The organism is Kutzneria sp. CA-103260 (assembly GCF_018263855.1).
Lineage (GTDB): Bacteria > Actinomycetota > Actinomycetes > Mycobacteriales > Pseudonocardiaceae > Kutzneria.
In genome coordinates this window covers 4416169-4530519 of sequence record NZ_CP073318.1, presented here as the reverse complement: position 1 = coordinate 4530519, position 114351 = coordinate 4416169, and the positions used below count along the sequence as shown (strand labels likewise).

Here is a 114351-nt window from a genome sequence, read left to right as displayed (position 1 = left end):
GGAGCGCTCCTCGGCCCGCAGCAGGTCGAGGATCCGGCGTCGGCTCGGCTCGGCGAGCACTTCGAAGGTCGTGGCCACCGGATTGGAGTACGTCACCGGCTATATGCTTGTCAAGGCATGAGCGAGCTTGCGAGCGAATCAGTCGATGCTGAGTGTGGCGATCTGGCCGTGCTCGCCTGCGGCCCAGCAGGTGTTCGGGCAGTCCACGGTGTCGAAGCTGCCGCTGTCGAACGGCCGCCAGTGCCGGCCGCCGTCCACGCTGAGGTCGCTGCCGGTGGGGCCGACCGCGATCACCGCCGCGCCCAGCCAGGCCGCGCCCGACCGGTAGCCGGTGATGGCAGCCGGCTGCCAGGTCCTGCCCTGGTTCTGGCTCGTGGCCGCGGCTCCCGTGGTCGGCGCCGAGTAGTCGCCGCCCACCGCGACGCCGTGCTCGCGGTCGCGGAAGGCCACCGCGAACACGCCCGAGGACTGGCTGCTGGGCAGGGGAGTGGTCGTCTCGTGCCAGGTGCGGCCGCGGTCGGTCGAGTGGTAGATCCGGGACTGCGCGCCGCCGCCGCTGCCGATCCACGCGTCCCTCGAGCCGCTGGTGGCCACACATTGGCCGCTGGCCGCGAATCCCGCCTCACCCGGCTGCGCCGCGGGCATTCCGTCGCTCGGCAGGACCTGCCAGCTGCGGCCGCCGTCATCGGTGGCCAGCACCTCGAACTTGCCGTTCACCGGGTCGCCGACGATCAGGCCGTGCCGCTGGTCGAAGAACGCCATGCAGTCGTAGAAGGCGTTCGGGTCATTGTTGGTCTGCGTCTGCCGCCACGACTTGCCGCCGTCCTCGGTGCGGTAGACCCGGGAGCTGTCGCCCGTGCCGATTGACAGCGCCACTGCGTGCTGCGCGTCGAACGCCTCGATGTCCCGGAAATCCAGGCTTTGCGTGCCCTGCGGCGCCATCTGGGCCCAGGTCCGGCCGCCGTCGGTCGTGCGCAGGACCGTGCCGCCGCTGCCGCTGGCCCAGGCCACCAGCGGGCTCACCGCCGACAGCCCCCGCAACCGGGCGTCGCTTCCAGTCGCGTGCAGCTGCCACGTCAGCCCCGGCGCTGCCTGCGCCGGCGCCGCCACGGCCACTGCCAGCAGCGCCGCCACGATTCCCGTCATCCACCTCATGGAAGATCCTCCGGCCGGTCCACGTCCTGCCCGTCCGCCACATCCTCACAGGCGATCTCCGTGACGTCATGCCGCCGGAGGTAGGCCCGTGCCCCGGCATCGCCCTGCGCGAGCTCGTGCACCCCTTGCCAGTGCTCGCGCCCGATCAGCACCGGGTGCCCCCGCTTGCCGTGATACGTCGCCGCCGCAAGGACTTCCGGGTCCGCGAGGGCGATCACCCTGGCGATCGCCGCCGTCGTCACGCCCGGCAGGTCCACCGTCATCACCGCGACCGCTAGTTCTTCTTGCAGGGCCTCGATTCCCCGCCGGAGCGACGACCCCATGCCTGTCGGCCAGTCCGGGTTCTCGACTACATCGGCGTCCCCGAGGTCCGCCGCCCGGACCTGGTCCGCGGCCGCCCCTGCCACCACGACGATCCGTGCGCACCCGGCCGCCCGCAGCCGGTCCACTGTCGACTCCACGAACAGCCGGCCGTGGTACGGCACCAGCGCCTTCGGCATCCCGTACCGCCGCCCCTCGCCGGCCGCCAACACCAGCCCCGCCACGCTCGTCATCCTCCGGAGCCTAGTGACGCCGCCGACTTACTACGCATCACTTACTAAAAGAGCCGATGAAACGGCCTTGACGTTGATTGGTTAGTAAGTGATAAGTTACTAGTTGTGGACGACGGGGAGCTGGCGGAAATCGCCACCGAGACCAGGCGAGCGATGGCCCGGCTGAGCCAGCGGCTGCGCGCGGAGCGGTCGCCGGACTCGCTGAGCCTGAACAAGCTCGTCGTGCTCAGTCACCTGTACCGCGGCGGACCGAGCACGCCCGGCGAGATCACGCTGGCCGCGTGGCAGCGACCGCAGTCGCTGACCAGGGTGTTCGCCGAGCTGGCGCGGGAGGGTCTGATCACCCGCCGGCCCAGCGAGCGCGACGGCCGGGAATCCGTGCTCGACCTGACCGAGGCCGGCCGGGCCGCGCTGGTCGCCGACGCCGGGCAGCGGGACGCCTGGCTGACCGCCGCCCTCGCCGAACTCACCGAAACCGAGGCTCGGATGGTGCGGCTGGCGGCCGGTCTGCTGGACCGGCTCGCCGACGCGGACCCGGGCGAACACGACTGAGGAGGCGCCGCCATGTGCGGAATCTCAGGCTGGGTGGACTTCGAACGCGACCTGGCCGGGCAGGCCCCGGTCGGCCGGGCGATGGCCGACACCATGGCGTGCCGCGGGCCGGACGCCCACGGCACGTGGACCGACCAGCACGCGGTGCTCGCCCACCGGCGGCTCTCGATCATCGACATCGAGGGCGGCCGGCAGCCGATGGCCGTCGGCGACCTGGCCGTGATGACCTACAGCGGCGAGGTCTACAACTACCGCGAGCTGCGTGCCCAGCTGGAGGGCGCCGGCCACGCCTTCACCACCGACAGCGACACCGAGGTGGTGCTGCGGGCCTACCTCGAATGGGGCGAGAGCTTCGTCGACCGGCTCAACGGCATGTACGCCTTCGCGATCTGGGACCGGCGCACGCGACAGCTGCTGCTGGTCCGCGACCGGATGGGCATCAAGCCGCTGTTCTACTTCCCGATGCCGCACGGGGTGCTGTTCGCCTCCGAGCCCAAGGCGATCCTGGCCCACCCGGACGTGCGGACCGAGGTCGACATCGACGGCCTGCGCGAGCTGTTCGGCTTCGCCAAGACCCCGGAGCGCTCGATCTACCGCGGCATGAGCGAGGTGCGTCCCGGCCAACTGGTCCGGGTCGACCGCCGCGGCATCGTCAAACGCCGCTACTGGCAGCTGACGGCCCAGGAGCACACCGACGACCTGGACACCACGATCACCACGGTCCGCGGCCTGCTCGAGGACATCGTGCGCCGCCAGCTCATCTCCGACGTCCCGCTGTGCACGCTGCTGTCCGGCGGGCTCGACTCGTCGGCCATCACCGCCCTCGCGGCCCGCGCACTCGACGTCCCGGTCCGCTCGTTCGCGGTCGATTTCGCCGGCTACACCGAGAACTTCACGCCCGACCCGCACCGCGGCTCCGACACCCCGGATGCGCCCTACGTGCACGAGCTGGCCGAGTTCGTGCAGGCCGACCACACCGACATCGTGCTGTCCACGGCCGACCTGATGGACCCGGCCGCCCGCGCCGCGGTGCTGCGGGCCAGCGACGACCCGGCGCACGCCGGCGACGGCCACACCTCGCTGTACCTGCTGTTCCGGGCCATCCGGGCCCGCTCGACGGTGGCCCTGTCGGGCGAGTCCGCCGACGAGGTCTTCGGCGGCTACCGGCAGTTCCACGACCCCGACGTCGTCTCCGCCGACACCTTCCCGTGGCTCGCCGGCCTGGGCCGCGCCGCCGCCGGCCGGTCCATCCTGGCCGAGGACTTCCTGGCCGCGCTGGACATGCCGGCCTTCCGGGCCGACTCCTACCGGGCCGCCCTGGCCGAAGTTCCGCACCTGGACGGCGTCACCGGGCACGAGCGCCGGATGCGGGAGATCTGCTACCTGTACCTGACCCGGTTCCTGCCGATCCTGCTGGACCGCAAGGACCGGATGAGCATGGCCAGCGGCCTCGAGGTACGCGTGCCGTTCTGCGACCACCGCCTCGTGCAGTACGTGTTCAACACGCCGTGGGCCATGAAGACCTTCGACGGCCGGGAGAAGAGCCTGCTGCGGGCCGCGACCAAGGACGTGCTGCCGGAGTCGATCGCCCAGCGCCGCAAGAGCCCTTACCCGCGGACCCAGGACCCCAGCTACGGACAGGCCCTGCGCGATGCGCTGGGCGATGTGCTCGCCGACCGCGAAGCCCCCGTGCGCCGCCTGCTCGACGTCCCCAAGGCCAAGGACATGCTGCTCCGCACCGCCGACCAGGGCCGCTCGCTGGCCGCCGGCCGGGCCGGCGTGGAACGGGTGCTCGGCCTGAACTCCTGGCTGTCCACACATCGGGTGGACCTGCTGATCTGATGGTCGGTCACGCGCTCGGCCCGTCCTGTCCCATGACCTGGTCGAGCCGGGCGAGTTGGGCCCGCACCGAGGCGGTGTCGGTGATCTCCGTCTTCGCGAGCACCTCGTCGGCACGGGACCAGTGCGCACGGGCGCGGTCCGGGCCGCCGGCGTCATGAACAGCGGTGGCCAGGGCCAGAAGGGCGAGGGGAGTCGCGGGCATCCCGGCCCAGGGCCGTCAGCGGAAAACCGGATGCGTGCTCCCGGCATGATCCGCAGACTGGTCGGAGTGAGCTCTCCTCTCAAGCGGCCCGCCTTCCGCTGGTTCATCACCGGCCAGACCGTGTCGCTGCTGGGTGGTTCGATGGCCCCGGTGGCGCTCACGTTCGCCGTGCTCGACGCCTCGAACAGCACCACCCAGCTCGGCGTCGTGCTGGTGGCGCGGATGGTTCCGCTGCTGGTGTTCCTGCTCATCGGCGGCGCGACCGCGGACCGTTTCTCCCGGCGGACCGTCCTCGTGCTGAGCAACATCGGCTCGGCGCTGACCCAGGGCGCGGTGGCTGCGGTCCTGTTGACCGGGCACTACTCGCTGGCCCTGGTCTCCGTGCTGGAGCTGCTCAACGGCGTGCTCACCGCGTTCACCACGCCCACCCTTCGCGGCGTGCTGCCCGAGCTGGTGGAGAAAACCCAGCTGCGGCAAGCCAACTCGCTGCTGGGCACCGTCCGCAACGCGACCAAGGTCTTCGGGCCCAGCGTGTCCGGTCTGCTGGTCGTGGCCGTCGGCAGCGGCCCCGCCATCGCCGCCGACGCCGCCAGCTTCCTGGTCGCCGCCGTCTGCCTGTCCCGGCTTCCCCTGTCCGGCCACGTCTCTGGCCGCAAGAACGTGCTGCGGGACATCCACGACGGCTGGACCCAGTTCCGCACCACGCCGTGGCTGTGGCCCGTCACCGTCGCCTTCTGCCTCGTCAACCTGGTGCTGACCGGCACCTGGCAGATCCTCGGCCCGGAGCTCACCCGTCAGCTCAGCGACATCCAGACCTGGGGCTTCGTGCTCAGCGTCCGTGGTATCGGCCTGCTCCTGATGGGCGTGGTCATGTACCGCCTCGTCGTCCGCCGCCTCCTCCGCTTCGGCCTGCTCATCGGCGTCCTCAGCACACTGCCCCTCATCACCCTCGGCCTGCACCTGCACGCCCCGTGGCTGATGGCTGCCGCCTTCATCGGCGGTCTCGGCTTCTCCGCGCTGGGCATCGCCTGGGACACCTCCCTACAGGAGCACGTGCCCACCCAGTCCCTGTCCCGGGTCTCCTCCTTCGACGACCTGTTGTCGTACATAGCCATTCCCATCGGTCAGCTCCTCGTCGGCCCTTTGTCTTCCCTCCTCGGCGGCTTCCACTTGGCTCTCTTCGCCGGCCTCCTCGCCGCCGCCGCGGCGCTGGCCCCGCTGGCCTCACCCGCCGTCCGCCGCCTGCCCCACCACGCCGCCGACCCTCAGCGCACCCCGACACCACAGGCCAGCACGCCGGCTGCCCCTGACGCGACGTACCGAACGGAGACCTCATGCAGGGCACGATCTTCATCGCGGCCCCACCCGGCACCACCTGGCCACTGAGCCTGGACGACGTCGAACAGCAGTTGCGGCAACGCTTGCCGGGCGTGCGGACCTTTCACCGGCATGCCGCCGTCTCCAACACCGACTACATCGATTTCCAGGTCACGGTGGACGGGCTGCTCAGCATCAGCAGCTACTTCGCGGGTGGCACGCTGATCCTCCGTGACGGCTCTGCCGCGGACTGGGCCGACACAATCGAGTGGTTTCTCGGCCTACTCCCGCCCGGCACGCCGGCGGTGGCGATGATCGAGGAGAACCCCGACGAGATCGTCCCCGTTCCCCTGGACGCGACCGCCGCCGCGATCGAAGCCCTGCTCGACGCGCTGGCCGGGATCAACGAATAGGGGAGTCCGGTGGGCAAGTTCCGATTACGAGCTCAGGTCGAACGTCGTCGGCGACGCTGACTCCGGATGAGAAACGGGCCGCGGTATGCCGAAGGAGGACCGCCGGATCGGCGGTCCTCCACGGGAAAAGCCTTATCGCGCAGGTGGTTTAGAGACCGGCGCTGCGTATCTGTTCGTTCATGATGAGGAAGGCGCCGAGGCCGTGGGGGTCGTTGGTGGCCTTGGGACGCGCGAGGTAGAAGGCGGTGTCGCCGACGTTGGTGCCGATGCAGATGTCGGCGATGTTGGTCAGGCCGTCGGTGCCGACGGAGACCTGGGCCAGCACGCCGCGGTAGCCACGGGCGGCCACGGACTGGTAGCTGTGGTCGATGTAGCCCTTCTGCACGGCCTTGGACAGGGTGTAGGTGAACATCGCCGAGCAGGAGGTCTCGGTCCAGTTGCCGGCCAGGGTGGGCTTCTCGGGCACCTGGAACCAGCGGCCGGTCTTGGGGTCCTGGTACTTGCGGATGGCCTTGGCCAGGTTCTGGACGTTGGTCACGATCTTGGCCCGGTTGGGGTCGGACCGCGGCGTGTAGTCGAGCACGTCGACGCTGGCCATGGCGTACCAGCCGATGGAGCGGCACCAGAACTCGGGGGAGTGGTGCGTGGTCGGGTCGGCCCAGGTCTGGGTGCCGGACTCGTCGTAGGCGTGGAAGAAGAAGCCGGACGGGTCGGCCAGGTGGCTGCCGTAGGTCACGAGCTGCTTGGCGGCCTCGGCGTTGGCGTAGGCGGAGTCGTTGAACGTCGCGCCGTAGCGCTCCAGGAAGGGCAGCACCATGTAGGTGCCGTCGAGCCACAGCTGGTGCTCACGGCTGGTGGCGTGCCAGAAGCCGCCGTCGGTGGTGCGGGGGTAGGTGTCCAGGCGGGTCCGGATCTGGGCGGCGGCCTTCTGGTACCGGGGATCCTTGGTCTCCTGGTACAGCAGCACGAGCAGGTTGCCGGACTGCATCGAGTCCAGGCTGCTGAAGCTGTTGCTGACCTTGCCTCCTGTGTCGACGAAGCGGTCCACCCAGGCCTTGATGTAGTCCAGGTACGTCTTGTCGTGGGTCCGCTTGTACACCAGGTACTGGCCGTAGAGGTACAGCCCGGTCTGGTAGCCCCAGCTGCCGAGGGTGGCCGGCGTGAAGCGCTTCATGGTCGAGTCGACGACGGCCTTGGACCAGTCGGTGACCGGCTTGGGGTGGGCGTCGGCGGTGGCCGTGACCGGCAGGATCGGGGCGAGGCAGGCGACAAGGACGATCCCGATCCGTCGGATCCAGCCGCTCCGCGTGCGCGGGCTGGGCATCGTGCTCCTCTCGGTGGAGCCCGCGGCGGAAGGCTCATGGCTTGGCTCTGAACGAGTACCCCGGTCACGCCCGGCACGTCAAGGCTGGACATCGGATCTATGGTCGTAGTATTCGTCTGGAATACGGTTACATTCAGCAAGTCATCCGATGTATTAGGTGTTACGGCGTTCGGGCCAGTCCGAACGGGCGGGCAGGGCTCCGATCGGTTGAACCGCGGGCGGCCTACCTGCGTAAATCCGGAAGTGTGCGCAGTCCGATCGAGCACAGGGCGAACGCGAGTGGAGTCGAGACCCAGCCGGACCGGGGAGCCCCGGTCGAAGGGGTTTTGGGACCGTGAGGTCGGCCGCCTACCGCTGCGGGTCGCCCTCCCGGTGGCGCTCGCGCTGGTGACCAGCGCGGGCATCGCCGTCACCACGCTGTGGGTCGGCGGTCCGAGCCGGACGACCGCGTCGGCGCCGGCGCCGACCGGGCCGTCGGTGATCGCGTTGCCGCCGGCGGGATCCCCGCCGGTCACGACCACGTCGCCGGCCGGCACGACAACGTCCACAAAGGCCGGCACCAGCAGCAAGCCGCCCACCACGGCCAAGCCGCCCGCCGGGCCGACGCTGCCCGGGGCGGTCGTCACGATGCTGGACGACATCACGGCGGTTTTCGAGCAGGGCAAGACAACCCCGCAGTACGCCACCGTGGTCAACGATCACGACGGCTGCGGCTTCAAGGCCGGCTGGGCCAGCTTCTGCACCGCCCGCGGCGACGTGTTCACAGTGGTCAGTCAGTACACCGACGACGTGCCGGACAATCCGCTGCGCCGCTACCTGCCGACGCTGCAGAAGCTCGGCGAGACGCACAGCGACGACACCAGCGCGCTCGGGGACTCGTTCGTCAACGACTGGCGAACCGCCGCCGGGGACCGGAAGTTCGACGAGATCCAGCTCCGCGTCGGCCACGAGCTGTTCCTGACGCCGGCGCTGGCCATCGCCAACCAGCTCAACATCCGCAGCAACCTCGGCGTCGAGGACCTGTTCGACACCGCGCTGATGATGGGGTCCAGCAGCAGCGACTGCGACGGCCTGCCCAAGCTGATCACCGAGACCGTCATCGAGGCCTCCGGCACGCCGGTGTCCGGCATCAGCGAGCAGGCCTTCCTGACCTCCTTCAACCAGGTGCGGATCAAGCACCTGCGCAACCCGTGCACCCCCGGGCGGCAGAAGGTGTGGAGCGCGGCGGTGGACCGGGTGCAGGCCCTGCAACAGTTGGCGGACAAGAACTGTTGGAGCCTGAACCCGCCGCTGACGATCGGCGCGGACTTCAACCTGACGATCCGCACGCCGAGCGATTAGGCCGACGCCGGCCTTGCCGATGCCGGAATGTCAGGAAGGGCCCTTTCCTGACGCCAGATGTCAGGAAAGGGCCCTTCCTGGCGTTGAACGTGAGGATTCGTCCTTTGATCTTGGGGGAGGGGTCAGGACGGGTCGGCGAGGATGCCGTTGACGTACGAGCCGGGGTGGGTGGCGGAGTCCTGGCGCAGCACGGGGATCTTGGGCGTCCAGTCCACGGTGATCGACTGCGACTGGGTCGGCGGGGTGATCTTGGCCTTGGTGGGCAGCCAGCTCTTGGAGCCGAGGCTGCCGACGGAGTCGCCGGAGGGTTCGAGGACGGTGATGCTCGCCGTGGCGGTCTCGCCGGGGCCGACCTGGTTGCGAGGGGCGCCGTTGTCGGTGGTGACGAGCTGGTACGTGGACCCGTTGGGGTCGTCCGGGCCGAGCAGGGAGACGTCGGGAACGCCGTACAGGTCGCAGGAGTGCGACGAGGTGTTCTTGAAGACCACGGGCACCTCGAACTGACCCGAGCCGTCGTCGTGCTTCTTCGGCGCGCCCAGGGTGACGGAGAGGTCGCCGGTGGCGCAACGGGAATCGCTGGAGCCGGAGCTGGAACCGGCGGCGTTGGCGCTGGTCTTGGCGACCGGGGTGGCGGAGTGGGTGGTGCTGGAGGTGCCGGCCGCGGCGGTGTTGCTGGGGGTCGCGGTCCCGCAGGCGCCGAGGAGTCCGCCCGCGGCCACCACACCGATGGCCATCGCGACAGTCGCCTTCTTCATGGTTCGTCCCTTCCGTGGATCTTGTGGGGAAGGATGCCCATGGAGCGGCCAAGTAAGCCTCGAAATGATGTTGATCACTCGAAAGCAACCTCATCGGGCGATGGACGTCATCCAGTGCGGCGCTGGCGGTGGTCGGCGACGTGAACCCTGGTGGCGCAACGGGTCGAGCAGAACCGGCGGCGGCCGTTGCGCGAGGTGTCGACGAAGGCGATGGCGCAGCCGTCCCGGTCGCAGACGCCGGCCCGGTCGGAGTCCTCGCACACGAGATGGGCCAGGCCGCCGGCGGTGTAGGCCCGGACCCGATCCACAATGGACCCGCCGGCCACATGGTAGTGCAGGTGCGGCGGCCGGCCGTCGTGGCGGGAGATGGTGGGCGCGCTGGCCGAGTCGGCCAGCAGGCGGTTCAGCTGATCGACTCGGACGTCCACATCGGACTCGGCGAACACCGCCCGCAGGCGCTCGCGCCAGGCCAGGATCGCGGCGGCCTCGTCGGCGGTGACGGCGGTGACCGCCATGCCGTGGTCACGGAGCGTGGCCAGCACGGCCTCCGGCCCGGCCAGGTTCACCAGCGCGGCGGCCACCTGGGCCCCGGAGCCGCCGTAAGGGTTGAAGTGCACTGAAGCATTACAGCACGCTGGGTTCATGACCGACGAGGCCTGTCCCCGCTGCTCATGGCCGGTGGCCGAACTGCCGCCGGAGGCCCGCCACCGGGGCCGCGGCGGCGTCGAGTACCTGCGCTGCCTGTGCGGCAGCTGGCTGGCCCGGGTCGACGGGGTCATCGTCGGCGCGACCAGGGCCGACTGAGCCGACTGCGCAAAACTGCGCGGTTTACCTACTTTCGACGCATGGACACGCAGCCAGTGCCCACCGTAGCGTCCGTTCGCGGCGACTACCCGGTGGGAGGCACCGATGGAGATAGGCCGGCGACGGTTCCTCGCCATCAGCGGACTGGCCCCGCTGGCCGTGAGCATGCCGTCGCGAAGACACCGCTTCGGCTTCGCCGCCGACGGCAGCGGCTTCCTGCTCGACGGCCGGCCGTTCCAGATCCGCAGCGGCGAGATGCACCCGGCGCGCATCCCGGTCGAGCACTGGCGGCACCGCATCCTCATGGCCAAGGCGATGGGGCTGAACACGATCTCGATCTACGTGATGTGGAACTACGTGGAGTCGAAGCCGGGGGTGTTCGACTGGCGGAGCGAACGCCGTGACGTCGAGGCGTTCATCCGGCTCTGCCAGGCCGAGGGCATGTGGGTGCTGCTGCGCCCCGGCCCCTACGTCTGCGGCGAGTGGGATCTCGGCGGCATCCCGCCGTATCTGCTGGCCACGAAGGACATCCGGCTGCGGGTGCACGACGACGCGCGGTACATGGCCGCCGTCGGGCGATACATCGGCGAGCTGGCACCGCGGATCAAGCCGCTGCTGAGCGAGCTCGGCGGCCCGATCCTGATGGTCCAGATCGAGAACGAGTACGGCTCCTACGGCAGCGATCCCGCCTACCTGGCACAACTCCGCCAGCTGTGGCTCGATCAGGGCGTCGACGGCCCGTTCTACACCGAGGACGGCCTGGGCCAGGTGGAGCAGAACCACAGCAACGTCACCGGCGGGGCGATCGCGCTCAGCGGTGGCGACGCGCAATCGATCGCCGCCGCGCGCAAGGCGTTCCCGGGCGTGCCGGCGATGGCCGGCGAGGTGTATCCGGGCTGGCTGACCCACTGGGGCGAGAACTTCGCCGGGCCGTCGGACATCTCCGCCGACCTCAAGGCGTTCATGGCCGGCGGCCTGTCGTTCAACCTGTACATGGCGCACGGCGGCACCAGCTTCGGCTTCTACGCCGGGGCCAACGCCAACAACCTGTCCGGCGCCTACCAACCCGACATCACCAGCTACGACTACGCCGCGCCGATCACCGAGCAGGGCGTGGCGACCCCGCAGTACCACGCCTATCGAGACCTGATCGCCGGCTACCTCAAGACCACGCCGCCGCCGATCCCCGACCCGAAGCCGACCATCGTGCCCGCGCCGGTGACGCCGGCCGTGCACGCCTCGCTGTGGGACAACCTGCCGAGCGCCGTCACCTCGACAGACCCCCAGCCGTTCGAGATGCTGGGCCAGAACTACGGATTCGCCCTGTACCGCACGACGATCGCCGGCGCGGGCTCGCTCGACATCCGGTGGGTGCACGACTACGCCACCGTTTTTGTCGACGGCCACTACCAGGGCGGCCTGTCCCGCCCGCTCATCCCGGACGCCGAGGCGCGCAAGCTCAACGTCACCAACAACAACGCGCCGCTGACCCTGACCACCTCCGGGACCACGTTGGACATCCTGGTCGAGGGTATGGGCCGGACCAACTACGGTCAGGCCATCGTGGATCGCAAGGGCATCCTGGAATCCGCCTCCCTGCAAGGAAAGCCGCTCACCGGCTGGCGGATCTTCCCGCTGCCGCTGGACAACGTCAGCGCACTCAAGCCGACCGTCACCGATCCGACAAGGCCCGGGCTGTTCTTCCGGGCCACGGTCACGCTGGACCGGGTCGGCGACACCTACCTGGACCTGTCCGGCTGGACCAAGGGCGTGGTCTGGGTGAACGGCCACAACCTGGGCCGCTACTGGGAAATCGGCCCGCAGCACCGGCTGTACTGCCCGGTGTCGTGGCTGCGGCCCGGCGCCAACGAGATCCTGGTGTTCGACCTGCACCAGACCACGCCGCGACCGATCAGCTTCGCCCGAACCCTGAACTGACGCGGCACCCGATCAGCTTTGCCCGCACCTGAGCTGAAAGGTAGAAATCCAGTGCTACCGAAGATCCTGCTCGCCGCGGTGACGGCGGCGTCGTTCCTGACGACGCCGGTCGCCACCGCCGCCGCCACCCCGACCCTGGCGGAGACCCCGCCGATGGGTTGGAACGACTGGGCGCACTACCAGTGCGACTTCACCGAGCAGACCATCCTGTCCAACGCCGACGCCCTGGTCTCCACGGGGCTGGCGGCCAAGGGCTACAACACGGTTACCATCGACGACTGCTGGATGGCGAAATCCCGTGACAGCAAGGGAAACCTCGTTGCCGACCCGGTGAAGTTCCCGGACGGCATGGCCTACGTCGGCCAGTACCTGCACCAGAAGGGCCTCAGGTTCGGCATCTACGAGGACGCCGGCACCCTCACCTGCGGCGGCTATCCCGGCAGCTGGGACCACTTCCAGCAGGACGCCAACCTGTTCGCGAGCTGGGGCGTGGACTACCTGAAGCTGGACGGCTGCAACCTGCCGACCGTGTCGGGGCAGACCGAGGAGCAGACCTACAAGTCGGCCTACGCCCAGCAGTCCGCCGCCCTGGCCAAGACCGGCCGCAAGATCGTGTTCTCCGAGTCGGCCCCGGCCTACTTCCAGGGCGAGACCTCCTGGTACAGCGTGCTGACCTGGGTGAAGCAGTACGGCCAGCTGTGGCGTGAGGGCTACGACATCGCCACCTACGACAAGAACAAGCCGGACACCGGCCGCTGGGGCAGCGTGCTCGGCAACTACGACTACAACCACCCGATCGGCCGCTACGCCGGCCCGGGCAACTGGAACGACCCGGACTTCCTCATCGCCGGTGACGGCGGCGTGACCGCCGACGAGTCCCGCAGCCAGGTCGCGCTGTGGGCGATGATGGCCGCGCCGATGATCCTCAGCTCGGACGTCAGCACGTTGTCGCCGGCCGCGGTCGCCACCCTCGGCAACACCGACATCGTTGCCGTGGACCAGGATCGGCTGGGCAAGCAGGGCACGGTGTACAGCCAGGACGGCACCACCGACGTGCTGTACCGGCCGCTGGCCAACGGTGACCGCGCGGTGGCCATCCTCAACCGCGGCGGCGCGCCGGTCACCACCAGCACCACCGCCGGCCTGCCGAGTTGTTCCTACACCGCCAAGGACCTGTGGACCGGCAAGACCTCGAACACCCTCACCGCAACGGTTCCGGCCCACGGCACCGCCATCTTCCGGGTCAAGCTGGGCACGGACTGCGCGAAGCCGGCGCCGGTCGGTCAGATCTCCGGCACCAGCGGCAAATGCGTCGACGACTCCAACAGCGGCACCGCCGACGGCAACCCGGTGATCCTGTGGCCCTGCACCGGAAACGCCAACCAGCGCTGGCAGCCGGTCAACGGCACCGTCCAGACCCTGGGCAAGTGCCTGACCAACAGCGGCAACAAGGCGGTGCTGTCCACATGCGACGGTGGAGCCGCGCAGCAGTGGTCGTACCAGCTGAACGGGAACCTGGAGAACTCCGGGCTGTGCCTGGACGTCACCGGTGGCGGCAGCGACAACGGCACCGCGCTGGAGCTCTATCAGTGCGGCGACAACCAGCTCAACCAGATCTGGACGCTGCCTAGCTGAGGTCTAGCGCCGACAACGTCCGATCCAGCGCGGCCTCCTGTAGTTCCGCGCTGTACGTCGAGGGATCCGCCGAGGCCAACGCGGCGGATCCCTCGGCCATGCCCATCAACACCAGCGCGGCGGTGGACACCTCCTCGGCCGACCACTCCGGCGCACTGGCGGCGACGAGTCGCAGGATTCGTTGCCGCCAGGCCCTGGTGTTCACCCGGTGCAGCGCCAACAGCTCGTCGTCGCCGACCGCCGCGGCGAGAAACCCGATCCACACCACGCTTTCCAGCGTGCCGGCCTCGGTCGTGGCCAGCCCCTGGGCCAGCACGGCCCGCAGCGCCGCCCGAGGCGTGGCGGCGGCTCGCTCCAAGCCTTCGACCCGTTCGAGGGTCCGTGCGTGCAGCAGCTCGCGGGCGTGCGTGAGCAGGGCCCGCCGGTTGGGGAACCGGTGCATCACCAGCCCAGTGGTGCAGCCGGCGGCAGCGGCCACGGCCCGGATGGTGAGGCGTTCCAGGCCCTGGTTGGCCAGCACGGCCCACACCGCCTGCGACAGCTGCTCCGCGGCTTGTGGGTTCGCGGCTCGTGACATGCAACCCTCCCGTAACAGACGTTACCGTAACATCTGTTCCGTGACCATGATCGAAGCCCGCCCCTGGACCGACCCGGCCGGCGTGCACCTGCGCGCCAAGCAGCGTGCGGAGGTCCTGGAGCGGTACGGCGGCGTGGACACCGAGCCCGGCGTGCACCCCAGCGCCGACGACATCGCCGTCTTCCTGATCGCCTTCGACGACGCCGGCATGCCGCTCGGCTGCGGCGCCCTCAGACAGCTCGACGTGACATCGGCCGAGGTCAAGCGCATGTACGTCGAACCACAAGCCCGCGGCACCGGCGTGGCCACGGCCGTGCTCCGCGCCCTGGAACAGGCGGCCGTCGACCGCGGCTGGACGACCGTCCGGCTCGAAACCGGGGCGGCCCAACCCGACGCGATCCGCTTCTACGAGCGCGAGGGCTACCGGCCGATCCCCAACTACGGCGACTACATCGGCTTCGAGCTGTCCCTGTGCTACGAGCGGGTGCTCAGCTCCGGTGCGCCAGCAGATGCTCGATGAGGACCCGGCACAGCTCGTCGGCCGCCTCCTCGGGAATCCAGTGCGAGACGTCCTCGACGATCTCCAACCGGTACGGCCCGGTCACGTGCTTCTCGGTGGCCAGCACCCCGGCCGAGCCGATCGCGTTGTCCTCGGTGCTCCACACCATCAGCGTCGGCGCGGCCACCGGCCCGATCGAGCCGGACAGGTCCATCGCCCGGTACCAGTTCAGCGCCGCGGTCAGCGCCCCCGGCTGGGTGAAGCGGTCCAGGTAGTGCTCGACGTGGTCCTCGGGGACCTTCCAGTCGTAGATGCGGCGCAGCCGGTCGGCGTTGTCGGCCAGCAGCGTCTTCTCCGCCGACCCGGCCTGCCGGAACGTCTGGATGTAGCGGGACCGCTCGTGCTGGTCCTCGTCGGTGGCGCGGGCGTGCTCGAAGGCCGCGGGATGCGGCACGGAGACGGCGGTCAGGGTGCGGACCCGCTCCGGCATGGCGGCCGCCGCCGACCACGCCACCAGCGCGCCCCAGTCGTGCCCGACCAGGTCGAACCGCTGCCAGCCGAGCTCGTCGGCGATCGCCGCGACGTCCCCGACCAGCTCCTCCATCCGGTAGTCGCTGACGTGCTCGGGGCGCACCTCGGGGGAGTAGCCGCGCTGGTCCGGGGCCACCGCCCGGCAGCCGCCGCCCCCGAGCACCCGCAGCTGCTGCTCCCACTCCAGCGACGACTGCGGGAAGCCGTGCAGCAGCAGCACCTCGCGGCCGTCCTCGTCGCCGCTGGCCAGCGCGTCGAACGTGCCGGCGGGCGTGGCGATGCGCGTCTTCTCGATCACACGGTCGACTCTAGCGCCCGCTCCTGCGCGACCTCATCCGGCTGGTCCGGCGTGTACCGGCGGATGAACGCGTCCTTCCACAGCAGCGTCACGCCCCACACCGCCAGCCCGGCGACCACCGCGACCAGCGCGCCGGCCACGATGTCGGCCGGGTAGTGCACGCCGACGAACACCCGGGACACGGCGATCAACGCGGCCACGCCCATGAAGTACGGGCCCCACTTGGCCGACACGAAGAACCACACCGCGACGGCGACCGCGAACGACGCGGTGGAGTGGTCGCTGGGCAGCGACACCCCGGGGGCGTGGTCGAGCAGCTGGTGCACCTCGTGGGTCTGGAACGGCCGCTGCGACAGCCCCAGCATGCGGATCCCCACCGACAGCGCGAAGCCGACGGCCAGCGTGAGCCCCACCTGCCCGATCCGCCACGCGCCGGCCGGCCACCAGCCGTCCTGCCGGGCCCGCAGACCCGTGACGACCGCGCCCGCCGCGAACAGCAGGAAGATCAGGTACTTGGCGGCGACGACCATCAGCACGTCCAGCGGGCCGAACTTGCCGGCCATGCCGTTGACCATGCTGAAGATCTCGTAGTTCACGCGTGCTCCTCACATCCGATGTCGATCAAGGATGCCGCACCGCCGGTTCACCCTGTGGACACCTAATCCACACTGCCAGGACATCTGGGGTCTGGTGTGTACGCAACGTCACACCGAACCGGATGATCGGGTCGTGCGAACGCCGTGACATGCCCAGCTCAGTCGCCCCCGGCCTGCGGGAACGGGGTGGAGACCGGCGGCCGACCGGCGTGGCGCTGCTGCTGCACGGCGGCCGCGCCCGCAGCCACGCCCCGGCCACCCGGTCGAAGCTCACCTACCTGCGGATGACGCCGTTCGCCCGCGACCTGGCCAACCACGGCGGCCGGCACGGCCTGCTGGTCGCGCAGCTCAGCTACCGGTACCGCGGCTGGAACGCCCCCGACCTCGACCCCGTGACCGACACCCGCTGGGCCCTGGATCAATTGCGACGGCACGACGCCCCGGTCGTGCTGGTCGGGCACTCCATGGGCGGCCGCGCCGCCCTGCACGCCGCCGACGACCCGTCCGTGCTGGGGGTGTGCGCGCTGGCGCCGTGGACTGAGCCGGGGGAGCCGGTCGAGCAGCTGGCCGGCAAGTCGCTGCTGATCGCCCACGGCGACCGCGAGCGCTGGACCGATCCGCGCCTCTCCTACGACTATGCGGTGCGGGCCAAGGTAGTCACCGCCGACGTGTGCCGCTTCGACGTGCTCGGCGACGGGCACGCGATGCTGCGCCGGGCCGGCGAGTGGACGAGGTTGGTCCGAAGTTTTGTCCTTGGTCGCCTGGGCTACGAACCACTGGCCCCCTGGATCGCGAACGCTGTGCGTGAACCGTCGCCACGGGGCCTGCGGGTCCCGTTGAGCCTGGAAGGGGCCGCTGGATGAGGGGCAAGGTCGCGGTGATCGGGGCCGGCGTCTCTGGACTGACCGCCGCCTACCTGCTGCAACGCCGCTACGAGGTGATGCTGTTCGAGGCCGACGTCCGCCTCGGCGGCCACGCCCACACCCACGACCTGCCGACGCCGGGCGGCGGCTACACGGCCGTGGACAGCGGGTTCATCGTGCACAACGAGCGCACCTATCCCAACCTGATCCGGTTGTTCCGGGAGCTCGGCGTGCCGACCCAGGACTCGGAGATGTCGATGAGCGTGCGCTGCGACGGCTGCGGCCTGGAGTACGCCGGCTCGAAGCGGCTGCCGGGCCTGTTCGCCCAGCGGGCCAATCTGGTCCGCGGTCAGTACCTGCGGATGCTGGCCGAGGTGACGCGGTTCCACCGGCACGCCCGGCGGGTGATGGCTGACGAGCGGGCCGGCGACGTCACCCTCGGCGCGTTCCTGGCGGTCGGCGGCTATTCGACGTACTTCACGCGGCACTTCATGGCCCCGGTGGTGTCGGCGGTGTGGTCGGCGGGGGAGTCGGTGTCGCTGGACTACCCGGCCCGCTACCTGTTCACCTTCCTGGCCAACCACGGCATGTTGTCGGTCGGCGGGTCGCCGCAGTGGAAGACGGTCGTCGGCGGCTCGCGGCGTTACGTGGAGCGGGCGGCCAAGGGCCTGTCGGCGGTGGAGGTCTCGACGCCGATTCGGGCCGTGAGCCGGACTTCTGGCGGCGTGGCCATCCGGGATGACGCCGACCAGACGTACGAGGTCGACAAGGTGGTGATCGCCACCCATGCCGACCAGGCGCTGCGGCTGCTGGCCAGCCCGTCGTCGGCGGAACGCGAGGTGCTGGGGGCGTTCCAGTACTCCCGCAACGAGACCTGGCTGCACAGCGACCCGTCGGTGCTGCCGGTCAGCTCCGGGGCGCGGGCGTCGTGGAACTACCTCAAGACCAGCTGTCCGGACGGCGGCGGCCCGGTGCTGGTCAGCTACGACATGAACCGGTTGATGCGGCTGAATTCCCCCGTCGGCTACGTCGTGACGTTGAACGCGACCGACCGCGTGGCGCCGGATTCGGTGCTCGCCAAGATGGTGTACGAGCATCCGATCTACACCCCGTCAGCCCTTGCGGCCCAACGGAAGTTGCCGGCGCTGAACGACGGGACCGTGGCCTACGCGGGGGCTTACCACGGCTGGGGCTTCCACGAGGACGGTTGCGCCGCCGGCGTGCGGGCGGCCGAGTCGCTGGGCGTCACGTGGTAGCCCCCGCGCTGTACGACGTCGAAGTCGCGCACGCTCGACGTGAACGCATCGACTACGCGTTCAAGCACCAGGTGTTCCTGTGGCTCGTCGACCTCGACGAGCTGCCCTCGCTGCCACGGTGGCTGCGGCCGTTCGCCCGGTTCGAGGCTCGCGACCACCTCGGCGACCCGTCCGCGAGCATCCGGCAGAACGTGGATGCTTTCCTTGCGCGCCAAGGTATCCAGTGCTCGCGTATCCTGATGCTGGCCAACGCCCGGTCGCTGGGGCACGTCTTCAACCCGTTGACCGTGTTCTGGTGCTACCAAGGGGAATCGCTGGCCTGCGTGGTCGCCGAGGTGCACAACACCTACGGGGAACGGCACTGCTACCTGCTGTTCCCTGACGAGACCGGCCGCGCCCGCGCCGACAAGGCGTTCTACGTCTCGCCGTTCCTCGACCTCGGCGGTGAGTACCTGATGCGGTTCGGCGAACCCGGTCCGCGGCTTTCCGTCACCATCGTGCTGTGCCAGGGCGGAAACACCCCGCTGACCGCCACCATGCGGGGCCATCGCCGGCCGGCCACCCCGTCCGCGCTGGTCGGGCTGCTGCTGCGCCGGCCGTTCAGCACCCACCGTGTGTCCGCCCTGATCCGCAGGCACGGCATCGGGTTGTGGCTGCGCCGGATCCCGATCGTCCCCCGTCCCCAGCACGAGGCCCAGGAGACAGTGCAATGACCAAGACCAGGACCTCCATTCCGCTGCCCAGCAAGGGGATCTGGCCCGGGCTGGCCACGGTGCCGGCGGCGCCGCTGCGGGCCGCTGCGGCCGAACGCTTGTTCCGGCACGCCGTGCGCACCATCCCGGTGCGCGTCGAGTTCCCCGACGGCCGCGTGCTCGGCGCGGGCGGCCCGGACGCGCCGGTGATGCGGCTGCACCGGCCCGGGCACTTCTTCCGCCGGCTCGGCGCCGACGCCAAGATCGGCTTCGGCGAGGCCTACATGGTGGGCGACTGGAGCAGCCCCGAGGTCGCCGACGTGCTGACGCCGTTCGCCGCGCGGATGGCGACCCTGGTGCCGCGGCCGCTGCAGGCGCTGCGGCGGATCGCCGAGCGCACCCAGCCCTCGGCCGAGGACAACGACCTGGCCGGGGCCCGGGAGAACATCCACCGGCACTACGACCTGTCCAACGAGCTGTTCTCGATCTTCCTCGACGAGACCATGACCTACTCCTCGGCCTGGTTCTCCGACCCTGAGCAGCCCCTGGTCGACGCCCAGCTGCGCAAGATCGACGGCGTGCTGGACTTCGCCGCCGTCGGCCCGGACACGCACCTGCTGGAGATCGGCACCGGCTGGGGCGCGCTGGCCATCCGGGCCGCCCAACGCGGCGCCCGGGTCACCACCCTGACCCTGTCGGCCGAGCAGAAGACCCTGGCCGAGCAGCGGATCCAGGCCGCCGGCGTGGCCGACCGGGTGCAGGTGCTGCTGCGCGACTACCGCGAGGCGCACGGCAGCTACGACGCCGTGGTCAGCGTGGAGATGATCGAGGCCGTCGGCAAGGGCTACTGGCCCACCTACTTCGCCACCCTGGACCGCCTGGTCCGGCCGGGCGGGCGGATCGGGCTGCAGGCCATCACCATGCCGCACGAGCGGATGCTGGCCACCGCCAACGCGTACACGTGGATCCACAAGTACGTGTTCCCCGGCGGCCTGATCCCGTCGGTCGAGGCCATCGAGGACGCCGTGGCCCAGCACACCGGGTTGCGGGTGGTGCACGACCGGTCGTTCGGCCAGGACTACGCGCTGACCCTGCGCCTGTGGCGGCGGCGGTTCCTGGACCGCTGGCGCGAGGTGGCCGCCCTCGGCTTCGACGAGACGTTCCGGCGGATGTGGGAGTTCTATCTGGCCTACTCCGAGGCCGGATTCCGGGCCGGCTACCTCGACGTGCGGCAGTTCGGCCTGACCAAGTGACCAGCCGTCACCCGCCCGGGCGTCGTTGATCTTGGTCGACGTGCGGCCGCGGCCTAAGGTGCCAGGGGTGGAAACGGCGTCAGCAGGGCAAACCCCGAAGTTCGACGTGCTCCTGTCCGGCACGGTCTTCCTGGACATCATCTTCACCGGGCTGGCCCACCAGCCGGCGGCCGGCACCGAGGTGTGGTCGACCGGCCTGGGCTCCAGCCCCGGCGGCATCGCCAACCTGGCCGTCGCGCTCAGCCGGCTCCAGCTGCGCACCGCGCTGGCCGCCGCGTTCGGCGAGGACGTCTACGGCGACTTCTGCTGGGAGGTGCTGGCCAACCAGGAGAACGTCGACCTGTCGTGCAGCCGGCGGTTCTACGGCTGGCACTCGCCGCTGACCGTGTCCATGGCCGTGGACCGCGACCGCAGCATGGTCACCCACGGCCATCCCTCGCCGGTCGGGCCGGACGAGCTGCTCAACCCGCCGCCGCCCACCCGGGCCGCCTACGTGCACGTCGACCTGCAGGAAGAGCGGTGGATCGGCGCGGTCAAGGAGCAGGGGGCGCTGCTGTTCGCCGACGTCGGCTGGGACCCGACCGAGAAGTGGGCCCCGTCCATGCTGCGCAAGCTCGACGGCTACGACGTGTTCCTGCCCAACGCCGTCGAGGCCATGAGCTACACCCGCGAGGACACCCCGGAGAAGGCCGCTCAGAGGCTGTCCGAGCTGGTCCCGGTGGTTGTGGTGACCCGCGGCGGCAACGGGGCGTACGCCATCGACTCGGCCAACGACGTCACCGTCGACGTCGGCGGGCTGAACATGGCCGCCCTGGACCCGACCGGGGCCGGCGACGTGTTCGGGGCCGGCTTCGTGGTCGGCACCCTGGCCGGCTGGCCGCTCGCCGACCGGGTGAACTTCGCCAACCTGTGCGCGGCGCTGTCGGTGCAGCACTTCGGCGGGTCGCTGTCGGCCCCCGGCTGGCACGACATCGCCAGCTGGTGGCGGCACCTCGGCCGGCGTGACGCCACCGAGCTGCACTCGTACGAGTTCCTCAACACCGTGCTGCCCACCGACCCGGCCGCCATGGTCCGCCGCGCCAGCGCCACCATCGGCCTCCGCGGCCTCAACTGATCGCGAGTCCCGCTCTCAGGCAACTGAATGTCGAGTTCGATACTCGACACACGCTTGCCCGAGAGCGGGACTCGCGGAGGTTTTACCTGGGTATTGGTTAACTGGCGGGGTGGGGATCGATGGGTTCGCGTCGCCGGTGTGGTTCGCGCTGCTGCTCGGCGTGGCCGCGGTGTTCGGCGCCTACTTCTGGACGCAGCGCCGCCGACGCCGGCACGTGGTGCGCTTCGCGAACATGGCCGTCCTGGACCGGGTCGCCCCCAAGCGGCCGACCCGGTGGCGGATCGTGCCCCCGATCCTGCTGCTGGTCGCCTTCCTGGCCCTGACCGCCGCGCTGGCCGGGCCGATGGCCGAGGCCAAGGTGCCGCGCAACCGGGCCACCGTGATGCTGGTGATCGACGTCTCGCCGTCGATGGACGCCACCGACATCCAGCCGTCCCGGATCAAGGCGGCGCAGGCCGCGGCCAAGTCCTTCGTGTCCAACATGACCGGCGGGGTCAACCTGGGCCTGATCACCTACGGCGGCTCGGCCACGGTCGACGTGAGCCCGACCACCGCCCGCAAGCCGGTGGTGGACGCCATCGACAACATCCAGCTCCAGCCGGCCACCGCCACCGGCGAGGCGATCGCCGCCGCGCTCCAGTCCATCCAGCAGTTCGAACGCGGCCTCGGCGGCCCGGCCGGCGCGCCGCCGGCCCAGATCGTGCTCATGTCCGACGGCAAGCAGACCGCCGGCCGGGACGAGTTCGCGATGGCCAAGGAGTGCAAGGACGCCAAGATCCCGATCAACACCATCTCCTACGGCACCGCCGACGGCGTGGTGCTGCTGCAGAACCAGGAGCAGCCGGTGCCGGTCGACGACGAGTCGCTGCACCAGCTGGCCGACATCTCCGGCGGGCAGTTCTTCAAGGCCGACACCAGCGACAAGCTGAACCAGATCTACGCCTCGCTGGGCGAGCAGATCGGCTACGAGACGCAGGAGACCGACGTCAGCAAGCCGTTCATCGCGCTGGGCGCGGTGCTGACCGTGCTCGGCGCGGCCGGGGCGCTGGTCCTCACCCAGCGCCTGCCCTGAACCCGACGGGCAACCAGCACGTGTGACCATACGTCCCTATTGTGGACGTTCTGGTCTACGTGGAGGTGTTCTCTGTGCGCATCGGGCGTGTCATCGGGGCCGTGCTGGTGGTCCTGGTCCTGCTCGTGCTGGGTGTGTTCGTCTACGCCGACTTCTCGCTGAAGCGGACCGACGCCCTCCAGGACTACGGCGGCCGGCCCGCGGCCGGATCCGGCACCAACTGGCTGATGGTCGGCTCGGACAGCCGTGACGGCCTGAGCGACGCCCAGAAGCAGGAGCTGGCCACCGGCTCGGACAGCGGCGCCCGCACCGACACCATCCTGCTGCTGCACGTGCCCAGCAGCGGCCAGCCCACGCTGGTCAGCCTGCTGCGGGACTCCTATGTGGACATTCCCGGGCACGGCAAGAACAAGCTCAACGCCGCCTTCGCCTACGGCGGCGCGCCGCTGCTGCAGCAGACCGTGGAGGGCGCCACCGGGCTGCACATCGACCACTACATGGAGATCGGCTTCGCCGGTTTCGCCGGAGTGGTCGACAACATCGGCGGCGTGAACATGTGCATCGACAAGCCCATGGTCGACCCCAAGGCCGGCCTGAACCTGCAGCCCGGCTGCCAGGACCTGACCGGGACCCAGGCCCTGGGCTACGTCCGCACCCGGGCCACGCCGGCCGCCGACCTGGACCGCGTCGTGCACCAGCGGCAGTTCCTGTCGGCCGTGGTCAGCAAGGTGACCAGCCCCGGCGTGATGTTCAACCCGTTCCGTGTCTTCCCGCTGATGTCGAGCGTGCCGGCGGCGCTGACCGTCAACAACGGCGACCACATCTGGAACCTGTCCAGCCTGGCGTTCTCGCTGGCCAGCAAGGATCTGGTGACCACAACCGTGCCGATCTCCAGCACTCCCACCATCGCCGGCGCGGGCTCGGTGGTGCTGTGGAACAAGGACAAGGCGACCCGGCTGTTCGACGCCCTGCGCACCGACGCCGCGGTGCCCTCCGACGTGCTCAGCGGCCACTAGACTCGGCCGGGTGCCGTCCTTCCAGGAGATTCTGCGCAGCCGGCAGGCCGGCGGTTTCATCGGCCGGGAGCAGCAGCTGGCGCTGTTCGCGGAGAACCTGCGGCTCCCGGTCACCGACCGACAGTTCCTGTTCAGCGTGCACGGCGCTGCCGGCATCGGGAAGTCGTTCCTGGTGCGGCAGTTCCGTCGCATCGCCGTCGAACACGGTTGCGCCGCCGGGCAGGTCGACGAGTCCGCCTACGACCTGCCCTCGGCGCTGGCGGCCCTGGCCGTCGGTCTGGGGCCGTGCAAGGAGTTCACCAAGCGCCTGGCCGCGTACCGGCAACACCGCCAGGACCTGGACTCCGACCCCACGGCCCCGGAGGGCCTGTCGTCCCTGCTGACCCGCTCCACCGTCCGGGCCGGCCTCGCCGCCGCCGGCGAGGTCCCGGTGGTGGGCGGCATCGCCAAGGCCATCGACTCCAAGTCCGCCGCCGAGGACGTCGACAAGCTGCGGGTTTTCCTGTCCCGCAAGCTCCGCAGCCGCGACGACGTGCAGCTGGTGATGTCCCCGGCCGATGTCCTGACCCCGGCCCTGGTCCGTGACCTGAACTCCCTCGGCAAGCCCCTGGCCCTGTTCTTCGACACGTACGAGCGGACTTCGCCCTTCCTGGACCAGTGGCTCCGGGAACTCCTTGTCGGCAAGTACGGTGACCTTCCGGCCGACATGGTCTTCGTGGTCGCCGGCCAGAAGCCCCTGGACCTCAACCAGTGGGGCGACTTCCTCAGCGTACGAACGGATCTCCCGCTGGAAGTCTTCACCGAGGAGGAGGCCCGCCGCTTCCTGACTTCCCGCAACGTCACCGATCCCCGGGTGGTCGAGGTGATCCTCGGCCTCTCGGGTCGTTTGCCGGTGCTGGTCGCCATGCTCGCCGAAGCCCACCCCGCCGAGGTCTCCGACGTCGGTGACCCGAGTGGTAGTGCGGTGGAACGATTCCTCAAGTGGGAACCCGACCCTGACCGCCGCACCGCCGCGCTTTTCGGTGCCCTGCCAAGGAAGTTCTCCTCCGAGGAGTTCGCCATCGCGGCAAGTTCGGCCGACCACCTGTCCTGGCTGGTGCAACAGCCCTTCGTCACCGAGCAGGCGGACGGCTTCCACTACCACGACGTGGTCCGCTCCCAGATGCTCCGAGTCCTGCAACGCCGCTCCCCGGCCGAATGGCGCTCCCGCCACCTGGCTTTGGCCGACCAAGCCGAGCCCCTGGAACACGCCTACCACCACTTGTGCGCCGACCGGGCCGCCGCGCTGCCCGAGGCCCTGTGCGGCTTGATCACGGCCTTCTCCGTTCGCCGATCCCGAGCCCCGCAATGGGCTCGGATGATCCTGCAAGCAGGTCGCGAGACCGACACTCCTGAGGTGGTGCGGCGCGGCACCGAGCTGGTCGAGAACGTGGACTACACGGCGTTGATCGGCCTGCTCGTCGATGACTCTTCCCTACCGGCCCCGGCCCGTGCGCTCGCCCGGGCCGAGCGAGGCGTTCTGCTGCGTGCGGCCCGTGACTTCGACGTGGCTCTGGCCGACTTCCAGTCCGCGATCGACTTGGCCCCGGACGAAGTCCGCTACATCGGTGAACGCGGCGAAACCCTCCGCCGCATGGGGCGGCCCGCCGAGGCGCTCCCCGATCTCGATCGCTTGCTGGCCGACGAGCCCGACAATGCCTGGGCATACGGCTGTCGTGGCGCGGCCTTCCAGGCGCTCGAGCGGTTCGAGGAATCCCTCGCTGATCTCGACAAGGCGATCGAGCTGCGGCGGAAGTACACCTGGGCCATCGGCACTCGCGCCGAGACCTTTCGTAGGATGGATCGCCTCACCGAGGCATTGGCGGATGCCGACCTCGCCATTGAGCAGTCGCCCGACTATACCTTCGGCTTGATCCTCCGCATCACCATCTTCTTCACGATGGGGGAATCGGACCGTGCCGAAGCGGATGTGAAGCGGCTAGCCAAGATTGATGATGGACGTCACGCCCGCGACTTGCTGGAGGTCCTTACCAAAGGGTCGCAAAAGATCCACCGCATTCGTGAGGAACTTCCCTGACCTACCGCAGGACCTTGCCGTCCCGCACCAGCTCGCCGTACATCTCCGGATCCACCGGCTCCGCCAGGATGAAGTCCAGCAGATCCTTCGCCGCCTGGGCCGGGGTCTTGGCCTGGCTGAAGTCGTCGAACCACGGCCGCGACGTCGGGGTGTCCACCAAGCCTGGGCACACCGCGGCGATCAACCGGTCCGCGGCCAGATCCTCCTGCCTGCGCTCCCGGGCTACCGCGCGAACGGCTTCGACCTGGGCGATCTTGGACGGGATGTTGATCCATTCGGGCCAGCCCTGATCCTGGGCCGTGCCGTCGTGGATGGCGGCCTGCCACTTCGCCACCACGGCCTCGATCTCGTCGAGGGAGGCGTTCTCGAACAAGGGGCGTAGCCGGGAATCCAGGTTGCGGAGCAGGCCGAGGGAGCTGGCGACGATGATCAGGCGGCCGCCGGGCCGGATGATGGGGGCGAAGGACCGCAGCACGGAGTGGGTGGCGCCGTTGGCGACGGCGATGAACTCGTCGGCCTGCTCGGCCTGGGTGCGCTCGGGAGTGATGCGCATGGTGGCGTTGGAGAGGAAAACATCCACCGCCCCAAGGGAAGCGGCCAGCGAGGCGATGGCGGCGGGGTCGGTGACGTCGAGGACTCGGCCCTCGACGCGGGCGGTGCCCCGGATGGCCGCGGCGGCTTCGGTGACGCGGGCGGGGTTGCGGCCGGTGAGCAGGACGAGATCGTCGGCGGTCCAGCGGTCGGCGAGGTCCTCGACGAGGGCGCGACCGATGCCCTGGTTGGCGCCGGTCACCACAGCGATGCGTGTCATGCCAACCACGCTAGGGGCGAGAACGGCCATGAGTCCAACGAAAGTATGGCAAGCATGGTATGCGTAAACGTCATGGAATTCACGATGGCCGGGCTGCGGGTGGTCCGGGAGATCGCCGAGCGCGGCACGTTCAGCGCGGCGGCGGAGTCGTTGGGCTACACGCAATCGGCGGTGTCCCGGCAGATCGCGGCGGTGGAGAAGGCCGCGGGCACAACGGTCTTCGAACGCAAGCGCGACGGGGCGGTGTTGACGCCGGCGGGCCGGATCATCCTTCGGCACGCGGCGACGGCGCTCGACGCCGTCGACTCCGTGGAGCGAGAACTTCGAGGAATGCCAACGGAAACCGGGCATGTGCGGGTCGGTGTCATCCCCACCGCCGGCGCGGTGATCCTGCCCCGTGCCCTGACGATGCTGCGCCGCACGCACCCGGGCATCACCGTCACCAGCCGGGAGGGCTACACGCCGGCGCTGACCCGGTCCCTCCGGGCCGGCACGATCGACCTCGCGGTGCTGGCCGCGGCCCCGCCGTTCCGGGCCCCGGACACCGAGAAGCCGGCGCTGCACATGGAGACGCTGCTGGAACGCGAGCTCTGCGTCGGCGTCCCCGCCACAGACCCGCTGGCCGACAACGACTCCCTGCACATCGACGACCTGTCCGGCCGACGCTGGATCGCCAGCGTCGGCGTCGGCGACGAGGCCCTGCTGGGCGTGTGGCCGGGCCTGCCGGAACGGGCCGAGATCGCCCACGTCACCCGGAACTGGCTGACCAAGTTCCAGCTCGTGGCGGCCGGCTGCGGCCTGACCACGGTGCCGTCGTCGATGATCCCGGCCGTGCCGGCCGGCGTTCGGGTGCTGACGGTCCGCGGTGGCCCGCGGGAAAGCCGCCGGGTGATCGCCGCCCGCCTGCCGGGCCGTCAACCCGAACCGGTGGCCCGCGTGCTGGCGGCCTTGCGCGCGGCCAGTCGGCAGGTCTGACGACACGCCGTCCGGCGGTGTCCGGCGGCTGGTCGACGTCGAAGAATCGCCGATGGAAGGTCTCCGGAGGTGGTTCGACGCCATGCGCCCGCATCGGCACGCCCGCGCATCGCGGCGCCGGCTCACCCACTTCCTGCCGCCCGTCCTCGTCGCCCTCCTGGCGGTCACCGCCGTCGTCGCCGCCAACGCCACCAACGCCGCCCACACCTGCGGCGGCGAGCTCCCGCTCCGCGTCACGGTGACGCCGGCGATGCAACAGGTCGTGCGGCAGGTGGCCAACGGCTTCGAGCAGGACCGGTCGGGCGTCAACGGCCTGTGCGTGAAGGTCCAGGTCGTCGCCGAGCAGGCCGCCGACGTGGTGGCCGAGCTGCCGACCAAGCCGATCGACCCGCCCGCGCTCTGGATCCCCGACTCCTCGCTGTGGGCGTCGACCGCGGCACAGAAGGACGCCGCCGTGCCCGGTGTGACGCCGAAGATCGTCCCGCACGCGTCGCTGGCCACCTCCCCGCTGGTGGTGGTCGGTGGCATGGACGAGGTGGCCAAGTTGGGGTGGTCCCAGTCCAGTGTGAGCTGGCAGCGGCTGGTCGACCCGGGCGTGCCGGTGGACATCGCCGACCCGCTGACCAACACCGAAGGCCTTGCCACCCTGGGCCTGGCCGAGGGCATGGCCCCCGCCCAGAACGGCGCACCGCCGCCGGAGCTGATCGCCACCCTGCTGCGGCTGCGCGACGCCACGCAGCCCAACATCGCCACCTGCTACCAGCTGATGGCCAAGAATCCGCAGACCGCGCCGCTGTTCACGGCGACCGAGCAGTCGGTCATCGCCCACAACACCGACTCCTCCGGGCCAAATTCCTCTGGGCAGGCGGTCGCGCTCTACCCCAACGAGGGCTCGGTGCTGTTCGACTACCCGGTCGTTCGGGTCCTCACGAACGAGGAGCCGGCCGGCACGGACGCCGCCGCGGCGGCCTTCGAGAGCCGGCTGAGATCGGCTGGCGCCGCGAAGTCGTTGAGCGACGCCGGATTCCGCGAACCCGGCGGCCGCGCCGCCTGGGCCATGCGGGCAGGCGTCCGGATGGACACCCCGAACCGGCTGCCCGCCCCGACTTCCGACCAGGTCACCACCGTGCTGCGGGCCTGGGACGTGATCCACCTGGACGGCCGCACCCTGGCCGTGATCGACACCTCCGGCTCCATGGCCGAACCCATGCCCGACGGCCAGTCCCGCATCGAGGTGGCCCGCGACGGGGCGCTGGCCGGAATGTCGCTGATGCCCGACACGACCGCGGTCGGGCTGTGGACGTTCGCCGACCAGTGGAGCGAACTCGTGCCGCTCGGCCCGCTCGGCGGCCAGACCAACGGGGCCCCACAACGACAACTGCTGCAACAGGCCGCGATGTCGTTGCCCGGCAAGGTCAAGGGCAGCACCGCCCTGTACGACGCCGCCCTGCAGGCCTACACCGTGCTGCGCAACGGCTACGACGCGTCCAAGGTCAACTCCGAGGTGCTGATCACCGACGGCAAGAACGAGACGCCCGGCGGTCTGGACCTGACCGGCCTGCTCACCGCGCTGCGGGCCGAGGTCGACCCCACCCGCCCGATCCAGATCATCGGCATCGGGCTCGGCCCCGACGCCGACATGGACGTGCTGCAACAACTGGCCGCCACCACCGGCGGCAAGGCGTACCAGGCGCTCAACGGCGCGGATTTCCGAAGCGTCCTGTTCGACGCCCTGAGCCGCCGCCCGTGCGCCACGTCCAACTGCTGATCGCATTTCGGGCAAAAAGACTCGTGTTGAACCGAAGTCGAACCGCGTCCGTGTGCTGAAGTGGCACCACCGCCACCACACGGAAGGACCTCGGCTTGTCGATCCTCACGCGCCTTCGCCGGCAGCCTGATCAACCAGCTGACCAGGAACCGGGCGACCGCACTCCGCCGTCGACCACCCGCCGCGTCCTCGCCGCCACGGCGACCGTGCTCGCGTTCCTGCTGGTCCTGTTCGCGCTGGTGGCGCCGGACGACCTGAGCAAGCTGACGCCGCTGGCGTTCGTGCGCATCCCGGTCGAGGGCCTGGTCGGCGTGGTCCTGCTGCTGCTCCTGCCCACCAGCTGGCGCAAGCCGGTGGCGTTGGTCGGCGGGGCCGTTCTCGGCGTGCTGACCATTCTCAAGTTCGCCGACATGGGCTTCTACGCCTCGCTGAACCGGCCATTCGACCCGATCTACGACTGGACCTTCCTCGGCCCCGGACTGGAGTTCCTGCAGGGCGAGGTCGGCGATGCCCTGGGCTGGGTGGCCGCAGGGCTGGTGGTCGTCGTCGCGATCGGACTGATCGTGCTGACCGCGCTGGCCGTGACCCGGCTCAGCGGGCTGGTGGCCAACCACCGCACCGGCACCGTTCGCGGCGTCGCCCTGCTGGCCGTGATCTGGCTGGTGCTGGCCCCGACCGGCGCGCAGCTCACCCCCGGCCAGCCGCTGGCCGCCAGCAACGCGGCCGCGCTGGCCGTCAACGACCTGCGCCAGGTCAGCGCCGACCTCAAGGACCAGCAGGACTTTGCCCACCAGGTGGCGACCGACAACTTCGCCGCCACCCCGAGCAACAAGCTGCTCACCGGCCTGCGCGGCAAGAACGTGCTGCTGGTGTTCGTGGAGAGCTACGGCCGGTCCGCGGTGATGAACTCCAGCTTCGCACCCGGCATCGACGCCGTGCTCGACGCCGGCACGCAAACCCTGCAGAAGGCCGGTTTCGCGGCCAAGTCCGGGTTCCTGACGTCCACCACGTTCGGCGGCGGCAGCTGGCTGGCCCACTCCACGCTGGAGTCCGGTGTGGACGTCAACAGCCAGTACCGCTACACCAACCTGGTCAGCGGCAGCCGTTTCACACTGGCCCGGGCGTTCAAGGACGCCGGCTGGCGGACCTTCGCCGACGACCCGGCCAACACCCGCGACTGGGTGCCCGAGACCCAGTTCTACGGCTACGACAGCGTCTACGACTCGCGCAACGTCGGCTACAAGGGCCCGGTGTTCTCCTACGCCACGATGCCCGACCAGTACACGATGAACTTCATCCGCCAGCACGAGCTGTCCAAGCCCGGGCCGGCGTTCGGCGAGATCGACCTGGTGTCCAGCCACGTGCCGTGGACGCCGCTGCCGCAGCTGGTGGACTGGGACTCCATGGGCGACGGCTCGATGTTCGGGCCGCAGGCCGCCGCCGTCGGCAAGCAGGTCAAGGACGTCTGGCCCGACCAGGCCAAGGTGCAGCAGGCCTACGGCGAGTCCATCCAGTACTCGCTGAACACCCTGATCCAGTTCCTGCAGCGCTACGGCGACCAGAACACGGTGATGGTGTTCCTCGGCGACCACCAGCCCGGCACCCTGGTCAGCGGCACCAACGCCGACCACGACGTGCCGATCAGCATCGTGGCCAAGGACCCGTCGGTGCTGGCCCGGGTGTCCGGCTGGGGCTGGACCGACGGCCTCAAGCCCAGCCCGCACGCCCCGGTGTGGCCGATGAGCTCCTTCCGCGACCGGTTCATGACCGCGTTCGGCGACTCGGCCAGCAAGTGATCACCGGCACCGGGCCGGGTCGCGGCGACCCGGCCCAGTGCCTCCTCGCGGACTAGCGGCGCTGGCTCTGGGCCAGGCTGCCGCCGCCGTCCACCCGGATGACCTGTCCGGTGGTGAAGCCGCCGTCCTCGGACAGCAGGAACGAGACCGCCGCCGCCACCTCGGCCGGCCGGCCGATGCGGCCGACCGGGATGCGCTCGAAGAACTTGGCCTCCTGCGGCGAGCCGGCGGGGGTGTTGCGGCGGAACATCTCCGTCTCGATCGGACCCGGCGCCACCGAGTTCACCGTGATGCCGCTGCCGGCCAGCTCGCCCGCCCACACCTTGGTCAGCGCGTCCATGGCGGCCTTGGCGGCGGCGTAGGAGCTGCGGTTGGGCGTGCCCAGCGTGACCAGGCTGGTGATGTTGACGATCCGGCCCCAGCCGGCCGCCCGCATCGCCGGCAGCGCCGCCTGCGTCACCTGGACCGCCACCCGCACGTTGCCGTCGAGCGTCCAGAGCAGGTCGTCGAGGTCGATCTCGCCGACCGGGGCCATCCGGGCGAAGCCCACGTTGTTGACCACGCCGTCGACGTCGCCGACCTTGCCCAGCACGTCGGCGGTGGCCGCCCGGTCGAACACGTCGACCTCGTGGAACTCGCCCGGGAAGTCCGCCGGCGCGGTCCGGGCCAGGCCGATCGGCAGGTGGCCGGCGTCAGCGACGCGCTGCGCCAGCACCCGGCCGATGCCCTTGCTGGCCCCGGTGATCAGAAATCGCCTCGTCATGGCCATAACGCTACTGTTCTGGCTGACGGCCGTACAATCACTTCCCTGGTATACGGCCATAACCGATCGGGTATGGAGGCGGCGATGACCCTGGCCCAGCTCCGGGCGCTGCTGGCGGTCGTGGAGCACGGCGGCTTCACCGCCGCCGCCGATCGCGTCGGCATGTCCCAGCCGGCGGTCAGCCGCTCGGTGTCCGCCCTGGAGGCGGAGCTCGGCGCGCCGCTGCTGACCCGTGGACGTGACGGCGTGAGCCCCACCGAGGCCGGCGAGGTCGTCGTGCGCCACGCGCGGGAAGTGTTGCGGCACTTCGACTTGATGCGCACCGAGGTCACCGCCCTGGCCGGCGAGATCACCGGCACGCTGCGGCTGGCCAGCCTGCCCACCGCCACTGGCACCCTGATCGCCTCGCAGCTGCGCCTGTTCCGCAAGCGCTATCCACGAGTCGCCGTGCGACTGTTGGAGGGCAGCGACCACGAGGTGCGGGACTGGCTGGACCAGGGCGTGGTCGACGCCGGCGTGGTCACCCTGCCCGCGCCCGGGATGCGGACCGTGCCGCTGGACACCCACGAGATGGTCGCCCTCGTACCGGCCGATCACCGCCTCGCCACCGCGGAAACCGTTACGTACGAGGAATTGTCCCGGGAACCGTTCATCCGCTCCACCGGTGGCTGCGCACGCGTGTTCAACGAGGTCGCCGCCACCGTCGGGGTCCGGCTCGGCTCCGCCTTCGAGGCCCGGGAACCGGCCGCCGTGGTCGAGATGGTCGGCGCCGGGCTCGGCGTCAGCATCCTGCCCACTGTCGGCCTGCCCGTGGATCTCAGCGACGTCGTCACCCGCCCCCTGTCGCCCCGCACCGTCCGCGAGCTCGCCGTGGCCATCAGCGCCAGCGCCGCACCCGCCGCTCGCGCCCTTTTGGAGCAGATCGCCGGCGGGTGAATCCCAGTACGGTGATCGAATGCGTGCCTTTCGGCTCACCGAGTGGGGCAAGCCGCCGCAGGTCGTCGACGTGCCGACGCCGGAACCCAGGCCCGGCCAGGTGCTCGTCCGGGTCGCCGGCTGCGGGCTGTGCCACAGCGACGTCACCGTGCCCCAGCTGCCGGCCGCCGTGGGGGAGCGGCTCGGCTGGCAGGTGCCCTTCACCCTCGGGCACGAGGTCGCCGGGTGGGTCGTCGGTGACGGCGTCCCCGGCTTCGCCGACGGCGATCCCGTCGCCCTCGTCTCGCCAACTTCCTGTGGCCAGTGCTGGCACTGCCAGCGGGGCCTCGACTCCTCCTGCCCCAACGGCCGGGCCGGCCGCGGCTACGGCCGTGACGGCGGACTCGCCGAGTACGTGCTCGTCGACTCCACCCGATCCCTCATGCCGTTGGGATCCCTCGACCCCGTCACCGCCGGTCCCCTCACCGACGCCGGCGCCACCTCCTACCACGCCGTCCGCCGCATCCTGCCCCGCCTGCACCCCGGCGGCCTCGTCGCTGTCATCGGTGTCGGCGGCCTCGGCTCCTTTGCCGTCCAGTTCCTGCGCCTGCTCACCGCCTGCCGCATCCTCGCCGTCGACACCAACCCCGCCCGTCTCGCCGCCGCCCCCTCCCTCGGCGCCGACGAGACCGCTCCTTCCCTGAGCGGCCGCCTCGGCGCCGACGCCGTCCTCGACTTCGTCGGCGCCGACGACACCATCGCCGCCGGCCTGCGCGCCCTGCGCCCCGGCGGCTCCTACGGCCTCATCGGCGCCGCCGGCGGCCGCCTCAACGCCCCCTGGCTCGGCTCCCTCCCCGCCGACGGCGAGGTCTTCACCTTCCAGGGCTCCGCCATCACCGACCTCCAGGACGTCATCTCCCTGGCCGCCACCGGCGCCCTGCGCAATCCCGTCCAGCGCTTCGGATTCGACGCCGTCGAGCTGGCCTACTCCCGCCTCGCCGCCGGCACCCTCGACAGCCCCCGCGCCCTCATCGAGTTTTGACCGTTGGGGAGCCCACCCTGTCGGACCAGTGACTCCCGCCCCAGGCTCACCTACCGTCGAGTGTTGATGGTCCACCTGGAGATACACCCCGTGCGCCCCGACGAAGCGCCGGCACTTGTCGCGGCGGGCGGCCAGGCCGGATACATCGCCGACCGCCTGGCCCGTCAGGCGGCCGACCACGGGGTGCTGCTCGCCGCCTGGCTCGACGGCCGGCCCGTCGGCTGCGTCTACCTGTGGCTGGAGGACGCCGAGGAGGAGGAAATCCGCCGGCACCTCCCGGACATCCCGCTGATCACCCACCTCGAGGTGTTCGAGCCCGACCGCAACCAGGGTTACGGCAAGCGGCTCGTCCGGGCCGGAGAGCAGGAGCTCCATCGCCGAGGCTTGGCCGTCGCCGCCTTGGCCGTTGAATACTCGAACAAGCGAGCCGTGCGCTTCTACGAACGCCTCGGCTACCAGGACTGGGGACGCGAGTTCGTGGACTGCAACCGCCGCGACTGGCACGAGGACGGCACCTTCACCGACACGCCGGAGAAGTGCTACGTCTTCACCAAATCCCTAACAGACGCTCCGCAAGACTGACAGGCCCTGGATGTGCCGGCCGGCCGCTTGCAGCCCCAGGTGACGCAACACGTCCTTGACGGTCGGCGATTCCCGGCGCCCGAACAGGAACTCCTGGTGCTTCAGATAAGTGCTCCACCGCGTCCGGTCCTTGTGCCACGCCTGGAGGTAGTTCACACACAGTTCGGGATCGACGGTCTGGCAGCGTCCCCGGGCCGCCTTCAGCGCCGCGATCATCGGCCCGCGCTCCTTCTCCTCCATCGGCTGCACGGAGGCCCGGGCGAGCACCTCTGTGATGAACTGCTGCCGCATGTTCAGAAACTGCCGCCAGTAGCCGATATCGGCGTCACGGACACGTTTGCCGTTGTCCAGCAGCCAGAAAACGCCCTCGGCCAGGCAGTCGCCGAACTCCTCGGCCCGAGCCCTGCGCACGTCGGTGAACGGGTCATAAGGCTTCTGCACGGCGATTCCCTTGGTCTTCGCGGTCGGGCAGAGCCGGCTGCGCCCGAGAATGAAGAACCAGTCCTCGTTGTAGATCTCGGGAAAGAAAGCGGCGCACGTCCCGTTCACCGCGAGCGCGCCGCCGCCGACGAACGTCTCCTGGAAACCGCCGGTCTCCCGGTTGGCGTGGCACACCACGGAGTTGTCCGGGTAGCCGCCGTTGGTCAGCCCGACGGCGTCGAAGTCGTGCAGCAGTCCCACCGCGTCGACGAGGTCCTGCGGCTCCGGGATGTCGATGTCGTCGTCCAGGAACACGATGTGCTTCCACCGCATCAGCCGTGCGATCAGCAGGCCGAGATTGCGCTTGAAGCTGGTGTCCGTGCGCCGTTCCCAGGTGGTCCCGGCGAGGAGATCACTGGTCTCGAAGGCCGGGAGCAGGCCGGGTAGCACCGACGCCATGTCGACGGCAACGGCCTCGACGTCGCTTTCCTCGGCCAGCTTCGCCACGCGGCCGGCGTGGGAATGCTTGCTGCACAATGCCACCAGCGTGCAGTTCAGCTTGCCCGCGAGTTCGATGGCCCGGCGCAGATACGGCGCCGATCGCGCGGTGGGCACGATGATCGCGTCGACATTGCAGAGCCCGATCGGCTTCGTGTCGATGACCGTCATCAGGGCGTTGTGATCGCCATGGTGCACTTCGGAAGGCGCCACGACGGGGGGAAACGTGGCGCCGATCGCTGCGGTCACTGTGCGGCCTCCGGCCGTTGGTGGAGGCGCATCTCCGGCTTGGTCCAGTCCGGGGTCAGCGTGTGGCCACGCAGGATTCGGACCCTCGTCACCAGGCTGAAAGTGTCGTCCTCGTCGAGGTTGGCGCGAACGTACTCGTCATTGCGGGCCCGAAGCCGGGCATCCGTCAGCGCGCGGACCGCCCCGTAGGTCCCCCGCCCGAACATGCCGTTGCAGACCGTGAGAGTGCGTTCGTTGTTGTATGGATTGGGCAGGCGGTAGAAATGCGCCACGTCCTCGATGAGCACGTCGCCGCGGAACACCGGCCGGAACGACTGGCCGCCGGCGCCGACCACGACCTCGAAGCCACCGGGATCATCGGTGTCCACTCTGGTTATCTGCCGCACAGGAGGTCTTACGTGCAGCAGCACGTCCTGGGTCAACGTGTTCCAGTCGACGCCGCCGAGCAACACCAGATGTTTCGTGTAGTCGTCCTCGACGAGTTTGTTAGAAGTCGTGAAGTTCACCGTACTCTGCGGGTTGGTCATGCGCAGGTGGCCAAACAGTTCGATGAGCGCGTCCGGGTCCGCGTAGGTGTACAGCTCCACGTAGTCGGCGTCGCTGGGTTTGGTGAACGACCCGAGCCCGCCCGCGTACTTGGCCGGCAGCGGGGCGCAGACGATGAGGATGTCCTCCTTCACCGGAAAGTGCCACAGGCTGTCCGAGACGTCAGACGGGCGGGGGACCGTGCCCGTGTGGCCGACGACAGCCGACCGCAGCCCGGTGAGCTCGGCCAGCAGTTCCCTGTACCGCGTGCGTTCGGTGTCGGCGAGCTGGTCGACGTGCAGCAGCCGGGGCTCGTCCCCTTCGATCGACCGCGGGGTCGCGAAGAACCGGGCGTACGCGTCCAGCCGGACGGCCGGCGGGGTCTTCGGACTGGTGCTGCTCTCCCATGAGGAGATCAGGGGAACGCTGGTGGACCGCTCGGCGCTGAACGCGTCGGCCAACTGGAGCTGCGTCACGGGCTGCCCCGGCCATGTCTCTTCCCGCAACGCCCGCAGGCGGGCGGGCAGAGTGCCATCCGGGACAACGGTCGGCTGCACGGCGGTAACCCTTCAGTTAACTTCACCATACTCGCTGAAGCTCGCAACATACACCACCGGGCAGGTGGCTTGAACTAGGGGAAGCATCAGCGTGTTGTCCCTGGTCGGCCAGTTCGGTGGCCAGTTTTTACCCCTTGTCGACCAGGGTACAGAGCTCTACCCTGAACTTCACTCCGCTCGGTCAAGTTCAGTTCGAGTTGGTGAACTTCAGGAGGTGGTGAAATGAACCACCAGGCCAGGCAGCCGCCGGCAGCCCGCCGCCCAGCCTCTTCCGGTTCACGGCCGGCCACGCCGGCCTGGGCGTCTCCACACCGTCCCTGACCGCGCACCACCCGCAGTCGCCGGGGGTTCCCATGAACAGCTCGGATCTCTCCACCTTGTTCGCCGTCGCGCTCGTGCTCGGCATCGTGCTCTTCATCGCCGTCATCCGGGTGCTGATCCGCATCCTGTCGTCCGTGCAGAGCCTGCTCGGCACGGCCGGCAAGGTCTTCGCCGGCATGCTGTTCGCCTCGACGGTGTGCGGGGTGCTGCTGACCACCATCGTGCTGGCGATGACGGCCGCCTGATGCCCTCCGGCTACGACGCGGCCGCGTTGTTGTCGGCGGGGAGGCCGGTCGGCGCGGCGGCGTTGGAGGCGGCGACGGAGGTCGGGGCGACGAGGGTGCTGCCGCTGGGGCCGACCTGGACGGCCATGTGGGTGCCGCTCTTGCCGAGCATGGTCTGCCACGAGTCGAACCAGTCGGTCCAGCCGTCGCCGGGAGTGCCGGCCAGCGGGCTGCCGGTGATGGTCACCGGGTCGCCCATCAGCTCCTCCTGGTAGTAGGCCTGGGCGGCGTCGGGGGCCATGTTGACGCAGCCGTGGCTGACGTCCTCGGAGCCCTGCTGCCCCACCGACCAGTAGGCGTCGTGCAGGTAGTCGCCGCTCCAGGTGAACCGCACGGACCACGGGACCTTGAGGTCGTAGTAGCCGGGACCGCCGGGGGCGATGTCGGACGGCTTCATCTCGACCGGGTTGCCCTTGTCGATGGTCAGGTAGGTGCCGTTGGGGGTGTCGTGGCCGGGTTTGCCGGTGCTGATGGCCCAGTCGTACTGCAGCGCCCCGTTCTTGTACACCTGCATGCGGTGCGTCTGGGTGCCGGCGACGACGACGAGGGAGTCGCCGATGCTGAACGTCTGCGTGAGCTCGGCGGCCCCGTACACGCCGGGGGAGACCTGCACGCCGTTGAGGTGGCCGTCGAAGGAGACCTTGGTGTTGGCCGGCCAGTACTCCCGCGGCCGGAAGTCCACATGGGTGTCGTCGGCCCACGACCAGGCCCCGACGACCGGGTTGGACGAGGTGATCTGCAGCGCCTGCTCGACGGCGGCCTTGTTCTGCACGGGCTTGTCGAAGGTCAGCATGATCGGCATGCCCACGCCGTAGGTCTCGTTCTCACCCTCGTAGATGTGGGTGTGCACGACGCTGGCCGGGGTGAGCGTGGTGAAGCTGCTGGAGCCGGTGGTGGTCTTGCCGGCGGCGTTGGCGACGGTGGCGGACACGGTGTAGGTCCGCGCCACGTTCAGGGTGCCGGTGCTGGTCCACGTCTTGCCGTCGGCGCTGAGCTTGCCGTCGACGTGCTCGCCGCCGGAGACCTCGACGTCGGTGACCTTGCCGCCGTCGGCCTTGACGGTGATAGGTGTGTCTGGGGTGACGTTCTGGCCGTTGGCGGCGGGGGTGATGGCCAGCTTGGCCGGTGGGAGCGGCGGCGTGGTGCTGGTGGTGGGCGCGCCGACGCCGGTTCCGCCGGAACAGCCGGCGACCAGCAGTCCGCCCACGGCCACCACGATCGCCGGCCACTTCTTCATCACGACACGTCCTCCCGAGAACACCGCCACCGTTCGATCATGCCGCGCCGAGGCGCGGATCGCACGGCCCTTCAGTGCATCGGACGCTCCTCGGGCCGGACGGGTTGCTTCCCCGCCCGGCCCGGTTGAAGGTCACCGCCAGGTGAACGTGGCGACTGCCTTGGCCGGCAGGGCGTAGCTGAACGAGCGGCCGTGTGCGGAAACGTTGAAGGTGCGGGCGTTCGTGGCGTCGGCGTTGAGCACGACCAGCGCGGTGGAGCCGTCCGGATTGCGGAAGGCGACGTCCTCGACGTTGCCCGGCCCGAAGGTGTTCGAGTCGATCCGCACGGCCCCCGGCTTGACGAACTTGCTGGCCTGACCGAGCACGTAGTACTCGGCGTTGTAGGTGGCGGATCCCGTGGTGTTGTCCACAGTGACCGCGCCGGTGCAGGTGGTGCAGTGCATGGTCGGCCCGCCGCTGGGGTCGAGCGCGACGTTCCACGTCACCACCGACTTGGCCCAGTTGCGGGTGCCGCCGATGATCAGGTGCTCGGTCTGCCAGTCCAGCGAGTCGGCGAACGTGTTGGCGTGGTTGGCCGACTGCGACCCGGAGCACTCGGTGAAGTAGGCGTCCTTGCGCGGGAAAGCGTCGTGCACGGTGGACTGCGCGTCGGGATTGCCGCCGTAGCAGTGCCAGGCCACGCCGGCCGTGTACTGGGCGGCCTTCGCGTCGGCGAGCACCGTGGACGGATAGGTTGTGTCGTCCCAGTTGTGGTCGTAGGCGAGGATTCCGGTGCGCAGCCCGGCCGAACGCAGCGCGGGGCCGAGGTAGTCGCCGATGAAGCGGGCCTGGTCGGCCGCGGTCATGGTGGCGCCCGGGTAGTCGGCGGGGGAGTACTCCGGCTCGTTCTGCGGCGACAGCAGCGACACCGGCACGCCGGCCTTTCCGTACGCCTGCACGAACTTCACCAGATAGTCGGCGTATGCCCGAAGTGTCTGGTCGTCGGTCCTGACCGAGCCGCCGATCATCGAGCCGCTGGTCTTCATCCAGTCCGGCGCGCTCCACGGCGTGGCCATCACCGTGGTCTGCGGGTTGAGCCGCAGGGCCTGGCGCAGCACCGGCAGGATGTAGTCCTGGTCGTGCGCGACCGAGAACCGGGACAGCGTCGGGTCGGCCGACCCGTTGTCGTAGCTGAACAGCGAACGGGAGAAGTCGGACGCGCCGATCGGCTGGCGCAGGAAGTCCAGCCCGATGCCCCGCCGCGGGTCGAACAGCTTGGTCATGATCGCGTCGCGCTGCGGCGAGTTCGCCACCAGCCACGCCGACGAGTCGGTGAACGAGGCCCCGAACCCGGTCATCGACTGGTATCTCTTGGTCTCGTCGATGGTGATGGTCGGTCCGCTCGGCGTGCCGCGGCCGAAGACGGCCCCCGGCAACGGGGTCAGGAGCTTGTTCTGGTCCGCCGTCGTCGCCCACACCGACACCGCCGTCCACGGCGTGGCCTGTGCGGCTAACGGTGTGCCCAACACGAGCGTCGCGGCCATCGCCGCCGCGAACGTGGCACGGGACGTCATCGGCCCTCCCAAAGGGTTCTGAAACAAAATGGAACAGAACTGGAACAATTGCCGGCGGCGTCAGCAAAGCAGCCGCTCTCCGCACTGTCAACGCCGCCGGAATCCCGCCGAGCAGGAAACTATCCGTCCAGCTGCTCGGAGCGGGTACTGGAAAACGCTCTCCCGGTTACACTGACCGAATGAAACAAAGGGCTGTAACAAATGGCTAGGAAGGTCGGCGGGCGGGCCACCGTGCGGGACATCGCGGCCGACGCCGGGGTGTCGATCGCGACAGTCTCGCGGGTCCTCAACGACAGCGACGACGTGGCGCCCGGGACCCGGGACCTGGTGCTGGCGGCGATCGAGCGGCTGGGCGGCCTGGCCCCGGTGCCGCGGGCCCGCCGCAGCCGGATCGCCGAAGGCGCGGTGTACGTGCACTGCCCGTACGCGCTCGCCGACTACTTCGGACTGATCGTCTCCTCCATCGCCGAAACCCTCGACCTGCACGGCCGCCGGCTCACGCTCAACGCCGGCGAGGCGGTGCAGCGCAAGTCCGTGCTGCCCGGCCTGCCCCTGATGAGCGGTGTCGCCGGCGCGATCATGCTGCTGCCGCCGGAGCCCAGCGAGCAGCTGATGACCCTGCGCGGCGCCGGTTTCCCGTTCGTGGTGGTGGATCCCCGCACGACGCTGCCCCGTGACATCGCCGCCGTCTCGGCGGCCCACTTCACCGGCGCCCGCCGCCTCACCCAGCACCTCGTCGAGCTGGGCCACCGCCGCATCGGCGTCATCGGCGGACCCGGCAACTGGCTGGCCGCCGACGGCCGCCGCGCCGGGCACGCCGCCGCACTGTCGGAGGTCGGCGTGCTGACCTCGCCCGAACTGGTCCGCAGCGCCGAACCCACCACCGACAACGGCTTCCGGTTGGCCGCCGAGCTGCTGGCCCTGCCGGACCGCCCCACCGCGCTGCTCGGCTTCAACGACAAGATGGCCGTCGGCGCGATGGCCGCCGCGGCTCGGCTCGGCCTGCGCGTGCCCGAGGACATCTCCATCGCCGGCTTCGACGACATCGACCTGGCTCGCGCCACCAGCCCGCTGCTGACCACCGTCCGCCAGCCGCTGGAGGAGATGGGGCGCATGGCCGTCACGCTGCTGATGCGCCTGCTGGAACGGCACCAGCTGGAGGCTCTGCACGTGGAGTTGGCGACGGAGCTGATCGTCCGCGGCTCCACCGGGCCGGTACCGGCCTAGAGTCAGTGGGCATGTACACCGACGCCACCGCCGCCGCGATCGCCCGGGCCCGCCAGCACGGCGTCGGGGACCTGCTGCACCGCACCGCCCGCCGCTACCCGGACAAGCTCGCGGTCGTCTTCGGCGACCAGCGCTTCACGTACGCCGAGTTCGACGCGGCGGTGAACCGCTGCGGGCGGGCGCTCGCCGAACGTGGCCTGGCCAAGGGTGACCGGCTGGCCCTGCTGTCGCACAACTGCTGGCAGTTCGCGGTCCTGGTGTTCGCCACGGCCCGGCTCGGCGTGGTGCTGGTGCCGGTGAACTTCATGCTGGGCGCGGACGAGATCGCCTACATCCTCACCCACTCCGGCGCGGCCGGGATGGTGGCGGAGAGCGCGCTTCGCCCGACGGCCGACCAGGCCCTGGCCAAGGCCGGCATCGAAGGCGGGATTCGTGGCGCCATCGGACCGGCTCAGGAGGGCTGGGAGGACGTCGACGCGTGGTGGCGCGAGGGCGATGACAGCCCGATCGACATCGCGGTGGCCGACGACGACCCGCTGCGCCTGATGTACACCTCTGGCACGGAATCCCGGCCCAAGGGCGTGCTGCTGTCGAGCCGATCCCTGATCTCGCAGTACGTCTCGTGCATCGTCGACGGCGGCATGACCGTGGACGACGTGGAACTGCACTCGCTGCCGATGTACCACTGCGCGCAGCTGGACTGCTTCTTCTCAGTGGACGTCTATCTCGGCGCCACCTCGATCATCCTGCCCGCCCCGGACCCGGCCACCATGCTGGCCACGATCCACCGCGAGCGGGTGACCAAGCTGTTCTGCCCGCCCACGGTGTGGATCTCGCTGCTGCGCCACCCGGACTTCGACCGCACCGACTTGTCCAGCCTGCGCAAGGGTTACTACGGCGCCTCGCCGATGCCGGTCGAGGTGCTGCGCGAGCTCCAGCGCCGGCTGCCCGACGTGCGACTGTGGAACTTCTACGGCCAGACCGAGATGGCCCCGCTGGCCACCATCCTGCGTCCCGACGAGCAACTCGCCCACCTCGGCAGCGCCGGCCGCGCCTGCCTGAACGTGGAGACGACGCTGGTCGACGGCTTCGGCGAGCCGGTCCCGCCCGGTCAGGTCGGCGAGATCGTGCACCGCAGTCCGCACGCCGCGCTGGGCTATTACAACGACGAGGAGAAGACCGCCGAGGCCTTCGCCGGCGGCTGGTTCCACTCCGGCGATCTCGGCGTCATGACCGAGGACGGCTATCTGTCCGTTGTGGACCGCAAGAAGGACATGATCAAGACCGGCGGCGAGAACGTGGCCAGCCGCGAGGTCGAGGAAGCCGTGTACGAGCTGGACGGCGTGGCCGAGGTCGCGGTGTTCGGCATCAGCCATCCGCACTGGATCGAGGCGGTCACCGCCGTGGTCGTGCCCCGGGCCGACTCGACCCTGACCGCCGAGGATGTGCACGCCCACGTCAAGGAGCGCCTGGCCGGCTTCAAGCGCCCGAAGTTCGTGGTGCTCGCCGACGCCCTGCCCAAGAACCCCAGCGGCAAGATCCTCAAGCGCGACCTGCGGGCGACCTACGCGCACCTGGCCGCCGAGGAGTGATTACTGCCCGATGAAGCGGCCGTTGCCCAGCGGCCATCGCGTCGACCACGACAGGATGTCCTCGTCCGGCACGCCCGCGGTCCACAGCACCGCCTGCCGGATCAGCTGCCGGAACCAGGGATTGCCCCAGGCACGGGGATCGTGGCCGAGGGCGGTGTAGCAGACCCGGCCCTGGCCGTGCTGGCGCACGTAGGCGATGGGTTGCGGGCCGTCGGAGGTGTCCCGTGTGGCCAGCACCTCGATGTCGGGCTCGCAGTCGATCAGGTAGTACTCGTCGTCGATGGCGAAGTCGCCGAGGTGGCGGGTGACCGGGTGGCCGGCCTGGACCCGGACGTCGAATCGGCCCTCGGAGCCGGCGTCGCCGTGGGACAGATACCGGGAGCCGACCAGTTCGACACCGGCCCGGTCCGCCTCGACGCCGCCGGGACCGAACCCGAACAGGTTGCTGGCGTGGATGGCGACCAGCCCCTTGCCGGCGGCGACCAGATCGGACAGCGCTTGCTGCTCGGCGGGCTCGAAGCGGGGGCCAGACAGGTAAAGCACGTAGACGTCGGCCTCGGCGGTGGCCGGCATGGGATCGGCGAAGCGGTGCACGCCGACACCCCGGGCGGCCGGCAGCCCGGCCTCGGTGACGATCTCCTGCAGCGCCAAGGCGGCGCCGATCAGGTCGTGGTGCAGGTCGGTCCCGTCGACCAGCACCAGCGTGGACGGAATGGCGCGCAGCTTCACGGCCACCGACGCTACCGGCAATACACAGCATCGACAATACAAAGAGCAGTCCAGGGTCATACCAGTTGAACCAGAGCGGGCCGTCGGCTAGCGTCGGTGTGGTGCCGACCACGATCCTGACCAGTCACCTCGGCTACGACACCGCCGGCAGCAAGAAAGCCATGCTGCTGCACACCGAGCCCACCGAGATTCGCACGGCAGCGGTGGTGGGCGCGGACGGCACGCGGCTGGAGCTGACGCCGGGTCCCGAGGTGACGGTGGATCGCTGGTCGCTCGGCGCCTTCCGCCGTCTCGACTTCAGCGGTGTCCGCGAGCCGGGCACCTACCACCTGGAGATCGAGACGGCGGACGGCGTCCAGCGTTCGGAGCCGTTCGAGCTCGCCGACAAGCGCGTCCCGGCCACCGCGATGTCCGACTGCGTCAACTACTTCCGGGCGGTGCGCTCCACCGGCGAGATCGACCGCAAGGACCGGGCGGCCAAGTTCTACGGCGACGACTCGGGCCGCACCGTCGACGCCCGCGGCGGCTGGCTGGACGCCTCCGGCGACTTCAGCAAGTTCCTCAGCCACCTCACGTACACCCGGATGATGAGCCCGCAGCAGATTCCGTTGTGCGCCTGGGCCTTCTTCGCCGCCCGGGACAACCTGCGGGCCACCGACGAGACCCTGGCCGGCGCGCTCGGGGCCAAGCTGCGCGACGAGGGCCTGCACGGCGCCGACTTCCTGGTCCGCTTCCAGTCGCCCGAGGGCTACTTCTACACCGGCATCTTCGACGCGCTGACCAAGGACCTGAACGAACGCGTGATCAACGCGCCGCTACAGGACAGCGTGCGCACCCAGCGCTGGCAGGCCGCCTACCGGCACGGCGGCGGGCTGGCGATCGCCGCCCTGGCCCGGGCGTCCATGTCCGAGGTCAGCGGCGACTTCACGCCGGCCGAGTACCTGCGGGCGGCCCGCCGCGGCTTCGACCACCTGGCGGACCACAACACCGAGTACAGCTTCGACGGCACCGAGAGCGTCATTGACGACTACTGCGCGCTGCTGGCCGCCACTGAGCTCGTCTGCGCCGGCGAAAGCGTTGTGGTGCATGCGGAATCCCGGGCCCGGTCGCTGATCGGCCGCTACACCAACGGTCCCGGCTTCGGCTACCTCGTCGGCGACGTCGAGGGCCGGCCGTTCTTCCACGCCGCCGAGCCCGGCCTGCCGATCGTCGCGCTGCTCCGGTTCGCCGAGGTCTGCGCCGACTCGCCGGTCGCCGCCCAGGCCCGCATCACCGCCCTCGCCCTGGCCCGCGACGCCGTGCGGCTCAACGAGGAGGTCGCCAACCCGTTCGGCCTGGCCCGCCAGTACGTGCAGCCGACGGGGGAGGAGCCGCGGACCAGCTTCTTCTTCCCGCACGGCAACGAAACCGGCTACTGGTGGCAGGGCGAGAACGCCGGCATCTGCTCCACCGCCTACGCAGCCCTGGTCACCGCCGCGCAGCCCGAGTGCGACGAGGAGTTGCGGCAGCGCCTGCACGTGCTGGCCGATGACCAGGTGCACTGGGTGCTCGGCCTCAACCCGTTCGACAGCTCCATGTTGCAGGGCCGCGGCCGCAACACTCCTGAGTACCACGCCATTTTCAAGAACGTGCCCGGCGGCATCCTGAACGGCATCACCGCCGGTTTCGAGGACGAGCACGACATCGACTTCATGCCCGCCGGGCCGGTCGCGGCCGGCAACGCCTGGCGCTGGGCCGAGCAGTGGATCCCGCACTCAGCCTGGTTCCTGCTGGCCGCCTCGCTGTTGCGGTGATCAATGCTGGGGCGAGAGCCGCCTCAGCGCCAGCACCACGCCACCGGCCACCGGCGGCACCTCCAGCAGCCGCAACGTGAGCGACGGGTAGAAGTCGACCAGCTTGGACCGCAAGGCCTCGGCCAGCCGCGGCTGCTGGACGATCACGCTGCCGGCGGCGACCACCGTGTCGCCGACCGCGCCGCGCTTCTTCAGTTGGCAGACCAGGAGTTTCAGACTGCGAGCGGCCTCGTCGACCACCCAGCGGGCCAGGGTCGAGCCCGCGTCGGCCGCCTCGAACACCGCCACCGCCGCCGGCCCCCAGTTCTCCGGCGTGGGGAAGTCGTTCACCGCCCGGGCCAGCCCCGGCGCATCCGCGACGCCATAGTGCCCGAGCAGCGCCCGCAGCAGGCCATCATCCGGCCGTCGATCGTCATAGGCAGCGAGGGCGGCCTTCGTGGCCTCACGCGTGATGGCCGGCGCACTCGCCTCATCCCCGAGCACCCAGCCCCACCCGCCCGCGAACAACACCGTGCCGTTCGCGTCCGCCCCGACCGCGATCGACCCCGTCCCCGCGATCACCCCGATGCCTTCGCTCAACCCCGCCGCCGGCACCAACAACGCCGCGTCGTTGACCACGGTGGCGTGCACTCCCAGGGCCGCCACCGCCTCGGCCAGATCCCGGCAGTGCTCCTGGGTGTCGCACCCCTGCGCCCCGATGCCCGCCGCCACGATCTCGTCCTCCGCCGGCACCGCCAGCGAGATCACCGACCGCAACCACCGCGCCGCCGCCGCCACCGGCGACGCCGACCACCCGTCCGCCGGCCACTGGTGATCGCTGACCACCTCGCCGTCCAGCGTCGCCACCCGAACCGCGACCTTCGTGCCCCCGACGTCGACCCCGACCACAACTCTCATAGCTCCGGCACCTTGATGTCGTTGTTGTGGAAGACGAATTCCTCGATCGCCACACTACGCACGGCGGCGACGGCCTCGACCAGGATCTGCACCACGACGATCTGGGCGATGGCGGCCTGGGACGGCGGCAGCGCGGGCAGGCGCACGAGGTGCGCCAGGGGGCCGGGGTCGAAGTCCTCGCTGGTCACGAGGATCGCCGGATGGCCGGCGCCGGCCAGGGTTTCGGCGGCGGCGAACTCGCGGTCGCCGCCGAACAGGACGTGCACGCCGCCGCCGGCGGACTCCATGGCGCCGTGCAGGTACTGGCGGGTGCTCATGCCCGTGGCGGGAATGCGCGCCACTTCACGGAACAGCAGGGCGCCGGCCTCGGCGGAGCCGACGAACGGCCCGGCGCCGACGAAGTCGGCTGAGGTGGCAGCGGCGAAAAGCGGGGCCAGGGAACGGATCTGCGGCCCGAGGTCCCGTTCGACGGCGGCGACGACGTCACCGATCCGCGACCAGCCCTCGTCGACGCGGCCGCCGTGCCAGGCGTCGGCGATCAGGCCCAGCGCGGCGACGGTTGCGGTGAAGCCGATGGTGGAGGCGTAGCTGTCGGCGATGTTGCCCAGGTCGACCAGGCCGGAGGCGAGGTCGGCGATCGGCGAAGGCACCACGTTGACCACGGCATACCGCTTGCCGACCGGAATGGTCTCCAGCACGGCCAGCGTCTCCGCGCTGCGGCCGCTCTGCGACACCCCGAACACCGGATGGCTGCTCGGCGGGAAGGGCAGCGGATGGTCGCCCGCCCCCAGCCGCCACGAGTGGATGCCGCGCTCCCGCAGCGTCCACACCGGCGCGCACGCGGCCGCGAGGCTCGCGCCGATACCCACGAAAACCGGTCCAGGACCGGAAAGACGACCCCCAGCGGCGAGCTCCGCAACCGAGCTCGCCAGACGGTCGACCGCCGCCGCGAGGTCCGCTGCCTGGGTGGCGCGGGCCCGCGTGTAGGCGATGAAGCCGTCGACCATTTCTACTCCGTTCCCGCGTTTCTGGTGAAGGACGTGCGCAGGCGGTAGCGGTCGCCCGCGTACCGGATGGTGGACGACAGCAGCGGCCGGCCGGCCCGGTCCCGGACCACCTGCCGCATCTGGAGAATGGGCGTGGCCTCGGGCACGCCCAGGTGCTCGGCGACGGCGGCGGTCGCCGGCCGGGCCTCGATCGTGGTGTCCGCCTGCGCCAGCTGGAAACCGCGGTCGGTGACGATCTCGTAGAGCGAGGCCGTGGTGAAGTCGACGAGCTCGAAGTCCTCGGCCACGTCGGCCGGCAGCAGCGACTCGTCGACGGCGATCGGCACGCCGTCCAGGCGGCGCACTCGCTCCAGCCGGAACAGCGGCGTGCCCGGGGCGATCTGGAAGGTCTCGGCTTCGTCGAAGCTGGCCGGCGCGGCGGCCGCGCGCAGCACCTCGGAGGTCGGGGCCAGGCCCATCCGCCGGGCCGTCTCGGAGAACGACTCCAGGGTGTTGGGCCAGTCGCCGCGCGGCGGCGCGGTGACATACCAGCCGCGGCCGTGGGCCGAGCGCAGCACGCCCTCGTCGACCAGCGCGGACAGGGCCTTGCGCAGCGTCACCCGGGAGATCGACAGCTGCTGGCACAGGTCCCGCTCCGGCGGCAGCCGCGCGCCGGGGCGCAGCTCGCCGTCGGCGATGCGGGTGCGCAGCAGCGCCGCCGCCTGCGTCCACAGCGGCTCCGGGTAGGCGGCGGGCAGCACCGGCTGCTCGGCGGTCACGCTGGCCCCTGCATCGGCTCGTACCTCCTGTCGGCGGGTGACCAGAATACCAAGTGGTATTACTTTGGTCTGCTATCGGTCTGCTCGATGAGTTGATCGAACGCCGCATCCAGGCCTTCGTCGACCGCCCGCAGCCGGGGCTCCTTGTCGTGGTGGGCCACCAGCTCCCGGGCGCCCTCGGCGAACGACACCGCCGGCGCGAAGCCCGGCACCAGCGCGCGCAGCTTGGCGGTGTCGAAGAACATCGAGTGCCGGAAGTCGTGCTCCAGCACGTCCCGCCAGCCGGGCAGCACCGCGCCGATGTCCTCGCTGGACCGGTGCCGCAGCAGCGGCCGCCGCACGCCGGCCGCAGCGGCCAGCTCCAGGTGGATCTGGTCCCAGGTCAGGATGTCCCCGGAGACCACGTTCACGCTCTCGCCGACGGTGTGCCCGTTGCCCAGCAGCGGCACGAAGGCCCGCGCGAAGTCCCGGGAGTGCATCAACGTCCACAGCGAGGTGCCGTCGCCGTGCACCACCACCGGCCGGCCGGCGCGCATCCGCTCGATGGCGGTCCAGCCGGCCAACACCGGCACCACGGTCCGGTCGTAGACGTGTGCCGGCCGGACGACGGTCAGCGGCAGGCCGCTGTCCCGGTACGCCTCCTCCAGGAACGCCTCGCAGGCGATCTTGCCCCGGGGATAGCCGAACACCGGCTGCCGGCGCGGCGTCGACTCGGTCACCGGCAGCTGCGGGACCGGTCGGGCGAACACCGAGCAGGTGCTGATGAACACGTACTGCCCGATCCGGCCCTCGAACACCTCGGGATGTGCGCGCAGGTCGTCGGGGTTGAAGCCGACCCAGTTCACGACCGCGTCGAACTCCTCGTCACCGAGGACCTCTTGCAGGGCAGCGCTTTCCCGGACATCGGCCCGCAGCGTGCGGACCCCGGGTGGCGGCGGCCGCCTCGGTTCGGTGCGCGTGACGACGGTGACGTCCAGACCGGACGCCACCGCCTCGTCCGCGCAGGCGGAGCCGATCATGCCGGCCCCGCCCAGGAACAGCACCTTCATCGCGCCCCCAGCGAGAGTCCGTTGCCGACCAGGTGGTCATAGCTGCGCCGCAGCGCCTCGAACGTGTCGATGTGCAGCCGTTCCAGCTCGACGATGTGCCAGCGCAGCCCGGACGGCGCGGACAGCGTTGCCCGCCAGTCGATCCGCCCCTCGCCGATCGGCACCATCACATCGTCCTCGTAGCTGACCGCCGGCCCGTCCTTGACGTGGATGAACCGCGCGCGGTCGCGGAGCCGGCTGAGGATCTCCGCCGGATCGGCCCCGCCGAGCACGGCCCAGTAGGCGTCCAGCTCGACCAGCACCCGCTCGTCGAGCAGTTCCAACAGCAGGTCGTAGGCCTGCACGCCGTCGAAGAACTGGGCGAACTCGGCGAAGTGGTTGTGGTACGCGATGGTCATGCCCCGGGTGGACGCGTGCTCGGCGGCCACGTTGACCCGCTGCACGCCGCGCTTGATCGCGTCGGGCGAGTCGAACTCCTCGCGTTCCATGCTCCACACCAGGACTTCCGCGCCCAGCTCCTGGTTCTGGTCCAAGATGGACTCCGCGTCCGGGCCGGCCGGGAACGGCGCGTGCGCGCTCGTCACGACCAGCCCGGCCGCGTCCAGCGCGTCCCGCACGCGCGCCGGTCCGAAGTGCTCGACCAGGCCGTAGGTCTCCACGCCCCGGTAGCCGATCTCGGCCAGCCGGGCGAACGTGCCGTCGAGATCGGCGCGGGCCTGGTCGAGCACGGTGTACGCCATCACGGCGAGCTCGGCGGTCACGCGGGCTTCAGCCTCAGCGCCACCACCACGTTCGGCACCGCGGTGAAGTACGGGTGGTCCGGGTCCGGGAAGCCGGTCACCTTGGCCGTGCTCCAGCTGCTGTAGGAACCCCAGTAGAACATGGGGATCCACGGCAGCTGCTCCACGAACACCGTCTCGATCTTGTCCAGGATCTGCTGCCGCGCCTCGTCGGTGTTGGCCAGCGGGTACTGCTTGAACAGCTCGGCCGCCTGGTCGTCGCGGAACCGCTCGATGTTCTGGTACGACGGCGTGGACTGCCCGATCGGGTAGTACAGGTTGGGATTCATGGTGTCGTTGTAGAACGAGAACCCGCGCGGCGTCGGGCTCACCGGGTAGCCCATGGTGGAGTCGAAGTCCCCCTTGGCCGTGCGGGGGTTGATGTCGTCCACCGTGGTCGTGTCGATGTTCAGCTTGATGCCGATGTCCTTGAGCTGCGACACCAGCACCTGCACCCGCGCGGCGATCTCGGTGTAGGAGGCCGGGAAGCTGCAGCTGAACTCGACCCGTTTGCCGCTCTTGGCGTAGTAGCCGTCGCTGGCCTTGACGTAGCCGGCCGCCTGTAGCGTCTGCTCCGCCTTGGCCTTGTCCTCCTCCAGGTTCACGTTCTTGTACTGCGGGGACACGGAGGACTGGTAGGCCGGCAGCGGCAGGCCGGTGACGCTGGTCGCGGGCTGCTCGCCGCTGGCCGCGGCCACCTGCTTCCGTTTCACGCCAAGGCTGATCGCCCTGCGCACGGCGACGTCCGAGAGCGGCCAGCGCTCCAGGTTGGGAATCAGGCCGTCGGTGCCGGCGCGCGGCGCCCAGAAGTGGTAGTTGGAGCTCTTCGAGGTGAACGTCTTGTCCGCGTTGGCGATGTAGGTTCCGGCCCAGTCGGCCTGGCCCTGCACCATCGCGTTGGTGATGGTGGAGTTGTCCTTGTACGGCACGAATCGGATCGCCGCGATCTGCGCCTTGGTCTGCCAGTAGTCGTCGTTGCGGGTGAGCAACAGGCTCTGCGCGGAGAACTGGCCCACCTTGAACGCGCCGGTGCCGACCGGGTTCGGGTCCTGGTAGCTGGTCGGGTCCTTGACCGACTCCCACAGCCGCTTGGCCACGATCGGCACGGACACGAGGTTCGTGAACAGCTGCTGGGACGGGTCCTTGAAGGTGAAAACGACCTTGTTCGGAGCCGGCGAGCTGACGTCGCCGGCCGGCGCGCCCTGGAGGTTCAGCGCCGGGTACTTGGCCAGCAGCTGGTAGCTGAACACCACGTCATCGGCCGAGAACGGCTTGCCGTCGTGCCATTTCACGTTGTCCTGCAACGTGACCGTGAACGTCTTGTTGTCGTCCGACCACTCCCAGGACTTGGCCAGCCACGGGATGTCCTTGCCGATGTCGACGGTGTTGACCTGCACCAGCGGCTCGTAGATGAAGCTGCCGTTGTAGGTCACGCCGAGCGCGGTGTTCTCCAGGAACGGGTTGAACACCTGGGTGAGGTTGTCGGACTGGCCGGCGACGGTGATGGTCAGCCCGTTGGCCGACGAGCCGCTGCCCGACGAGCAGGAGGCGAGGGCGAGGCCGCCCGCGGTGGCGAGCATTCCCGCCAGCAGGCTCCTTCTGGTGATTTGAACCGAACTGGTCACGAGGCATCGGGCCTTTCTGGCACAGCGGCGGGCTCAGAATTGTCCGCGTACAGCCAACACCGCGCGGTGTGGCCATCGGCGAGTTCGAAGGTCGGCGGCTTCTCCTGCTTGCAGCGAGCAAGAGCGAACGGGCAGCGGGGATGGAACCGGCAGCCGCTGGGCGGCGTGATCAGGCTCGGCGGCTGCCCGATGTCCTTGACCCGCCTGGCATCCGTGCGGGACGGGTCCGGGGCCGAGGAGATCAGCAGCTGGGTGTAGGGGTGCGCGGCCTGCTGCGTGACGGTCTCGGACGGGCCGGTCTCGACGATCTCGCCGGCGTACATCACCGTCGTGTCCGAAGCGAAGTAGCGGGCCGAGGCGATGTCGTGGGTGACGTAGAGCATGGCCACGTCACGCTCCTCGGTCAGGCGCCGCAACAGGTTCAGGATGCCCAGCCGGATGGAGACGTCCAGACTGGACACCGGCTCGTCGGCCAGGAACACGTCCGGGCTGGCCGCGAGCGCCCGGGCGATGGACACCCGCTGGAGCTGGCCGCCGGACAGCTCGTGCGGGAACTTCTCGGTGAACTGCCGTGGTGGCACCAGATTCGTCTGCGTGAGCAGGTCGTCGATCACCGCCAGCTGCTCGGCGCCGTGCTTGTCCTCGTGGTGGATGGACACCGCGCGGCGCAGTGTGCTGGCGATCGAGGCCACCGGGTTGAAGGACGCGAACGGGTCCTGGAGGATCAGCTGCACCTTGCTGACGTGCTCGCGGAACGCCTTGCCGCGGGTGGCCTGCACCGGCTCGCCGTGCAGCCGGATCTCGCCGCTGGTGACCGGATAGAGCTGGGCCAGCAGACGGGCCAGCGTGGACTTTCCCGAGCCGGATTCGCCGACCAGCGCGGTGATCCGGCCCGCGTACAGCTTCAGCGACACGTTGTCCACGGCGTGCACCACCCGGCCGCCGCCGCGCTTGACCAGGCCGCGCACCGGGAAGTGCTTGGTGACGTCGACGGCCTCCAACACCGGTGCGGTCATGCGGTCTCACCAATCCTGACGGCGTGGTTGTCGGAATGGAGCAGGCAGGCCGCCCGCGAGGAGCCGATCTGGTACAGCGGCGGCTCCTGCTCGGCGCAGGCGTCGAAGGCGACCGGGCAGCGCGGCCGGAACGCGCATCCCGTGGGCAGCCGCCGCAGGTCCGGCGGCGAGCCGGGAATGCCCGACAGCTCCCGCTTCGGGCCGCTGAGCGTGGGGAACGACGCCAGCAGGCCCCGGCTGTAGGGGTGCTGCGGCCGCTGGTGGAAGTCCTCGGCCGCGGCCAGCTCCACGATCCTGCCGCCGTACATCACGGCGATCGTGTCGGACATCTCGATCAGCAGCGACAGGTCGTGGGTGATGAACACGACCGAGAAGCCGAGCCGGTCCTTCAGCTCCATGATCTTGTCGATGATCTGCCGCTGGATCACCACGTCCAGCGCGGTGGTCGGCTCGTCCATCACGATGATCTCCGGGTCGAGCGCCAGCCCGACCGCGATCATCGCCCGCTGCCGCATGCCGCCGGACAGCTCGTGCGGGTAGGAGTTGGCCCGGTCGGCTGGAATGCCCACGATGCCCAGGAGCTCGACCACGCGGGCGGCCCGTTCCGGCGCGGTGCTGCCGGGCCGGTGCGCCACCAGGGCGTCCTCGATCTGCTCGCCGATGCGCATGATCGGGTTGAGCGCGTGCATCGCCGACTGGAAGACGATGGACAGCTCCTCCCAGCGGAAGGCCCGCAGCTGCTCGTCGTCCATCCCAAGCACGTCCACAGTGGACCCATCGGGATTGGTGTAGCGGATCTCGCCCTGCGGGATCTCGGCCGGCGGCTTGTGCAGCCGGGTGATGGCGTAGGCCAATGTGGACTTGCCCGAGCCCGACTCGCCGGCGATGCCCAGGACTTCCCCCCGCCTCAAGGTGAACGAGACGTCGTCGACGGCGGTGACGGCGCCGTAGTTCACCTTGAGGTTGCGGACTTCCAGGATGACGTCCGTGCTGTCCGCGGTGAACGGCGTGCCCGCCGGCCTCGGTTGCCGAGCCTGAGCACGCTTGACCCGCTTGGTGCGTTTGCGGGACACCTGCGCCCGCTGCGCCTTCAACGTGGCGATGCCGGCCTGGCGCAGCCGGGGGTTGATGAACTCGTCGATGCCGAAGTTGACCAGCGACAGCGCGGTGCCGATGAGCGCGATGGCCAGTCCGGCCGGGACGAACCACCACCAGGATCCGGTGAGCAGCGCGCTGTCGGCCTGCGCCCAGTACAGGATCGTGCCCCACGACCACTGCGTGACGTCGGTCAGCCCGAGGAACGCCAGGCTGGCCTGGGTGAGGATGGCCGCGGTGACCGTGCCCAGGAAGGACGCGGCGATCACGGCCAGCTGGTTGGGCAGGATATCCCGCAGGATGATCTTCGACGTGCGCTCGCCGGTGGCCCGCGCCGCCTCCACGAAGTCGCGTTTGCGCAAGGACAACGTCTGCGCCCGCAGCACCCGGGCGCCCCAGGCCCAGCCGGTCAGGGAGATCACCAGGATGATGCCCAGCGACCCGCTGTGCGGCAGGTAGGCGGCCAGGATGATGGTCAGCGGCAGGCCCGGCAGCACCAGGAACACGTTGGCCAGCAACGACAGCAGCTCGTCGCTGGTGCCGCCCAGGTAGCCGGCGGTCACGCCGACCAGCACCGACAGGATGGTGGTGATCACCGCCGAGCCGAGGCCGACGACTATCGACGCCTGCGCGCCGAACAGCATCTGGGACAGGATGTCCTGGCCGTTCTGGGTGGTGCCCAGCCAGTGCGCGAACGACGGGGGAGCGGTGGCCGCGTCGCTGACCGCGGACGGGTCGTAGGGCGCGATCCACGGCCCGATCACCGCCAGCACGACGAAGACCAGGGTGATGATCACGCCGGTGAGGGTCAGCGGCTTGCGCAGCGCACGCGCCCAGAGGCGGCCGGCTTCCGGTTCCACCTGTTCGGTCTCGGCGAGGACAGCGGGTTGCACGGCCATGCTCAGCTCTCCCTCGTCCTCGGGTCGAGGAACACGTAGACGACGTCGGCGAGCAGGTTGGCCACCAGCACCATCACGGTGATCAGCAGAAAGATGGCCGACATCAGCGGGTAGTCCGCGGCCTGCGCGGCCTTGAACAGCGTGGTGCCCAGGCCCGGGTAGTTGAACACCACCTCGGTGACGATCGAGCCGCCGATCACGAAGCCCAGCGACATCGCGAACCCCGACAGCGACGGCAGCATCGCGTTGCGGGCCGCGTACTTGTACATGATCCGCCGCCGGGACAGGCCCTTGGCCTCGGCCAGCCGGACGTAGTCCTCGGACAGCGTCGTCACCATCATGTTGCGCATGCTGATCAGCCATCCGCCGACCGAGGTGATCACGATGGTGGCCGCCGGCAGCACCGCGTAGTACAGGGCGCTGGCGATGAAGTCGCCGGAGAAGCCGATGGTGGTGTCCACCGAGTAGCCGCCGGACAGCGGGAACCAGTTCAGTGTGATGGCGAAGACCAGCACGATGATGATGGCGAACCAGAAGTACGGGATGGACGACAGGAACGTGGTCACCGGTATCAGCGAGTCCAGCCAGGTGCCGCGTTTCCAGCCGGCCAGGATGCCCAGGCCGGTGCCGATCACGAAGCCGAGCACCGTGCACGCGGTGATCAGGCCCAGCGTCCAGTACATGCTCTGGCCCAGCACGGTGCCCACGTCGGCCGGGTAGTAGGCGTAGGAGATGCCGAAGTCGCCGGTCAGGATGCTGTGCCAGTAGTTCAGGTACTGGGTCCACAGGCTCGCGTCCGGCTGTCCGAACAGGACGCGCAGCGCCTGGATGGCCGCCGGGCTGAGCTTGCCGTGGAACTGGTTGATCAGGTGCGAGGCCGGGTCGCCCGGCATGATCCGGGGGATCAGGAAGTTCAGGCTGATCGCGACCCAGGCGGTGAGCAGGTAGAAGCCGAGCTTCCTGAGCACGGTGCGCATGGCTCGGCTCCCTTCACGCCCTGACGGACGACGTACCAGTTGCAGACCACGGCATACCAGGGTGGCCAGGCGGAACTCTACTGTCTAGCGGCTGAACGGAGTAGTGACCCCTGGTAGTGACACGGTGAAAACGTGATGCGACCATCGTTGGCGGCGCTCGGGCGTGCGACAGGTCACCAATCCACCGCATACCACTTCAAACCACCCGGAGACGAGCATGAGACTCAGCCAGCTGGTCGGCCCGCGCACCTCGAAGGTGGTCTCGCTGTCCGATCCGGTGCCGGCCGCCGACCAGGTGTTGGTCGAGGTGCTGGCTTGCGGCGTCTGCACCTCGGACCTGTCGGCCTGGCGACGCCACGATCCCGGCGCCGAGCCGATGCGCCTCGGCCACGAGATCGCCGGCCGGGTCGCGGCCGTCGGCGCTCAGGCCACCCGCTGGGCCGTCGGCGACCTCGTCACCGGTCTGGGCGGCGAGGGCTTCGCCGAGCTGGCGGTCATGGACGCGACCGCGGTTCTCCCCATCCCGGCGGGCATTTCGCCTGCTCACGCCCTCGGCGAGCCCGTCGCCGTGCTGGAGGAAGCGCTTTCCCGCTCCCCATCAGCGGTCGGTCTCCGGGTCGCCGTCGTCGGCCTCGGCTTCATGGGCCTCGGCCTCGTGCAGTTGGTCAAGCGGCACGCCCCGGCCCTGCTCATCGGTGTCGACCCCGACCCCTCGCGACGTGAGCGAGCGCTCTCACTCGGCCTCGACGCCGCCGTCGCCCCCGACGCGCTGGATGGCTACCTCGGCGATGGCCGCATGGATCTCGTGCTGGAGGCCACCGGCGTCACCCCGGGCCTGGCCACCGCCGGCTCCCTGGTCCGGCCCTTCGGCACGCTCAACGTGATCGGCTACCACCACGCCGGCGAGGCCAAGATGGACATGGACCTCTGGTACAAGGGCGTCACCGTGGTTAACGGCTTCTGCCCCGACCGCACCCGCACGGTGGCCGCCATGGTCACCGCCCTGGACCTCATCGCCCAGCGCCGGTTCAGCTACGCCCCGCTGGTCACCCACCGGTACACCCTGGACCAGGTCGACGAGGCCTTCGAAGCGATGGAGGCCGCCGGCCCGGACTTCGTGAAGGGAGTGCTGGTCAGCTAGTGCGGCTGAACGAGGTGCGCAGGCGGTAGCGCTCGCCGGCGTATCGGATGGTCGACATGAACAGCGGCGACTGGTTGGCGTCGAGGGCGAGCTGGTGCATCACCAGCAGCGGCTCGCCGGGGTCGACCTCCAGGTGGCGGGCGGTGCGGTCGTCGGCCTTGGTCGCCTCGATGGTGGAGTCGGCCCGCACCGGCTCGACGCCGGCGTCGGCCAGCGTGGCGTACAGCGAGCGCTCGCCGAAGTCGAGTTCCCCGATGCCGGCCACGAGGCCCAGCGGCAGGCGGGTCAGGTCCAGCCCGATCGGCACGTCGTTGAGCAGCCGGACCCGTTCCAGCGTGAACAGCATCGTGCCGGGCGCGATGCCCAGCCGCTCCGCCTGGTCGATGGTCGCCGGGTCGACCCGGTTCTGCAGCACCTGCGACCGGGGCGTCAGGCCCATCCGCGCGGCCGTCTCGCTGAACGACTCCAGCGTGTTCGGCCACTCCTTGCGTGGTTGCGCCGCCTTGCTGACGTACCAGCCGCGGCCGCGGGACGCGCTCAGCACGCCCTCTTCGACCAGGTGGCCCAGGGCCCGGCGCAGCGTCACCCGGCTGATGCCGAGCTGCTGGCAGAGCTCGCGTTCCGGGGCCAGCCGCATGCCCGGCTTGAGCACGCCGCGCTCGATCTCGCCCCGCACCAGCGCGACCGCCTGGATCCACAGCGGGTCCGGGTAGCCCGGCAGGACGGCGGACGAGTCGCTCATGCTTCGGGACCCCATGGTCGGCGGCGGAAACTGCGGGCGCTCCAGGATAGCGACGACGCCCGGGGCCTTCCAGCAGGCGCGCGGTGGTTAGAGTCGGGTGGTGACCATGATCTACGGCTGCATGGGGCTGGGCGGCGCCTGGGACGACACGCCGGTGGCGGCGGCGGACATCGACCACGCGGAGCGGGCGGTGCACGCGGCGGTGGAGATCGGGGTGACGTGGTTCGACCACGCCGACATCTACACCCGGGGCAAGGCCGAGCTGGTGTTCGGCGAGGTGCTGCGCCGGGATCCCGGGCTGCGGGACCGCGTGAAGATCCAGACCAAGTGCGGGATCAGGCTGGGTGAAAGCGGTCTCCAGGCGTACTACGACCTGTCCAAGGCCGCGATTCTGGAGCGGGTGGACGCCAGCCTGGCGCGGCTGGGTGTGGAGCGGGTCGAGATCCTGCTGTTGCACCGCCCCGATCCGCTGCTGGATCCGGCCGAGGTCGCCGAGGCGTACGGCGAGCTCCGCGCGGCCGGCAAGGTCGGCTCGCTGGGCGTGTCCAACATGTCCGCCGCGCAGATGTCCTTGCTGCAACGGCATCTCGACGAGCCGCTGGTCGCCAACCAGCTGGAGATGAGCCTGCACCGGCGGGACTGGCTGGAGGCCGGCGTGCTGGTCAACCATCCCGAGGGCAGCGGCCTGAGCTTCCCCGAGGGCACGATCGAGTACTGCCGCGCCAACGACGTCCGGATCCAGGCCTGGGGCTCCCTGGCCCAGGGCATCTACAGCGGCGCCCCGCGTTCCGAGTCCGACAACGCGGCCTACGACCTGGTCAACGCCATGGCCGCGGACAAGGGCACCACCGCCGAGGCCATCGTGCTCGGCTGGCTGATGCGCCACCCGGCCCGGATCGAGCCCGTCATCGGCACCGCCAATCCCGACCGCATCCGGGCCTGCGCGGACGCCGAGGCCCAAGCCGCGGCCATGACCAACGTCGAGTGGTACGCGCTCTGGACCGCCGCCCGCGGAAGGCCGGTGCCGTAGCCGCTTGGGGGAAGACTGGGCCATAACGTTCCTCCGAACCGGTCGGACCTGGTAGCACAGGGATGTGGACTTCGAGACCGTGCGGGCCAGGCTGCGGGCGCTCGGGCGGCTCGCGGCGTTTCGGGGCGGCGAGCTGCTGTGCGTGGCCGGCGAGGACAGCGACGAGGTGCTGCTGATCGAGACGGGCTCGGTGAAGGTCGTGCTGCCGGGCAAGAACGGCGTGGACTCGATACTGGGCTTCTACGGCCCGGGGGCGGTGCTGGGCGAGATGGGCGTGCTGTCGGGCACCCGGCGGTCGGCGACGATCATGGCCCGGACCGGCGGCCACGCGGTGCATGTGGACGGGACGAGGTTTCTGGCGCTGGCGGACGAGGATCCGGAGGTGCTGAGGTTCGTCACGGACCTGTTGCGGCAGCGGCTGTCGCTGGCCGACCGACGCCAGGAGTACCGGGCGTCGATGGACGTGCCGGCGAGACTGGCCCGGCAGTTGCTGGATCTGGCCCGGGAACTGGGGGAGCCGGCGGGGCCGGGTTTTGTCGTGCGCGGCGTCACGCAGGCGGAGCTGGCCCAGCTGGTGACGGCGTCGCCGAAGTCGGTGGAGCACGCGGTGGCTCTGCTGCGCCAGGACGGCGTGCTGGTGACCGACCGGCGCTATTACCAGATCGTGGACGCCGATGCCTTGGAGCGCAAGCTGGCCGACCCCGGCTGGCGACCCGGCGGTTAGACTCGGCGGCGGTTCGCTGATGCTGACGGGAGTCCCGAATGCCGTACGTCGCCGATGGCGCGCGCTATGCCGCCATGCCCTACCGCCGCGCCGGTCGCAGCGGGCTGAAACTGCCGGCCATCTCCCTGGGCCTGTGGCACAACTTCGGTGACGTGAACCGGATCGACACCCAGCGGGCGGTCCTGCGCCGGGCTTTCGACCTCGGCGTCACGCACTTCGACCTGGCCAACAACTACGGCCCGCCGCCCGGCTCGGCCGAGCAGAACTTCGGCCGCCTGTTCGCCGAGGACCTCAAGCCCTACCGGGACGAGATCCTGGTGTCCACAAAGGCCGGTTACCTGATGTGGGACGGCCCCTACGGCGAGTGGGGCTCCCGCAAGTACCTGGTGTCCAGTTTGGACGCCAGCCTGCGCCGCATGGGCCTGGACTACGTGGACGTGTTCTACCACCACCGGCCGGACCCGGAGACGCCGGTCGAGGAGACCATGGGCGCGCTGCACTCCATTGTGCAGCAAGGAAAGGCGCTCTACGTCGGGGTGTCCAACTACTCGGCCGAGCAGACCCGTGAGGCGGCCGCGGTGCTCGGGAGCCTGGGCACGCCGCTGCTGATCCACCAGCCGTCGTACTCGATGGTGAACCGCTGGGTCGAGGGCGGGCTGCTGGACGTGCTCGACGAGGTCGGCGCCGGCTCGATCGCTTTCTCCCCGCTGGCCCAGGGTCTGCTGACCGGCCGCTACCTGAACGGCATCCCCGAGGGCTCGCGGGCGGCCAGCGACAGCCCGTTCCTCACCAGCGAAGGCGTTGCGGCGCAACTGGACCGGGTGCGGGCGTTGAACGAGGTGGCGCAGGGGCGCGGCCAGACGCTGGCCCAGATGGCCATCGCGTGGGTGCTGCGCGGCGGCCGCGTCACCTCGGCGCTGGTCGGCGCGAGCAGCGTCCGCCAGATCGAGGACAGCATCGGCGCCACCGCCAACCTCGACTTCAGCGACGAGGAGCTGGCGCTGATCGAGAAGCTGCTGGCCTAGATGTACCGGGCCGTCGGCGGCGCGTGCGTGTGCGCGTCGCCGGCTCGGCCATTGTCAGCAAGGTGAGTAACGCGCGTCTCGTGGTGGGCGGCCGGACCGGGAGTGCTACCCGTTCGCCCCGCGACGAGCCGCGGTCAATCGGCTCGCCCGGGTTCACGGTCGCTGGGCGTAGTGGCCGGCCAAGGCGAAAAGGCTCTGCCTGCGCAAACGGGACACCGGCGCGTTGACGGCGCTCATCGCCCGGTCGACGCGAAAGGTGCCGCAGTGAGCGAGCTTGCGAGCGAATTATTCAGCGCAGAGCGTTCGCGAACGCGGACGCCGAGCGCTGGCGAGGTGCCGCGCATGAGCGAGCTTGCGAGCGAATCATTGTTCCTGGCGCTGATGGGCCGGATGGTCGCCGCCCTGGTGTGACTATGCTCTGTCGTCGTGGCAACCACGTGCGAATGCGGTCATGCGCGGGCCGCGCACGAGCACTACCGGCCCGGCAGCGACTGCGCGCTGTGCGACTGCCCGCGTTTCCGTGACTCCGACGCGCCGGCCGGCCTGGTGGCGAGACTGCGCCGGCTGTTCAGGCGGTAGCGATCTGGAAGACGTTGCCGTACGGGTCACGCACCATGGCGCGGCGCTGCCCGCACGGCGGCCTCAGCCCGACGGATGTCCCAGGCCGCCCCGAATCCCCGGTACAGGTCAAGGCATTGCCCCAGCACGCCCTCGGCCTCGTCCCGGTGACCAGCATCAGCGAGCAGGATCGCCCGTTCCTCCAACGTCTGCGCCAGCTCGAACACCCGGCCCACGGCGCGGTAGTGCGTAGCCACCGGCACCAGGGCCTCGGCGTCGCGGTCGATGACGGCCCGGCAGCGCGCGGCGGCGGCGTCGGCGCGGGCGGCGGTGGTCTCACGGTGGGCCTCGGCCTCGCAGGCGGCGACGGCGTCCCGCGCGGTGGCCACGTCGCCGTTGTCGATGGCCATGCGCACCAGCTCGGGCAGCCACTGGTGCCGCAGCATCATGCCCTCGTACTTGGGGTCGAGGATGATCCCCAGCTCGGCGATGGCGTCGGACAGCCGCCCGGCGCGGGCGGCGGCCATCGCCTTGGCCGCCACCAGGAAGTCGCAGTTCTCCCGGTCGGCCTCGCTGACCACGGGCAGGTTCAGCCCGGCGTCGAGATGCTGGTCCAGGCGTACGACGTCGTCCCGGTGCGCGGCGATCAACGCCCCGGCGCCGTGCAGCAGCAGCACCGGACCGCCCTCACGCAGGCCGTAGCCGGTGAAGTCGGGGGAGTCGCCGAGCGCGGCGGCCAGGTCCCGCTGCGCCTCGTCCCACTGCCCCAGCCAGTACCGGTGCACCGCGCCGGCCACGTGCAGCCCGGCCAGCGGCGTGCTGTGGCCCGCCAGCTCGAACGCCATCCGCAGGTCCTCGCCGGCCTCGTCGAGGCGGTCCAGGCACTGGAGCGTGAACATACGGTTGTCCAGCAGCACCAGCCGCAGGTCGGTGAGGCTGATGTCGGTGCCGACGATGTCCATGGCGCGGTTCAGGAACTCGACGCCGCGGGCGTAGTCGCGCCGCACCGCCTCCACCTGCCACAGCACCTCCAGCGACTGCCCCACGGTGAAGGCGTCGCCGACCTCCTCGCCCAGATCCACTGCCCGCTGCGCCGTCACCTGGGCGACCTCCATCTCGCCGACGCCGGCCCGCTGCACCAGCGCCAGCAGCGACATCAGCCGGGCCCGCCACAGCTGCGGCAGCGCCGAGTCCGCCAGCGCCTCCTCCAGCATCGCCAGCGCCCGCGCGGGCTGCGACATCCGATAGGGCACGTAAGCGAGCACCCAGCGGATCTCCGCCGCCAGGTCCGCGTCCTTGAGGTGTGACAGCGCCTTGCGGCCCCAGTTCTCGGCGTCGGCGTCACGACCGAGCCGGAACAACACGTTCGCCAGGTGCGCCATCAGCGGCGCGCGGCGCGCCTCGTCGAGGTGCACGGACTCCAGCACGCGCTGGAGCAGTTCCACCACGACCAACGGCGCACGGTGGTGCAGCACCGGGGCAGCCTGCGTCAGCCACTTCGCCGCCCACGGCCCCATGCCCGCCTCGGCCGCCAGCAACTGCTCGGCGACGTGCTCCTCGGGCACGCCGGCGTCCGCGAGCGCCTGCGCCGCCTGGTAGTGCAGGGCCACGCGCAGCGCCGACGGCGTGCCCTCGTACAGGGACTGCCTGATCAGCGGGTGCCGGAACGCCAGCCGCAGGCCGGCATCACGCAGCACGCCGGCGGCGATGGCCTCCTCGAACGGCTGCACCAGCGCCGACACCGGCTTGCCGACCACCACCGACAGGTCGACCACGCCGAACTCGCCGCCGAGCAGCGCCGCCCAGCGCAGCACCTCACGTGTCGCCTCCGACAGGAAGCCGAGCCGTCCGGTCACCGCCGACACCAGCGACACCGGCACCCGCTCGAACGCCTCCGGCGGCACCTCCGCGGTGTCCGCCTCGACTCGCACGACCCGTTCCCGCATCAGGGCGTCGGCCATCTCCCGCACGTACAGCGGATTGCCGCCGGCCCGCCGGGCGATCTCCCGCAGCCGCGGCCCGGGCGGGGCGCCAATCAGCTTGCCGACCATGCCGGCCACTGCGTCCACGTCCAGCGGGGTCAGCCGCAGCACCACGCCGCCGAGGATCTCGGTGTCGCGGCGCAGCTGCTCCACCTCGGGGCGCTGGTGCGCCGGGCGCGTCACGCCGACCAGCAGCAGCGGCAGCTTGGCGGTGAGCTGGCACAGCCGGTGCCACACCTCCAGGCTGGACTCGTCGGCCCACTGCACGTCGTCGAGGCCGACCGCGAGCGGGCCCTCCGCACACAGCTCCTCGACCAGCGCCACCAGCCGGTCGATGGTGCTGAAGATGCTGTTGCCGCCGCCGACGATGGACTGGCTGGCCTCGCCCTCCCGCAGCGCGTGGGCCAGCGCCACGCGGCGCGGGTCCGTGGACTGCGGCGTCACGTCCAGGCAGTCGAGCATGGCGCGCAGCGGAAAACGCTGCCCCAGCGTGTCGGCGACGGCGTGCAGCACCTTGCAGCCGGCCCACTCGGCGTGCGCGAGACCCGCGGCGAGCAGAGCGGACTTGCCGATGCCCATCTCGCCTTCGATCCACACCGCCTGGCCGCGGCCGGCGCTGACCTCCGTGACGGCGGCGCGCAGCGTGTCCATCTGGGCGTCGCGGCCCACCAAAGACAGTGTCGGGGGAGGAGTGGTGGGCGTCGGCACGCGCACCGAGACCGCCGGGCCGAGGTCCAGTTGGAGCGACGGGTCGTTGGCGAGGATGCGTTCGTGCAGCTCCTGTAGCTGCCGCCCCGGTTCCACGCCCAGCTCGTCGATCAGCACCTGTCTGGCGTCGCGGAACGCCGTCAGCGCCTCGGCCTGCCGCCCGCAGCGGTACAGCGCCAGCATCAGCAGCGCGCGCGGCCGCTCCCGGATCGGGTACTCGTGCACCAGCGCCGAGATGTCGGCCACCGCGGTCGTGTGCTGGCCGTTGGCCAGCGACGCCTCCGATCGCAGCTCACGCGCGACGACCCGCAGCTCGGCGAGCCGGCTGCGTTGCGCGAGCGCATATGGTCCGGTCACGCCCGACAGCGCCTCGCCCTGCCACAGCGCCAGCGCCTCGTCCACGGAGCGCTGCGCCGCAACCGCATCACCGGCCGCGAGCTGCTGCTCCGAGCGCTGCCGGAGGCGGTCGAACCGCACCACGTCCAGGTTGTCCGGCGTCAGCAGCAGGCGGTAGCCGGCGCCCTCCGAGGCCAGCAGCCCCGACGCGTCGCGCCGCCCGCGGTCGGGCTCCAGCGCCTTCCGCAGCGACGAGATGTAGGTGTAGAGACTGCCCTCGACGGTCGCCGGCGGGTTCTCGCCCCACACGCCGTCGATCAGCTCCTCCCGCGAGACGACCGTCGACGTGCGCATGGCCAGCATCGCGATGACCGCCCGGGGCAGCGGCGACCCGAGGGTGACTTCCCTGGTCCCGGCCCACAGCCGCACCGGCCCGAGCAGCTTGGCCCGCAGCTCGGGTGTCGGTTGACTCGTCATCAGGAATCACTCCGCCGGCTCGCCTGGTCACGATCACCGCACAGTGTCACGTATCGGGCACCGCACGTGCCACAACCGCTCTGGAGACGGTGTTGAGAACGTTTGAAGATCGGTCCTCGACCCTGTGCTGGTGGGTGGATGTGGATTGTGCGTGGAGGTGGGCGGCGGGGTGGACGACTCCGGCGCGTGGCGGCCGGACGGGCATGCATTTGTGACCGCCCGTACGACGCTCGGGGACGTGGTCGGCTTCTCCACGGCCTGCTTCTCGCCGTCCGAGTTCACGGTGGCGGCGCTGGCCTGCCAGGCCCACGGCGGCAACGCCGTGGAGATCGTGTGCGGTGAGACGGTGCGCACCGACGCCCTGGTCCATGCCTGTGAGCAGCTGCGGGTGCACGGGCTGCGGGCTTCGCTGCGCGCCCGCTGCGCGGTCGAGCCGCTGCTGCGCCTGGCCGTGCCGGTGACCGTCGCCGCCGACCTGCCGCTGGGCGACGCCCCGCTGAGCCGGCTCGTACAGCTGCGCAACACCGCTGACCCGGATCTCGTGGACAAGGCGCTGGACGCGCACCCGGAGACCTCGTTCTGCCTGGACGCCTCGCTGGCCTTCGTGTCCGGCGGGTTCACGCGGCTCAGGACGTTGGCCGCCGCCCACGCCGACCGCCTGACGCAGGTCGCCGTCGGCGCCGTGGACGACGACCCGCATCTCCAGGACCTCGTGCAGGCCTGCTTCGACGCCGCCGGCCGGGCCGTGCCGGTGGTGGTGGAACGGCCCGGGCCGGTCTGGTCGAGCGACCTGTCCGACGAGATCGGTCGCCTGCGGGCGCTGTCCCGACGCTTCCTCACTCCCTACCGGTGAACTCCCTACCGGTGACGGCCTTTCGGGCGCGCAGCACGTACGTGTCCAGCGCCAGCGGGACCGTCGTCGTGAGCTCGAAGCCGGCCGCCGCCAGCAGCTCGCGGTAGTGCGACTCGGTGCGCTCGCGGCCGCCGACATTGCACAGCATGTGGATGTCCCACGGCACCGCGAGGGAGTCGGTGTCGGCGTCGGCCGGCAGCAGCCGCTCGATCACCATCAGCTCGGCGTGGTCGGGCATGGCCGCCGCGAGGTTGCGCAGGATGCCTTGGCACTGCGTGTCGTCCCAGTCGTGCAGGATGCGCGACAGCAGGTAGGCATCGCCGGTGGCGGGTATGCACTCGGTGAAGTCGCCTGGGACGAGCGAGCAGCGGTCGGCCACCGGCGCGAGGGTCGATTCGGCGGCGGCGAGGGCGTGCGGGCGCTCCAGCAGCACGCCGCGCACATTCGGGTTGGCGCCGAGCACTCGTGACAGGAGTGCACCGTTGCCGCCGGCGACGTCGACCACGATCTGCATGTCGGTGAAGTCGACCACGCGCACGAGGTCGGCGAACACGGCGTTGCTGGCCGCCATGGACTGGTGGAACATCTCCGCCAGCTCGGGATCGGCGGCCATGTGGGTGAAGTGGTGCTGGCCGAAGACCTTGGCGTAGGACTCCTCGCCGGTGCGCACGGCGTCGGTGAGCGCGGCGAACGACTCGTAGAACGGGCCGCCGTACATCAGCGCCAGCGGCCGCAGCGAGCCGTCCACGTCGGACCGCAGCAACGTGCCCAGGTCGGTGAGCGCGTGGCCGTCCTCGGACGCGCGGACCAGACCGAGGGTGGTCAGGTAGCGCAGCAGGCGGCCGAGGCTGTCCTGGTCGGCGTCGGTCGCGGCGGCCAGGCCCGGCAGGTCGGAGATCGTCACCAGGTGGTCGGGCAGGTTCAGCTCGACGGCGGTGGTGATGGCCTGCGTCGCCCACGCGCCGGTCATCAGGCGCAGCAGTCGGGTGCCGGCGGCGGATTCCCGCTGGTGGGTGGCCAGCAGCGCGGGGTAGCGGCCGGCGCTGATCAGCTCCAGGCGGCGGTAGGCCGGGGCCGGGTGGTGGGCGTCGCGGAAGTACAGGACGGTGTTGTCCTCGTGGCCGTTGTAGCCGCCGCCGTCGGGCAGCATGCGGGTGCTCACCGCGGTGCGCAGGCCGGCGAGCAGCACCGGGTCCGCGTGCGGGACGGCCAGCGCGAAGTGGTTCTCCCGGCCGTGCCGGCGTTCGTCGGCGGCGATGTGGGCCAGCTCTGGCGGCGTGACCATGGCGAAGATCTCCAGCTCGCACGGGCTGCCCAGCCGGTCGGTCATCCGCGCCCGCAGGATGCCCACGGTCAGGTCCGGCAGCGGCACGCCGTAGCGGGTGCTCAGGCGCTGGCGGACGACGACGCTCGGGAACATCGTGCCGACCTGCAGCCCGAGCCGTGTCAGCTCCTGCCGCAGGCCCTTGAATGTGTTGGGGAACACCAGCACCGCGGCGTGTGTGAACCGGGTGTACCGGGTCAGGGCGGCGCGGTCGGCCGCGTCCAGTTGCGGCATGGCCTTGGCGATGACCGATTCCGTGTCGTTGGTGCGGATCAGCGCCGTCACCATGGTCAGGCGGTCGAGGTCCTCCGGGGCGAGCGCGGGTGCGATCGTCGCGGTCATGTTGTGCACTCCAACTGGGTCAGATACCGACGTAGTTCTCAGCGAAGAAGTCCTGGTGGGCGCGAGAGTCCCGGAGGCTGTCCAGCCGGGCGCGGCGCAGTAACCGGTGGAAGTCCGCGTCCGGGCCGTCGTCGGGCCCGTGCAGCAGGGTGATCATCCAGTGCGAGAACTCCTGGGCCCGCCAGATCCGCGGCCGGCAGGCGCTCGAGTACGCGGCCAGGGCGTGTTCGTCGTCGCGGGCCAGGGCGTCGGTCAGGGCGGCGGCCAGCAGCTCGGCCTCCATGATCGCCAGGTTCGCGCCCTTGGCCGCGGACGGGCTGATCAGGCTGGCGGCGTCGCCGGCCAGGAACAACCGCTGGTGCTGCAACGAATCCAGGACATCGGAGCGCAGCCGCACGATCCGCCGCTCGATCACCGGGCCCTCGCGCAGCGGTCCGAACTGGTCGACCCGCATCCGCAGCCGTAGTTCGGACCAGATCCGCTCGTCGGACCAGTCCGCCGGGTCGGTGGCGGCCGTGTTGCCGTCGGCTCGCACCTGGAGGTAGTAGCGGGTGACCTGCGGACCGCGGGCCATGTGGCCGGCGAATCCGTTGTCGTGCATGGCGTACGTGGTGGTGCCCATGCTCGGCGGGGCCTCGGCCAACACCGCCAGCCAGGCCACGCCGTGATCCCGGGCCTGCCGGCGGGCCGGGACGGCGCGGCGGCTCATGCCGTTGCTGCCGTCGCAGCCGACGACGAACCGGCCCTGGGCCTGCCCGCCTTCGTAGCTGACAGTAGCCGTCGTCGGGTCGATGTGCGTGACGGTGACTCCGAAGCGTAGTCGGCCGCCGCGGTCCAGGTACTCGGCGATGAGATCGGTGACGAGGTGCTGCTGGGGGTAAACGGTGTGCACTTCGCCCCGGCCCAGCTGGCGGTAGTCGAGCTCGAACTGTCCGTTCTCATCACGGAAAGCGCAGGTGTCGTGCTGGTGTCCATTGTGGAGCATGCCGGCGCCGAGGCCGTGCTCGGTGAGCACCCGGGCGCTGTTGGCGCCCAGAAACCCCGCCCTGGCCCGGTTCTGCACCTTCGCGCGGCTGCCCCGTTCCAGAATGAGGGTGTCGATTCCGTTGGCGCGCAACAGGTTTCCCAGTACCAGCCCCGCCGGCCCCGCGCCCACGATGAGCACGGTCGCCCGATCGGCCATGATCGCCCTTGTCTGTGGATGGTGCACGGGCATCACTGACCGTGTTTGCGGTGACAACTATCGGAGAGTTTTGATGATCTTCCGGGCGAGAGCTAACAGGGCCGCCCCGAAGCTCGTCCAGTTGGATCTGGTCCATTCACCTGACCGAGTAATACCGGCCGGTACAGGTCACAGTTGAGCACTCCTGACAGGTCAGTGCATACGGTATACAGTAGTCGGTACGGTGTGAGTGAACGGAGGCACGCGTCCCCATGTACACAGTCACCAATCCCGCCACCGGCGAGCTGGTCGAGCAGATCCCCAACGCGACGGACGACGAGGTCCGGGCCGCCATCGCCCGGGTGCACGGGGCGTTCGCCGACTGGCGGCGGCGCCCGGCCACCGAGCGGGCCAAGATCGTGCTGCGGGCCGCCGAGCTGTTCGCGGAACGGGCCGACGAGCTGGCCGCGATCATGACCCTGGAGATGGGCAAGCGGATCAACGAGGGCCGCGGCGAGGTCGGCGTGGTGGTGGACATCTTCACCTACTACGGCCAGCACGGGCCCGACCTGATCGCCGACCAGCCGCTGGCCATCCGCGGCGGCGAGGCCGTCATCCAGAAGACGCCGCTCGGCGCGCTGCTGGGCGTCATGCCGTGGAACTTCCCGTGCTACCAGGTGGCCCGCTTCGTCGCGCCGAACCTGGTGCTGGGCAACACGATCCTGCTCAAGCACGCCTCCATCTGCCCGCGCTCGGCGCTGGCCATCGCCGAGATCCTGCACGAGGCCGGCGTGCCGGAAGACGTCTATGTCAACACCTTCGCCTCCAGCCGCCAGGTGCCGGCCATCCTCGCCGACCCCAGGATCCAGGGCGTTTCGCTCACCGGCAGCGAACAAGCCGGCATCAGCGTGGCCGCTGAGGCCGGCCGCAACCTCAAGAAGGCGGTGCTCGAACTCGGCGGCTCCGACCCGCTGATCGTGCTCGACACCGACAACATAGACGAGACCGTCGCCAGGACGGCCACCGCGCGGATGCGCAACTGCGGGCAGTCCTGCAACGCGCCCAAGCGGATGATCGTGCTGGCCGACGTCTACGACGAGTTCGTCGAGAAGCTGACCGCGCGGATCGCCGAGTACTACCGGCCCGGCGACCCGGCCGACCCCGCCACCAAGCTGCCGCCGCTGGCCTCGGTGGCCGCCCGCGACGAGGTCGCCGAGCAGGTGGCCACCGCCGTGCTCCAGGGCGCGACGCTGCGGACCGGCGGCCGGGCGATCGACGGGCCCGGCGCCTATCTGGAGGCGACCGTGCTCACCGACGTCACGCCCGAGATGAACGCCTACTACGAGGAGATCTTCGGCCCGGTGGTGCTGGTGTTCCGGGCCGAGAGCGAGCAGGAGGCGATCGCCATCGCCAACGACTCGCCGTTCGGCCTCGGGGCCAGCGTCTGGGGCACCGATCCGGAGCGCATGCGCCGGGTGGCCGAGCAGATCGAGTCCGGAATGGTGTACCTGAACAGCGCCGGCGGTTCCCAGGCCGATCTGCCGTTCGGCGGCATCAAACGGTCCGGCATGGGCCGTGAGCTGGGGCCGGCCGGAATCGCCGAGTTCATGAATCAGAAATCTATTCGGTTTTAGACCGTTCGGGTAACAACGGCCGCCCTTCCGCCCCGGGGTAGATCCGTCCCGCCGGTTTCTGCGTGTGTCCTGGCATCCGCACTTGGGAGGGTGCCATGACAGCCGCGACCGATCGCCGCAGTTTCCACAGCCGCCGGGTGTTCCGGCTGCACGCCCATTTCCGCCGCGAAGTGGCCCGCGGCGCCGACCTGGTGCGCGCCGTCACCCCCGACGACGTCGAGCGCGCCCAGGCCGTCGCCGCGCGGGTGCGGATCGTGGACGACGCCGTCTACCGGCACCAATGCGCCGAGGACACCCTGCTGTGGCCCAGACTGGTGGGGGACAAGCCCAGCGAGGCCGACATCATGGTCGACGTCATGGTGCGCCAGCACCGGGCGCTGGACGCCATGTCCCTTGCCGTGCAGGCCGCCGTCCTGGCCTGGGAGGACGAGCCCACCGAGCATCGCCGCGACATGCTCGCTGACGTCCTGGCGCGGTTCTCGAACGCCCTCGGCGAGCACATCTGCGCCACCGAGCTGTTCCTCGTGCCGCTGCTGGAGCGCTTCCTGTGCGCCGCCGACTGGGCCGACGTCATCCGCCTCGGCGTCGCCGACTGCGACCACGAGACCGCCCTGCAACTGGCCGCCCTCCTCCGCCAGGCGTGAAGGGGCGTCAGCTCAGGGCGCCGTCGTAGTCGGGCAGCTTGAAGGTGCGCTCGGCGTGCCCGCCGTCCAGGTCCGTCGTGTTGTTGCCGATGTTGGCGACGATCGTGTAGCCCTGCGCCTCGATCGCGGCCCGGGCGTTGGTCTTGTTGACCTGCACCGGGTCGGTGTTGAAGTTGGGCCGCATGGACAGCCCGTCCACCGGATAGCCGACGCCGGTCAGGCTGCTCTTGGTGGGCGTGCGCAGCACCTCGAAGCGGTCGGTGACGAAGAAGACGCTGGCGCCCTTCGACTTGGCCAGCTCGACCAGGGCCAGCGTCGGCGGCACCGCCGGCATGGTGAACGGGTGGTAGTGCGTCTCCAGCGAGGTGTTGTCGATGTCCAGCACGATGGCGGTCTTGCCGCCGGGGGTGGACAGCCGCTGCTGGAGGTAGGCCGACGCCTGATCGGTCACGGCGGTGACGTCGGAGAGCCAGGTCGCCTCGCTCGGCGCGGCGGCCGGGGCGGCGTTCGCGGCGCCGGCGCCCATCGTGAGCAGGCCGGCGGCCGTGCCGATGGCGGCCAGACGGAGAGCGACCAGGCGAAGAGTGATCTGCATGCCGGGCAGTCCAGCATCGATCACGCGCCGACAAGAGTCCCTACGAAGTGAATTCTATTCATATTGCCAGTGTGTCGCCGTGGTTCGGGTCAGCAGTGCCCGGGACGGGCCGCGGTCAGCAACGGGGCGGCCAGCTTGGGCGCGGCCGGATCCTGGGTCAGCAGGCCGCCCGACGGCGCCGGATGGTTCTGGTACCAGGCCGTGAGCTCGCTCAGCACCTGGTGCGCGGCGGTGTTCACGACCAGCCCGTTGAAGCCGGTGCCGATGGCGAAGTCGACCGTCTGATCCGGGCGGTTGTCCCGGACCAGCTGCGCGCACGGCACCAGCAGGCTCAGCATCCGGGCCCCGCTCACGCCCTGCGCGCCGAACCGGATCTGGCCGACGCAGCTCATGTTGCCCAGCGGGTACGACGGGTCGACGGCCGGCGGCGCGGCCGGCTGGAAGCCCAGGTCGGTCAGCTCCGCGGACATCAGGCTGGCCGCCCCGCGGGCCGGGCTGGCGTTGACCACACGGACCGGAATCTGGCCCGGCGACGCCGGGGCGACCTGGTCCAGATCGTGGTAGCCGAGGACCGTGCCGCCCGGCCGGGCCGGCGTGCAGCCCACGGACTGGTCGATCGTGGGCACGCTCTGGAACACCCGCACCCAGACCACCATCGAGGTGACCAGCAACAGGCTCAGCAGCACCAGCGAACGAGTTCGCCGCCAGCGTTTCGACCGCACGTCACCACCCTCGCCCCGCCGACGCGTGTGCCGCCGGATCCTAGTGGCTGTTGATCACTATCGGGTGACGATCCGGGGAGGTCCGGCCGAACTTCCCCGGGCGGATTTCCGCTGTCGGCTCAGTGCGGGTCAAAATCGACCATACCTCACCAACGCGACAAGCAGACCTGCGTCGACTCCCAACCTGACGGGATACCCCAAGGCGAGAACCGAGAAACCCTCCGATCGCAGGGTGCGCGGTGACCGAGCGTTCGGTCAGAGTCGACGCACCGGCGGGGCCACCCGGCCCCAACCCTGCATCCGGGAGGTTTTCCACTATGCGAGCACGTCTTCTCGCGTTCGCCGCGGCCGGCGCCGCCACCCTGCTGGCCGGCGCCGTCCCCGCTGCCGCGACCGCGTCGGCCGGCTTCGCGCCCCAGCACGCCACCCACACCACCCATGCCCGTCCCATGGTCGGCGGCACGTTCAACCAGGACGGCGGCAACTGGTCCGGCTGGGTGTCCACCGGCAGCGGCTTCAGCTCGGTCAGCGCCAGCTGGAACGAGCCCGAGGTCACCTGCAACTCGTCCAACGACCTGTACGCGCCGTGGGTCGGCATCGACGGCTACGGCAGCCAGTCGGTTGAGCAGACCGGTGTGGCCACCGACTGCTCGTCCGGCTCGCCGGTGTACCAGGCGTGGTACGAGATGTACCCGGACGCCCCGGTCTACTACAACGACCCGGTCAGCGCCGGCGACAACTTCACCGCCAGCGTGCAGCGCAGCGGCACCAGCTACACGCTCACCATCAGCGACACCACCCAGGGTTGGACCGAGCACGTCACCAAGTCCTACAACGGTGCGAACGCCTCGGCCGAGTTCATCCTGGAGTCGCCGACCGGCGCCTACCCGAACTTCGGCACCGTGCACTTCAGCGGGGCCACCGTGGACGGCGCGACCTACACCGGTGACAACGGCGTGGCCCTCGACGCCAGCAACAACTCCGGCTTCGAGGACCACACCGGCGCCCTGTCCAACGGCTCGTTCGACGTGACCTACAGCCAGGAGTGAGCCACTGACCGAGCGGCCCGTTCGCTGTCGCGGACGGGCCGCTCGTCGGCTGTTCGGACAGGAATCGGCGGCCCGGGCCGACCATCGCGCGGCTCGTCGGGTGCGCGGGGTGTGCCTGCCCGACGATCCCGCCGATATGGCCGCGCAGTCCGGTGCCACCCGGCTCGACATGGACGTCGAGGACGCTTCGCTCACCAACGCCGCCGGCATCGACCGCCGGAACAAGGCCCTGCGGGAGACTGAGGACTAGGCCGCCGCCCAGGGTCGGCCGCTGCAGGTCGTCTACACCATCGGCACCGGCCCCACCGCCCCCAACGGCGACGCCGTCACCATGCTCCGCAACGTCGCCGCCAACGGCACCCGGGTGGACGTCGTCAACATCATGACGTTCGACTACTACGACAACAAGCAGCACGAGATGGCCGCCTCCGCCCTGGTCACCACCCTGCACGGGCTGTGGCCCGACAAGTCGCCGTCCCAGCTGTGGGGCATGGTCGGCGTCACCGCCATGATCGGGCTCGACGACTACGGCTCCGGCGGCGAGACCGGTCCCGCCGAGGAGTTCACCCCTGCCGACGCCCTGACCCTCACCGCCCGGGGCTGGGCTCGCGGCATCGCCCAGCTCTCGTTCTGGGGCCTGCACCGAGACAACGGCAGCTGCCCCGGCCAGCACCAGGAAGCCTGCTTCGGCGTGGCCCAACTGCCGTGGGAGTACTCCCGGATCATGGGAGCCTTCACCCATCGCTGACGCGACCGCCCCAGAGCCAACGGCTGAATGACGCCCGCGCCAACCAATCCCGTCGGTCCAATCAGTTCTCCGCGATCCCGGTTCAGGTCCTTCCGGTCGACAGCAATTTTCGGTTGTTCGGGGACCCATTCGTGAAAACCGCAGGTCGTTCGGGTGGGGGTCGGGCGTCGATTGGACGGGACTGAACGAATTCTGAACTGAATCGTATAGTTTGGTCGGCGAGTGGCGTGGCGGATCGATGGGACGGGATCGTGGAGTCGTCCTTCTGGTGGACTGTGCTGGGGCCGGTGCGCGGCCGGCGAGAGGGGCGCGAGGCAGGCCTGGGATCGCCGCAGCGGCGGGCGCTGATGGCCCTGCTGCTGGCCCGGGCGGGGCGGCCGGTGACGATGGGCGAGATCACCGGGGCGCTGTGGCGGGGCGAACCGCCGGAGCTGGCGGCGAACGTGGTGCAGGGCCACGTGGGCGCGATCCGAAGGATGCTGGAGCCGGGCCTGCCACGCCGGGCGACGGGCAAGTGGCTGCTGCCGACGCCGGGCGGCTACCGCCTGGCGATGACGGCGGAGACGCTGGATCTGTTGCGGTTCCGGGAACTGACGGCGGGGCAGCCGTCGCTGGGCGAGCTGGTCGAGGCATTGTCGCTGGCCGTCGGGGAAGTCGCCGAGGACGTGCCGGCTGAGGTTCGCTCACATCCGGTGTTCACGGCGGTGAGCGAGGAAGTCGACGCGGCGCTGCGCACGGCGGCGGACCGGGCGCTGGCCGAGGGAATGGCGGCCACGGTGCTGCCGATGGTCCGCGCGGCAGCGGCCCGCCGCCCGCTGGACGAGGAGCTGCACGCCCGGCTGATGTTGCTGCTGCACGCGGACGGCCAGCAGGCGGCGGCGCTCGAACTGTTCGGCGAGACAAGGGATCGGCTTCGGCTGGAACTGGCCGTGCACCCGGGATCGCGCCTGCGCGAGGCGTACCGGCGGGTGCTGACGGACGTGGATCCGGCGGGGCCGGAGGCGTTCGTCGGACGGGACGACGAGCTGAAGGCGCTGCTGGAGCGATTGCCTCAGCCGGACGAACCGGCGGCGGTGATCGCGGTGACCGGCATGGCCGGCGCCGGCAAGACCGCCCTGGCCCGGCACGCGGCGCGGCTGGCGGCGGACCGGTTCCCGGACGGCGTCCTGGACGTTGATCTGAACGGTTCAGTACAGGCGCTGACCACCAGCGAGGCGGTGCGGACGCTGGTGGGCGCGCAGGACGTCGGCGATCCGGCGGCGCTCTACCGCAGCTCGCTGTCCGGCCGCCGGGTGCTGGTGCTGCTCGACAACGCCCGAGACGCCGAACAGGCCCGCGAGCTGCTGCCGGGCGCCGACGGCTGCGCGGCGATCGTCACCAGCCGGGACGACCTCGCCGGCTTGGTGGCGTTCAACGACGCGTACCCGATCCGGCTGCGACCGCTGGCGCTGACGACCCTGACCGAGGACGTGCGGACCTCGTTCGCCCGCTCGTACGAGGCGTTGTCGCCGGCGGCGGCCGGCCTGTTCCACACGCTGGCGCTGTACCCGTCGCGGGAGATCGGGTCGCCGGAGGCGAGCAGTCTGATCGGGGCGACGCCGCAGCAAGCCCGGCTGCTGCTGGCCGAACTGGTGTCCACGCACCTGGTCGACGAGCACCGGCCGGGTCGGTACAGCTGGTCGGGGATCGTGCGCGACTACGGCGTCGAGCTGGCCACCGCGCTGTCGGCCGACCAACGGGACCTGGTGCGCCGCCGGCTGTTCGACCACTACCTGTTCAACAACCGGCAGGCCACCTCGATCGCCCGGATGAAGCTGACCGCGATGCCGCCGGAGGCGCCGGTCCGGCCGGCCTGCCCCGGCTACGAGGCCGAGCGGCGGATGCTGCGCACGCTGATCACCGAGGCGCTGGCCGAGGGCTACGGCGACTACGTCTGGCGGTTCGCCGGCGTGATCGGCGACTACCTGGACCGCGCCCGGCTGTGGCCGGAGTTGCTGGCCGCCGGCGCCGACGCGCTGCGGGCCGCCGAGCGAACGGGGGATTCGGCGCGGACGGCGCAGGCCCTGCGCGGTCTCGCTCGCGTGCACGCCGGGCTGCGCGACTATCCGACCGCGATCAAGCTGATGAGCGTCGCGATGTCGATGTTCGTGCGGCTGGACGACCGGAAGTCGCTGGCAGGGCTGCATCTGGGCGCGGCCTGGCTGCGGGCCCGGGCCGGCCGGCCGGCCGCCGGCGCGCTGCACGCAGACCGGGTGTTGACCCTGGTCCGCCAGGGCGACGACCCGGCCGAGACCGCGTCCGCGCTGAACGCCGTCGGCTGGTTCGAGGCACGGCAGGACCGCTACGAGGCCGCCGTCGCGCACAGCCGGGAGTCCCTGCGCATCCTCGCCGACCTCGGCGTGCGCCGGGCTCAGGCCGACACGTGGGACACCCTCGGTTTTGCCAACCGGCGACTCGGCCGGCGGCGGGAGGCCCTGGTCAGCTACCGCCGGGCGCTCTCGCTGCACCGGGAGTTCGGGGCCCGGGCCGCCGAGGCGGCCACCCTGCGGTGCATCGCGCAGGTCGCCCCCGACGTGCCCACCGCCCGCCAGGCCGTCGACGAGGCCGCCGACATCCTGCGGGAACTGGGCGTCCCCGAGACGCCCGCGGCGGTGGTCCCGGCGGCTGATCGTCAGGATCATTGACGGTCGGGAGTCCTGACGTGTGCGATGATCACCTGACTCGGGGAGTCAGGAGGCGCAGGTGGGCACGCGGTCGGAGCGGAACAAGACCAACCCGGATCTCGGCGTGCTCTCCGGCCGCCTGCTGTTCGCCATCCAGCAGGAGCTGTTCGCCACCCTCGCCGCGCAGGGCTTCGGCGACCTGCATCCCCGGCACGGCGCCGTGCTGGCCTACGTCGACGTCGAGGGCGTGCGGGCCACCGAGCTGTCCCGGCTGTCGGGCCAGCACAAGCAGGTCATCGGCACCATGATCGACGAGCTCGAGGCGCTCGGCTACGTGGAACGCAGGCCCGACCCGGCCGACCGCCGGGCCAAGCTCGTCTGCCCCACCGAGCGCGGCCAAGCCCAGATGCGGGCCGCCGACAAGATCATGGCCTCGATCCAGGACCGCCACGCCCGCCGCCTCGGCCGCGAGGCGTTCGCCCAGTTCAAGGCCACGTTCATCGACGTGACCGAGCATCAGCGCCGCCGCCAGCACCCCTGACCGGAGTGCGGCGCGGCGGTCACCGAGGCGTTGCCAGCGCAGCCAGTTCGCGGTCGAAGTCGACCTGGTCCCACTCGGCGCCGGGCGGGACCTGGTCGTAACTCAGGTCGAGGAAGTCGGCCAGTTCGCCGGCGGAGGCCTCCATGACGGCGGCCCCGTCGGGGGAGGTCAGCACGAACAGGACCATGTCGGAGCCGGCGACGGGGTTGATGTGCAGGTCCCCGTCCCCACTGGGGGCGAGCAGGCCGTCGGCGAGCAGGTCCCGGGCGAAGATCCAGCTGACCTCGCCCTGGCCGTGGTGGAACGTCGCGGTCACCGCGTACGGGTCGCTGGGGTCGTAGCGCAGTGCGGCGGGCACCGGGACGGCGCCGCCGAGCAGGCCCCGCAGACCCATGACGGTCTCGACCTCGATGATGACTGGTGCAGTGCTCATGGCCGTCGCTCCTTCCGCTCGTGCTTGCAGCGGTGTGACGGACCAACTCGCCGACCGGAACGCGACTCGGGCCCGAATCACGCGACGGAGTGAGACGCGCGTCTCGAACCGGTGTTTCGGTTGCCCGAGAGCGGGACTCGCGAGGTCAGATCAGGCCGGTCTGCAGGGCGTGGGCGACCACGTGGGCGCGGTTGCGGGCCTGGTAGCGCTGCATGAGCTCGCGCACCAGGCGTTTCACGGTGTGGCTTGAGCAGTGCAGGTCCCGGGCGATGGCCGCGGTGTCGGCGCCGTCGGACAGCAGGACGAGCAGCCGGGCCTCCCGTTCGTCCAGGCCACGAGGGCCGCCTTCGCGGCGGAGCTCGGCGAGCAGGCGGGCGAGGTGCACGGCCGGCTCGTCGGTCGTGGTGCGTTCGGTGGCGATCCGGTGCAGCAGGGCGGCGATGCCCGAGGTGGTGGCGTCGCGGCGGGGGAGCAGCCGGACGGGGCCGGACGAGAGCTCCCGGGTGAGCGGCTCGCCGGCGACGGACCGGGTGACGACGAGGATCGCCGGCCGGCGGCGGGAAGCGGCGGCCCGCAGGAGGATCGACGCCAGCTCGTCGGTGAGATCCATGGTCACGGCGAGCAGCGCGTCGGCGCGGTCGGGCCCGGCGGCGAAGCGCAGCCGAGCGTCGGCGGCGGCGACGCCCTCGGCGGCGAGCACGTCGTCGCCGAGCATCGTGAACCACACCGTCGGATCCTCCCGCAGCGCGGCGTCCATCGCGTTCTCCAGTTCTCCCAGGCGACGGCGCCGACGTTAGTCACCGGAACTGACGATCGAGTGACCGCGCCGCACCCGGAGTGTCGAATCGGCGACCCGTTGGTCGCGGGAGCTGTCCGGACCCGCTTCGGCTGTGGCCTGATCGAGGTCGGACCACGGGAGGAGCCGATGGAGGCGGTCGAACGGCAGTCCGGCCTGGACGTGCTGCGGACGACGTCGCACCCGCCGCTGCCGGCGGGCGGCCAGCCGCGCTGGGTGTGTGTGGAGGAGGGCGACGTGGTGATCGCCGCGGTGCCCCGGGCCGCCCGCGCGCTGGCCGGGCTGATCGAGGCGGTGCTGGGCTTCGCGATCCGCAGCACGCTCCGCCCCGACGGCGACCACGTGCTGCTCGACCTGCGGGTCAGCTACCTGCGACCGGTGCCGCCGACCGCCGGCGAGGTGTACGTCCGCGGCTGGGTCCGGGAGTCCGGCCACCAGGTCCGGTTCGCCGAGGCCGACGTCTGCGACGTGGCCGGCGGCGTGCTGGCCACCGCGTCCGCCACCTGCCTCGTGGTGTCTGCGGAGGAGAGGACCCGATGAACACGATGCCTTTGGGCAGGCCCGAGCACTGCCCGTACGACCCGCCGGCCGAGCTCAGCCGGCTGCGGCGTGACGAGCCGGTGTCGCTGGTGCTCACACCTGCGGGCACGCCGGCCTGGCTGGTCACTCGGCACGAGGACGCGCGCCACGTGCTGGCCGACCGGCGGTTCAGCGCCCACGGGCCGGGCGCGGCGAGTGGTCTGCTTGACTCGGACGGCGATCAGCACGCCCGCCTGCGCCGGCTACTGGTGCCGGAGCTGACGATCAGGCGGGCTGACGGTTGGCGGCCACGCGTCCGCGCGATGGCCGAGGACCGGTCCGAAGCCCTGGAGTCGCCGGCCGACCTCGTCGCCGACTACGCCCGGCCGCTGGCCGGCCAGGTCCTCGGCGAGCTCGTCGGCCTGCCCGACGGTTTCCCGCCGGACGCCGCCGCGCTGCGGCCGCGGCTGGCCGACGTGGTCGAGCAGCGGCGGCGCACCCCGACGACCGATTTGATCAGCGGTTTCCTGCGGCAGGCTGCGGTGCTGCCGGAGCCGCCGTCGACCGCGGAGATGGTCGACCTCGCGGTGGCGGCGCTGCTGGCCGGCTATGAGACGTCGGTCGGCATGCTGTCGCTGAGCGCCCTGGTGCTGCTGGACGATCCGCGCCGGGTGGCGTCGCTGACCGAGGGCGAGGTCGCCGTGACGGTCGCGGTCGAGGAGCTGCTGCGTTACCTGTCGGTGGTTCAGCACGGCATCACCCGCTACGCCACCGAGCACGTGCGGGTCGGGGATCAGCTGGTGCGCGAGGGGGAGTGCGTGGTGGTGTCGGTGAGCTCGGCCAACCGCGATCCCGAGGTCTTCCACCACCCGGACGAGCTGCGCCTCGTCCGCCCGATTTCCCGAGCGCATCTCGCTTTCGGCTACGGCCCGCACCAGTGCGCCGGCAGCCAGCTCGCCCGGGTGCTGCTCCAGGAGGGCCTGAGCGCGCTGTTCGGCCCGCATCCACGGATGCGGCTGGCCAAGCCGCGGGCCGAGCTGGTGTTCACGGACCGGTCGCCGGTGCACGGATTGCGGGCGCTGCCCGTGCACTGGTGACGATCGTCAGCACTGCTGACTATCCCGGCCGGTGACCGTCCTAGAATGGCGGGGGTGTTGACGTTCACGGTGCTCGGTCCGGTGACGGCCGCCCGCGACGGCGATCCCGTCGAGCTGGGCCCGCCGCAGCAGCGTGCCGTGCTGGCCCTGCTGCTGGCCAAGGCGGGCAAGCCGGCCGGGCAGTCGGAGCTGATCGACCTGGTGTGGGGCGAGCGGGCCCCGACCAGTGCCGCCAACCTCGTGCACCGCTACGTCGGCGCGCTGCGCCGGGCCCTGGAGCCGGGGCTGACCACCCGCCGTCAGGGCGAGCTGCTGACCAGGCAGGCCGGTGGCTACGAGCTGCTCGTCGACCCCGACGCGTGCGACCTGTCCCGATTCCGTGCACTCGTCGCGCGGGCCAACATGTCGGCCGGTCTCGACGACTACGTGGCCGCCCTGGAGCTGGTGCGGGGCCGCTGCGCCGCCGAGGTGGGCCGGTCGCATCCGGTGTTCGCCGAAGTCGATCACGAGATCGCCGACGCCGCCCGGGCCGCCGCCGACCGAGCGCTTGCCCTCGGGCGTCCCGAAGTGGTGCTGGCCGGGGTGCGGCGGGTCGCCGGCTGGATGCCGTTGGATGAAGCGCTGCACGTGCGGTTGATGCGGTTGCTGGTGGCGCTCGGGCAGCCGGGTGCCGCCGAGGATGTCTACCGGGACATCGCGCAGCGGCTCGTCGACCAACTCGGCATCGACCCCGGCAAGGAGCTGCGGGCCGCGCTGCGGATGGCCGACGTGCGGGCCGCCGTGCTGCGGCCGGCCCAGCTGCCGGCCGACGTGCGGTCCTTCGCCGGCCGCGACGACGAGCTCGCGGCCATGGACCGCTGGGCCGACGAGTCGGTGGAAGTCCTTTGTCTGGAAGGTATGCCCGGCGCGGGAAAGTCCACTTTGGCCGTTCGCTGGGCGCAGCGCAGCCGCCATCGCTTCCGCGACGGCCAGCTGTACGTGAACCTGCACCATACCGGCCCGGACAGCGCCGTGCCGATGCTGCGGTCGTTCCTGCGGGCCCTGGGGCTGCCGGCCGACCAGGTGCCGGAGAGCCTGGACGAGCTGGTCGCCGAGTACCGGCGGATGACCGCCGGCAAGGAGCTGCTGGTGGTCGTGGACGGCGCGTGCCGCGTCGAGCAGGTGCGGGGGCTGGCGGCGCCCGGTGCGCTGGTGGTGGTGACGTGCAAGCGGAGGTTGCCGGGGTTGTCCGAGGTAGGCAAGGTGGGTGTGGTGTCCGTCGGCATGCTGGACCCCGGGCAGTCGCGGGAATTGCTCACCCGCCGCCTCGGGGCCGCCCGGATCGACGCGGAACCGGTTGCGGCCGAACGGATCGTGCAGGCCTGCGGCGGGCTGCCGCTGGCCCTGTCGCTGGTCGCCGCGCGGCTGCTGATGAATCCCGGCTTCACCCTGGCCTCGGTGGTCGACGACCTGACCACCGTGTTCGGCGGCAGCGGCCTGCGGACCGTGTTCTCGTGGTCGTACGAACGGCTCGGCGCGGACGCCGCGCGGCTGTTCCGGTTGCTGGGCCTGCATCCCCTCGACGGCTTCTCGGCTCCCGTCACGGCCCGGCTGCTCGACGTCGACCCGCCGACCGCCGAGGCCGCCCTGGCCGAACTCGTCGACTCGTGGCTCGTCGACCAGCCGCGGCCCGGCCGGTACCGCGCGCACGGGCTCGTGATGGCCTACGCCCACGACCTCAGCCAGGAGATCGACTCCGACGCCGCCCGGACCGCCGCCCGGACCCGGATGGTCGAGCACTACGTGCAGGGCGCGCAGTGGGCCCACGACAGCCTGGCCGCGGCCCGCAACGAGCGGGAGGCCGTCGCCTGGTACACCGCCGAGTACGAGGTGGTCGAGACCCTCATCCGGCAGGTCGACGAGCCGTGGCGGCTCACCATTCCCATGCAGCGCTTCTATCTTCGGCGGGGGCTGTTGCAGGACTGGGAGGACAGCGTCCGGCTCAGCCTGGCCAGGGCGGTCGACCCGGGACCCCGGGCCCGGCTGCTGATGGGCCTGGCCGGCGTCTCCCAGTGCACCGGCCGGTTCGACGAAGCTGTGACCCTGTATAGGGAATCCCTCATCGTCGGCAAGGAGGTGGACGACCCCAAGCGGGTGATCATCACCCTGATCGGCCTGGCCGGCGTCGAGGAATCCCGTGGTGACAGGAAAACCGCCGGCATCGTGCTCACCGAGGCCTGGCAGATCCTGGAAACCCGCCTGGGGGTGGAAGGCGGTCCGCTGCCCGACGACACCAAGATCCTGCTCCGGTACCTGCTCGACGCCGGTGCGGACCTCGGCCTGTTCGAGGCCGAAGTGGTCCGTGCCCGCCTGGCTTCCGCGCTGGAGTAGAGATTCCCCTTAGATGGCCCCGATTTTCAGGGCGTAGGCCACCGCGTGGGCGCGGTTGCGGAGGTTGTGGCGGCTCAGCAGGTCCTTGAGGATGCGCTTGATGGTGTGCTCGGAGTACCGCAGTTCACGGGCGATGTCGGCGTTTTCCGCGCCCTGGGCGACCAGGCGCAGCACGGCGACCTCGCGGGCGTCGAGGCCGGCGGCGCCGTAGCCGGTGGTGGTGATGAGCATGTGGTCGATGCGCCGTAGGTGGTCCACCAGCAGCCGGGCCGCCGAGGGCGGCAGCACCGAACCGCCCTCGGCGGTGGTGACCAGGGCTCTGGTGATGGTGACCAGGTCGGTGGAGCGGCGGGGCAGGAAGCTGACCACGCCGGCGTGCAGGCTGCGCAGCAGTTGCCGGCCGCCCAGGCGATCCGCGACCAGCAGCACCGGGCGGGCGGCGTCGCCGGTGATGACGGCCAGCAACTCGTCGGTGACCTCGGTGGTGATGGCCAGCAGCACCTCGCCCGGCCCGGCCGTGTCGGTGAGGTGCAGCCGCGGATGGTCGGCGATGGCCTGTGCCACCGCGTCCCGCGTCAACGCGTCCTCGACGGCCAGGCGCACCGGGAAGACCTGTTCGGCGCGCGACCCGATCGCGGACACGGTGGCGAGTGCGGTGTTCATGCCCGCCGACGGTAGGCGGCGGCACTGACGAACGAGTGACCGTCGCGGTGTTGTCGGCCCACGCGCACACAACTGTCACAGAACCAGGAGAACGTGGGGGCCACGGGTCGAATGAGAGGGGTGCCCGTTGGATCTGCGTCCGGTTCTCGCTGCCTTTCTGGCCGTGCTGCTCACCTCCGCGTGCGGCAGCAGTGCCGCCGCGCCGTTGGGGGACGCCGACGGTTTCATCCCGGACAACGGCAGCGTCAGCCCGTTCGACACCTCCGTCACGGCGATCCGCAACCTCGACCCGGCCCTGCTGGCCGCGGTGCGACAGGCCGCGCGGGACGCGCAGCGGCACGGCATCACCGTGCAGGTGACTTCGGGCTGGCGCAGCAAGGCGTACCAACAACAACTGCTCGACGACGCCGTGCGGAAGTACGGATCACTGGCCAAGGCCCGGGAATCGGTCAACACCCCGGAGAAGTCGACGCACGTGACCGGCAAGGCCGTCGATCTCGGGCCGACCGACGCCGACGACTGGATCGGCCGCCACGGCACGGACTACGGCCTGTGCCAGGTCTATTCGAACGAGATGTGGCACTTCGAGCTGCTGACCGCGCCGGGCGGGCAGTGCCCGCCGCAGCTGCCCAACGCCGCCGGCTGACCCACCGCCGGGAGCGGTGGGTCAGCCGCGCTCAGCGCCGACGCCACCACAGGTGCCAGACGGCTAACGCCGGGAAGCCGGTGGCCAGGGCGGCGCCGATCACGACCGTGGCCGGCGAGTCGATCTGGGCGCCGGACACGGCGATCACGATGCCGCTGGCGTGCATGGCGACGCAGCCGCCGAGCATGGCCAGCACGGTGCCGAGGGTGAGCGGGCGCAGCTCCGCCAGGCGACGGGCCAGGTGTGGGTCGGTCTCGGTGAGCGATCGTTCGATCTGCGCGAGCGATCGCAGCTCATCGTCACGCAGCGTCATGGCTCCCCCTGCCTGTTGATCGGCTGACTGCTACCATTGTTCCAGGCCGGGGCGGCTGTGTCGAACATGTTTTCGACTTTGCTCCATCTTGGGGTGTGAACGACCGTGTCTTGACGGTGATCGGCAGCCGTCGCTATGGTCTGAACCACATTTCGTTGCTTTTCGTCCGCTCCCGCCCCTCTGGCGCTCGCGACGCCACTTCCGGGGCCACCCTGCAAGGAGTCGGCATGAACATGAATCGAAGGCTGGTCGCCGCCCTCATCGGCGCGATCGCGGCGCCCCTGATCGTCGTGGTCGGCCCGGCGGCACTGGCCAGTGCCCACGGATACGTCAACTCGCCGGCCAGCCGGCAGGCCCAGTGCGCGGCCGGCACGGTGTCCTGCGGCGACATCAAGTACGAGCCGCAGAGCGTGGAAGGCCCGAAGGGTCTGCGCAGCTGTAATGGCGGCGTGGCAAGGTTTGCCGAGCTCAACGACAACAGCAAGCCGTGGAAGGCGGCCAGTGTCGGCAAGTCCGTGACGTTCAACTGGACGTTCACGGCCCGGCACCGCACCACCAACTACGAGTACTACGTCGGCGGCAGCAAGGTCGGCGACTTCAGTGGCAACAACCAGGTTCCGCCGGCCACCGTGTCGCACACGGTCAACCTGAGCGGCCACACCGGCCGGATCACGGTGCTGGCCATCTGGAACATCGCCGACACGGCGAACGCCTTCTACTCCTGCATCGACCTACAGGTGAGCTGAGTCGGCAAATGAGCTGAGACAGGCTGGTTCGGGCGTCCACAGTGGACGCCCGAACCGTCACTGCCTGGCCAGGTGCAGTTCCACGCCGTCCAGGATGCGGTCCAGGCCGAATTCCAGGCCCTGGTCCCGGGAATCGTGCCGCGCGGCCGAGGCCAGCGCGGCGACGACGTGCGGAAACCGGTCGGCGCGGGAGGCCAGCACCGCGGTCCAGCCGGCGACGATCTTCTCCTCCGAGTTGTTCGCGGTCTGCTCGACGATCAGCCGGATGTGCCCGGTCAGGGTCACCACGACGTCGAGCATCTGACCGCCGTTGAGGGCGACGCCGTCCAGCGCGGCCAGCGCCTGTTCGACCCAGCCGAGCTCGTTGGGGCCGGTGACGCGCGGCCCCGTGGTGGCGCTGAGCGCCCACGGATGCGCCCGCATGCGTTCGTACATGGCCAAAGTCCAGGCCCGTAGCTTCGGCCGCCAACCGCCCTCGATGTCGTCCAGCGACGGCGGTTCGCCCATCGCGGTGTCGGCCATCAGCGCGACCAGTTCGTCCTTGCCGGGCACGTATCGGTACGTGGCCATCTTCGTCACGCCCAGCGCCTCGGCGACCCGCTGCATCGTCACCGCCGTGAGGCCCTCGGCGTCGGCCAGTTCGATGCCGACCCGCGCGAGGTCGCCCACCGTGAGCGTCGGCCTCGGCCCGCGGCGCGGTCCGGTGGGCTCGCCCCACAGCAGTTCGATCACATCCATCCAGACTCCCGCTTGCCCTCGCCGGCTAACTGTGTCTATCGTACACTGTGTCTGAGGGACGCAATTAACGGGAGGCGATCATGCGGGCACTGATCTCGGGCGCGGGTGTGGCCGGGCCGGCGCTGGCCACGGCGTTGGGGCGGCACGGCATCGAGGCGACGGTCGTCGAGGCCGCCGACAAGCTGCGGACCAGCGGCTTCGCCGTGGATTTCCGTGGCGCGACGCACAAAGCGGTGCTGACCGAACTGGGGGTCCTGGACGAGCTGATCGCGGTCCAGACCCACGGCGGCGCCATGCAATCGGTCGACGAGCACGGCCGGGAGATTTTCCGCTTACCGGAGGAGTTTGCCGGCGGCGAGGTGGAGGTCCGGCGCAGCGACCTGTCCAGAATCCTCTACGAGCGCAGTCTGGCCCATGCCGACTACCTGTTCGGCGACACCATCACCGGCCTTGCCGAGACGGCGGACGGCGTGCGCGTCGACTTCGCCAAGGCGCAGACGCGGACGTTCGACATCGTGATCGGGGCGGACGGCCTGCACTCGGGTGTGCGGCGGTTGGCGTTCGGGCCGGAGAGCGACCATGTCAAGCACCTCGGCTACTACCTCGCCGGCTGGGACCTGCCCAACGACCGCGGCTATGGCACGACCGCCGTGCAGTACAACGTGCCCGGTCGGATGGCCAGTGTCAGCGCCGACTTCCGGGATCCGAGCCGGGCCGGCGCGCTGTTCGTGTTCGCGGGGGAGCGGCGGGATGTCGACTGGCGCGACCTGGGCCGGCAGCGGCAGATGATCACCGAGGCATTCGCTGGCATGCGGTGGCACGTCCCGTATCTGCTGGACACTCTGGGCAATGTGGACGAAATGTACTTCGACTCGATCAGTCGGGTCCGGGCTCCGCGGTGGACCAAGGGGCGGGTCGCGCTGCTCGGCGACGCCGCGTGGGGCGTGACTCTCGGCGGCATGGGCGTGGGCACCGGCGTTGTCGGCGCGTATGTGCTGGCCGGGGAGCTCTCGCTGGCCCGGGGTGATCACCGGGCGGCCTTCGTGGCGTATGAGCGGCGGATGCGGGCCTACGCCGGCCGGTGGCAGAAGGGCGCGAGCCCCGGCCAGTTCCTCGCGCCGTCCAACGCGGCCCTGTTGTGGCTGCGCAACACCATGTTCGCCACCAGGACCTTGCAGAAGATGATGGTCGCCGGCACCACCAGGCTGGCCGCCGACATCGAGCTGCCGGACTACTCGGCGGCCTGAGCTCGTCTCGGGTTCATATCCTTGACGGCCCCATCGGACGGGTCTACCCTTCCGAATCAATAGGAAGGTAAGTTTCCTAAACACCGATGTGAGGCGGCCTCGGCCGCCGAACCGGAAATCACTGCCGCCACAGGGGTTTCTACTCAAGCGAACGCGCTTCGCGGAGGGATCCTGATGGGCGCTCGGTGGCGGTGGTCGGCGGTGCTGGTGGTCGCGCTGGTGGCCGCCTGCGGCACGGCCCAGTCCACGCCAGCGGACAACTCGTTGCCACTGAAGACAATTCCCACCAGGCAGGGCCCGGCCGGGTCGGTGCTCACCCAGCGTGGCGACAACACCCGGCTCGGCTGGTATGCCAACGAGACCACGCTGACCACCGCCGCCGTGGCCGGCCCGTTCGGCCGCAGACGGTCGCTACCGGTCGACGGCAAGATCTACGCCCAGCCCCTGTACTTCTCCGACCACGGTCGTGACATCGTTGTCGCGGCCACCGAACACGGCACCGTCTACGCGTTCGACGCGGCCAGCGGCGCGACGGTGTGGCAGACCTCGGTGATCGAGCCCGGGGCCCGGCCGTTCCAGGCGGCGACCGATCACGTGGCCGACAACCGGCTCTGCGACTCGATCACGCCCGAGGTCTCGATCACCAGCACGCCGGTGATCGACTGGGCGGCCCGGACGCTGTACGTGCTGGCCCTGGATGTCGAGTCGGGGCAGCTGAAGTACCGCCTGAACGCCCTGAATCTGAGTACTGGCAAGCGTTTGCGAACCTCGTCGGTGGTGGCGGCGACCGTCGACGGCACCGGCCTGGACGCCGTCGGCAGCAAGGTTTCCTTCAGCGCCAAGGACGAACAGCAGCGGATGGGGCTGGCGCTGGTCGACGGGACCGTCTACGCGGGATTCGGCTCCTGGTGCGGACTCGCGCCGTACCACGGCTGGCTTTTCGGGTTCCGTGTCAACGACGATCGGGCCCCCACGCTCGATCAGTCGGTCACCTACAACACCAGCCCCGACGACTACGCCGCTGGGCTCTGGGAGTCGCAGGCCGGCGTCACCGCCGACGAGCACGGCGACGTGCTTCTGGTCACCGGCAACGGATCCTTCAATCTCGACCGCGGCGGCCACAACGCCGGCGACACCGTGCTGCGGCTGCGTCGGGAGGGCGGGACGCTGCGTCCGGTCGACACGTTCACGCCGTACGACCAGGAGTGCCGGGCCCGACACGACCAGGACCTCGGCTCCGGATCGCCCCTTGTGGTGCCCGGCCACGACGAACTCCTGCTGTCGTCCAAGACCGGCTCGGTGTACGTGTTAGACCGCGATCGCCTCGGCGGCTACACACCGCTGACCGACGCGTGCAAGCACCACGATCGCACCGACGTCGACAAGGTCAAGCAGGAGCTGACGATCAACACCGTGGCTGGCGGCATGTGGGGCACCTGGGCCTATTGGCGCGGCCCCACCGGCGAATACGTCTACGGCAGCGGCGCCGGCAGCCGGCTCACCCAGTGGCGGCTCGGCCCCGACGGCCGCCTCCAGCCGACTCCCAAGGCCCAAGCGCCTGAGGCTTTTGCCTTCCCCGGCGCGATTCCCGTCGTCTCCAGCAACGGGTCCACATCGGACACCGGCATCGTGTGGACGGTCGACGGCAAGGACGGCGCCACCCTGCGCGCCTTCGACGCCGCCGACATCGGCCACGAGCTGTGGAACAGCGACCGGGACAAGGCTCGGGACGGGCTGGACGACACCGGCGGCTTCAACCACTTCGTCGCCGCCACCGTCGCGGGCGGCCAGGTGTTCGTCGGCGACCAAGGCCACCTGGAGATCTACGGAACCTTCTGACTCCGCCGCACAACCCTGCCAATCCTGTGGAGGAGCTTCCATGCTCAGAAGAGTGTTGTTGGCCCTGCTGGTGGTCGTGATGGGCGCGTCGCTGGCCGCCGCCTCGCAGGCGACGGCCGCGCCGCACGACAGCTATCTGGTCACGCTCTACGGCTGGCCCGACAATTCCCCGCCGGGAGGCGACATCGCCTATCCGCAGATCCACCAGTCGGCCGGTGGCACCGGCACCTACGACGACCCGATCACCTTCGCCACCGACAAGGGTGAGCTGGCCCCGGGCACTCGTGTCTACTACCCGTACCTCAAGCGCTACTTCATCATGGAGGACGGCTGCGTCGAGTGCAGCCAGGACTGGCAGAACGGCAAGCGGCACATCGACCTCTGGGTCGGCGGCGAGGGCGGCGACGCCAACGCCGTGATCAACTGCGAGGACGCGCTCACCCAGGACTCCGGTGACGTGATCATCGACCCCGACCCGAACCAGCCGGTCGACAGCGGGTCGGTGTTCAACTCCAGCGACAATTCCTGTTACCAGCCAAGCGGTTCCGCCGCCAAGGCCAACGCCAGGCCGGCCGCCGCCAAGCCAGCCAGTGCCAAACCGGCCAGCGCCAAGCCCAGGTCCGACGACGGCAACCCCACCGCCGACCAACTGCTGGCCAAGACCGCCCAGTGCAACCAGGTCTCCAACGGCACCTACTCCGACAAGAACGGCGGCCAGACCCCGATCTGCGGCGCCGGCGACGCGTACTTCTGGACGTCCGGCATGGCCGTGGACTGCGACGGCCAGCGCACCGCCACCTGCAACGAGAACACCGACTGCTGCTTCTACAACGACACGTCCTTCCACCAGTCCGACGGAAAACCCTTCGACGCCGCCCAGGTTCCCTACGTCGTCATCCCGCTGCCCAGCTCCCGCTGGAACTACGGCGACGCCGGCGTCGAGGGCGGCGACGTGCTCGCCGTGATCTACCACGGGCACGTGGAGTACGCCGTGTTCGGCGACGAGGGTCCCGACGACAGCATCGGCGAGGCCTCCTACGCCACCGCCAAGTCGCTGGGCATCGACCCCGATCCCAAGAACGGCGGCACTTCCGACAAGGTCACCTACATCGTGTTCAAGAACTCCAAGGTCTCGCCGGTCGAGAACCACGAGAGCGCGGTGGCCCAGGGCCGCAAGTTCGCCCAGCAGTTCGTCGACGGCAGCTGACCCGCCGGAGACAGACCCCACCCATGCTGGGAAGGGGGCATTCCTGGCGTTCAACGCCAGGAATGCCCCCTTCCCAGCGTCAGGGGAGGAAGGCGTCGACCAAGGCGTCGGTGAAGTCCCGGGACACGGGCTCGCCGGTGACCAGGACGCGGTAGTGCACGACTCCGATCAGGCGCTCCACGAGGGGGTCGATGTCGGTGTCGGCGGGGAGTTCCTGGCGGGCGACGGCGCGTTCGAAGGGGAGGCGGTCGCGGGCGTGCTGGGCGGCGAGGTGGCCGTCGCGCAGGCGGGTGCCCAGCACGGGGTCGTGCTGGGCCTGGCCGATGAGGGCACGGTAGACGGCGCCGGCGTCGGAGGTGGTGAGGAAGTCGGCCACGGCGGCCAGGTGCTCACGGAGGTCGACCGCCAGCGAACCGTGGTCGGCGGGGGTGAGGGCCTTGGCCTGGTCGTCGCCGAAGGCCTCCAGCAGGATGTCCACTTTGGACGGCCACCAGCGGTAGATGGTCTGCTTGGCCACGCCGGCGCGGGCGGCGATCTTCTCCACGGTCAGGCCGGCGAAGCCGTGTTCGACCAGCAGGTCGTCGGCCGCCTCCAGAACGGACTCGCGCGCCCGCTCGCTGCGCCCGTACCGGTTGCCGTGATGATCGGTGCCCACGGTCACACAGCCTACCGAGTTCTAGACAAGACGCAACGTTGCGTCTACCGTAGCCGTCATGACATCGACCCTGCACGAACCGAACGTGCGAACGCTGCTGGCGAAGCTGTTCGCGGCGGCGGCCAAGGACGAGGAGTTGCCGGCGCGTGAGGTGCCGAAGGACGTCAAGGGGCGCTCGGACGCGCTGGCGGACGTCTACATGCCGGTGTCCGAGGCCGGCGGCCGGCTGCTGTACGCGCTGACCAGGGCGGTCAAGCCGACGACGGTGGTGGAGTTCGGCACCTCGTACGGCATCTCCACGCTGCACCTGGCCGCCGCGGTCAAGGACAACGGCGTCGGCCACGTGTACGGCACCGAGCTGAGTGCGACCAAGGTCACCGCCGCGCGGGCGAATCTGGCGGCGGCGGGACTGACCGACCGTGTGACGATCCTTGCCGGGGACGCCCTCGACACGCTCGCCGGAGTCCCGGGGCCGATCGGCCTGCTGTTGCTGGACGGGTGGAAGGAGCTCACGCTGCCCGTGTTGCGTCTGCTCGAACCGCGCCTGGCGCCCGGCGCGCTGGTGGTCGCCGACGACATCACGCTGCCGTCGATGCGCCCCTACCTGGACCACGTCCGCGACCCGGCCAGCGGCTACCTGGGCGTGGAGTTCCCGGTCGAGGACGGCATGGAGATCAGCTGCCGCCTCTGAGCGGCGGGGGAGAGGGGGACCATACGATGTGCGCCACCTGCGGGGTGCCGACCCACGTGCCGGCCGAAGTGCCGCCGCCGCCGCGCAAGTTCGCGGCCCTGCGCAACGCCGACTGCCGCACGTACCTGATCGGCGCGGCGCTGGCCATGATGGCCGACAACATCGAGCACGTCATCACCTACTGGGTGTTGTGGGAGAAGTTCCAGTCGCCGGCGCTGACCGGCTTCGAGGTGATCAGCCACTGGGTGCCGTTCCTGTTGGGCTCGGTCTACTTCGGCGGCCTGGCCGACCGGTACGACTGCCGCCGGGTGATCCAGGCCGCGCAGGTGCTGTTCATGCTGGTCTCGGTGGCCTGGGGCGTGCTGTTCCTGACCGGGTCGCTGCAGATATGGGAGGCCTGCCTGCTGCTCGTGCTGCACGGCTGCGCCGGCGCCATCTGGGGCCCGGGCGAACAGTTGATGCTGCACGACTTCGTCGGTGAGCGGGAGTTGCCCAGCGCGGTGCGGCTCAACGCCACGTTCCGCAGCCTGGGCATCCTGTTCGGCCCGGTGGTCGGCTCGGCGCTGCTGCTGGGTCTGGGCCCGGTCGCCGGCATCTTCGCCAACGTGCTGTTCTACCTGCCGCTGACGCTGTTCCTGTTCCGCACCAAGTTCACCGGCCACAGCCGGGACGGCGGCGTGGCCAGGACCCGGCTCGGCCTGATGGACTCGATCCGGGTGTTCCGGGAGGTCCGCTCGGACCGCACCATCGTCAGCATGATCATCCTCGGCGGCCTGGGCGCGTTTTTCGTCGGCGCGTCGCTGCAGACGTCGATGCCGATCTACGCCCAGGACCTCGGGGCCGGCAACGCCGGCACCGCCTACGGCGTGCTGCTGTTCGCCAACGGCGCCGGCGGGGTGATCGGCGGCATTCTGCTGGAGGCCACCGGCCGCATCAGACCCACCGTCACCGCGGCCGTGGTCAGCACCGGGATCTATGGCCTGACCAGCCTGTTCTTCGCCACCACCGGTAGTTACGCGCTGGCCGTGGTCGCGCTGCTGATCGGCGGCGTGGCCAACCTGGCCTCCATGTCCATCGGCCAGACGGTCGTGCAGCTGCGGGCCAAACCGGCCGACCGCGGCCGGGTGATCGGCGTCTACGGCGTCGCCGCCAACGGCCTGCGTGCCGGCAGCGGCTTCACCGTCGGACTGCTGGGCGCGGCCGTCGGCGTGCACTGGTCGCTCGGCCTCTCGGCCACCGCCCTCACCCTGGGCACGGGCGTGGCCGGCTGGCACGCGCTGCGCAAGCGCTGACAATTCCGGAATTCATCGGATGGATTTCCACGTGACCGGGGTCATGGTTTCGCCGGAATAGCCGCCAGCTGTATCGAGAACTGAACCGATTTGGATCGCAAACGGGTGTTAGCGCGGCCACCTGCGATTGCGGGAGTGCCTTCTCGGCCCAACACTGGACGATCTGTCGCCCAGCCGAGGAGGCCCCGCCGTGCCCAAGTTCGTCTACGCCTTCGCCGAAGCCAACAAGGACATGAAAGACCTGCTCGGCGGAAAAGGGGCCAACCTGGGCGAGATGACCCGGATGGGCCTGCCGGTGCCGCCGGGATTCACCATCACGACCGAGGCCTGCCTGGGCTATCTGGCCCACCGCGAATTTCCCGACGGCCTGGCCGACGAGGTGTCGGAGCAGCTGGCCAAGCTGGAGCAGAGCATGGGCAAGACGCTCGGCGATCCCGGCGACCCGTTGCTGGTATCGGTGCGCAGCGGCGCCAAGTTCTCGATGCCGGGCATGATGGAAACCGTCCTGAACGTGGGCCTGAACGACGAGTCGGTGCACGGCCTGGCCCGGCAGGCCGGCAATGAGCGGTTCGCGTGGGACTCCTACCGCCGGCTGATCCAGATGTTCGGCAAGACGGTGCTGGACATCGACGGCGAGCACTTCGAGGACGCGATCGAGGCGGCGAAGGGGGCCAAGGGCGTCCGCAACGACGTGGACCTGGACGCCGACGACCTGCGCCAGCTGGTCGAGGTGTACAAGAAGGTCGTCCACGAGCACGCCGGCCGGGACTTCCCGCAGCAGCCCCGCGAGCAGATGGACCTGGCCGTGCGGGCGGTCTTCGACTCCTGGAACACCGAGCGCGCGGTGATCTACCGCCGCCAGGAGCGCATCCCGTCGGACCTGGGCACGGCGGTCAACATCGTGGCGATGGTGTTCGGCAACATGGGCGACGACTCCGGCACCGGCGTGGCCTTCACCCGCGACCCGGCCAGCGGCGCGCAGGGCATCTACGGCGACTACCTGCAGAACGCCCAGGGCGAGGACGTGGTGGCCGGCATCCGCAACACGGTGCCGCTGCGCGACCTGGAGACCATCGACAAGCGCTCCTACGACGAGCTGCTGCAGATCATGCAGACGCTGGAGGAGCACTACCGGGACCTGTGCGACATCGAGTTCACCATCGAGCGCGGCAAGCTGTGGATGCTGCAGACCCGGGTCGGCAAGCGCACCGCCGCGGCCGCCTTCCGGATCGCCACCCAGCTGGTGGACCAGGGCCTGATCGACATGACCGAGGCGCTGGCCCGGGTCAACGGCGCGCAGCTGGCCCAGCTGATGTTCCCGCGCTTCGACGAGAAGGCCGACCGCCACAAGATCGGCCAGGGCATGAACGCCTCGCCCGGCGCGGCGGTGGGCAAGGTGGTCTTCGACTCGTACACGGCGGTCAAGTGGTCGCGCTCGGGGGAGAAGGTCATCCTGGTGCGCCGCGAGACCAACCCGGACGACCTGAACGGCATGATCGCGGCCAACGGCATCCTGACCAGCCGCGGCGGCAAGACCTCGCACGCGGCGGTGGTGGCCCGCGGCATGGGCAAGACCTGTGTCTGCGGCGCGGAGGAACTGGACGTCAACACCAAGGAACGCGTGCTGCGCGCCCCGCACGGCGTCACCGTGCACGAGGGTGACGTGATCTCCATCGACGGCGCGACCGGCGAGGTGTTCCTGGGCGAGGTGCCGGTGGTGGACTCGCCGGTGGTGCGGTACTTCGAGGGCGAGATCGACCCGGCCGCCGAGGAGGCCGACGACCTGGTGCGGGCGGTGCACCGGATGATGGGCCACGCCGACGGCGTGCGGCGGATGGCGGTGCGCACCAACGCCGACACCCCGGAGGACGCGGCCCGCGCCCGGCGGTTCGGCGCGCAGGGCATCGGCCTGTGCCGCACCGAGCACATGTTCCTGGGCGAGCGACGGTCCCTTGTGGAGCGACTGATCCTGGCCGACACCGACGAGGCGCGGGAGCGCCAGCTCGGCGAGCTGCTTCCGTTGCAGCGCCAGGACTTCATCGAGCTGCTGGAGGCGATGGACGGCCTGCCGGTGACGATCCGGCTGCTCGACCCGCCGCTGCACGAGTTCCTGCCGGACATCACCGAGCTGTCGGTGCGGGTGGCGGTGGCGGAATCCCGTGGTGAGAACCGGGAGAACGACCTGCGGCTGCTGCAGGCCGTGCACCGGCTGCACGAGCAGAACCCGATGCTGGGCCTGCGGGGCGTGCGGCTGGGCGTGGTCATCCCCGGCCTGTTCCAGATGCAGGCCCGGGCCATCCTGGAGGCGGCCGCGCACCGGATCAAGGCCGGCGGCGTGCCGCGGGTGGAGATCATGGTGCCGCTGGTGGCCAACGTGCAGGAGTTCGAGACCGTCAAGCAGGACATCATCCAGGTGGCCCGCGAGGTCCGGGAGGCCGAGACGACGCACCTGGAGTTCCTCATCGGCACCATGATCGAGCTGCCGCGGGCGGCGCTGACCGCGGACCAGATCGCCGAGGCGGCCGAGTTCTTCTCCTTCGGCACCAACGACCTCACCCAGACCACCTGGGGCTTCTCCCGGGACGACGTGGAGGCGGCGTTCTTCTCGGCCTACCTGGAGAAGGGCATCTTCGGTGTCAGCCCGTTCGAGTCGATCGACCGGGACGGCGTCGGCGAGCTGGTGCGGATCGCCTCGGAGAAGGGCCGGGCCCAGCGGCCGGGCCTGAAGCTGGGCGTGTGCGGCGAGCACGGCGGCGACCCGGACAGCGTGCAGTTCTTCAACGAGGTCGGGCTGGACTACGTGTCGTGCTCGCCGTTCCGGGTGCCGGTGGCCCGGCTGGAGGCCGGCCGGGCGACGTCGGCCAGGCGGGCCAACGGAAACGGATCCCGCTAGTTCGCGGCGTGCTCGCCGGGCCGTTGCCTGGCGAGCACGCCGGCGGCCAGCGCGGCGACGACCAGGATCGCCGCGGCCAGCAGCAGCGCCGGCTGATATCCGTTGTGCAGCAGGGGAGCGGCGGCCAGCGGGCCGACGATCTGGCCGACCGAGTAACCGGCGGTCAGCAGCGCCACGGAGCGGGGGAACCGCAGGTCCGCGCCGGTGGCCAGGGACAGCGTGGCGATACCGATGAACGTGCCGCCGAACAGCACGGCGGCCACCAGAGCGGCGGCCACGTTGTTCAGAAGTGCCGGCAGGGCAACGCCGATCGCCTGCACCAGCAGCGCCACGACCAGCAGCCACGGCCGCGACCAGCGTCGCCCCAGCCAGGCCCACAAGGCGGCCGACGGCGTGGCGGCGAGCCCGACGATCACCCAGGCGCCGCTGCCGAGCCAGCCGGGAGAGGTCTGGTCGATGGCCGCGACCAGGAACGTGCCGGCGATGATGTAGCCGACGCCTTCCAGGCTGTAGCTGGTGAACAGCGCCGCGAACGACCGGTTGGCGCGGGCCGGTTTCTCCACAGTGGACTCGGTGTCCGGCTCCGGGTGCGTGTTCCACGCGGGAATCGCGAACAGCGCGGCCAGTGCGGCCGCGGACCACCACGCCGTCGACCAGTCGCCCACGGTGCGGAGAACCAGCACCAGCACGCCGGAAAGCGCGATACCGCCGCCGATCCCGCCGAAGGCCCAGCCGGGCAGGTGCGCGGGATGCTCACGGAGATGGTGCAGGGCCGAGCCGACGGCGGCGACAAACGTCACCGCGCTGGCGATGCCGGCGATGAGCCGGAGTGCCAGCCACACGATCACGTTGTGGGCCAACGGCATCGCGGCCAACGTGAGCACGATTGCCAGCAGCGAGGCGCGGGCCACGACCGGCCGGCGGAACACCGGCAGCGTCCCGGCCAAGGCCCCGATCAGGTAGCCGACGTAGTTGGACGTCGCCAGCGCGGCCCCGCCCTGGGCCGACAGACCGGCCTGTGCGCTCATCAGCGGCAGGATCGGCGTGTAGACGAACCGGCCGATGCCCATGCTGGCGGCCAGTGCGGCGGCGGACCGCCCGACGTGCAACCAGGGCGTGCGCGGTGGGGCGATGGTCACCACTGGTTCAGCACGGGGTCGTTCGGGTGCGACTCCAGCTCCACGATCTCCGGGCTCATCCACTGCCACAGCGGCAGCGTGCCGAGCACGTTGTCCAGCAGGTCCCGCTCGTCCTCGGCCCGCCAGATGCCGATGCTGCGCTTCTCGCCGGCCGGCCGCCAGATCCGGTACAGGTGCCCGGTGGCGGCGAGTTCCTTGGCCCGCTCGTGCTCGGCGGCGCGGCGGCGGTCGACCTCGGCCGGGTCGGCGCCGTCCGGAATGGTGGTGGTGATGGTGACGACGAAGTCCTTCATGCCCCCATCTTGGGCCCGTGGCCTGCGACAACGCCACGACCGGCTGACTCACCTGTGATAGGCCCGGCCTCCTAGGATCGTCCCGTGGAGCTACGCCAGCTGAGGTATTTCGTCGCGGTAGCTACGCATCTTCTAGTGCACACTCGGTGTCATGGGACCTTCGCAGCCGCGACGTGAACGGGGTCGGACGCTCATCGAGCACGACCCTGACCAGCTAGTTTGGATCCTGTCTGCCCGTGAGTCCAGGGAGACGCCAGGCAGTGCCCCGGAGGGTGAGAGTCAGGTCGACTACCAGCTCAGCGACCTACGGGAGTTCGTCGGCCAGATCGGCGGTCGCATCGAGCGCGAGGTCCCAGAGCCGAACGTGTCATCGTTCAAGCGGAAGCGTGTCCTGTTGCCGGACGGCACCTACGGGTACCGGGTAGTGCGGCCTGACTGGGAATCCATCCTGACGTCACTGCGACGGCGCGAAGCCAACGCTCTTGCTGTGCCGGATATCGACCGTGCCACCCGGGATCCACGTATTCTGGAAGACCTTATTGACGCCGTCGAATTGTATGGCGTCTACGTGGTTAGTATAACCGGCAACATCGACTTGTCCACCGATGCTGGTATCGACTCCGCCCGGAGTTTGGTTAATCAGCGCAACAGTGAGTCTCGAAACACGTCGCGCCGTGTCAGCGACGGGAAGCGTCGGGCGGCGAAGGCTGGAAAGAATCATGGCGGTCCTAAGCGTCCATTCGGATGGCGAAAGGATCGACTTGCTTTGAATAAGCGTGAATCAATGCATATTCACAAAGCGGTTCTCCGTATTATTGGCGGAATGGGCGCACTGGCGCTTGCTCGCGAATGGAACGAGCGAAAAATCCCAACCGTCACTGGCGCTGAATGGAGGGCTGCCACTCTTCGGAACATGCTCCTGAACCCGCGCATGTGTGGCATGGTCGTGTATCGCGGTGAGATTCTGAGGGACGAGTCTGGCGCTCCTGTGCGCGGCAAATGGGAACCGATTCTTACCGACGACGAATACGCCAAGGTTGTGCGGGCATGGCGGCCGGCTGAGGAGGGTGAGCAGTCGCGCGTAACCGGCAAGGGGCGTGGCTACCGGACCATTCATCTTTTGTCGCCGTTCGTGCGATGCGGTAAGTGTAACTCGCGTATGGTGGGCTCGAATCGGCGGGATACCAAGACAGGTGAGCTGGTCAATATTTACCGCTGTCCAGCTAAGGGGCAGGGTGGGTGTGGCAGTTTGGCGCGAGAAGCTGCGCCGATCGACACCTATATTACTGCGCTGGTCATCGCGGATCATCAGCGGATTGCATCGCTGAAAGTGGAAGAACTGCCGCCGTGGCCGAAAGAGAAGGAACTTGCCGACCTGGAAGGTCGAATTAAAGAATCGATACTCAGGTATGAGGCGGGTCAGTACTCGGCAGAGAATCACTTTCCTAGCCTGGCTCGCATGGAAGCAACGCAGTCTACGCTCCGGCGCGAACAGCGCAAGTACAACTCGCAGCAGGATAGGCACAAGAAGGTCATCGCCAACCTGGCGGAGGAGTGGGTGAAGCCGAGCTTCACTACGGAGCAGAAACAGGCGGCGATTGCGCGTACGTTGACGGCCGTCGTGATCGGTGCGGCCGGTAAAGGGGTCCGGTTCCACCCTGGCCAGCTTACGCCGATCTGGCGAGAAGGGTTGTGATTTCGTAAATACGACGAAAGTGGATCGTATCTGGTTCTGTATCGCCATTGCGGCCATGTCAACGACGAAAAGTTGCGGAGTGCCTGTTGTTTTTCTGATCGACTGGCGTATCCTTGATGTATGGAGCAGCTGCGGAAAGCGTTTGGCGAAAAGTTCCTCTGTTATGTTCTTGCGTGCGATCCGCCTGCTCTCGCGCTCGATAGTTGGAGCGAGGCGCAGCGTACTGTCGTTGAATCTCTAACATCAATGCTGGACTTTGCCTCGCGTAAGAATTCAGCCGAACAGCACTTCTGGCTTGTTAGGCTCGTTTTGGCTTGGGAGCCGAACGGGGGAATGTCGTTGGCGAACGCTTGGCGATCTATGTGTGGTGGCGACTCGGCAGTATCTTCGGCCGAGGGTGACGAGTGCCTGAATGCACTTTCGAGGATGGCAAGAGATGTATATCCAGGCTTTCTGATTCCGCATCAAGATCAGGTTTATGGCATGTCTACTCCGGCGGTCACCAGTGTGTTGCTTAATCATCGTGATTGCGGGAAGTTTAATAGTCTCGCTCTGACCGATAAGCGCCTCAAGAAGCTATTTCCTGGCGTCGAAGGCAGATCCGATTCCGGCGATAACAAAGACAATTTGCGTGAAGTGCAGTCGGTTATTCAGTATTCGCTAGGTAAGGTTGGGGGGTTGCAGCTCGCCTTGCTTGCCAATTTTGTACTCAGATCCGCATTTGATCGCACGATATTCTTTGACATCTTTGGCTTGCAATGCTACTTGCGAACTGTTGTAGACGTGCTGGAAGATGTCCGTAAGCTTGCTGATGGCAAAGAAGTGAAAGTGCCGGCGTTGCTCGGGTTAACCAATATTCAGCTGAGCGTAGATGGCGTTTTAAACCTGCCTTGGGGTAAGCTGTGTAGACCTAGTCAAGTTGATGCCAGGTTCTTGTCAACTGACGAAGATCAGCCCACTGTAGTGCTGGTAACCAAGGTGCCGATGAAGATTGTCGGCGTGCGGAAATGGAAGCCTGGTGGCGAAGAGGGAATAGTCGAGGAATTGGAACAAAGTCGCCCCCATTTCAATCTGTGGAACAGGGAAGTTCAGCGCACTATTGACCTAACTCGCTATGCGCTTCTACTTGCCTCTCATGATGGAAGCTATGCCGCCGCGTCTCACTTTTCAACTTGCGTACTCGACCCGCTGAGCGCTGGTCTTCAAAAGACTTGGGGTTTCAAGGCTTTCAATTTGCTTTCAGAGATAACGCTTAGTGTTGCTATGGAGTCTCGTGTCGTTGAATGGGCAGAAAAGATAAGTCACCAGCCGCATGCGCTCGATGTTGCCATGCGTAGAACCCTGTCGGCGATGACGGAGCGGCCAGACCCGCTCGACGGATTCATTGACGCGGTACTGGCGTGGGAAAACATGTTCAGCGGAAGCCCTGAAACTACTTTGCGTGTGTGTGGCTCGATCGCTGCCTTGCTGGAGCCGGGCAATCCTGAACGGCGCGATTCTCTGTTTAGGGAATTGAAGAAGCTCTACACTCTTCGTAGTGGAATTGTTCACGGATCGCGGGAGGAGCCGCCCGTTGAGGAATCTGAGAAATTTCGCAGTCGTGCGGCATTGATAGCTGTTGAGGCGATGCGTCGAATGTACGAATTTCCGACACTTCTTGAAAAGACTTCAAGTGACCGTAGTGTTGACATTCTGTTGGGTACGCTTCCTTTGCGGTCGGAATAATAGAAGTAAGTTGATAGAGTTGGTGGTCGGCGTATTACGCCGACCACCCCTGCGTATGCTGCGGTTATTTATTGGGTAGCTCCAGCCCGTACAGCGCGGCGACAGACCGCGCCCACGCCCGGGACCGTGGGGGAGCGTGGGTCAACTGCTGTTGTGCCCATTGCTCCGGAGTCGGCATCGGCCCGCTCAGATCGCCTATGCCGGGCGTGGCCTCTCTGGTGGCACGGTCACCCGCCCTGCGGCGTGCTGTCGTCCGTGCGCGCGACTGAGAGCGTCGCCCGGAGGTGCCCGGTTGAGGCTTGGACACCCGGTTGTCGTCGGTGGGGTCTGCCGTGTCGGTGGTGTCGTCGGTGTCTGTCGGTGTAGCTGGGGCATGGTCGGCGCTCCCGTGCGTGTCGGTGCTGGTCGGTTGTGACGGCGTGCTGGCGTGTGTCACAAGTGGCCCTGTTGCCCCTGGTTTGGGGACGGGTGGACGGGTTCGCGGTCTACCCGTCCACCCGTCCCGAACCGCGTCCGCGCAGCTCAGAGGCTGTGACAACCCGTCCGGGCCGGTTGGGACAGGTGGACGGGTTGCGAGCCCGTTCGGGACGGGTTGCGCGCGGCCCTGGGACGGGTTGCGGTGGCTAGGGGCCATCGTCGTCACCGGCCCCGTCACCGGCGGCACGGGCATGCGCTTCCGCGACCGCCGCCCGGATGGCGACGGTGTGGTAACCGCGCACTCGCCGTTCGGTCCCGTCGTCTTGGGGCGCGTAGTCGCGTGCTGGCTGGCAGCCCAGTTCCCGCATCTGCCGGCCGAACAAGGTCGGCTCCGCGTTCAGCGCGTCGACCAGTTCGGCTGTGGGGACGAACTCCCGTTCGTCGATCTCCTCTCCGAGATAGTCCACAACGGACGCCAACGGCTCCGGCAACACCACCCGACCCTCAGGGGAGGGGGCCGCCGACCGGCCAGCGCCCAGCGCCGTGACGACCGCCGCCGCGTCGATCGCCCGCCGCTCGTGGTCTCCGACCGCGTGACCGGCCAACGTGCCGGCCGCCGCACGCAACGCCCGGCCCCGCTCGCAGACCTCCCGCCATTCCGCGTTGGGCATGTAGTACGTGCGCACCGTCATCGCCACCACGTCGGCCCCGGCGTCGGTCTCGCCGTCCGGCCGCAGGATCCCCACCCCCTTGTGAGAAGGCAACAGCATGGACGCGTCATAGCCCCGGGTGTTCATCTGCTCGCCCAACACGATGTTGGAGTCCCGCCAGTCCATCACCCGCAACGCCAACCGCGACCCCAGCACCGCCCGCAACCGGGACGGAATCGTGGTCGAGTCCGGGCGCTGCGTCGCCAGGATGACCACGATCCCGGCCGCCGGCCCCTTGCGAGCCAGGTAGGTCAACAGGTCCGCGATGTACTCCCCGAGCGTCGTCTTCTTACCGCCGACCTGTTGCCGCACAACACTTTCCAGGTAAACCTGAACCTCGTCGATGATCACCGCGGTGACCGGCATCCCCAGGTCGACATCCCGCGAAATCGCAGGCGTGATATTCGACTCCGGACACAACTCGTCGTCCATTGTGGCCATTCGCGCGTACCGGGATTGCGTCTCCCCGACCAGTTCCACCAAGTAGTCCCGAACAGCCTCGGCGTGCGCCTGCTCATCACCGCACACGAACCGGTAGGCGACCTGCTCAGCCGCCGACCAGTCCTTGCCTCCCTTGCCGTCAAAGAAATACAGCCGTGTGTACGGGTCCAACACCAATCCCGCGGCCGCGAGCCTGGTAGCGAATGTCTTGCCCTGCCTAGGAATCGCGCCGACCAGAAGCGACGTCCACACCAGCGGAAGATCAACCTGGCGCCCACGGGCATCCCGGCCGAACGGCACCGGACGCCACGCATCCCACCACTGCACATCCAGCAACGGTGTGCGCAGCGGTGGACCGGCGTAGGGGTCGTCATCGGCCACCCACAAGGAAACCCGGCCCGCGTGCCCACCTTGACCGCGCACCCGTTCGGCGATCAGCTGCACCTCATCGACCGCCAGCGCTGAGGCCAACGCGTCGCGATGCTTGATCACGTCGGCCGCCTTGCGGGTCGCGGGCAGGTCAACCGTGATGGCCCACCCGTCCCCGATCCGCCGGGCGCGCTCCACCAACCGCAGCGACTCCTCTTTGCCGATCAACTTGGCGTCGCGGAACGCGTCCACCAACACTTGCGGGTCCATCGTCCACGCCAGCGAGCGCGGCCCGGACAACACCGGCTTGCGCCCGGGAGCACCGTCCTTGCGCCGTCCCGCGACCGCCAGCGCCACAGCGGCGACACCGCCGCCGATCCACAGTGCGTGGTCACCGAACACGAGATCGGCGACCAACAGCGCGACCGCCCCGGCCACGACCACGACGCCGGTGACCTTCCACCGGAACAGCGTGAGCGCGCGGATCTCCACGAACTTGTCCGCCAACTTCTCCGACTGCTCAGCCGCTTCCCGGTAGTCGAGCACCCGCACCCAGCGACGCCACCCGCGCACGGCGACCACCAGACCCCGCGCCACCGCGCCGACGAACCGCCACGGCGACCGCAGCAGCCACACGACGACGTCCTTGCCGGCATCCCGCGTTGCCTGCCGAGTCTTCAGCCAGGCGGGCACGTGCGGTGAACGCTGCCACCAGTTCATGAACCGACGGCCGACCGCAGGGCGCGGCGGGGCTGGGTCTTCCTCCACCAACTCGCCGTCATAGACGGGCCCGAACCGCTCCAGGTCCCGGGTCCGTGCGGCGACCGGAAGCGCGTTGCTCGCGGCGGGCTCTGTCCTGTCCTCCGGAGTGGTCACTGGCCCGCCTCCGTCCCGTTCACGACGGCATCGGCGCGGAGCGCGGCGGCCAACCGCGACGACAGACCTCGGGAACAGCCGGTGACCTCCCGCACCCACGCGGGTGTCACCCCCGTCCCTGGTGTCCGCGCGGCACGCGCCGTGGCGAGGTAATCGGCGAACGACGTGCGCCGTGTCGGCGCAGCAGGTTCAGGCTCGGCCGGCACCGGCGTCGACACGTCGGCGGCGGCCAGCACCTGCGGCACGGTCGGAGCGTTCATGAACGCCGCTGTGACCGCTTGCCCCAACTTGTCCCGTAGATCGGTGACCGCCTCGGCCGCGACGAACACCACCAGCGGCGGCACCGAGTGCAGCACCACCAACGCAGGCGAACCGGCCGTGAACGCCTGCCAGGTGTTCATGACGTAGGTGGCCGCGAGCGTGAACCACTTCGCCGCCCGCACCCACCCACCGGTCCGCACCCTGTAGCGGGCGGTGATCTGCTCGGCCCGCAGGATCGCCAGCAACACCAGCGACACCATGGGGTCCAGCAGCCATGCCGACCACCACGGCAGTGACCACGCCACGGCACCGTTCGCGGCGAACTGCTGAACGTTGGTCATCGTGAACGCCAGCCCCAGCAGGATCCCCGTCCAGCACAGCCGATCCACCTCGACCGCGACGTGTTCGACCGGCTCAGCGCCGACTGGGCGCAGTTGCTCCTGTGTGTCGTGTCCGGTCATAGTCGACCACCGCCCCGGCGGCGTGGCATGTCGTGCGTGGTGATGGTCAACGCTCGTGTCAGCGCGTAGGAGGCGAACAGCGCCGGCAGGCCGAGCACGACCAGCGTTAGCCACAGTTCCGGGCCATGGGTGAGGACCACCCATTGCACGCCGGCGAGTAGACCGGCGGTGAACGACACCCGCCCGGCCAGCGACACCAACCGCGCCCCGGACCGCGCTGCCTCGGCCGCCGCCTTCGCCCGCCGGGCACCGGCCCGCCACACCCACAGCAGCACCAGCAGCACCCCGACACCGGCCAGGATCTCCACCGGGCTCAAGCTGATGGTCGCCATCACCGACCACCCGCCCCGCCGTTGTCCCGCCGGTCTCGCCAGTGCAGATAGACCGCACGGCGATCAGCCGCACTCAGCGGCCCCCACACGCTCCCGATCGCATAACCGTGGGTCCGAAACTCCCACTCCAGACACTCCCGCTGGACAGGGCACCCGGCGCAGATCGGGGCCGCAAGCTCCCGATCGGTGTCGTCGTCCCCGGTCCACTCTGGAGTCCCGCCGCTGGCGTCCACCCAGCCGCACGAACCTTGGTAGCGCACAGCATGTGCCAGCGCGTAGTCCGATATGGATGCATAGTCGTCCAATTCGGCGGCTACCTGCTCGAAGTGTTGATCGTTCACAGGGACGCACCCCCAACGGGGTGGTCCGCTAGATGCGCCAGAACGCAGGCAGGAACCAGAACCCGACCACGCCGCCGCACCACCGGCAACACGCCGGTCCGAATAGCGCGGCATACGCTGGCCTCACTGCGGCCAGTCAGCCATGCCACGTGGCTAATTGGAATCAGACTAGAACGAGAAAACTTCATGATGGTTGTCCCTTGCTTGATTGTTCGGCCCGCTGGTTTGTGGGCCGTTGCAATCAAGTAAGCCGCCGGGCGGGGGCAACCACTATGTCGGCAAGTGAATATGCCTATGTCTGGCTGAGAATACCTCAGGTCGAAGGCATGTTTGAGGGCGGCGATATTCCGAGAAAGAATATCGCCGCCCCTGCATTCTGGGTGAGAATGTTGATCTTTGCTGTCCGGCCGACGCTAGCTAGCCGTGCAGCTCGGGAGCGTTTTCGATCTAGCGTCGGGCAATGGTCTCGCGTAGCAGGGCGCGGAACTCCGCCCCAGCGCCCGGGCCGTAGGTCTCCAACTCATGTGCCAGTTCGTTGCCAACCATGAGCAGGGAGGGCAGGCTCTGCCGCCCACTCTGCAACGCCTCGATGCCTAGCGCGTTCGCAGCTTCGATATCCCCCTTGCGCGCGGCAATGACGGCAAGAGTTAGTTGTGCTTCCTGGCTTCTCATCGGCGAGATAACAAACCCCTCGGGCGTGACGCTGCGCCGGATAACTTCTTCGGCGTTGCGCTTTGCTAGCTGGTCTTCGCCAACGATGCGGTAGGTGTCCATCGCGTAGAAGTCCCACTTATCCGGATCGACCACGAAATGGTTCTCGGGCCTCTCGGGATAGGGGAGCTTATCCAGTAGCGCGCGACCATTCTCTAGTGCCTTGTGCACCTCTTCTGGCCTTCCCATGCGCGCATACGCCTTCGCTTGTTGCCCGTAGAGCTGAACGGCAACGGATTGCGACGGTGCAAGGATGGCACCGGTCTCGGCTGCCGAAATGGCCGCGCGGTAGTTTCCTGCGGTAAGGTGGAACCAGGCAAGCATCTCGTAGCCCCACCCCACAATTCCAGGCTCGCCTGATTCCTTGCCTAGCGTAAGGGCCATGCGCCGAGTTGCTTCGGCTGACTGCGCGTCCCCGACGTCGTATTCAAGGCAACCCACCAGGAGCGCCAACATCCCAGCGTTATTAAGTACTTCGCGATGCTGTGCGAGAGTGAGGCGATTGTCAAGCAAGTCGGTCATCTTGCTCAGCCAATCCCGACCGGCGGCCATCAGTTCGTGAGCGTCCTTGTGGGCATAATCGCAGCACAATTGTTCCACGGTAATGTTCAGCGCGTCGAGTGTTGCAGGATTGAGTGATGACGACCGTAGGCGCTGAATTAGTTCGAGGGTGTCCATGCCGGTGTTTGCGACAAGTATTTCATCCCGGCTTTGTGCAACAATCAGGCCACTGTCGGTTGCTGGCGAGGATTGCCGTCCAGGGGCTTCCAGTCTGCTCTGCCCGGGAAGATCGAACCAGAGCATTTTTTGTGGCAGATGTAGGGATAGCGCGTAGTTGCGAAGAAGGTCTAGATTTTGCTCGGGGTGCTTAGCGTTCTCCATCTTGCTTATCTGTGCCTGTGTCAAACCAAGCCAGCGGCCGAGAACGTCTTGGTTCATGGCTTTGCCGAACAACTGTAGGTAACGAGGATGATTTCGGTATGCCCGAAAGACCTTGCCGATGTGCTGGCTTTCAAAGGCCGCCCGAAATTCGTCAGTCTCGAAAAACTCGGCCCTGAGCACGGCGGGTGGGGTTCGGAGCTCGTCGCGCAGCTCCCGGTGGCACCGGCCGCACAGGCGTGCGTTGTTGTCCGCCGCGAGCTGTGCCCCGCAGCCCTGACAGCGGCGTCCGCCTGATGCTGCGGACTCGTGTCCCCCCTGGTGGCCAAGTGCACTCATGTGATCTCCGAGCCTTCGCCGACATCCCCACTGATCAGCGTACATAGCGCCACGGGTACCCACCAGTGGGGTGAAGCTCGGGCGCCAGGCCGGCGTCTGGACCTGGCCTTATTCCGGCGGCGACATAGCGCATGCGCAGATCGGTATAGACCCGGCACAAGCCTATCGCCACCATCAAAGTCACTAATTAACTTGACATTGGTTGGTATTGACCTTCGAGGTGCGAAGAGAAGAGTTTGGAAATGCTCCCAGTAAATTTCGACCTAGCCGTCAATCTGTGTACATGATTGTTACGGCATTGCTTACCACTGGGGTGGCAAGAGTGTCCCGCGGCTTGACTGAATCTCATGCCCTCATAGAGGAGATTCTGTGTCTAGATCACGCCGATTGGGAGTCCACGATGGCTGTCGGTGATGTCGAGTTCCATACTAGCAAGGAGGGCCCATTTCCGAATAGTCAGATGCGTGTCAGCGTTTCTCCGTCGGCGGGATATGCGGCATTGAACTACATGGATCATGATGACCCGGATCATCCGGTGGTCAACTCGTTTAACCCGATAAGGCCGCTTCCGGAAGTTTTTCTAATATTCAACGGATCTACGGGCGCGATATTTCCACGCACGGCCGCTATACCGATTTCGGATGCACGGAACGCTTTGATTGAGTGGCTAGACACAAGGAGTCGGCCGACTTGCATACAGTGGCGACCTTACGACCGCTATTAAATCTTTTTCGCTACCACGTGCGAGTCAGTAATCGGAGGTGAGATGAGAGTGGCTGGGGCTGAAATCAGGACTTACCGGTGGTTGCCTGCCGACGGTAGGCGGCACGCCGTGCCCGCTGGCCCCGTCGGCCCCGGGAACGAGATCACGACTCTGATCGGTGAGCGCGTGACGGTGCCGACGCAGCGTCTCGGATCAACCGAGTGGACGTGGCCGACATGTGAAGGCTGCTGGGACGAAGCGAAGAAGTGCACTCACGTTGCGCTTGCGGGGCTTGTGGTTCGCCCAGCCGCCCCCGCGCAAGTGTCAATGCCCGCAACACATCAGCGCAAGCGGCAGTCTTCGTGACCGCCTCATGACACACGTAACAGTTGGACCGGCAGCACAAGGAGATCGGCATGACCACGGACGATGGCCACAAACCACCCATGTGGGCGCGTAATTCGACATGGGAACCGTCCGGTGTGGACATCGAGCGTGCCAGCGCCGCCCGCATGTACGACTACTACCTTGGCGGTTCGCACAACTTCGAGGTCGACCGGGTCAAGGCTGCGGAAGTCTTGGCGGTGCTGCCCGAGGCGCGCAAGTTCGCCCGCGACAACCGTAGTTTCCTGCGGCGAGCGGTTGAGTATGGCCTCACCCGTGGGATCCGTCAGTTCCTCGACCTGGGTTCTGGTCTACCCACCGCCGGCAATGTGCACGAGATCGCTCAACAGGCCGTGTCGGACGCTCGCGTGGTCTATGTCGACTGCGAACCCGTGGCGGTCGCCCACGGCATGGACCTGTTGCGCGACAAACCGAACGCCACCTACGTCCATGAAGACATCACCCGGCCCAACAGCGTTCTGCACCATCCGGACACCAAGCGTCTGATCGACTTCTCACAGCCGCTGATGGTGCTGATGTGCGCGGTCCTGCACTTCGTGCCCGACGAACACCGCCCTGACGAGATCGTGCGCGGCTACTCCGACGCCATGGCCTCGGGTAGCTATCTCGCGCTCTCGCACGCCACCGCCTCGGACTACCCTGACCGGCTTGCGGACGTGGTCGAGATATACCGGCACACGCAGAACACGGCGCACCTGCGGTCACGGTCGGAGATCACCGGGATGTTGGCCCCGTTCGATCACCTGGTGTTCCCGGGCGTCGTCTACACGCCGCAGTGGCGGCCGGAGCACTGGGCCGACATCGGCGACCCGGCCCAGTCGCTGGCCTTCGCCGCCGTCGCTCACATGACCTGATTCGGGGTGACGGCGCGTGAAGATTATTGGCACCGTGTTGGATTCCGAGACGGGACAGTTGGTCATCGGACGCGAGTGGCCCAGTGTGTTCGACATGACCCATAACGACATCAATCAACTTCGTTCGGTCCTGGACGCATTGCAGGCCGCAATGCGGGAAGCGGAGCCGGGCGGGCGGCGCAGCACGTAAAGAGATCCCCGCCAGCGGCGTCCGCCGCCACGTCCCCCGCCTCAGGCTGCTTGGAGCATACTTTTTCATGGCTGGACAGAACCCCTCGCTTGTCTTGCAACTTCGCGAACTGCGCCGGTCCTACACAGGCGAAACCGATAGCAGCCTGTTGCCTGCTGTCGCTGCTGGCCTTCGCACTCTCCCGGTCGGGAGCCGAGAAAAGACCAGTAAGATCATGAACTCTGGTTTTGAGGCCCGACTACTCGGTGAAAACTGTGATCCACCGGTGACCGGTCGGATCCGCCGCGCGGTGCTGGCCGATGCCGCCGATTCCGGCCAGCAACAGCTTGAAGCCGGGATCCTGTACGCGCTGGGAGGCATCGCGCCCTACCAGTGGCCGGAAACCAAGGTGGTTGCGCCGATGCCGGTGTGCGTGGCGGTCCGCCCGGCCGTCGAAGGCGGAAGCATCACGATGCACATGCGCGCGTCGGCTGCTACGCCGATGATTACGACGCTGCTTCCCCGTGTTGTCGATGGCACCGTGCGGGGACTCGCTGGCTTGCGTGTGCGGATACACCGCCGACATGTCGAATTGTATCTGGCTGACGCCACCGGATCGGGATCCGTCCACCTGGCGAACATGAGCGTTCGTCAGTGGGCCGGCATGCTTGGGTACGCGCGCATGCTGACCGGTTATCGATGGCCTACATACTTCGACGAACCGCTGACCGATCCGGAGCGGGCGGCGATCACGCGTGGTCGTGTCCCCGGCCCGGGGCGGCTGGCTAGCGCGCTACTGCGTCGCCTTCGGATTTTTGGCGATACCGTATGGTTTACCGCCCAACCTAGCGGCCTCACGGATATCCATCTGACTTGGGCCGGGGGGCATACGGCACCCCACGTTGCCGTCGCCCTTGTTCATCCGGTGGCCGGCCTGCCGGGTGATCGGTTCATCGTCACGCCCGCAGCGGACGGGACCATCACGATCACGTCTGTTGAGCCAAGCGGCGCTAGTGCGGCACGAATCGTTCTCTGTCAGTCACCACTGACCGCGCAACCGTCGTTCGCGCCGATTGACACACGGGCGGCATGGGCAGAATTCGACCGTGTCATGAAGCTGCCCGCCCAGGAACTCTCCAAGGTTGTGAACGGAATCGGACATGACTAGCTTCGTCCGAATCGATGACCTGACCACCGCCGGAGACCCGCTCGGCAACGATCAGTACTGGCGGGCGGCATGCGCTGCTCTGCCGCCCCTCTCGGACCGGGCTGTCAACTCCATAGCGGGCGCACTGGACCGAATCGAGACGCGCACCGTACGACGGTCCACCGCCTGACACGCGCCGCACAGAGGCCCGTGACCCTCGGCAATCCGCTGTCGAGGGTCACGGGCCTACTCCTTGGAGCACTCTTCATCGTCAGCAGGCCGCCTCGGGCGTCGGCGGACACCTGTACCGACTGGAATGGCCGACAAGGTGATCATCTGGAGGACCTTGCGAGCCGCCTGCCGACGTGATTGGTTCCTGGACCACACAGCTGGCCACACGACGCTGCCCATGAATAGCACTATGACAATCAGAGTAGAGAGCAGCAACAGTCGGCCATCAGCAGCGGCTACCGCAGTAGCCAGCCCCCACAGGGTGACCTTGTGTGAGAGGGCAGGCATGACGTTGTTCTCCTGTCGGTAACGCCGGAAGGTCCGGCTGCACGGTCAGCAACTGACCTTTATGAGACGTCGTCCGTCCGCCCGTCTGCGACTCCCTCGCATGACCCCGGCTGTGTCCGGCGTTCTCCGTCCAGGTGTCCGGGTACGATCAACCCTGGCCGGACGAACCCGGACGAACCCGGACGCGATCAAGGGGCGAGGGATATCCTTGGAGAAGCAGCCAGTTTCCGAAGCGTCGCTGGTTACTCAGCGCCTTCGCGACTTGCGTGTTCGTGCCGGCCATCCATCGTTGGACGATTTGCGCCGGCTGACCGGCGAGGTCGGACCGCGCGCGGTCGCCAGATCCACGATCCAGGACAAGCTCAGCGGCAATAGTCAACCCAGCCTGGATCAGTTGATCATACTAGTCCGGGCGTGCTGCTTGTATGCCCAACGCCACGATGTGCCGTTGTCAGCCGATCTAGCGGATCTCGATCAATGGCGCGAACTGTGGTACCAGGCCAAGGGAGAGTCGGCCGATAGGTCACGGCGCGCTCAAGACGACGAAGCACCACCCTTGCGGACTGCAACAGCCGATGTTTCGGCCAAGGAGAGCCACGCAGAAAGTCGACAACTCGATGTAGACGCTCCAAGTACCGAAGACATGCCGACTGGCGATGTCGGCAAAGGTCAGTCCACGCCATTGAGCACGCTGGAAGTGGCATACAGGGCGCGCTTAGCCGCGACCAGGCAGAGAGATGCCGAACTCTTTCGCTCTGTCGGTGTCGCCCCAACCTATAACGGCGTTCGTGATGCAATTGACCGAGCGTATGAGCTCGGTATGATACCGTCGTCCGGTTGTCGAGTTGCTCTGCCTCGCACAATTCTAAATGTCCGCTTTCTTCCTGGCGCTAACGGATATGAGGAGTTCCCTCTTGTTCGGCTGGAAGATAGCGGTCCGGAAATGATCTCGCTTGTCGATTGGGCAGAGGGAGAAGAATCGGTCGATTTTTTGATGGCCTTGAACACTGCCGTCCAAGCGATCGGACGTCATCCTGGTGACGACGTGTTCGATCCGACGCGAATCTTTGTCGACCTGCAATCGCTTCTTGAAATCGCTTACGCCCTATCGATCGGGTCTGAGTGGCAGGTCTGGAATCGAGTTACACGGATCGTCGAATTCCACCCACCTCAATGGGTGGTCACTGAAGATTTTATTGTTTCGGTCGACCCTTCAAATCCGCACGCTTTGCATCGAAGTGATTTTCAGAACGACGAGAAGATCCGTCAAATGCTTGATTTGGAATGGGTTGATCGGCAGTCATTCGCTCGGGCGCACGACAGTGCTAAAGGGCTTGTGGGTCTTCCTCCTTTCTAGGGGAGAAGGATCGCACCGCCGAGCAAGATCAAAACTGCTCAGTGAACTGCTCAGTGTCCGTCGGCGGGGTGCTGCCAGCATGGCCCGCTCCCGTCCCGACGCACGGCAGGATGAGACGGGTGGCGGGACAGTCCTCTCTGAGTGATCGTTTCGCAGATGTCGGCTGGCCACGACGGGTCCAGGAGGGGCTGTGACGGATTACACCAGGCCAACGCTCGATCTGGAGCGCATTAGAAAATTCGTGGTTGTCGCCGACGAGCTGCACTTCGGGCGGGCGGCCGAGCGGCTGCTGATCGCCGGGCCGTCGCTGTCCCAGCAGATCAAGGCGCTGGAGCGGGACCTCGGGGTGGCGCTGTTCGAACGCAACCGCCGCGGCGTGGCGCTGACCTCCGCTGGCGCGGAACTGCTGCCGCACACCAAGGCCCTGCTGGAGCAGGCCGACGACCTCAAGCGCCGGGCCGGCCGGCTGGCCGGCACCGAGCAGGTGCGGCTCGGCTACGTGAACTGGCGGCCGGCCGACCTGCGGTCGCGGGCCGCGGCGGTGGCCGAGCTGATCGTCGACACCTGGGTGGTGCCCTCGCACGCGCAGGCCGCCCGGGTCGCCGAAGGCAGCCTCGACCTGGCGATCTGCTGGGTTCTGGACGCCGACCTCGCCCGGCTGGGACTCAATGCGCGGCTGCTGGGCGTGGACCGCCTGCACGCAATCAGCGTCGGTGACGACGAAACACCCGTGCGGGCGGCCGACGTGGTCGTGCCGGTCGACGACGACGAGAACTCCTGGTCCTCGTGGAACGTCTACGCCGAGGCCTTCGCCCGCGACACCGGGGCGAAGATCGTGCGGATCTCCGACGGCGGCATCACCGGCGAGGCCTTCGTCGACCACGTCCGGCGGATCCGGCGGCCGCTGCTGAACTCACCCAAGGGCCAGGAGGTCCTGTTGCCGCCGGACCTGGTGCGGCGGCCGATCGTCGACCCGGCGCCGATGTGGACGTGGTCGCTGGTGTGGCGCCGGGACGAGGTGCGGCGGGCCGTGCTGGAGACGGTGGAGGCCGTGGTGCGGGACGTGGAGTGCGAGGTCGGCGGCTGGCTGCCGGAGGGCGACCCGCACCTCAGCTGAGCGCCTTGAGGATCGTGTTGGTCAACTGGTCGAAGTAGGCGTCGTCGGTGCTGCTGCGGATGACCACCGTGTGCCAGTAGACCGGCCCGGTCATCAGCTCCAGCGCCACGTCCAGGCCGGTGTCGGCCGGGATGTCGCCGCGCTCGACCGCCCGGTGCAGGATCTGCTCGGCCTTGTCGCGCCGGGGCATGGCGAACGCCCCGACGAAGGCGTCGCCCAGCGCCGGGTTGCGGCCGGCCTCGGCCATCAGGTCGGGCAGCATGTTCCGGGTCAGCGGGTCTTCCAGCGTGGCGCACGCGTTGACCAGGAACTGCCGCACGTCGCCGCGCAGCGTGCCGGTGTCCGGAACCTGGAGCACCTCGGCGGCGAAGTCCTTGAGCAGGGCCACCGTCATCGCGTCCTTGCCGCCGGGCCAGCGGCGGTAGATCGCCGCCTTGCCGGCGTTGGCCCGCTTGGCCACCGCGTCCAGGGACAGCCGGCCGTAGCCGACCTCGGCCATCTCCTCGAAGAACGCGACCCGGATCGCCTCGGTCACGTCGTCCCGCAGCACCGGACCGCCGGAGGTGCGCCTGGCCTGCGGTTCGGTGGTCACGTGGCTCAGCTTACGACACGAGACGGTTGCGTGCCGTTTGGACCTGCATTAGCGTGCTAGTCGAGACGGAATCGTCTCGTCTCGACTAGGAGGATCTGATGACTGGACACGCGGTTGTCGTCGGCGGCACCGGCGTCACCGGGGGAGCGATCGTCGACCGCTTGGCCGGCGCGGGCTGGGACGTGGTGTCCCTGTCCCGCCGGCCCCGGCCGGAGCGGCCGGGTCGCGCCGTCGCCGTCGACCTGCTCGACCGCGACGGGGCTCGGGAGGCGCTGGCCGGCCTCCACGAGACCACGCACGTCTTCTACGCCGCCTACCTGATGAAGCCGACCTTCGCCGAGGAGGTCGAGCCGAACGTGGCCCTGCTGGCCAACGCCGTCGACGCCATCGCCGCCGTCGCGCCGAACCTGCGGCACGTCAACCTGATCGAGGGCGGCAAGTGGTACGGGTTCCAACTCGGACCGACCAGGACCCCGGTGCGCGAGGACGCGCCCCGGCACCTGCCGCCGAACTTCTACTACGACCAGCAGGACTGGCTGGAGGCCGCCGCGGGCCGGCACGGCTTCGGCTGGTCGGCGCTGCGGCCGGAGGCGGTGATCGGGTACGCGCTGGGCAACCCGATGAACCTCGGCATGGCGATCACCGTCTACGCCGAGATCTGCGCGGAGCTCGGCGTGCCGTTCGCGTTCCCGGGCAGCCTCGCCACCTGGGACTCGGTGTACGAGCTGACCGACGCCCGGCTGCTGGCCCGGGCGGCCGAGTGGGCCGCGACCACGCCGGCCGCCGCCGGGGAGGCGTTCAACATCACCAACGGGGACGTCTTCCGGTGGTCGACGCTGTGGCCGCGGCTGGCCGAGACCTACCGCCTGCCCCACGCCGAGCCGCGGCCGATGCGGCTGGCTGAGGTGATGGCCGACAAGGCGCCGGTGTGGGACCGGATCGTCGCCCGGCACGGCCTGGTGGCGACCAAGTTCGAGGAGACCGCCAGCTGGCCGTTCGCCGACGCGATCCTGAACATGGGCAGCGACATCTTCCGGTCCACGATGAAGGCGCGCCGGCACGGCTTCGACGGCTTCGTCGAGAGCGAGCGGTCCTTCGCCGAGTTCGTGGACGGGCTGCGCCGCGACAAGATCATCCCCGGGCGGCGCTGATGCGCGCCACCGTCCACATCGGAGGGATCGAGGCCTGGGTCCATCCGGCGAGCGCCGCCGGCCGCAAGCCGGCCGTGGTCATGGGGCACGGCCTGGGCGCGGTGAAAGCCGGTGGGCTGCAACCATTTGCCGAACGTTTCCAGGCCGAGGGGGTCACCGCGATCACCTTCGACTACCGGCAGTGGGGCTCGTCGGCCGGCTGGCCGCGTGATGAGCTGAGCGTTCCCCGGCAACTCGACGACTACCGGGCCGTGATCGCGTGGGCACGGGCGCAGCCGGACCTCGACCCGGACCGGATCGTCGTCTGGGGCACGTCGTTCGCCGGCATGCACGTGGTCGAGCTGGCGGCGACCGATCCGGCGTTGGCGGGCGCGATCGCCCAGGCGCCGCTCGTGGACGGCGCGGCCGGCACGCGGAACGTTCCGCTGCCGCGGCTGGTGCGGCTGGTTTCCTTGGGGTTGCTGGACAAACTGGGATCGATGCTCGGCCGGCGGCCGATCTACCTGCCCGTCAACGGCGACGCGGGGGAGCTGGCCATGGTCGCGACGGACGACGCGATGACCGGCGCGAGGCTGATCGACCCCGGCGACGCGCGGCTGTGGCGCAACCGGGTGACCGCCCGGTCGGTGCTGGCCATCGGCGCGCACCGGCCGGTGCGGAAAGCGGCGGAGATCCGGATCCCGATCCTGATGGTCGTGGCCGAGACCGACGCGATGGCCCCGGTCGGGCCCGCCCTTCGGGTGGCCGAACTGGCGGCGCGCGGAGAGCTGGTTCGGTATTCCGGCG

At 69.3% G+C, this 114351-nt stretch carries 109 protein-coding genes (2 of these 109 cut by a window edge); 63 read left to right on the top strand and 46 right to left on the bottom strand.

Features of this window, described 5'->3' with window-relative positions; all coding sequences use genetic code 11:
- The 3 genes in view from JJ691_RS19480 to JJ691_RS19470 are tightly spaced (at most 60 nt apart) and all read right to left on the bottom strand, a layout consistent with a single transcriptional unit that may run on beyond the window.
- On the bottom strand, window positions 1-78 hold the 5' end (the start) of the coding sequence (locus tag JJ691_RS19480) for an ArsR/SmtB family transcription factor (RefSeq protein ID WP_211771579.1). The gene continues 255 nt to the left of window position 1, outside the view; 78 of the gene's 333 nt are visible here — the first part of the coding sequence; it begins with the start codon at window positions 76-78; its stop codon lies beyond the left edge, outside the window.
- 60 nt (window positions 79-138) lie between these two features.
- A complete protein-coding gene (locus JJ691_RS19475; protein ID WP_211770170.1) occupies window positions 139-1155 on the bottom strand; it encodes a WD40/YVTN/BNR-like repeat-containing protein in 1017 nt (338 codons plus the stop codon).
- Window positions 1152-1709, bottom strand: coding sequence for a nucleotidyltransferase family protein (locus JJ691_RS19470; RefSeq protein ID WP_211770169.1), 558 nt, complete (start codon window positions 1707-1709; stop codon window positions 1152-1154). Before JJ691_RS19470 ends, JJ691_RS19475 begins: the two co-directional genes overlap by 4 nt.
- A 105-nt stretch (window positions 1710-1814) precedes the next feature.
- Here JJ691_RS19470 and JJ691_RS19465 point away from each other — a divergent pair, with 105 nt between their 5' ends.
- The gene (locus tag JJ691_RS19465; RefSeq protein ID WP_249228037.1) at window positions 1815-2261 is read left to right on the top strand and encodes a MarR family winged helix-turn-helix transcriptional regulator; all 447 of its coding nucleotides are present in this window, start codon (window positions 1815-1817) and stop codon (window positions 2259-2261) included.
- Window positions 2262-2273: 12 nt separating this feature from the next.
- Window positions 2274-4103, top strand: a complete 1830-nt coding sequence (asnB, locus tag JJ691_RS19460; protein ID WP_211770168.1) for an asparagine synthase (glutamine-hydrolyzing) — start codon at window positions 2274-2276, stop codon at window positions 4101-4103.
- A 7-nt stretch (window positions 4104-4110) separates the two neighbouring features.
- Here the strand turns inward: asnB and JJ691_RS19455 are convergent, their stop codons facing one another.
- Complete coding sequence (locus tag JJ691_RS19455) at window positions 4111-4305, bottom strand: hypothetical protein (protein WP_211770167.1); 195 nt, start codon at window positions 4303-4305, stop codon at window positions 4111-4113.
- Between the two features lie 66 nt (window positions 4306-4371).
- Between JJ691_RS19455 and JJ691_RS19450 the strand changes: the two genes are divergently transcribed.
- Both JJ691_RS19450 and JJ691_RS19445 read left to right on the top strand, forming a co-directional pair.
- Window positions 4372-5691 (top strand): MFS transporter, encoded by a 1320-nt coding sequence (locus JJ691_RS19450; RefSeq protein WP_211770166.1) that lies wholly within the window; start codon window positions 4372-4374, stop codon window positions 5689-5691.
- The gene (locus JJ691_RS19445; RefSeq protein WP_211770165.1) at window positions 5640-6035 is read left to right on the top strand and encodes a hypothetical protein; all 396 of its coding nucleotides are present in this window, start codon (window positions 5640-5642) and stop codon (window positions 6033-6035) included. Before JJ691_RS19450 ends, JJ691_RS19445 begins: the two co-directional genes overlap by 52 nt.
- A 148-nt stretch (window positions 6036-6183) precedes the next feature.
- Here the strand turns inward: JJ691_RS19445 and JJ691_RS19440 are convergent, their stop codons facing one another.
- Window positions 6184-7359, bottom strand: a complete 1176-nt coding sequence (locus JJ691_RS19440; protein WP_211770164.1) for a glycoside hydrolase family 88/105 protein — start codon at window positions 7357-7359, stop codon at window positions 6184-6186.
- A 279-nt stretch (window positions 7360-7638) separates the two neighbouring features.
- Here JJ691_RS19440 and JJ691_RS19435 point away from each other — a divergent pair, with 279 nt between their 5' ends.
- A complete protein-coding gene (locus JJ691_RS19435) occupies window positions 7639-8700 on the top strand; it encodes a chitosanase (protein ID WP_211770163.1) in 1062 nt (353 codons plus the stop codon).
- A gap of 122 nt (window positions 8701-8822) precedes the next feature.
- Here JJ691_RS19435 and JJ691_RS19430 read toward each other — a convergent pair whose 3' ends face one another.
- Together JJ691_RS19430 and JJ691_RS19425 are read right to left on the bottom strand one after the other, a co-directional pair.
- Window positions 8823-9455: a DUF4232 domain-containing protein gene (locus JJ691_RS19430; RefSeq protein WP_211770162.1), complete on the bottom strand. Its 633-nt coding sequence runs from the start codon at window positions 9453-9455 to the stop codon at window positions 8823-8825.
- Window positions 9456-9562: 107 nt separating this feature from the next.
- Window positions 9563-10072, bottom strand: coding sequence for a CGNR zinc finger domain-containing protein (locus JJ691_RS19425; protein WP_211770161.1), 510 nt, complete (start codon window positions 10070-10072; stop codon window positions 9563-9565).
- Window positions 10073-10097: 25 nt separating this feature from the next.
- Between JJ691_RS19425 and JJ691_RS19420 the strand changes: the two genes are divergently transcribed.
- From JJ691_RS19420 to JJ691_RS19410, 3 genes are all read left to right on the top strand, one after another.
- Complete coding sequence (locus JJ691_RS19420; protein WP_211770160.1) at window positions 10098-10259, top strand: hypothetical protein; 162 nt, start codon at window positions 10098-10100, stop codon at window positions 10257-10259.
- A gap of 105 nt (window positions 10260-10364) precedes the next feature.
- The gene (locus JJ691_RS19415; RefSeq protein ID WP_211770159.1) at window positions 10365-12197 is read left to right on the top strand and encodes a beta-galactosidase; all 1833 of its coding nucleotides are present in this window, start codon (window positions 10365-10367) and stop codon (window positions 12195-12197) included.
- A 51-nt stretch (window positions 12198-12248) separates the two neighbouring features.
- Window positions 12249-13832, top strand: a complete 1584-nt coding sequence (locus tag JJ691_RS19410) for a ricin-type beta-trefoil lectin domain protein (protein WP_211770158.1) — start codon at window positions 12249-12251, stop codon at window positions 13830-13832.
- Here the strand turns inward: JJ691_RS19410 and JJ691_RS19405 are convergent.
- Window positions 13825-14409 (bottom strand): TetR/AcrR family transcriptional regulator, encoded by a 585-nt coding sequence (locus JJ691_RS19405; protein WP_211770157.1) that lies wholly within the window; start codon window positions 14407-14409, stop codon window positions 13825-13827. The two genes, JJ691_RS19410 and JJ691_RS19405, sit on opposite strands and share 8 nt — an antisense overlap.
- A 46-nt stretch (window positions 14410-14455) precedes the next feature.
- Here JJ691_RS19405 and JJ691_RS19400 point away from each other — a divergent pair, with 46 nt between their 5' ends.
- Window positions 14456-14929: a GNAT family N-acetyltransferase gene (locus JJ691_RS19400; protein WP_249228246.1), complete on the top strand. Its 474-nt coding sequence runs from the start codon at window positions 14456-14458 to the stop codon at window positions 14927-14929.
- Here JJ691_RS19400 and JJ691_RS19395 read toward each other — a convergent pair.
- Entirely contained in the window at window positions 14898-15737 is an 840-nt protein-coding gene (locus JJ691_RS19395; RefSeq protein ID WP_211770155.1) for an alpha/beta fold hydrolase, read from the bottom strand. The genes JJ691_RS19400 and JJ691_RS19395 overlap by 32 nt on opposite strands.
- On the bottom strand, window positions 15734-16333 hold the full coding sequence (locus JJ691_RS19390; RefSeq protein WP_211770154.1) for a phosphatase PAP2 family protein: 600 nt from the start codon (window positions 16331-16333) through the stop codon (window positions 15734-15736). Before JJ691_RS19390 ends, JJ691_RS19395 begins: the two co-directional genes overlap by 4 nt.
- Before the next feature lie 149 nt (window positions 16334-16482).
- Here JJ691_RS19390 and JJ691_RS19385 point away from each other — a divergent pair, with 149 nt between their 5' ends.
- From JJ691_RS19385 to JJ691_RS19350, 8 genes are all read left to right on the top strand, one after another.
- Window positions 16483-17196 (top strand): alpha/beta fold hydrolase, encoded by a 714-nt coding sequence (locus JJ691_RS19385; RefSeq protein ID WP_211770153.1) that lies wholly within the window; start codon window positions 16483-16485, stop codon window positions 17194-17196.
- On the top strand, window positions 17193-18452 hold the full coding sequence (locus JJ691_RS19380) for an NAD(P)/FAD-dependent oxidoreductase (protein ID WP_211770152.1): 1260 nt from the start codon (window positions 17193-17195) through the stop codon (window positions 18450-18452). Before JJ691_RS19385 ends, JJ691_RS19380 begins: the two co-directional genes overlap by 4 nt.
- Window positions 18446-19165, top strand: coding sequence for a DUF1365 domain-containing protein (locus JJ691_RS19375; protein WP_211770151.1), 720 nt, complete (start codon window positions 18446-18448; stop codon window positions 19163-19165). Before JJ691_RS19380 ends, JJ691_RS19375 begins: the two co-directional genes overlap by 7 nt.
- Window positions 19162-20397: an SAM-dependent methyltransferase gene (locus tag JJ691_RS19370; protein ID WP_211770150.1), complete on the top strand. Its 1236-nt coding sequence runs from the start codon at window positions 19162-19164 to the stop codon at window positions 20395-20397. The genes JJ691_RS19375 and JJ691_RS19370 overlap by 4 nt, the downstream gene beginning before the upstream one ends.
- Before the next feature lie 67 nt (window positions 20398-20464).
- The gene (locus tag JJ691_RS19365) at window positions 20465-21511 is read left to right on the top strand and encodes a carbohydrate kinase family protein (protein WP_211770149.1); all 1047 of its coding nucleotides are present in this window, start codon (window positions 20465-20467) and stop codon (window positions 21509-21511) included.
- A 109-nt stretch (window positions 21512-21620) separates the two neighbouring features.
- Window positions 21621-22583, top strand: coding sequence for a VWA domain-containing protein (locus JJ691_RS19360; protein WP_211770148.1), 963 nt, complete (start codon window positions 21621-21623; stop codon window positions 22581-22583).
- A 74-nt stretch (window positions 22584-22657) separates the two neighbouring features.
- Window positions 22658-23599, top strand: coding sequence for an LCP family protein (locus tag JJ691_RS19355; protein WP_249228036.1), 942 nt, complete (start codon window positions 22658-22660; stop codon window positions 23597-23599).
- A 10-nt stretch (window positions 23600-23609) separates the two neighbouring features.
- Window positions 23610-25676 (top strand): tetratricopeptide repeat protein, encoded by a 2067-nt coding sequence (locus tag JJ691_RS19350; RefSeq protein WP_211770147.1) that lies wholly within the window; start codon window positions 23610-23612, stop codon window positions 25674-25676.
- 1 nt (window position 25677) lies between these two features.
- Here the strand turns inward: JJ691_RS19350 and JJ691_RS19345 are convergent, their stop codons facing one another.
- Window positions 25678-26487 carry an SDR family NAD(P)-dependent oxidoreductase gene (locus JJ691_RS19345; protein ID WP_211770146.1) on the bottom strand — a complete coding sequence of 270 codons (810 nt, stop codon included), beginning with the start codon at window positions 26485-26487 and terminating at the stop codon, window positions 25678-25680.
- Between the two features lie 72 nt (window positions 26488-26559).
- On the opposite strand from JJ691_RS19345, the gene JJ691_RS19340 reads away from it, so the two are divergent.
- The 3 genes from JJ691_RS19340 to JJ691_RS19330 all read left to right on the top strand — a co-directional run bounded on the left by JJ691_RS19340 (window position 26560) and on the right by JJ691_RS19330 (window position 31026).
- Entirely contained in the window at window positions 26560-27462 is a 903-nt protein-coding gene (locus tag JJ691_RS19340) for a LysR family transcriptional regulator (protein WP_211770145.1), read from the top strand.
- A 52-nt stretch (window positions 27463-27514) separates the two neighbouring features.
- Window positions 27515-29230: a substrate-binding domain-containing protein gene (locus JJ691_RS19335; RefSeq protein ID WP_211770144.1), complete on the top strand. Its 1716-nt coding sequence runs from the start codon at window positions 27515-27517 to the stop codon at window positions 29228-29230.
- Window positions 29231-29325: 95 nt separating this feature from the next.
- Entirely contained in the window at window positions 29326-31026 is a 1701-nt protein-coding gene (locus tag JJ691_RS19330) for a sulfatase-like hydrolase/transferase (RefSeq protein ID WP_249228035.1), read from the top strand.
- Between the two features lie 52 nt (window positions 31027-31078).
- On the opposite strand, the gene JJ691_RS19325 is transcribed toward JJ691_RS19330, so the two are convergent.
- Window positions 31079-31789 (bottom strand): SDR family oxidoreductase, encoded by a 711-nt coding sequence (locus JJ691_RS19325; protein WP_211770143.1) that lies wholly within the window; start codon window positions 31787-31789, stop codon window positions 31079-31081.
- A gap of 84 nt (window positions 31790-31873) precedes the next feature.
- Between JJ691_RS19325 and JJ691_RS19320 the strand changes: the two genes are divergently transcribed.
- The 3 genes from JJ691_RS19320 (at window position 31874) to JJ691_RS19310 (ending at window position 34328) form a co-directional block, all read left to right on the top strand.
- The gene (locus JJ691_RS19320; RefSeq protein ID WP_211770142.1) at window positions 31874-32725 is read left to right on the top strand and encodes a LysR family transcriptional regulator; all 852 of its coding nucleotides are present in this window, start codon (window positions 31874-31876) and stop codon (window positions 32723-32725) included.
- A 19-nt stretch (window positions 32726-32744) separates the two neighbouring features.
- Window positions 32745-33746 (top strand): alcohol dehydrogenase catalytic domain-containing protein, encoded by a 1002-nt coding sequence (locus JJ691_RS19315; RefSeq protein ID WP_211770141.1) that lies wholly within the window; start codon window positions 32745-32747, stop codon window positions 33744-33746.
- Window positions 33747-33836: 90 nt separating this feature from the next.
- Entirely contained in the window at window positions 33837-34328 is a 492-nt protein-coding gene (locus JJ691_RS19310) for a GNAT family N-acetyltransferase (protein ID WP_211770140.1), read from the top strand.
- On the opposite strand, the gene JJ691_RS19305 is transcribed toward JJ691_RS19310, so the two are convergent.
- Both JJ691_RS19305 and JJ691_RS19300 read right to left on the bottom strand, forming a co-directional pair.
- Entirely contained in the window at window positions 34305-35417 is a 1113-nt protein-coding gene (locus JJ691_RS19305; RefSeq protein ID WP_211770139.1) for a glycosyltransferase family 2 protein, read from the bottom strand. The two genes, JJ691_RS19310 and JJ691_RS19305, sit on opposite strands and share 24 nt — an antisense overlap.
- Before the next feature lie 74 nt (window positions 35418-35491).
- Window positions 35492-36577, bottom strand: a complete 1086-nt coding sequence (locus JJ691_RS19300) for an XRE family transcriptional regulator (RefSeq protein ID WP_211770138.1) — start codon at window positions 36575-36577, stop codon at window positions 35492-35494.
- A 353-nt stretch (window positions 36578-36930) separates the two neighbouring features.
- Between JJ691_RS19300 and JJ691_RS19295 the strand changes: the two genes are divergently transcribed.
- The gene (locus tag JJ691_RS19295) at window positions 36931-37143 is read left to right on the top strand and encodes a hypothetical protein (RefSeq protein WP_211770137.1); all 213 of its coding nucleotides are present in this window, start codon (window positions 36931-36933) and stop codon (window positions 37141-37143) included.
- Between the two features lie 10 nt (window positions 37144-37153).
- On the opposite strand, the gene JJ691_RS19290 is transcribed toward JJ691_RS19295, so the two are convergent.
- A complete protein-coding gene (locus tag JJ691_RS19290) occupies window positions 37154-38419 on the bottom strand; it encodes a L,D-transpeptidase (protein WP_249228245.1) in 1266 nt (421 codons plus the stop codon).
- Window positions 38420-38551: 132 nt separating this feature from the next.
- A complete protein-coding gene (locus JJ691_RS19285; protein ID WP_211770135.1) occupies window positions 38552-39973 on the bottom strand; it encodes a glycoside hydrolase family 30 protein in 1422 nt (473 codons plus the stop codon).
- Between the two features lie 201 nt (window positions 39974-40174).
- Here JJ691_RS19285 and JJ691_RS19280 point away from each other — a divergent pair, with 201 nt between their 5' ends.
- Together JJ691_RS19280 and JJ691_RS19275 are read left to right on the top strand one after the other, a co-directional pair.
- A complete protein-coding gene (locus JJ691_RS19280; RefSeq protein WP_211770134.1) occupies window positions 40175-41200 on the top strand; it encodes a LacI family DNA-binding transcriptional regulator in 1026 nt (341 codons plus the stop codon).
- Between the two features lie 11 nt (window positions 41201-41211).
- On the top strand, window positions 41212-42792 hold the full coding sequence (locus JJ691_RS19275) for an acyl-CoA synthetase (protein ID WP_211770133.1): 1581 nt from the start codon (window positions 41212-41214) through the stop codon (window positions 42790-42792).
- Here JJ691_RS19275 and JJ691_RS19270 read toward each other — a convergent pair whose 3' ends face one another.
- Window positions 42793-43521 carry a ThuA domain-containing protein gene (locus JJ691_RS19270; protein WP_211770132.1) on the bottom strand — a complete coding sequence of 243 codons (729 nt, stop codon included), beginning with the start codon at window positions 43519-43521 and terminating at the stop codon, window positions 42793-42795.
- 101 nt (window positions 43522-43622) lie between these two features.
- Between JJ691_RS19270 and JJ691_RS19265 the strand changes: the two genes are divergently transcribed.
- On the top strand, window positions 43623-45314 hold the full coding sequence (locus JJ691_RS19265; protein WP_211770131.1) for a glycoside hydrolase family 9 protein: 1692 nt from the start codon (window positions 43623-43625) through the stop codon (window positions 45312-45314).
- Here the strand turns inward: JJ691_RS19265 and JJ691_RS19260 are convergent, their stop codons facing one another.
- The 9 genes from JJ691_RS19260 to JJ691_RS19215 are packed head-to-tail and all read right to left on the bottom strand — an operon-like array spanning window position 45315 to window position 55416.
- A complete protein-coding gene (locus JJ691_RS19260) occupies window positions 45315-46211 on the bottom strand; it encodes a BadF/BadG/BcrA/BcrD ATPase family protein (protein WP_211770130.1) in 897 nt (298 codons plus the stop codon). It lies immediately after the preceding gene.
- Entirely contained in the window at window positions 46208-47218 is a 1011-nt protein-coding gene (locus JJ691_RS19255; RefSeq protein WP_211770129.1) for an SIS domain-containing protein, read from the bottom strand. Before JJ691_RS19255 ends, JJ691_RS19260 begins: the two co-directional genes overlap by 4 nt.
- 2 nt (window positions 47219-47220) lie before the next feature.
- A complete protein-coding gene (locus JJ691_RS19250) occupies window positions 47221-47976 on the bottom strand; it encodes a GntR family transcriptional regulator (RefSeq protein WP_211770128.1) in 756 nt (251 codons plus the stop codon).
- A gap of 59 nt (window positions 47977-48035) precedes the next feature.
- Complete coding sequence (locus JJ691_RS19245; protein ID WP_211770127.1) at window positions 48036-49025, bottom strand: NAD-dependent epimerase/dehydratase family protein; 990 nt, start codon at window positions 49023-49025, stop codon at window positions 48036-48038.
- A complete protein-coding gene (locus JJ691_RS19240) occupies window positions 49022-49786 on the bottom strand; it encodes a sugar phosphate isomerase/epimerase family protein (protein WP_211770126.1) in 765 nt (254 codons plus the stop codon). Before JJ691_RS19240 ends, JJ691_RS19245 begins: the two co-directional genes overlap by 4 nt.
- Complete coding sequence (locus JJ691_RS19235; protein ID WP_211770125.1) at window positions 49783-51384, bottom strand: ABC transporter substrate-binding protein; 1602 nt, start codon at window positions 51382-51384, stop codon at window positions 49783-49785. The genes JJ691_RS19240 and JJ691_RS19235 overlap by 4 nt, the downstream gene beginning before the upstream one ends.
- A gap of 41 nt (window positions 51385-51425) precedes the next feature.
- Window positions 51426-52445, bottom strand: coding sequence for an ABC transporter ATP-binding protein (locus JJ691_RS19230; RefSeq protein WP_211770124.1), 1020 nt, complete (start codon window positions 52443-52445; stop codon window positions 51426-51428).
- Entirely contained in the window at window positions 52442-54439 is a 1998-nt protein-coding gene (locus JJ691_RS52390; RefSeq protein ID WP_249228034.1) for a dipeptide/oligopeptide/nickel ABC transporter permease/ATP-binding protein, read from the bottom strand. The genes JJ691_RS19230 and JJ691_RS52390 overlap by 4 nt, the downstream gene beginning before the upstream one ends.
- Before the next feature lie 2 nt (window positions 54440-54441).
- Window positions 54442-55416, bottom strand: a complete 975-nt coding sequence (locus JJ691_RS19215; protein WP_211770123.1) for an ABC transporter permease — start codon at window positions 55414-55416, stop codon at window positions 54442-54444.
- Between the two features lie 217 nt (window positions 55417-55633).
- On the opposite strand from JJ691_RS19215, the gene JJ691_RS19210 reads away from it, so the two are divergent.
- Complete coding sequence (locus JJ691_RS19210; protein ID WP_211770122.1) at window positions 55634-56557, top strand: zinc-dependent alcohol dehydrogenase; 924 nt, start codon at window positions 55634-55636, stop codon at window positions 56555-56557.
- On the opposite strand, the gene JJ691_RS19205 is transcribed toward JJ691_RS19210, so the two are convergent.
- Window positions 56550-57299, bottom strand: a complete 750-nt coding sequence (locus JJ691_RS19205) for a GntR family transcriptional regulator (RefSeq protein WP_211770121.1) — start codon at window positions 57297-57299, stop codon at window positions 56550-56552. The genes JJ691_RS19210 and JJ691_RS19205 overlap by 8 nt on opposite strands.
- A gap of 106 nt (window positions 57300-57405) precedes the next feature.
- On the opposite strand from JJ691_RS19205, the gene JJ691_RS19200 reads away from it, so the two are divergent.
- The 5 genes from JJ691_RS19200 (at window position 57406) to JJ691_RS19180 (ending at window position 60657) form a co-directional block, all read left to right on the top strand.
- Window positions 57406-58329 carry an aldo/keto reductase gene (locus tag JJ691_RS19200; protein ID WP_211771574.1) on the top strand — a complete coding sequence of 308 codons (924 nt, stop codon included), beginning with the start codon at window positions 57406-57408 and terminating at the stop codon, window positions 58327-58329.
- A 64-nt stretch (window positions 58330-58393) separates the two neighbouring features.
- Window positions 58394-59053 (top strand): Crp/Fnr family transcriptional regulator, encoded by a 660-nt coding sequence (locus JJ691_RS19195; protein ID WP_211770120.1) that lies wholly within the window; start codon window positions 58394-58396, stop codon window positions 59051-59053.
- A 38-nt stretch (window positions 59054-59091) separates the two neighbouring features.
- Window positions 59092-60078 (top strand): L-glyceraldehyde 3-phosphate reductase, encoded by a 987-nt coding sequence (mgrA, locus tag JJ691_RS19190; RefSeq protein ID WP_211770119.1) that lies wholly within the window; start codon window positions 59092-59094, stop codon window positions 60076-60078.
- A 264-nt stretch (window positions 60079-60342) separates the two neighbouring features.
- On the top strand, window positions 60343-60489 hold the full coding sequence (locus JJ691_RS19185; RefSeq protein WP_211770118.1) for a hypothetical protein: 147 nt from the start codon (window positions 60343-60345) through the stop codon (window positions 60487-60489).
- Between the two features lie 15 nt (window positions 60490-60504).
- On the top strand, window positions 60505-60657 hold the full coding sequence (locus tag JJ691_RS19180) for a hypothetical protein (protein WP_211770117.1): 153 nt from the start codon (window positions 60505-60507) through the stop codon (window positions 60655-60657).
- Between the two features lie 26 nt (window positions 60658-60683).
- Here JJ691_RS19180 and JJ691_RS19175 read toward each other — a convergent pair whose 3' ends face one another.
- Window positions 60684-64139: a BTAD domain-containing putative transcriptional regulator gene (locus JJ691_RS19175; RefSeq protein ID WP_211770116.1), complete on the bottom strand. Its 3456-nt coding sequence runs from the start codon at window positions 64137-64139 to the stop codon at window positions 60684-60686.
- A gap of 151 nt (window positions 64140-64290) precedes the next feature.
- Between JJ691_RS19175 and JJ691_RS19170 the strand changes: the two genes are divergently transcribed.
- Complete coding sequence (locus JJ691_RS19170; protein WP_211770115.1) at window positions 64291-64992, top strand: hypothetical protein; 702 nt, start codon at window positions 64291-64293, stop codon at window positions 64990-64992.
- Here the strand turns inward: JJ691_RS19170 and JJ691_RS19165 are convergent.
- Together JJ691_RS19165 and JJ691_RS19160 are read right to left on the bottom strand one after the other, a co-directional pair.
- Window positions 64976-66658 carry a methyltransferase gene (locus JJ691_RS19165; protein WP_211770114.1) on the bottom strand — a complete coding sequence of 561 codons (1683 nt, stop codon included), beginning with the start codon at window positions 66656-66658 and terminating at the stop codon, window positions 64976-64978. The two genes, JJ691_RS19170 and JJ691_RS19165, sit on opposite strands and share 17 nt — an antisense overlap.
- A 19-nt stretch (window positions 66659-66677) precedes the next feature.
- Window positions 66678-67841, bottom strand: coding sequence for a 4-hydroxybenzoate 3-monooxygenase (locus JJ691_RS19160; protein WP_211770113.1), 1164 nt, complete (start codon window positions 67839-67841; stop codon window positions 66678-66680).
- A 251-nt stretch (window positions 67842-68092) separates the two neighbouring features.
- On the opposite strand from JJ691_RS19160, the gene JJ691_RS19155 reads away from it, so the two are divergent.
- Window positions 68093-69454, top strand: a complete 1362-nt coding sequence (locus tag JJ691_RS19155; RefSeq protein WP_211770112.1) for an NAD-dependent succinate-semialdehyde dehydrogenase — start codon at window positions 68093-68095, stop codon at window positions 69452-69454.
- A gap of 95 nt (window positions 69455-69549) precedes the next feature.
- Window positions 69550-70098 (top strand): hemerythrin domain-containing protein, encoded by a 549-nt coding sequence (locus JJ691_RS19150; RefSeq protein WP_211770111.1) that lies wholly within the window; start codon window positions 69550-69552, stop codon window positions 70096-70098.
- A gap of 7 nt (window positions 70099-70105) precedes the next feature.
- Here JJ691_RS19150 and JJ691_RS19145 read toward each other — a convergent pair whose 3' ends face one another.
- Both JJ691_RS19145 and cei read right to left on the bottom strand, forming a co-directional pair.
- Window positions 70106-70717, bottom strand: a complete 612-nt coding sequence (locus JJ691_RS19145; RefSeq protein WP_249228033.1) for an HAD family acid phosphatase — start codon at window positions 70715-70717, stop codon at window positions 70106-70108.
- Between the two features lie 65 nt (window positions 70718-70782).
- Entirely contained in the window at window positions 70783-71415 is a 633-nt protein-coding gene (gene cei, locus JJ691_RS19140; RefSeq protein ID WP_211770110.1) for an envelope integrity protein Cei, read from the bottom strand.
- Between the two features lie 317 nt (window positions 71416-71732).
- On the opposite strand from cei, the gene JJ691_RS19135 reads away from it, so the two are divergent.
- From JJ691_RS19135 to JJ691_RS19115, 5 genes are all read left to right on the top strand, one after another.
- The gene (locus JJ691_RS19135; RefSeq protein ID WP_211770109.1) at window positions 71733-72464 is read left to right on the top strand and encodes a G1 family glutamic endopeptidase; all 732 of its coding nucleotides are present in this window, start codon (window positions 71733-71735) and stop codon (window positions 72462-72464) included.
- A gap of 100 nt (window positions 72465-72564) precedes the next feature.
- A complete protein-coding gene (locus tag JJ691_RS19130; RefSeq protein WP_211770108.1) occupies window positions 72565-72714 on the top strand; it encodes a hypothetical protein in 150 nt (49 codons plus the stop codon).
- Between the two features lie 81 nt (window positions 72715-72795).
- Window positions 72796-73212 carry a hypothetical protein gene (locus tag JJ691_RS19125; RefSeq protein WP_211770107.1) on the top strand — a complete coding sequence of 139 codons (417 nt, stop codon included), beginning with the start codon at window positions 72796-72798 and terminating at the stop codon, window positions 73210-73212.
- 251 nt (window positions 73213-73463) lie between these two features.
- Complete coding sequence (locus tag JJ691_RS19120; RefSeq protein ID WP_211770106.1) at window positions 73464-75896, top strand: AfsR/SARP family transcriptional regulator; 2433 nt, start codon at window positions 73464-73466, stop codon at window positions 75894-75896.
- Window positions 75897-75954: 58 nt separating this feature from the next.
- Complete coding sequence (locus JJ691_RS19115; protein WP_211770105.1) at window positions 75955-76416, top strand: MarR family winged helix-turn-helix transcriptional regulator; 462 nt, start codon at window positions 75955-75957, stop codon at window positions 76414-76416.
- A 19-nt stretch (window positions 76417-76435) separates the two neighbouring features.
- Here JJ691_RS19115 and JJ691_RS19110 read toward each other — a convergent pair whose 3' ends face one another.
- Both JJ691_RS19110 and JJ691_RS19105 read right to left on the bottom strand, forming a co-directional pair.
- The gene (locus tag JJ691_RS19110) at window positions 76436-76849 is read right to left on the bottom strand and encodes an SsgA family sporulation/cell division regulator (RefSeq protein WP_211770104.1); all 414 of its coding nucleotides are present in this window, start codon (window positions 76847-76849) and stop codon (window positions 76436-76438) included.
- Between the two features lie 145 nt (window positions 76850-76994).
- Window positions 76995-77606: a helix-turn-helix transcriptional regulator gene (locus JJ691_RS19105; RefSeq protein WP_211770103.1), complete on the bottom strand. Its 612-nt coding sequence runs from the start codon at window positions 77604-77606 to the stop codon at window positions 76995-76997.
- 168 nt (window positions 77607-77774) lie between these two features.
- Between JJ691_RS19105 and JJ691_RS19100 the strand changes: the two genes are divergently transcribed.
- Genes JJ691_RS19100 through JJ691_RS19090 form a run of 3 tightly spaced genes read left to right on the top strand, consistent with a single transcriptional unit; the run spans window position 77775 to window position 81631 of the window.
- Entirely contained in the window at window positions 77775-78185 is a 411-nt protein-coding gene (locus tag JJ691_RS19100) for a PaaI family thioesterase (RefSeq protein ID WP_211770102.1), read from the top strand.
- Window positions 78182-79261, top strand: a complete 1080-nt coding sequence (locus JJ691_RS19095; RefSeq protein ID WP_211770101.1) for a cytochrome P450 — start codon at window positions 78182-78184, stop codon at window positions 79259-79261. Before JJ691_RS19100 ends, JJ691_RS19095 begins: the two co-directional genes overlap by 4 nt.
- Window positions 79262-79315: 54 nt before the next feature.
- Window positions 79316-81631 (top strand): AfsR/SARP family transcriptional regulator, encoded by a 2316-nt coding sequence (locus JJ691_RS19090; RefSeq protein WP_211770100.1) that lies wholly within the window; start codon window positions 79316-79318, stop codon window positions 81629-81631.
- A gap of 9 nt (window positions 81632-81640) precedes the next feature.
- On the opposite strand, the gene JJ691_RS19085 is transcribed toward JJ691_RS19090, so the two are convergent.
- On the bottom strand, window positions 81641-82294 hold the full coding sequence (locus tag JJ691_RS19085; protein ID WP_211770099.1) for a helix-turn-helix transcriptional regulator: 654 nt from the start codon (window positions 82292-82294) through the stop codon (window positions 81641-81643).
- A gap of 127 nt (window positions 82295-82421) precedes the next feature.
- Here JJ691_RS19085 and JJ691_RS19080 point away from each other — a divergent pair, with 127 nt between their 5' ends.
- A complete protein-coding gene (locus JJ691_RS19080) occupies window positions 82422-82940 on the top strand; it encodes a M15 family metallopeptidase (RefSeq protein ID WP_211770098.1) in 519 nt (172 codons plus the stop codon).
- Between the two features lie 31 nt (window positions 82941-82971).
- Here the strand turns inward: JJ691_RS19080 and JJ691_RS19075 are convergent, their stop codons facing one another.
- Complete coding sequence (locus tag JJ691_RS19075) at window positions 82972-83253, bottom strand: DUF3040 domain-containing protein (RefSeq protein ID WP_211770097.1); 282 nt, start codon at window positions 83251-83253, stop codon at window positions 82972-82974.
- A 233-nt stretch (window positions 83254-83486) separates the two neighbouring features.
- Between JJ691_RS19075 and JJ691_RS19070 the strand changes: the two genes are divergently transcribed.
- Window positions 83487-83999 carry a lytic polysaccharide monooxygenase auxiliary activity family 9 protein gene (locus JJ691_RS19070; protein ID WP_442912778.1) on the top strand — a complete coding sequence of 171 codons (513 nt, stop codon included), beginning with the start codon at window positions 83487-83489 and terminating at the stop codon, window positions 83997-83999.
- Between the two features lie 57 nt (window positions 84000-84056).
- On the opposite strand, the gene JJ691_RS19065 is transcribed toward JJ691_RS19070, so the two are convergent.
- Window positions 84057-84737 carry a TetR/AcrR family transcriptional regulator gene (locus tag JJ691_RS19065; protein ID WP_211770095.1) on the bottom strand — a complete coding sequence of 227 codons (681 nt, stop codon included), beginning with the start codon at window positions 84735-84737 and terminating at the stop codon, window positions 84057-84059.
- An 80-nt stretch (window positions 84738-84817) separates the two neighbouring features.
- On the opposite strand from JJ691_RS19065, the gene JJ691_RS19060 reads away from it, so the two are divergent.
- The 3 genes from JJ691_RS19060 (at window position 84818) to JJ691_RS19050 (ending at window position 89030) form a co-directional block, all read left to right on the top strand.
- Window positions 84818-85984, top strand: coding sequence for an FAD-dependent monooxygenase (locus JJ691_RS19060; protein WP_211770094.1), 1167 nt, complete (start codon window positions 84818-84820; stop codon window positions 85982-85984).
- A gap of 174 nt (window positions 85985-86158) precedes the next feature.
- Window positions 86159-87823, top strand: a complete 1665-nt coding sequence (locus JJ691_RS19055; RefSeq protein WP_211770093.1) for a PQQ-binding-like beta-propeller repeat protein — start codon at window positions 86159-86161, stop codon at window positions 87821-87823.
- Between the two features lie 40 nt (window positions 87824-87863).
- A complete protein-coding gene (locus JJ691_RS19050; protein ID WP_249228032.1) occupies window positions 87864-89030 on the top strand; it encodes a glycoside hydrolase family 75 protein in 1167 nt (388 codons plus the stop codon).
- A 79-nt stretch (window positions 89031-89109) separates the two neighbouring features.
- On the opposite strand, the gene JJ691_RS19045 is transcribed toward JJ691_RS19050, so the two are convergent.
- Window positions 89110-89685, bottom strand: coding sequence for a TetR/AcrR family transcriptional regulator (locus JJ691_RS19045; protein ID WP_249228031.1), 576 nt, complete (start codon window positions 89683-89685; stop codon window positions 89110-89112).
- 58 nt (window positions 89686-89743) lie between these two features.
- Between JJ691_RS19045 and JJ691_RS19040 the strand changes: the two genes are divergently transcribed.
- From JJ691_RS19040 to ppdK, 3 genes are all read left to right on the top strand, one after another.
- Window positions 89744-90376, top strand: a complete 633-nt coding sequence (locus JJ691_RS19040) for an O-methyltransferase (protein ID WP_211770091.1) — start codon at window positions 89744-89746, stop codon at window positions 90374-90376.
- A gap of 56 nt (window positions 90377-90432) precedes the next feature.
- Window positions 90433-91668: an MFS transporter gene (locus JJ691_RS19035; RefSeq protein ID WP_249228030.1), complete on the top strand. Its 1236-nt coding sequence runs from the start codon at window positions 90433-90435 to the stop codon at window positions 91666-91668.
- Between the two features lie 190 nt (window positions 91669-91858).
- Window positions 91859-94561: a pyruvate, phosphate dikinase gene (gene ppdK, locus JJ691_RS19030; protein ID WP_249228029.1), complete on the top strand. Its 2703-nt coding sequence runs from the start codon at window positions 91859-91861 to the stop codon at window positions 94559-94561.
- Here ppdK and JJ691_RS19025 read toward each other — a convergent pair.
- Together JJ691_RS19025 and JJ691_RS19020 are read right to left on the bottom strand one after the other, a co-directional pair.
- Entirely contained in the window at window positions 94558-95700 is a 1143-nt protein-coding gene (locus tag JJ691_RS19025; RefSeq protein ID WP_249228028.1) for a YbfB/YjiJ family MFS transporter, read from the bottom strand. The genes ppdK and JJ691_RS19025 overlap by 4 nt on opposite strands.
- The gene (locus tag JJ691_RS19020; RefSeq protein ID WP_211770089.1) at window positions 95697-95993 is read right to left on the bottom strand and encodes a muconolactone Delta-isomerase family protein; all 297 of its coding nucleotides are present in this window, start codon (window positions 95991-95993) and stop codon (window positions 95697-95699) included. Before JJ691_RS19020 ends, JJ691_RS19025 begins: the two co-directional genes overlap by 4 nt.
- Before the next feature lie 151 nt (window positions 95994-96144).
- Here JJ691_RS19020 and JJ691_RS19015 point away from each other — a divergent pair, with 151 nt between their 5' ends.
- Both JJ691_RS19015 and JJ691_RS19010 read left to right on the top strand, forming a co-directional pair.
- Window positions 96145-97689, top strand: coding sequence for a recombinase family protein (locus tag JJ691_RS19015; protein ID WP_211770088.1), 1545 nt, complete (start codon window positions 96145-96147; stop codon window positions 97687-97689).
- Between the two features lie 120 nt (window positions 97690-97809).
- Entirely contained in the window at window positions 97810-99414 is a 1605-nt protein-coding gene (locus tag JJ691_RS19010; protein ID WP_211770087.1) for a HEPN domain-containing protein, read from the top strand.
- A 623-nt stretch (window positions 99415-100037) separates the two neighbouring features.
- Here JJ691_RS19010 and JJ691_RS19005 read toward each other — a convergent pair.
- The 5 genes from JJ691_RS19005 to JJ691_RS18985 all read right to left on the bottom strand — a co-directional run bounded on the left by JJ691_RS19005 (window position 100038) and on the right by JJ691_RS18985 (window position 105395).
- Window positions 100038-102155: a cell division protein FtsK gene (locus JJ691_RS19005; RefSeq protein WP_211771569.1), complete on the bottom strand. Its 2118-nt coding sequence runs from the start codon at window positions 102153-102155 to the stop codon at window positions 100038-100040.
- 68 nt (window positions 102156-102223) lie between these two features.
- Window positions 102224-102949: a hypothetical protein gene (locus tag JJ691_RS19000; RefSeq protein WP_249228027.1), complete on the bottom strand. Its 726-nt coding sequence runs from the start codon at window positions 102947-102949 to the stop codon at window positions 102224-102226.
- Window positions 102946-103281, bottom strand: a complete 336-nt coding sequence (locus JJ691_RS18995; protein WP_211770086.1) for a hypothetical protein — start codon at window positions 103279-103281, stop codon at window positions 102946-102948. The genes JJ691_RS19000 and JJ691_RS18995 overlap by 4 nt, the downstream gene beginning before the upstream one ends.
- Window positions 103281-103736, bottom strand: a complete 456-nt coding sequence (locus JJ691_RS53400) for a WhiB family transcriptional regulator (RefSeq protein ID WP_442912735.1) — start codon at window positions 103734-103736, stop codon at window positions 103281-103283. Before JJ691_RS53400 ends, JJ691_RS18995 begins: the two co-directional genes overlap by 1 nt.
- A gap of 333 nt (window positions 103737-104069) precedes the next feature.
- Window positions 104070-105395, bottom strand: coding sequence for an XRE family transcriptional regulator (locus JJ691_RS18985; protein ID WP_211770084.1), 1326 nt, complete (start codon window positions 105393-105395; stop codon window positions 104070-104072).
- A gap of 439 nt (window positions 105396-105834) precedes the next feature.
- Here JJ691_RS18985 and JJ691_RS53395 point away from each other — a divergent pair, with 439 nt between their 5' ends.
- From JJ691_RS53395 to JJ691_RS18950, 7 genes are all read left to right on the top strand, one after another.
- Window positions 105835-106275: an Imm1 family immunity protein gene (locus JJ691_RS53395; protein ID WP_442912734.1), complete on the top strand. Its 441-nt coding sequence runs from the start codon at window positions 105835-105837 to the stop codon at window positions 106273-106275.
- Between the two features lie 42 nt (window positions 106276-106317).
- Complete coding sequence (locus tag JJ691_RS53390) at window positions 106318-106620, top strand: zinc finger protein (RefSeq protein WP_442912733.1); 303 nt, start codon at window positions 106318-106320, stop codon at window positions 106618-106620.
- 50 nt (window positions 106621-106670) lie between these two features.
- A complete protein-coding gene (locus JJ691_RS18970) occupies window positions 106671-107513 on the top strand; it encodes an SAM-dependent methyltransferase (protein ID WP_249228026.1) in 843 nt (280 codons plus the stop codon).
- A 16-nt stretch (window positions 107514-107529) separates the two neighbouring features.
- Complete coding sequence (locus JJ691_RS18965) at window positions 107530-107703, top strand: hypothetical protein (RefSeq protein ID WP_211770081.1); 174 nt, start codon at window positions 107530-107532, stop codon at window positions 107701-107703.
- 67 nt (window positions 107704-107770) lie between these two features.
- Window positions 107771-108850, top strand: coding sequence for a hypothetical protein (locus JJ691_RS18960; RefSeq protein WP_211770080.1), 1080 nt, complete (start codon window positions 107771-107773; stop codon window positions 108848-108850).
- Between the two features lie 706 nt (window positions 108851-109556).
- Window positions 109557-110705 carry a hypothetical protein gene (locus JJ691_RS18955; RefSeq protein WP_211770079.1) on the top strand — a complete coding sequence of 383 codons (1149 nt, stop codon included), beginning with the start codon at window positions 109557-109559 and terminating at the stop codon, window positions 110703-110705.
- Between the two features lie 190 nt (window positions 110706-110895).
- Window positions 110896-111822: a LysR family transcriptional regulator gene (locus JJ691_RS18950; protein ID WP_211770078.1), complete on the top strand. Its 927-nt coding sequence runs from the start codon at window positions 110896-110898 to the stop codon at window positions 111820-111822.
- Here JJ691_RS18950 and JJ691_RS18945 read toward each other — a convergent pair.
- Entirely contained in the window at window positions 111815-112414 is a 600-nt protein-coding gene (locus JJ691_RS18945) for a TetR/AcrR family transcriptional regulator (protein ID WP_211770077.1), read from the bottom strand. The genes JJ691_RS18950 and JJ691_RS18945 overlap by 8 nt on opposite strands.
- A 98-nt stretch (window positions 112415-112512) precedes the next feature.
- Between JJ691_RS18945 and JJ691_RS18940 the strand changes: the two genes are divergently transcribed.
- Both JJ691_RS18940 and JJ691_RS18935 read left to right on the top strand, forming a co-directional pair.
- Window positions 112513-113565 carry an SDR family oxidoreductase gene (locus JJ691_RS18940; protein ID WP_211770076.1) on the top strand — a complete coding sequence of 351 codons (1053 nt, stop codon included), beginning with the start codon at window positions 112513-112515 and terminating at the stop codon, window positions 113563-113565.
- Window positions 113565-114351, top strand: partial view of an alpha/beta hydrolase gene (locus JJ691_RS18935; protein WP_211770075.1) — the 5' portion only. It continues 86 nt past the right edge of the window; the window shows 787 of its 873 coding nt (coding positions 1-787); the start codon lies at window positions 113565-113567; its stop codon lies off the right edge, out of view. Before JJ691_RS18940 ends, JJ691_RS18935 begins: the two co-directional genes overlap by 1 nt.

Coding starts and splice junctions, on each gene's coding strand:
- JJ691_RS19475 (WP_211770170.1), bottom strand. CDS start 1,155: ATGAGGTGGATGACGGGAATCGTGGCGGCGCTGCTGGCAGTGGCCGTG.
- JJ691_RS19470 (WP_211770169.1), bottom strand. CDS start 1,709: ATGACGAGCGTGGCGGGGCTGGTGTTGGCGGCCGGCGAGGGGCGGCGG.
- asnB (WP_211770168.1), top strand. CDS start 2,274: ATGTGCGGAATCTCAGGCTGGGTGGACTTCGAACGCGACCTGGCCGGG.
- JJ691_RS19455 (WP_211770167.1), bottom strand. CDS start 4,305: ATGCCCGCGACTCCCCTCGCCCTTCTGGCCCTGGCCACCGCTGTTCAT.
- JJ691_RS19445 (WP_211770165.1), top strand. CDS start 5,640: ATGCAGGGCACGATCTTCATCGCGGCCCCACCCGGCACCACCTGGCCA.
- JJ691_RS19440 (WP_211770164.1), bottom strand. CDS start 7,359: ATGCCCAGCCCGCGCACGCGGAGCGGCTGGATCCGACGGATCGGGATC.
- JJ691_RS19430 (WP_211770162.1), bottom strand. CDS start 9,455: ATGAAGAAGGCGACTGTCGCGATGGCCATCGGTGTGGTGGCCGCGGGC.
- JJ691_RS19420 (WP_211770160.1), top strand. CDS start 10,098: ATGACCGACGAGGCCTGTCCCCGCTGCTCATGGCCGGTGGCCGAACTG.
- JJ691_RS19415 (WP_211770159.1), top strand. CDS start 10,365: ATGGAGATAGGCCGGCGACGGTTCCTCGCCATCAGCGGACTGGCCCCG.
- JJ691_RS19405 (WP_211770157.1), bottom strand. CDS start 14,409: ATGTCACGAGCCGCGAACCCACAAGCCGCGGAGCAGCTGTCGCAGGCG.
- JJ691_RS19400 (WP_249228246.1), top strand. CDS start 14,456: ATGATCGAAGCCCGCCCCTGGACCGACCCGGCCGGCGTGCACCTGCGC.
- JJ691_RS19385 (WP_211770153.1), top strand. CDS start 16,483: ATGCCCAGCTCAGTCGCCCCCGGCCTGCGGGAACGGGGTGGAGACCGG.
- JJ691_RS19380 (WP_211770152.1), top strand. CDS start 17,193: ATGAGGGGCAAGGTCGCGGTGATCGGGGCCGGCGTCTCTGGACTGACC.
- JJ691_RS19370 (WP_211770150.1), top strand. CDS start 19,162: ATGACCAAGACCAGGACCTCCATTCCGCTGCCCAGCAAGGGGATCTGG.
- JJ691_RS19345 (WP_211770146.1), bottom strand. CDS start 26,487: ATGACACGCATCGCTGTGGTGACCGGCGCCAACCAGGGCATCGGTCGC.
- JJ691_RS19340 (WP_211770145.1), top strand. CDS start 26,560: ATGGAATTCACGATGGCCGGGCTGCGGGTGGTCCGGGAGATCGCCGAG.
- JJ691_RS19335 (WP_211770144.1), top strand. CDS start 27,515: ATGGAAGGTCTCCGGAGGTGGTTCGACGCCATGCGCCCGCATCGGCAC.
- JJ691_RS19325 (WP_211770143.1), bottom strand. CDS start 31,789: ATGACGAGGCGATTTCTGATCACCGGGGCCAGCAAGGGCATCGGCCGG.
- JJ691_RS19320 (WP_211770142.1), top strand. CDS start 31,874: ATGACCCTGGCCCAGCTCCGGGCGCTGCTGGCGGTCGTGGAGCACGGC.
- JJ691_RS19315 (WP_211770141.1), top strand. CDS start 32,745: ATGCGTGCCTTTCGGCTCACCGAGTGGGGCAAGCCGCCGCAGGTCGTC.
- JJ691_RS19305 (WP_211770139.1), bottom strand. CDS start 35,417: ATGACGGTCATCGACACGAAGCCGATCGGGCTCTGCAATGTCGACGCG.
- JJ691_RS19295 (WP_211770137.1), top strand. CDS start 36,931: ATGAACAGCTCGGATCTCTCCACCTTGTTCGCCGTCGCGCTCGTGCTC.
- JJ691_RS19290 (WP_249228245.1), bottom strand. CDS start 38,419: ATGAAGAAGTGGCCGGCGATCGTGGTGGCCGTGGGCGGACTGCTGGTC.
- JJ691_RS19285 (WP_211770135.1), bottom strand. CDS start 39,973: ATGACGTCCCGTGCCACGTTCGCGGCGGCGATGGCCGCGACGCTCGTG.
- JJ691_RS19280 (WP_211770134.1), top strand. CDS start 40,175: ATGGCTAGGAAGGTCGGCGGGCGGGCCACCGTGCGGGACATCGCGGCC.
- JJ691_RS19275 (WP_211770133.1), top strand. CDS start 41,212: ATGTACACCGACGCCACCGCCGCCGCGATCGCCCGGGCCCGCCAGCAC.
- JJ691_RS19260 (WP_211770130.1), bottom strand. CDS start 46,211: ATGAGAGTTGTGGTCGGGGTCGACGTCGGGGGCACGAAGGTCGCGGTT.
- JJ691_RS19255 (WP_211770129.1), bottom strand. CDS start 47,218: ATGGTCGACGGCTTCATCGCCTACACGCGGGCCCGCGCCACCCAGGCA.
- JJ691_RS19245 (WP_211770127.1), bottom strand. CDS start 49,025: ATGAAGGTGCTGTTCCTGGGCGGGGCCGGCATGATCGGCTCCGCCTGC.
- JJ691_RS19235 (WP_211770125.1), bottom strand. CDS start 51,384: ATGCTCGCCACCGCGGGCGGCCTCGCCCTCGCCTCCTGCTCGTCGGGC.
- JJ691_RS19230 (WP_211770124.1), bottom strand. CDS start 52,445: ATGACCGCACCGGTGTTGGAGGCCGTCGACGTCACCAAGCACTTCCCG.
- JJ691_RS52390 (WP_249228034.1), bottom strand. CDS start 54,439: ATGGCCGTGCAACCCGCTGTCCTCGCCGAGACCGAACAGGTGGAACCG.
- JJ691_RS19215 (WP_211770123.1), bottom strand. CDS start 55,416: ATGCGCACCGTGCTCAGGAAGCTCGGCTTCTACCTGCTCACCGCCTGG.
- JJ691_RS19210 (WP_211770122.1), top strand. CDS start 55,634: ATGAGACTCAGCCAGCTGGTCGGCCCGCGCACCTCGAAGGTGGTCTCG.
- JJ691_RS19205 (WP_211770121.1), bottom strand. CDS start 57,299: ATGAGCGACTCGTCCGCCGTCCTGCCGGGCTACCCGGACCCGCTGTGG.
- JJ691_RS19200 (WP_211771574.1), top strand. CDS start 57,406: ATGATCTACGGCTGCATGGGGCTGGGCGGCGCCTGGGACGACACGCCG.
- mgrA (WP_211770119.1), top strand. CDS start 59,092: ATGCCGTACGTCGCCGATGGCGCGCGCTATGCCGCCATGCCCTACCGC.
- JJ691_RS19175 (WP_211770116.1), bottom strand. CDS start 64,139: ATGACGAGTCAACCGACACCCGAGCTGCGGGCCAAGCTGCTCGGGCCG.
- JJ691_RS19165 (WP_211770114.1), bottom strand. CDS start 66,658: ATGACCGCGACGATCGCACCCGCGCTCGCCCCGGAGGACCTCGACCGC.
- JJ691_RS19160 (WP_211770113.1), bottom strand. CDS start 67,841: ATGGCCGATCGGGCGACCGTGCTCATCGTGGGCGCGGGGCCGGCGGGG.
- JJ691_RS19155 (WP_211770112.1), top strand. CDS start 68,093: ATGTACACAGTCACCAATCCCGCCACCGGCGAGCTGGTCGAGCAGATC.
- JJ691_RS19150 (WP_211770111.1), top strand. CDS start 69,550: ATGACAGCCGCGACCGATCGCCGCAGTTTCCACAGCCGCCGGGTGTTC.
- JJ691_RS19135 (WP_211770109.1), top strand. CDS start 71,733: ATGCGAGCACGTCTTCTCGCGTTCGCCGCGGCCGGCGCCGCCACCCTG.
- JJ691_RS19125 (WP_211770107.1), top strand. CDS start 72,796: ATGCTCCGCAACGTCGCCGCCAACGGCACCCGGGTGGACGTCGTCAAC.
- JJ691_RS19110 (WP_211770104.1), bottom strand. CDS start 76,849: ATGAGCACTGCACCAGTCATCATCGAGGTCGAGACCGTCATGGGTCTG.
- JJ691_RS19105 (WP_211770103.1), bottom strand. CDS start 77,606: ATGGACGCCGCGCTGCGGGAGGATCCGACGGTGTGGTTCACGATGCTC.
- JJ691_RS19100 (WP_211770102.1), top strand. CDS start 77,775: ATGGAGGCGGTCGAACGGCAGTCCGGCCTGGACGTGCTGCGGACGACG.
- JJ691_RS19095 (WP_211770101.1), top strand. CDS start 78,182: ATGAACACGATGCCTTTGGGCAGGCCCGAGCACTGCCCGTACGACCCG.
- JJ691_RS19085 (WP_211770099.1), bottom strand. CDS start 82,294: ATGAACACCGCACTCGCCACCGTGTCCGCGATCGGGTCGCGCGCCGAA.
- JJ691_RS19075 (WP_211770097.1), bottom strand. CDS start 83,253: ATGACGCTGCGTGACGATGAGCTGCGATCGCTCGCGCAGATCGAACGA.
- JJ691_RS19070 (WP_442912778.1), top strand. CDS start 83,487: ATGAATCGAAGGCTGGTCGCCGCCCTCATCGGCGCGATCGCGGCGCCC.
- JJ691_RS19065 (WP_211770095.1), bottom strand. CDS start 84,737: ATGGATGTGATCGAACTGCTGTGGGGCGAGCCCACCGGACCGCGCCGC.
- JJ691_RS19060 (WP_211770094.1), top strand. CDS start 84,818: ATGCGGGCACTGATCTCGGGCGCGGGTGTGGCCGGGCCGGCGCTGGCC.
- JJ691_RS19055 (WP_211770093.1), top strand. CDS start 86,159: ATGGGCGCTCGGTGGCGGTGGTCGGCGGTGCTGGTGGTCGCGCTGGTG.
- JJ691_RS19050 (WP_249228032.1), top strand. CDS start 87,864: ATGCTCAGAAGAGTGTTGTTGGCCCTGCTGGTGGTCGTGATGGGCGCG.
- JJ691_RS19040 (WP_211770091.1), top strand. CDS start 89,744: ATGACATCGACCCTGCACGAACCGAACGTGCGAACGCTGCTGGCGAAG.
- JJ691_RS19020 (WP_211770089.1), bottom strand. CDS start 95,993: ATGAAGGACTTCGTCGTCACCATCACCACCACCATTCCGGACGGCGCC.
- JJ691_RS19015 (WP_211770088.1), top strand. CDS start 96,145: ATGGGACCTTCGCAGCCGCGACGTGAACGGGGTCGGACGCTCATCGAG.
- JJ691_RS19010 (WP_211770087.1), top strand. CDS start 97,810: ATGGAGCAGCTGCGGAAAGCGTTTGGCGAAAAGTTCCTCTGTTATGTT.
- JJ691_RS19000 (WP_249228027.1), bottom strand. CDS start 102,949: ATGACCGGACACGACACACAGGAGCAACTGCGCCCAGTCGGCGCTGAG.
- JJ691_RS18995 (WP_211770086.1), bottom strand. CDS start 103,281: ATGGCGACCATCAGCTTGAGCCCGGTGGAGATCCTGGCCGGTGTCGGG.
- JJ691_RS53400 (WP_442912735.1), bottom strand. CDS start 103,736: ATGCCGCGCTATTCGGACCGGCGTGTTGCCGGTGGTGCGGCGGCGTGG.
- JJ691_RS53395 (WP_442912734.1), top strand. CDS start 105,835: ATGATTGTTACGGCATTGCTTACCACTGGGGTGGCAAGAGTGTCCCGC.
- JJ691_RS53390 (WP_442912733.1), top strand. CDS start 106,318: ATGAGAGTGGCTGGGGCTGAAATCAGGACTTACCGGTGGTTGCCTGCC.
- JJ691_RS18970 (WP_249228026.1), top strand. CDS start 106,671: ATGACCACGGACGATGGCCACAAACCACCCATGTGGGCGCGTAATTCG.
- JJ691_RS18960 (WP_211770080.1), top strand. CDS start 107,771: ATGGCTGGACAGAACCCCTCGCTTGTCTTGCAACTTCGCGAACTGCGC.
- JJ691_RS18940 (WP_211770076.1), top strand. CDS start 112,513: ATGACTGGACACGCGGTTGTCGTCGGCGGCACCGGCGTCACCGGGGGA.